Annotated in this window: 102 protein-coding genes and 1 pseudogene (1 of these 103 running past the window's edge); 82 read left to right on the top strand and 21 right to left on the bottom strand. The window is 67.5% G+C overall.

Translation table 11 applies throughout. The annotated features are described in order from the left end of the window. Positions 1–157 carry the 5' end (the start) of a MerR family transcriptional regulator gene (locus VA603_RS13020; protein ID WP_323439099.1) on the bottom strand. 233 nt of this gene lie to the left of the window's left edge, so the window shows 157 of its 390 coding nt (coding positions 1–157); the start codon lies at positions 155–157; the stop codon falls past the left edge of the window. 73 nt (positions 158–230) lie between these two features. Here VA603_RS13020 and VA603_RS13015 point away from each other — a divergent pair, with 73 nt between their 5' ends. Continuing rightward, positions 231–1,313: an SDR family oxidoreductase gene (locus VA603_RS13015; RefSeq protein WP_323439098.1), complete on the top strand. Its 1,083-nt coding sequence runs from the start codon at positions 231–233 to the stop codon at positions 1,311–1,313. A gap of 257 nt (positions 1,314–1,570) precedes the next feature. Here the strand turns inward: VA603_RS13015 and VA603_RS13010 are convergent, their stop codons facing one another. Beyond that, positions 1,571–2,848, bottom strand: coding sequence for an FAD-dependent monooxygenase (locus VA603_RS13010; RefSeq protein ID WP_323439097.1), 1,278 nt, complete (start codon positions 2,846–2,848; stop codon positions 1,571–1,573). Between the two features lie 60 nt (positions 2,849–2,908). Between VA603_RS13010 and VA603_RS13005 the strand changes: the two genes are divergently transcribed. Together VA603_RS13005 and VA603_RS13000 are read left to right on the top strand one after the other, a co-directional pair. Further along, positions 2,909–3,586, top strand: coding sequence for a hypothetical protein (locus tag VA603_RS13005; RefSeq protein ID WP_323439096.1), 678 nt, complete (start codon positions 2,909–2,911; stop codon positions 3,584–3,586). A gap of 632 nt (positions 3,587–4,218) precedes the next feature. Further along, positions 4,219–4,587: a hypothetical protein gene (locus VA603_RS13000; RefSeq protein ID WP_323439095.1), complete on the top strand. Its 369-nt coding sequence runs from the start codon at positions 4,219–4,221 to the stop codon at positions 4,585–4,587. A 219-nt stretch (positions 4,588–4,806) separates the two neighbouring features. Here VA603_RS13000 and gntR read toward each other — a convergent pair whose 3' ends face one another. Continuing rightward, positions 4,807–5,850: an HTH-type transcriptional regulator GntR gene (gene gntR, locus VA603_RS12995; RefSeq protein ID WP_323439094.1), complete on the bottom strand. Its 1,044-nt coding sequence runs from the start codon at positions 5,848–5,850 to the stop codon at positions 4,807–4,809. A 151-nt stretch (positions 5,851–6,001) separates the two neighbouring features. Here gntR and VA603_RS12990 point away from each other — a divergent pair, with 151 nt between their 5' ends. Beyond that, positions 6,002–6,580 carry a gluconokinase gene (locus VA603_RS12990; protein ID WP_323439093.1) on the top strand — a complete coding sequence of 193 codons (579 nt, stop codon included), beginning with the start codon at positions 6,002–6,004 and terminating at the stop codon, positions 6,578–6,580. An 81-nt stretch (positions 6,581–6,661) separates the two neighbouring features. Beyond that, a complete protein-coding gene (locus VA603_RS12985; RefSeq protein ID WP_323439092.1) occupies positions 6,662–8,014 on the top strand; it encodes a GntP family permease in 1,353 nt (450 codons plus the stop codon). A 67-nt stretch (positions 8,015–8,081) separates the two neighbouring features. Here VA603_RS12985 and VA603_RS12980 read toward each other — a convergent pair whose 3' ends face one another. From VA603_RS12980 to lolA, 10 genes are all read right to left on the bottom strand, one after another. Continuing rightward, positions 8,082–9,482 carry a TolC family protein gene (locus VA603_RS12980; protein ID WP_323439091.1) on the bottom strand — a complete coding sequence of 467 codons (1,401 nt, stop codon included), beginning with the start codon at positions 9,480–9,482 and terminating at the stop codon, positions 8,082–8,084. 109 nt (positions 9,483–9,591) lie between these two features. Then, positions 9,592–11,457 carry an FUSC family protein gene (locus VA603_RS12975; protein WP_323439090.1) on the bottom strand — a complete coding sequence of 622 codons (1,866 nt, stop codon included), beginning with the start codon at positions 11,455–11,457 and terminating at the stop codon, positions 9,592–9,594. After that, on the bottom strand, positions 11,438–12,487 hold the full coding sequence (gene mdtN / locus VA603_RS12970; protein ID WP_323439089.1) for a multidrug transporter subunit MdtN: 1,050 nt from the start codon (positions 12,485–12,487) through the stop codon (positions 11,438–11,440). Before mdtN ends, VA603_RS12975 begins: the two co-directional genes overlap by 20 nt. Then, positions 12,487–12,783 carry a YtcA family lipoprotein gene (locus tag VA603_RS12965; protein WP_323439088.1) on the bottom strand — a complete coding sequence of 99 codons (297 nt, stop codon included), beginning with the start codon at positions 12,781–12,783 and terminating at the stop codon, positions 12,487–12,489. The genes mdtN and VA603_RS12965 overlap by 1 nt, the downstream gene beginning before the upstream one ends. A gap of 243 nt (positions 12,784–13,026) precedes the next feature. Further along, on the bottom strand, positions 13,027–13,764 hold the full coding sequence (locus VA603_RS12960) for a copper homeostasis protein CutC (RefSeq protein WP_323439087.1): 738 nt from the start codon (positions 13,762–13,764) through the stop codon (positions 13,027–13,029). Next, a complete protein-coding gene (locus VA603_RS12955) occupies positions 13,761–14,765 on the bottom strand; it encodes a glycosylasparaginase (protein ID WP_323439086.1) in 1,005 nt (334 codons plus the stop codon). The genes VA603_RS12960 and VA603_RS12955 overlap by 4 nt, the downstream gene beginning before the upstream one ends. 28 nt (positions 14,766–14,793) lie before the next feature. Next, entirely contained in the window at positions 14,794–15,837 is a 1,044-nt protein-coding gene (locus VA603_RS12950) for a glucokinase (RefSeq protein WP_323439085.1), read from the bottom strand. A gap of 90 nt (positions 15,838–15,927) precedes the next feature. Next, positions 15,928–16,314, bottom strand: coding sequence for a fluoride efflux transporter CrcB (gene crcB, locus VA603_RS12945; protein WP_132863536.1), 387 nt, complete (start codon positions 16,312–16,314; stop codon positions 15,928–15,930). A 39-nt stretch (positions 16,315–16,353) separates the two neighbouring features. Then, on the bottom strand, positions 16,354–17,664 hold the full coding sequence (locus VA603_RS12940) for a replication-associated recombination protein A (protein ID WP_192287229.1): 1,311 nt from the start codon (positions 17,662–17,664) through the stop codon (positions 16,354–16,356). A gap of 119 nt (positions 17,665–17,783) precedes the next feature. Next, positions 17,784–18,425 (bottom strand): outer membrane lipoprotein periplasmic chaperone LolA, encoded by a 642-nt coding sequence (lolA, locus tag VA603_RS12935; protein WP_132863534.1) that lies wholly within the window; start codon positions 18,423–18,425, stop codon positions 17,784–17,786. A 281-nt stretch (positions 18,426–18,706) separates the two neighbouring features. Here lolA and VA603_RS12930 point away from each other — a divergent pair, with 281 nt between their 5' ends. Continuing rightward, positions 18,707–20,923 carry a hypothetical protein gene (locus VA603_RS12930; RefSeq protein ID WP_323439084.1) on the top strand — a complete coding sequence of 739 codons (2,217 nt, stop codon included), beginning with the start codon at positions 18,707–18,709 and terminating at the stop codon, positions 20,921–20,923. Positions 20,924–20,936: 13 nt separating this feature from the next. Next, positions 20,937–21,548, top strand: a complete 612-nt coding sequence (locus VA603_RS12925; protein WP_323439083.1) for a hypothetical protein — start codon at positions 20,937–20,939, stop codon at positions 21,546–21,548. Between the two features lie 49 nt (positions 21,549–21,597). Here VA603_RS12925 and VA603_RS12920 read toward each other — a convergent pair whose 3' ends face one another. Then, positions 21,598–23,955 (bottom strand): DNA translocase FtsK, encoded by a 2,358-nt coding sequence (locus tag VA603_RS12920; RefSeq protein ID WP_323439082.1) that lies wholly within the window; start codon positions 23,953–23,955, stop codon positions 21,598–21,600. A gap of 279 nt (positions 23,956–24,234) precedes the next feature. Between VA603_RS12920 and trxB the strand changes: the two genes are divergently transcribed. The 5 genes from trxB to infA all read left to right on the top strand — a co-directional run bounded on the left by trxB (position 24,235) and on the right by infA (position 28,313). Beyond that, positions 24,235–25,212, top strand: coding sequence for a thioredoxin-disulfide reductase (gene trxB / locus VA603_RS12915; protein WP_192285775.1), 978 nt, complete (start codon positions 24,235–24,237; stop codon positions 25,210–25,212). 24 nt (positions 25,213–25,236) lie between these two features. After that, complete coding sequence (locus VA603_RS12910) at positions 25,237–26,130, top strand: metallophosphoesterase (protein WP_323439081.1); 894 nt, start codon at positions 25,237–25,239, stop codon at positions 26,128–26,130. Further along, positions 26,127–27,263, top strand: a complete 1,137-nt coding sequence (locus VA603_RS12905) for a GNAT family N-acetyltransferase (protein ID WP_323439080.1) — start codon at positions 26,127–26,129, stop codon at positions 27,261–27,263. The genes VA603_RS12910 and VA603_RS12905 overlap by 4 nt, the downstream gene beginning before the upstream one ends. Beyond that, positions 27,260–28,009 carry a leucyl/phenylalanyl-tRNA--protein transferase gene (gene aat, locus VA603_RS12900; protein WP_323439079.1) on the top strand — a complete coding sequence of 250 codons (750 nt, stop codon included), beginning with the start codon at positions 27,260–27,262 and terminating at the stop codon, positions 28,007–28,009. Before VA603_RS12905 ends, aat begins: the two co-directional genes overlap by 4 nt. Positions 28,010–28,094: 85 nt before the next feature. Continuing rightward, positions 28,095–28,313: a translation initiation factor IF-1 gene (infA, locus tag VA603_RS12895; RefSeq protein ID WP_005409596.1), complete on the top strand. Its 219-nt coding sequence runs from the start codon at positions 28,095–28,097 to the stop codon at positions 28,311–28,313. 270 nt (positions 28,314–28,583) lie between these two features. Here the strand turns inward: infA and clpA are convergent, their stop codons facing one another. Both clpA and clpS read right to left on the bottom strand, forming a co-directional pair. After that, positions 28,584–30,866 carry an ATP-dependent Clp protease ATP-binding subunit ClpA gene (gene clpA / locus VA603_RS12890; protein WP_132863520.1) on the bottom strand — a complete coding sequence of 761 codons (2,283 nt, stop codon included), beginning with the start codon at positions 30,864–30,866 and terminating at the stop codon, positions 28,584–28,586. Positions 30,867–31,143: 277 nt separating this feature from the next. Then, on the bottom strand, positions 31,144–31,464 hold the full coding sequence (gene clpS, locus VA603_RS12885; protein ID WP_132863519.1) for an ATP-dependent Clp protease adapter ClpS: 321 nt from the start codon (positions 31,462–31,464) through the stop codon (positions 31,144–31,146). Positions 31,465–31,567: 103 nt separating this feature from the next. Between clpS and VA603_RS12880 the strand changes: the two genes are divergently transcribed. The 6 genes from VA603_RS12880 (at position 31,568) to VA603_RS12855 (ending at position 35,842) form a co-directional block, all read left to right on the top strand. Further along, the gene (locus VA603_RS12880) at positions 31,568–32,044 is read left to right on the top strand and encodes a YbjN domain-containing protein (RefSeq protein WP_132863518.1); all 477 of its coding nucleotides are present in this window, start codon (positions 31,568–31,570) and stop codon (positions 32,042–32,044) included. A gap of 2 nt (positions 32,045–32,046) precedes the next feature. Further along, positions 32,047–32,508, top strand: a complete 462-nt coding sequence (locus tag VA603_RS12875; RefSeq protein WP_425603706.1) for an NUDIX hydrolase — start codon at positions 32,047–32,049, stop codon at positions 32,506–32,508. Continuing rightward, positions 32,505–33,626: a tRNA 2-thiouridine(34) synthase MnmA gene (gene mnmA, locus VA603_RS12870; protein ID WP_323439078.1), complete on the top strand. Its 1,122-nt coding sequence runs from the start codon at positions 32,505–32,507 to the stop codon at positions 33,624–33,626. Before VA603_RS12875 ends, mnmA begins: the two co-directional genes overlap by 4 nt. Before the next feature lie 9 nt (positions 33,627–33,635). Beyond that, positions 33,636–34,250 (top strand): high frequency lysogenization protein HflD, encoded by a 615-nt coding sequence (hflD, locus tag VA603_RS12865; RefSeq protein ID WP_132863515.1) that lies wholly within the window; start codon positions 33,636–33,638, stop codon positions 34,248–34,250. Between the two features lie 124 nt (positions 34,251–34,374). After that, positions 34,375–35,565, top strand: coding sequence for a methyl-accepting chemotaxis protein (locus VA603_RS12860; protein WP_132863514.1), 1,191 nt, complete (start codon positions 34,375–34,377; stop codon positions 35,563–35,565). Positions 35,566–35,650: 85 nt separating this feature from the next. Beyond that, positions 35,651–35,842, top strand: coding sequence for a hypothetical protein (locus VA603_RS12855; protein ID WP_132863512.1), 192 nt, complete (start codon positions 35,651–35,653; stop codon positions 35,840–35,842). A 273-nt stretch (positions 35,843–36,115) separates the two neighbouring features. Here the strand turns inward: VA603_RS12855 and VA603_RS12850 are convergent, their stop codons facing one another. Further along, positions 36,116–38,875 carry a bifunctional diguanylate cyclase/phosphodiesterase gene (locus VA603_RS12850; protein WP_323439077.1) on the bottom strand — a complete coding sequence of 920 codons (2,760 nt, stop codon included), beginning with the start codon at positions 38,873–38,875 and terminating at the stop codon, positions 36,116–36,118. A 404-nt stretch (positions 38,876–39,279) separates the two neighbouring features. On the opposite strand from VA603_RS12850, the pseudogene VA603_RS12845 reads away from it, so the two are divergent. Both VA603_RS12845 and VA603_RS12840 read left to right on the top strand, forming a co-directional pair. Continuing rightward, positions 39,280–40,245: pseudogene (locus tag VA603_RS12845) on the top strand (sensor histidine kinase); the annotation flags it as partial. Positions 40,246–40,268: 23 nt separating this feature from the next. Continuing rightward, a complete protein-coding gene (locus VA603_RS12840; protein WP_132863507.1) occupies positions 40,269–41,999 on the top strand; it encodes an EAL domain-containing protein in 1,731 nt (576 codons plus the stop codon). Positions 42,000–42,043: 44 nt separating this feature from the next. On the opposite strand, the gene VA603_RS12835 is transcribed toward VA603_RS12840, so the two are convergent. The 4 genes from VA603_RS12835 to flgA form a co-directional block, all read right to left on the bottom strand. Next, positions 42,044–43,264, bottom strand: coding sequence for an ATP-binding protein (locus tag VA603_RS12835; RefSeq protein WP_192285797.1), 1,221 nt, complete (start codon positions 43,262–43,264; stop codon positions 42,044–42,046). A gap of 110 nt (positions 43,265–43,374) precedes the next feature. After that, positions 43,375–43,701 carry a flagellar protein FlgN gene (locus VA603_RS12830; RefSeq protein ID WP_425603705.1) on the bottom strand — a complete coding sequence of 109 codons (327 nt, stop codon included), beginning with the start codon at positions 43,699–43,701 and terminating at the stop codon, positions 43,375–43,377. Positions 43,702–43,709: 8 nt separating this feature from the next. Beyond that, complete coding sequence (flgM, locus tag VA603_RS12825; RefSeq protein ID WP_132863503.1) at positions 43,710–44,012, bottom strand: flagellar biosynthesis anti-sigma factor FlgM; 303 nt, start codon at positions 44,010–44,012, stop codon at positions 43,710–43,712. A 65-nt stretch (positions 44,013–44,077) separates the two neighbouring features. After that, positions 44,078–44,722: a flagellar basal body P-ring formation chaperone FlgA gene (gene flgA, locus VA603_RS12820; protein ID WP_323439075.1), complete on the bottom strand. Its 645-nt coding sequence runs from the start codon at positions 44,720–44,722 to the stop codon at positions 44,078–44,080. A 110-nt stretch (positions 44,723–44,832) separates the two neighbouring features. Between flgA and VA603_RS12815 the strand changes: the two genes are divergently transcribed. From VA603_RS12815 to VA603_RS12510, 62 genes are all read left to right on the top strand, one after another. Next, positions 44,833–45,777: a chemotaxis protein gene (locus VA603_RS12815; protein ID WP_132863500.1), complete on the top strand. Its 945-nt coding sequence runs from the start codon at positions 44,833–44,835 to the stop codon at positions 45,775–45,777. A gap of 207 nt (positions 45,778–45,984) precedes the next feature. Then, positions 45,985–46,383, top strand: coding sequence for a flagellar basal body rod protein FlgB (gene flgB / locus VA603_RS12810; RefSeq protein WP_132863498.1), 399 nt, complete (start codon positions 45,985–45,987; stop codon positions 46,381–46,383). 11 nt (positions 46,384–46,394) lie between these two features. Continuing rightward, entirely contained in the window at positions 46,395–46,802 is a 408-nt protein-coding gene (gene flgC, locus VA603_RS12805; protein WP_192285801.1) for a flagellar basal body rod protein FlgC, read from the top strand. Between the two features lie 26 nt (positions 46,803–46,828). Further along, positions 46,829–47,500 (top strand): flagellar hook capping FlgD N-terminal domain-containing protein, encoded by a 672-nt coding sequence (locus VA603_RS12800; RefSeq protein ID WP_323439074.1) that lies wholly within the window; start codon positions 46,829–46,831, stop codon positions 47,498–47,500. A 29-nt stretch (positions 47,501–47,529) separates the two neighbouring features. Beyond that, complete coding sequence (gene flgE / locus VA603_RS12795) at positions 47,530–48,750, top strand: flagellar hook protein FlgE (RefSeq protein ID WP_192285803.1); 1,221 nt, start codon at positions 47,530–47,532, stop codon at positions 48,748–48,750. A gap of 134 nt (positions 48,751–48,884) precedes the next feature. Further along, on the top strand, positions 48,885–49,634 hold the full coding sequence (locus tag VA603_RS12790; RefSeq protein ID WP_132863492.1) for a flagellar basal body rod protein FlgF: 750 nt from the start codon (positions 48,885–48,887) through the stop codon (positions 49,632–49,634). A gap of 258 nt (positions 49,635–49,892) precedes the next feature. Next, positions 49,893–50,678, top strand: a complete 786-nt coding sequence (flgG, locus tag VA603_RS12785) for a flagellar basal-body rod protein FlgG (protein WP_132863491.1) — start codon at positions 49,893–49,895, stop codon at positions 50,676–50,678. Positions 50,679–50,701: 23 nt separating this feature from the next. After that, entirely contained in the window at positions 50,702–51,391 is a 690-nt protein-coding gene (gene flgH / locus VA603_RS12780; RefSeq protein ID WP_132863489.1) for a flagellar basal body L-ring protein FlgH, read from the top strand. Between the two features lie 8 nt (positions 51,392–51,399). Then, positions 51,400–52,512: a flagellar basal body P-ring protein FlgI gene (locus VA603_RS12775; protein WP_225591547.1), complete on the top strand. Its 1,113-nt coding sequence runs from the start codon at positions 51,400–51,402 to the stop codon at positions 52,510–52,512. A 1-nt stretch (position 52,513) separates the two neighbouring features. Then, the gene (gene flgJ / locus VA603_RS12770; protein ID WP_323439073.1) at positions 52,514–53,704 is read left to right on the top strand and encodes a flagellar assembly peptidoglycan hydrolase FlgJ; all 1,191 of its coding nucleotides are present in this window, start codon (positions 52,514–52,516) and stop codon (positions 53,702–53,704) included. An 11-nt stretch (positions 53,705–53,715) separates the two neighbouring features. Then, entirely contained in the window at positions 53,716–55,593 is a 1,878-nt protein-coding gene (gene flgK / locus VA603_RS12765; protein ID WP_323439072.1) for a flagellar hook-associated protein FlgK, read from the top strand. After that, the gene (gene flgL, locus VA603_RS12760; RefSeq protein ID WP_323439071.1) at positions 55,593–56,795 is read left to right on the top strand and encodes a flagellar hook-associated protein FlgL; all 1,203 of its coding nucleotides are present in this window, start codon (positions 55,593–55,595) and stop codon (positions 56,793–56,795) included. Before flgK ends, flgL begins: the two co-directional genes overlap by 1 nt. Before the next feature lie 79 nt (positions 56,796–56,874). Next, on the top strand, positions 56,875–58,089 hold the full coding sequence (locus VA603_RS12755) for a flagellin (RefSeq protein WP_132863483.1): 1,215 nt from the start codon (positions 56,875–56,877) through the stop codon (positions 58,087–58,089). Positions 58,090–58,363: 274 nt separating this feature from the next. Next, a complete protein-coding gene (locus VA603_RS12750) occupies positions 58,364–59,596 on the top strand; it encodes a flagellin (RefSeq protein ID WP_323439070.1) in 1,233 nt (410 codons plus the stop codon). 230 nt (positions 59,597–59,826) lie between these two features. Then, a complete protein-coding gene (gene fliD, locus VA603_RS12745) occupies positions 59,827–61,191 on the top strand; it encodes a flagellar filament capping protein FliD (protein ID WP_323439069.1) in 1,365 nt (454 codons plus the stop codon). A 90-nt stretch (positions 61,192–61,281) separates the two neighbouring features. Beyond that, positions 61,282–61,701 carry a flagellar export chaperone FliS gene (gene fliS, locus VA603_RS12740; protein ID WP_323439068.1) on the top strand — a complete coding sequence of 140 codons (420 nt, stop codon included), beginning with the start codon at positions 61,282–61,284 and terminating at the stop codon, positions 61,699–61,701. Between the two features lie 4 nt (positions 61,702–61,705). Then, a complete protein-coding gene (locus VA603_RS12735; RefSeq protein WP_323439067.1) occupies positions 61,706–62,017 on the top strand; it encodes a hypothetical protein in 312 nt (103 codons plus the stop codon). Continuing rightward, on the top strand, positions 62,014–62,580 hold the full coding sequence (locus VA603_RS12730) for a PilZ domain-containing protein (RefSeq protein ID WP_323439066.1): 567 nt from the start codon (positions 62,014–62,016) through the stop codon (positions 62,578–62,580). The genes VA603_RS12735 and VA603_RS12730 overlap by 4 nt, the downstream gene beginning before the upstream one ends. A 78-nt stretch (positions 62,581–62,658) precedes the next feature. Next, a complete protein-coding gene (locus tag VA603_RS12725) occupies positions 62,659–63,291 on the top strand; it encodes a response regulator (protein ID WP_132863474.1) in 633 nt (210 codons plus the stop codon). Positions 63,292–63,554: 263 nt separating this feature from the next. Beyond that, positions 63,555–64,964 (top strand): RNA polymerase factor sigma-54, encoded by a 1,410-nt coding sequence (gene rpoN, locus VA603_RS12720; RefSeq protein ID WP_323439065.1) that lies wholly within the window; start codon positions 63,555–63,557, stop codon positions 64,962–64,964. Between the two features lie 13 nt (positions 64,965–64,977). After that, positions 64,978–65,358 (top strand): response regulator, encoded by a 381-nt coding sequence (locus tag VA603_RS12715; protein WP_132863472.1) that lies wholly within the window; start codon positions 64,978–64,980, stop codon positions 65,356–65,358. Beyond that, positions 65,351–66,808, top strand: coding sequence for a sigma-54 dependent transcriptional regulator (locus VA603_RS12710; protein WP_323439064.1), 1,458 nt, complete (start codon positions 65,351–65,353; stop codon positions 66,806–66,808). The genes VA603_RS12715 and VA603_RS12710 overlap by 8 nt, the downstream gene beginning before the upstream one ends. A 5-nt stretch (positions 66,809–66,813) precedes the next feature. Then, on the top strand, positions 66,814–67,518 hold the full coding sequence (locus tag VA603_RS12705; RefSeq protein ID WP_132863469.1) for an acyltransferase: 705 nt from the start codon (positions 66,814–66,816) through the stop codon (positions 67,516–67,518). Between the two features lie 60 nt (positions 67,519–67,578). Beyond that, on the top strand, positions 67,579–68,031 hold the full coding sequence (locus VA603_RS12700; RefSeq protein WP_132863468.1) for an adenylyltransferase/cytidyltransferase family protein: 453 nt from the start codon (positions 67,579–67,581) through the stop codon (positions 68,029–68,031). Next, a complete protein-coding gene (locus VA603_RS12695) occupies positions 68,031–70,541 on the top strand; it encodes an FkbM family methyltransferase (protein ID WP_323439063.1) in 2,511 nt (836 codons plus the stop codon). Before VA603_RS12700 ends, VA603_RS12695 begins: the two co-directional genes overlap by 1 nt. Further along, on the top strand, positions 70,538–71,818 hold the full coding sequence (locus tag VA603_RS12690; protein WP_323439062.1) for an ATP-grasp domain-containing protein: 1,281 nt from the start codon (positions 70,538–70,540) through the stop codon (positions 71,816–71,818). The genes VA603_RS12695 and VA603_RS12690 overlap by 4 nt, the downstream gene beginning before the upstream one ends. Then, positions 71,815–73,329: a glycosyltransferase family 2 protein gene (locus VA603_RS12685; protein ID WP_323439061.1), complete on the top strand. Its 1,515-nt coding sequence runs from the start codon at positions 71,815–71,817 to the stop codon at positions 73,327–73,329. The genes VA603_RS12690 and VA603_RS12685 overlap by 4 nt, the downstream gene beginning before the upstream one ends. An 84-nt stretch (positions 73,330–73,413) precedes the next feature. Beyond that, positions 73,414–74,544 (top strand): DegT/DnrJ/EryC1/StrS family aminotransferase, encoded by a 1,131-nt coding sequence (locus VA603_RS12680; RefSeq protein ID WP_323439060.1) that lies wholly within the window; start codon positions 73,414–73,416, stop codon positions 74,542–74,544. A 16-nt stretch (positions 74,545–74,560) separates the two neighbouring features. Beyond that, positions 74,561–75,832 (top strand): CDP-glycerol glycerophosphotransferase family protein, encoded by a 1,272-nt coding sequence (locus tag VA603_RS12675; RefSeq protein ID WP_323439059.1) that lies wholly within the window; start codon positions 74,561–74,563, stop codon positions 75,830–75,832. After that, positions 75,829–79,341 (top strand): glycosyltransferase, encoded by a 3,513-nt coding sequence (locus tag VA603_RS12670; RefSeq protein ID WP_425603703.1) that lies wholly within the window; start codon positions 75,829–75,831, stop codon positions 79,339–79,341. The genes VA603_RS12675 and VA603_RS12670 overlap by 4 nt, the downstream gene beginning before the upstream one ends. Positions 79,342–79,567: 226 nt before the next feature. After that, the gene (gene fliE / locus VA603_RS12665; RefSeq protein ID WP_323439058.1) at positions 79,568–79,924 is read left to right on the top strand and encodes a flagellar hook-basal body complex protein FliE; all 357 of its coding nucleotides are present in this window, start codon (positions 79,568–79,570) and stop codon (positions 79,922–79,924) included. 12 nt (positions 79,925–79,936) lie between these two features. Further along, on the top strand, positions 79,937–81,583 hold the full coding sequence (gene fliF, locus VA603_RS12660; protein WP_132863456.1) for a flagellar basal-body MS-ring/collar protein FliF: 1,647 nt from the start codon (positions 79,937–79,939) through the stop codon (positions 81,581–81,583). Between the two features lie 10 nt (positions 81,584–81,593). Further along, on the top strand, positions 81,594–82,580 hold the full coding sequence (fliG, locus tag VA603_RS12655) for a flagellar motor switch protein FliG (protein ID WP_132866087.1): 987 nt from the start codon (positions 81,594–81,596) through the stop codon (positions 82,578–82,580). After that, positions 82,577–83,224, top strand: coding sequence for a FliH/SctL family protein (locus VA603_RS12650; protein WP_425603702.1), 648 nt, complete (start codon positions 82,577–82,579; stop codon positions 83,222–83,224). The genes fliG and VA603_RS12650 overlap by 4 nt, the downstream gene beginning before the upstream one ends. Continuing rightward, complete coding sequence (gene fliI / locus VA603_RS12645) at positions 83,221–84,606, top strand: flagellar protein export ATPase FliI (RefSeq protein WP_323439057.1); 1,386 nt, start codon at positions 83,221–83,223, stop codon at positions 84,604–84,606. Before VA603_RS12650 ends, fliI begins: the two co-directional genes overlap by 4 nt. Continuing rightward, on the top strand, positions 84,603–85,055 hold the full coding sequence (fliJ, locus tag VA603_RS12640) for a flagellar export protein FliJ (protein ID WP_132863452.1): 453 nt from the start codon (positions 84,603–84,605) through the stop codon (positions 85,053–85,055). Before fliI ends, fliJ begins: the two co-directional genes overlap by 4 nt. Beyond that, positions 85,052–86,113 (top strand): flagellar hook-length control protein FliK, encoded by a 1,062-nt coding sequence (locus VA603_RS12635; protein ID WP_323439056.1) that lies wholly within the window; start codon positions 85,052–85,054, stop codon positions 86,111–86,113. The genes fliJ and VA603_RS12635 overlap by 4 nt, the downstream gene beginning before the upstream one ends. Positions 86,114–86,235: 122 nt before the next feature. Continuing rightward, the gene (locus VA603_RS12630) at positions 86,236–86,784 is read left to right on the top strand and encodes a flagellar basal body-associated FliL family protein (RefSeq protein WP_323439055.1); all 549 of its coding nucleotides are present in this window, start codon (positions 86,236–86,238) and stop codon (positions 86,782–86,784) included. A gap of 9 nt (positions 86,785–86,793) precedes the next feature. Continuing rightward, on the top strand, positions 86,794–87,810 hold the full coding sequence (fliM, locus tag VA603_RS12625; protein WP_132863445.1) for a flagellar motor switch protein FliM: 1,017 nt from the start codon (positions 86,794–86,796) through the stop codon (positions 87,808–87,810). Next, positions 87,803–88,150, top strand: coding sequence for a flagellar motor switch protein FliN (gene fliN, locus VA603_RS12620; RefSeq protein ID WP_132863443.1), 348 nt, complete (start codon positions 87,803–87,805; stop codon positions 88,148–88,150). Before fliM ends, fliN begins: the two co-directional genes overlap by 8 nt. After that, entirely contained in the window at positions 88,147–88,557 is a 411-nt protein-coding gene (fliO, locus tag VA603_RS12615) for a flagellar biosynthetic protein FliO (RefSeq protein ID WP_192285845.1), read from the top strand. The genes fliN and fliO overlap by 4 nt, the downstream gene beginning before the upstream one ends. A 59-nt stretch (positions 88,558–88,616) precedes the next feature. Beyond that, a complete protein-coding gene (fliP, locus tag VA603_RS12610; protein ID WP_425603708.1) occupies positions 88,617–89,342 on the top strand; it encodes a flagellar type III secretion system pore protein FliP in 726 nt (241 codons plus the stop codon). An 803-nt stretch (positions 89,343–90,145) separates the two neighbouring features. Continuing rightward, positions 90,146–90,415 carry a flagellar biosynthetic protein FliQ gene (locus VA603_RS12605; protein WP_132863169.1) on the top strand — a complete coding sequence of 90 codons (270 nt, stop codon included), beginning with the start codon at positions 90,146–90,148 and terminating at the stop codon, positions 90,413–90,415. A 6-nt stretch (positions 90,416–90,421) separates the two neighbouring features. Further along, entirely contained in the window at positions 90,422–91,213 is a 792-nt protein-coding gene (gene fliR / locus VA603_RS12600) for a flagellar biosynthetic protein FliR (RefSeq protein WP_323439053.1), read from the top strand. Between the two features lie 166 nt (positions 91,214–91,379). Further along, positions 91,380–93,500 (top strand): putative bifunctional diguanylate cyclase/phosphodiesterase, encoded by a 2,121-nt coding sequence (locus VA603_RS12595; RefSeq protein ID WP_323439052.1) that lies wholly within the window; start codon positions 91,380–91,382, stop codon positions 93,498–93,500. 129 nt (positions 93,501–93,629) lie between these two features. Continuing rightward, entirely contained in the window at positions 93,630–94,760 is a 1,131-nt protein-coding gene (gene flhB, locus VA603_RS12590) for a flagellar biosynthesis protein FlhB (RefSeq protein ID WP_132863166.1), read from the top strand. Then, positions 94,757–96,865 (top strand): flagellar biosynthesis protein FlhA, encoded by a 2,109-nt coding sequence (flhA, locus tag VA603_RS12585; protein ID WP_323439051.1) that lies wholly within the window; start codon positions 94,757–94,759, stop codon positions 96,863–96,865. Before flhB ends, flhA begins: the two co-directional genes overlap by 4 nt. A gap of 151 nt (positions 96,866–97,016) precedes the next feature. Next, entirely contained in the window at positions 97,017–98,813 is a 1,797-nt protein-coding gene (flhF, locus tag VA603_RS12580; protein ID WP_323439050.1) for a flagellar biosynthesis GTPase FlhF, read from the top strand. Next, positions 98,800–99,684 carry a MinD/ParA family protein gene (locus VA603_RS12575; protein ID WP_132863163.1) on the top strand — a complete coding sequence of 295 codons (885 nt, stop codon included), beginning with the start codon at positions 98,800–98,802 and terminating at the stop codon, positions 99,682–99,684. Before flhF ends, VA603_RS12575 begins: the two co-directional genes overlap by 14 nt. Beyond that, entirely contained in the window at positions 99,681–100,427 is a 747-nt protein-coding gene (locus VA603_RS12570; RefSeq protein WP_132863162.1) for an RNA polymerase sigma factor FliA, read from the top strand. The genes VA603_RS12575 and VA603_RS12570 overlap by 4 nt, the downstream gene beginning before the upstream one ends. A gap of 13 nt (positions 100,428–100,440) precedes the next feature. Further along, the gene (gene cheY / locus VA603_RS12565; protein WP_165931126.1) at positions 100,441–100,833 is read left to right on the top strand and encodes a chemotaxis response regulator CheY; all 393 of its coding nucleotides are present in this window, start codon (positions 100,441–100,443) and stop codon (positions 100,831–100,833) included. Then, on the top strand, positions 100,833–101,453 hold the full coding sequence (locus VA603_RS12560; RefSeq protein WP_323439049.1) for a protein phosphatase CheZ: 621 nt from the start codon (positions 100,833–100,835) through the stop codon (positions 101,451–101,453). Before cheY ends, VA603_RS12560 begins: the two co-directional genes overlap by 1 nt. Before the next feature lie 3 nt (positions 101,454–101,456). Next, positions 101,457–103,304, top strand: a complete 1,848-nt coding sequence (locus tag VA603_RS12555; protein ID WP_323439048.1) for a chemotaxis protein CheA — start codon at positions 101,457–101,459, stop codon at positions 103,302–103,304. A gap of 224 nt (positions 103,305–103,528) precedes the next feature. Further along, positions 103,529–104,269 carry a flagellar motor protein gene (locus VA603_RS12550; RefSeq protein ID WP_132863159.1) on the top strand — a complete coding sequence of 247 codons (741 nt, stop codon included), beginning with the start codon at positions 103,529–103,531 and terminating at the stop codon, positions 104,267–104,269. A 3-nt stretch (positions 104,270–104,272) separates the two neighbouring features. Continuing rightward, positions 104,273–105,217, top strand: coding sequence for a flagellar motor protein MotD (gene motD / locus VA603_RS12545; RefSeq protein ID WP_132863158.1), 945 nt, complete (start codon positions 104,273–104,275; stop codon positions 105,215–105,217). Further along, a complete protein-coding gene (locus VA603_RS12540) occupies positions 105,217–106,005 on the top strand; it encodes a ParA family protein (protein WP_132863157.1) in 789 nt (262 codons plus the stop codon). Before motD ends, VA603_RS12540 begins: the two co-directional genes overlap by 1 nt. Beyond that, positions 106,002–107,144, top strand: a complete 1,143-nt coding sequence (locus VA603_RS12535) for a chemotaxis protein CheW (protein ID WP_323439047.1) — start codon at positions 106,002–106,004, stop codon at positions 107,142–107,144. The genes VA603_RS12540 and VA603_RS12535 overlap by 4 nt, the downstream gene beginning before the upstream one ends. A 203-nt stretch (positions 107,145–107,347) precedes the next feature. Further along, a complete protein-coding gene (locus VA603_RS12530; protein WP_132863155.1) occupies positions 107,348–107,656 on the top strand; it encodes an STAS domain-containing protein in 309 nt (102 codons plus the stop codon). After that, a complete protein-coding gene (locus tag VA603_RS12525; RefSeq protein WP_087922463.1) occupies positions 107,653–108,018 on the top strand; it encodes a response regulator in 366 nt (121 codons plus the stop codon). Before VA603_RS12530 ends, VA603_RS12525 begins: the two co-directional genes overlap by 4 nt. A gap of 36 nt (positions 108,019–108,054) precedes the next feature. Continuing rightward, complete coding sequence (locus tag VA603_RS12520) at positions 108,055–110,016, top strand: chemotaxis protein CheA (protein WP_323439046.1); 1,962 nt, start codon at positions 108,055–108,057, stop codon at positions 110,014–110,016. A gap of 434 nt (positions 110,017–110,450) precedes the next feature. Further along, positions 110,451–112,694, top strand: coding sequence for a methyl-accepting chemotaxis protein (locus VA603_RS12515; protein WP_323439045.1), 2,244 nt, complete (start codon positions 110,451–110,453; stop codon positions 112,692–112,694). Between the two features lie 130 nt (positions 112,695–112,824). Continuing rightward, on the top strand, positions 112,825–115,343 hold a 2,519-nt coding region (locus VA603_RS12510; RefSeq protein ID WP_323439044.1), incomplete at its 3' end, for a methyl-accepting chemotaxis protein.

Genomic DNA, 115,343 nt, shown 5'->3' with positions numbered 1-115,343 from the left:
GCGCATGCTGGATGAACTCCAGATCCTGCAGCGTCTGCGCCGTGTAGACACGGTAGTTGTTGGTTCGCCGTGACGGCGAGATCAGGCCGATCTTCTCGTAGTAGCGCAGGGTATGGCGGCTGGCGCCACTACGGGTCTCGAGCTCGCCGATTCTCATGAGGAAGTGCTTGACTGTAGAGTTAGGTCGACAGTTTACACTCGATTTTTCACCCTACCTAAGGAATCAGGAAGTGAGCGTCGAGTGTTTTGTCACGGGGGGAACCGGCTTCATCGGGCAGCATTTGATTGCATGCCTGAGTTCAAAAGGTCATACAGTCCGGGTGCTGATGCGTCGCCCGGAGCGCCTGGCCGCGTTGCGCGAGCAAGTCGACCGATTGGGAGGGGTTGCAACCAAGGTCTTTGCCGTAGCCGGCGACCTTGCTCAGGAGAACATTGGGCTGAGCCATGCGGACCGGGAAGTGCTAAGGCAATCCAGGGTCGTGTTTCACCTGGGCGCCCATTTCGCCTGGGGGCTTTCAATGGAACACGCCCGTGCAGTCAACGTGGAAGGCTCAAGGCGCGTGGCACTACTGGCCGCAGAGCAGGATAGCCGCTTGGTCATGTTCGGTGGCTTCATGCTGAAAAATGCTGGACACCTTCAACGCATCGGAATCGACATCGCCCATCCAGAGCTGACCAACTGGTCCGCCGTCTATCGTCGTGTGGGTGCTTACGAAGGAAGCAAGCTGGAGGCGCATTTCTCGACCTTGGGAGTGATGTCGGCCGCGGGAGGGGAGATGGCCGTTATCCATCCGGCTACCGTTTGCGGCCACAGTCGCACCGGGCATATTCTCGACGGCCAGCCGCTGGCCGAATTGATTCGCAATCTTGTGCTGGGCAAGCTGACGGCTGTACCCGGCACTGCCGACCATTGGCTGCCGCTGGTCACGGTGGATGATCTGGTTGAGATGGCGGCGGCATGCGCGTTTGATCCTGCCATGGCTGGAAAGGAGTTGCTGGCGCTTGACGGCCAAAGCCCCGGCTTGCGAGAACTCCTGACGGAGGTGGCAACACAGCTTGGCGCAAAACCGCCAAAACACCACGTTCCTCTTCGGCTGTTGAAACTCCTGCTGGGCATTCGTCCCATTGCGCGCTATTTGAATGCGAGTGCCGAATCCTTGGACTTCATACAAACTGCGCGTTTCAACACGGCAGAGGTTGAGCGATTCCGCCATAAGCACGGGATAGCCAAGCCGGATATGCGTCAGTCCCTCCGTAACACTGCAGTATTCGTTGAATCAAACTACATCACTGGAGGCCAGGGCATTTCATGAATACTCCGCCCCTGTAAGGGCAGAGCGGTCGGCGCGGCACCACGGCAGGATTGCCGCCCCGGATGAAGTCCCTTGTCGGGAGCGGCATTCAAGCAGGTCGGAGACTATGGTTGTTTATCGGGGCAGGGGAGAGCCCCTTTCTGCCCCGTTTCCGTCGTCCGAGTTTCAATGACCAATGCCTGCAATGCGGCGCATACCGGCTGGATGCGTGTAAATGGGTATCTGCGTAGAACCCGGTGCAGTACGTCCCTCACACATCATTCAATCCGGTAAAGGCTGTCAAAGCCTCCCGTTTGTGCGGGCATGCCCTCGGAGCCCGCCGGCATTGGCAGGCCCTGTGCCCATCCGGCGGCCAAGAGCTGCACATCACGCGCAGGATTGGAGGCCTTGGCCCGTTCGTTGCGGATGCGACAGGACTCAGGATCGGTGGCGAACAATCCGCGTGCGAAGCCCCGGCCTTGTTCGGCCAGCCTTGCGGTCTTGGGAGCACGGATTCTCGAAAACGCCTGGAAGACGTCGTCCAAGCCACCACCTGCACTGTCCAAGCACCGGACCAGGTGCCACGCATCTTCCAACGCCTGGCACGCACCTTGTCCCGAAGTCGGCAACGGCGCATGGGCGGCATCACCCACCAACAGCACGTTCGCCCGGCTCCATGTCTGCAGCGGCTCCAGGTCATGCACCGCAATCAAGCGGATGGCATTCGCGGGCGTGGCCCGGATGATATCCGCGACAGGCTCAGGCCATCCCGCGAACAAGTCCTCGATGTCCCCACGCATATCTGCGCTCGGTATAGCCTGAGATGCGGGGCGAGCCTGCGCCGCGGCCCAGTACACCAAGTCGGGGCGAACCGGTACGCAACCGAAGCGCTCACCCGTGCCCCAGTAGTCCAGAATCGCACCGTCGTCCACCAATGCATGCTGGCTTTGCGCCACGCCGATCCAGTTCACAAAGCCCTGGTAAATAGGGGCGTTGTCACCTGCGACAAACTTGCGCGCTACCGAATTCATGCGGCCATCGGCGCCAATGGGCAGATCCGGACGGATGCTCGTACCGTTGTCGAACTGCGCCACGGCCCTGCCATGCGCGTCCAGTTCGATGGCAACCGCTTGGTGCCCGAACTCCACCGGAATCCGCGCCCGCGCCGCGTGGTCCAGCAACACCTCCTGCAAATGCCTGCGCAGCACCGTGTGAGTCGGGTATCCCATGGTCCGGTCAAGCAAACCGATATCGAGGCCTCCCAACGCATTTCCGGCATCATCCTGGCGGCGCATTGTCAGCGGCCGACCGCCGATGGCCGCGATGTCCTGCAGCAGTCCAAGTTCTTCCAGCACAAAGCTGGCATTGGGCCAGAGCGTCACGCCGGCCCCCATGGTTGCCGGCGCCGCGCGACGCTCATAGACCCGAGGGCTATAGCCCTGCTTGCGCAATGCCAGTGCCACGCTCAGGCCCGCAATGCCACCGCCAAGTATTCCAATTTCCACGCTGAAGCCCTCTTGTTCATACAGTGCCCGGTGAGCATTCCACTGCGTCACATCCGTCGGGAGGGCATGCTAGATTCGGCCACTTGATGTCGGCGAGGGGATGCGTGAGCGATGAAGATCAATCCGGGTACGGACGCAGATCCAGTGCGCGTTCCAAGGAAATCGAAGGCAGAGTCGAGCGTCCGACGTCGGCGCGGATGGCGTTTGACCATCGCTGTCGCTTCCATCGTCCCCGCATTGCTGATGACGGGATGCGGAAGCAAGATCGAGAAGCGGTGGGTGGAGGAAGTGCGCCTGCATGACGGGCGAACCGTAACGATCGATAGATACTCGCAATCGGCGAGAACCGGCTTTCCCAATTCCACGATAGGCAACGTGCTGTACCAGGAAATCCGCTATGCACCGGCGGCATTTTCTTGGTCTTCCCCGGCAGCGGAGCAGCCGCTGGCTTTCGATCTAGTGGATGGCGACGTCTACTTCGTCACCATTCCGGTCCAGGCGCTCGGAATCTTCTGTCGAGGCAAGCCCCAGGGTACGTACATGGCGAACTTCTATCGCTGGAAGTCTGGCCGGATGGAGAAATTGAATCAGCAGCAGGCTCCCGTTGATCGCCTGCATATGAACATTACCGGTGTCTCGCGAGGGCCTTACTCGGAGCAAAAGGCATTTCTCTCCGTCGCTGATGTGAACGCCGCCAATCACGTGTCGAGCTATGCGGCACCTCCCACGTTGCGAGAAGTGTTCGAGAAGATGCAAAAGGAGTATTTGATGTGCCAAAGCAGCGACTGAAGCGGCGACAGAGATGGACCGGCAACGATCGAGATCCCAGGTTCTAGAGGAACAATTGACCAAGATTCCTGCGGCTATCGAGGCGGCTTTGCGTGGTAAACGTAAGCTTCCAGTCCCTAGGAAGGCAAAGGCAAAATAGTTCATCGCGCACCGTAGATGTCTACGTCTGTACATAACTGTTCGAAAACATCTGCGTCGGTTGCTCAGCTTTTCTGCTCGAAGTGCCCTTAGTTTTCTGCGGTGAACAGCCGCTCTTCGGAGGAAGCTGAAGCCCGCAATCTCTAGGGAAAAGAAGTCAAAGAGCTAGCGTTTACTTAGGATCGTGTCCATGAACGGTGGAAAATACCTAATTAAATCAATGAGGGGCGCGATCCAACGCAAAAAGGACACGAACTAAAAAAACTGACAGCAGATAAGGGCCGCGAGCGCCATTCCGACGGCGGCGGCGAATTTCGCATAATGTATATTATGTTAAATTTACTCCGGCCACGGCCGAAGGCTGTCGGCCCAGCGATCCCATGCTCGATCGCGCTGACATCGGCCCAGATGTCCTTCCGCATAACATCGACCTTCCCAGCCCCCATGCCCCGCTCCGCCTTACAATCCGCCCAGAATGAAATCCAGGTGGGTTCATGGAACGACAACGGCCGGATTACTTGCCACCGATCAAGGCTCGGCGTTGGAGCTTTCCGTGGCTGCTTTTCATCGCCGCTGTCCTGCTCGCGCTGGCTGCTTTCGGGGTCAAGCAGCACATCGATACGCAGATTGCGTGGAATGCGCGGTTTGAGCGCGCTGGAAGCGCCCCGATTTCACCGGCAACTCCGGCGTTGCCCGTTGACGTCTCAGCCGACGATCCGGTTGAACACCTGCGGGATGTCCAGAACGCGCGCCAACGTGCCGAACAGGACGCCAGGGAGCGCGCTTCGTGGCGTTGCATCGATGGCATACCGTTCCGGAAGATCCCGGGCGGCTGGGAGAACGTGCCTGGCGAACGCTGCTGATTTGGCAATTTAGTGACGAATCACGTTAATTGCCTAGCTGCTGGCTGCCGGCCAACTTCCTCGTCATCGGCCAATCATTACCGCCCTCTACGGATCAATTTAAGTGACGAGTCACTTAAATGGTCGCTGGGCCAGCCTGATCGTGCCAAGCCTTGATCGCGGAATCGTCCCTTTGCGGACGCCAACGCGTCCTCAATACAATCAGTAATCGCGGCCAGCTCAGCTGCTTTCCCGCACCATCAGTTCGAACCCCAGATCCAGCATGGGTGCGTCAACCATCCTGCCGTGGATCAGGTCGAGCAAGCGTTCGGCGGCCTGCATGCCGATGGCCTTGCGCGGCGTGCGGATGCTGGACAGCCGCGGAACCATGAACTGCGAACTGGGCAGGTCGTTGAATCCCAATACGGCGACCTGTTCCGGAACGCGGATGCCGTTGCGCAGCGCCTCGAGTAGTGCGCCCTGCGCTAGGTCGTCGTTACCGAAGAAGATCGCGTCCACGTCGGGATGATTGGCCAGCAACTGGCCGAACAATTCGCCGCCCAGCCCGACCGACGAGGCACGCGCGGTCAGCACTTCCAGTGAAGGGTCGTAGCAACCGGCCTGCTGCAGGGCGCGACGGTAGCCTTCACCCCGCAGCAGGGTGCGCTGGTCCAACTGTGCGCCCACGTAGGCCAGGCGCTTGCGTCCGCGCTGCAGCAGGTGCCGGGCCGCCGTCTCCCCTGCCCTCACCTGCGAAAAACCCACGCAATGCAGCCCGGCCCCCGGGTCCAGATCCATCATGTAGACACAGGGCACACCGCTGGCCTCGACCAGGCGACGGGTGGATTCGGTGCGATCGAAGCCGGTGAGCAGCAGGCCGCGCGGCTGGTAGGAAAGGTAGTTGCGCAGCAGCTTCTCTTCTTCGTCGCGGTCGTAGTGATGGTTGCCGATCAGCACTTCCAGGCCGTGCGGCTGCATGACGGCGTGGATGGCTTCCAGCATGTCGATGAACAACTGGTTGCCCAGCGAAGGCACCAGCACGACGACGTTCTGGCTCTGCTGCGAGGCCAGGGCACGGGCGGCCGGGTTGGCCACGTATCCGAGTGCATCGGCTGCCTGGCGTACCCGGTCGACCAGATCGGGCGCGACCGAGGCCAAGCCGCGTAGTGCACGTGATGCCGTGATCGGGCTGACGCCGGCATGGCGGGCCACCTGGTCCAGCGTGACGCGGCCGGTGGCCCGGGAAGTCCTGCGGTGTTTCCTGTCACTGTTCCCGGCCGTCATCAGACAGTTTGCCAAGCGAAAAAACTGTGTCTAAGGTAGCGCTGTCTTGAATGCCCGGCAATTACACCGGGGCCGCGGTGCCCGCCCTTGGTTGCCCGGCACCGCCTTCCAGCGGCTGACGCCTTCCCCGAAGCGACATGAAACCGGAGCAATGCCCGTGGTGCCAATGGCTTCAACTTCGAAAGACAGCGCTATCTTGCAATGCAATGGCAGTGTTTCCGGCATCGATGCCCTGCTGATCATGGGCGTTTCCGGCTGTGGGAAGTCCAGCGTGAGTCGCGCGCTTTGCCTGCGCGACGATGCATTTGCCATCGAGGGTGATGCCTTTCACCCGCCCGCCAACATCGCCAGGATGCGGGCCGGCATCCCACTCACCGACGCGGACCGCGCCGGATGGCTGGACACACTGGCCGACCAGCTGCAGCAGGCAACCGCTGCCGGTTTGAAGCCAGTACTGACGTGTTCGGCGCTGAAGCGGAGCTATCGGGACCGCTTGCGCTTGGCGGTACCGGCGCTCGGCGTGGTGTTCCTGGAGTTGAGCCGCGAAGCCGCCGCCGAGCGCGTGACCCATCGGCCGGGCCATTTCATGCCGGCGAGCCTGATCGACAGCCAGTTCGCAACGCTCGAGCCGCCGCTGGACGAACCCCTGACCCTGCGCCTGGACGCCACCTGCCCGGTGGACGAACTCGCAGAGGCTGCCGACCTCTGGTGGCGACAGCATCCGCGTTGATCGCTGCACTTTCGGTCGATCACGAAAGATAGCGCTATCTCATCCCCGGCGCCTCTTGCGCCCTTGCCGCCTGGAACTTGCATGCCCGGTATGTCGCACGAGACCTATCTGTTGTTGGATGCGGTGGTCACCATCATTGGTCTGATCCTGCTGATCACGCGGCTGAAGCTGCATCCCTTCGTTGCCCTGATCATCGCCGCCGGGTTTCTGGGGCTCAGTGCGGGCATGCCGGTGGCCACCATCGTCAGTTCCTTCCAGGAGGGCTTTGGCGGGGTGCTCGGTTTCGTCGGCGTGGTGCTGGCGTTGGGCACCATGCTCGGCAAGATGATGGCCGATTCCGGCGGCGCCGATCAGATCGCCGAGACCCTGATCCGTGCGTTCGGCAAGCAACGCGTGCACTGGGCGATGATGCTGGCCGCCTTCCTGGTCGGTATTCCGTTGTTCTTCGAGATCGGTTTCATCCTGCTGATCCCGTTGGTGTTCATCGTCGCCCGCCGCAGCGGCGTGGCGTTGGTCAAGGTCGGCATCCCGCTGCTTGCCGGCCTATCGGCCGTGCATGGGCTGGTGCCGCCCCACCCGGGCCCATTGATGGCCATCGGCGTGTTTGGTGCCGACATCGGCACCACCATCTTCTACGGCTTGCTGGTGGCGCTGCCCACCGCGGCCATCGCCGGGCCGCTGTATGGCAGCTGGATTGCCAAGCGCATCCCCGGCCACGCGTCGGAAGACCTGTTGGTGCATGCCGTCCGCGAATCGGCGGCGGGCTCCCTGCCCGGCTTCGGCGTCACCCTGCTCACCGTGCTGCTGCCAGTGGCCCTGATGCTGCTCAAGACCGGCGCCGACGTGGCGCTGCCCGATGGTCACGCTGTGCGTGCATGGCTGGACCTGATCGGCCACCCCATCACTGCGCTGCTGCTGGCGTTGCTGTTGTCGCTCTACACCTTTGGCCATGCCCGCGGGCGCGACGCCCGGCAGATCCTCGGCCTGCTGGAGAAAAGCCTGGCCCCGACTGCGGCGATCGTGATGGTCATCGGTGCCGGCGGCGGCTTCAAGCAGATGCTGGTGAACAGCGGCGTGGGTGACGTGATCGGGCATCTGGCCGTGCAGGCGCGGATCTCGCCGATCGTGCTGGCCTGGCTGGTGGCCGCCCTGATCCGCATCGCCACCGGTTCGGCAACGGTGGCCACCATCACCGGCGCGGGCATCGTGGTGCCGGTGATCGAGCGCATGCCCGGCGTCAATCGGGAACTGCTGGTCCTGGCGACCGGCGCCGGCTCGGTGATCCTGTCGCACGTCAACGATGCCGGTTTCTGGATGGTCAAGCAGTACTTCAACATGAGCGTGACCGAGACGTTCAAGACCTGGACCGTGATGGAAACCCTGCTGTCGGTGATCGGGCTGGGCTTCATCCTGCTGCTATCGCTGGTGGTCTGAGCCTTTGTCCTGCCCGGCACCCGGGGACGTATCGCGGCAAATAACGTGATGCGTCACGAATAGGCATTCAATCCCCCTGCCCCGGTGCCGTGCCCAGGTTCCCGCAGGCCAGCGCGAGGTCGACCGAAGCCGCGCGGGCGGCGCCATCTGCATCGGCCAGGGAGATGCGGGCCTGCAGCAGCTGGCGGTCCGCGGCAAGCACGTCGGTCAGGCTGCCAACGCCGCGTTGGTAGGCCGCGCTGGCGGCGTCATGGGCCAGTTGTGATGCCTCCAGCAGCGCCTGCGCCGCGTGTGTCGCCTGCAGGCGTGTACGCAGCCGCGAGTGGGCGGCAACGATCTCGGCAACGGCATCCAGCTTCACCCGGTCCAGGCTGTCCGCCGCCATTGCCGCGCGGTTGCGTGCCTGTGCGAGCCGCGCGTTTCGTTCACCACCGCTGTACAACGGCACGCTCACGCCGAGCAGCAGGCTGCTGCTCCAACGGTGGCTGGAGAGGTTGACCGTCGGGGCCTGCTCGTCCACCGACGGCACGGCGGAGATGTCCATGTCGCCATTGCTGCGCGAGCCGGAGGCCGAAACGAACAGCCGCGGCAGGAAGTCGGCGCGGGCCGCACGAACGCCGGCACTGGCCGCCTGCTGCGCCGCGACGGCGGCCAACACGTCCGGCCGTCGTTGCAGCGCGCTGCGCACCACGTCATCAAGCAGCGCCTCGTCCACGTGCGACACCGGACGGGCTGGCGCATCGGCGATCTCCAGCGTGGCCAACGGCGAAATACCGATCATGGCCAATAACTGCTGATACGCCTCTTCCTGCTCGCCCTGCGCCGCGACCTGTGCCAAGTCGGCCTGCGCGACCTGCTGCCGTGCCTGCGCTACGTCCATCACCGTGCCCTGCCCATGCTGCAGGCGCGCCTGTGCGGCGGCCAGCAGGCCCTTGGCATCGGCTTGCGAAGCCATCGTCGCATCCACCCGTGTGCGGGCGGTGGCATGACGAAGGAACGCCAGGCTTACCGCATGGATCAGCTGCTGGTGGGCCCGGGTGAACTGGATGTTGGCAATCACTGTGTGCTGGTCGGCCATCGTCACCAGCGCCTCACGCTGGCCGAAATCGAACAGCAGCCATTGCAGGGAGAGCACGGCAACCGAACCATTGGCATGGTTGCTCGGCTCGATCAACTGTCCAAGTGCCGCGCTACCACCCCGCTCGGATTGCGTGCCGGCCAGTACGCTTGCGGTGAGGCGTGGCAGGTAGGCACTGCGTGCAATGCCGGCGGCCAGGGCGGCATCACGGGCCTGGTTCCAAGCAATGCGGGTCTCCGGGTTCAATTCCTGGGCCAGATCGATCAAGTCGGCCAATGCATAGCGCTTGCCTGTCACCGGTGCTGCGCCCCCGGGCAGGTCGACCGAGGGATTGGCCGGCAAGGTGAAGCCGTGCTGCAGCACGGCAGCGTCGGTCGGCCGTACCGACAAGCCTCCGTCCGCATCCGTGTGCGGCACCCATGGGCGATCCGGTTGCGACGGTGCACGGTCGATCCCCGTGCTGGCACACGCGGACAGCAACAACGGCAGGAGGCAGGCCTCAGTTCGCATGACGCGCGGCTCCCGGCGTATCGACGGCGTCGCCGGAGATCGAGTGATCCAGCGCGTCAGCCAACTGCTGCAGCTGTTGGACGCACGTCTCCGCAGCAGCCGGTTCGAGCAGTAGGTGCTGTTCGGCTGCGGCGGCTTCCCGCAACACCTGCCCGTGTTTCGTGGACCATGCTGAGGGCTTGCGCAACCGGCGAGGTTCAAGCCCCGCCACCTCCAGCTGGTGGGCAATGGCCTGTGCCTGCGCGCGCACCGCGGCCAGTGCTTTCAGTCGCGTGATGTCGGCAGGCATCCGCGCCAGCCGCACCAACTGCCGCAGCAGTGCTGCGCTGGCGGAATCAATGGTGCCGGCGATGCTGACCGGCCAGACGTGGGCGAACATCAGGTAGACCACTGCATTGCCGATCAGGATGCCGACGATGCGATCGCGCGCCACCGCCAGGTCGAACGCGGGCGCGGTGCCCTGGATCACGCACAGGAAGACGGCAAAACTGAACTGGAAGCCGATGTAGCCGACCCGCGGCCCACTGGCAACGATCCAGCCACCGATGAAGGCCGCGCCGGCTACCAGCGCCAGCAACCCACTGATGTCATCCAGTCCGGGCAGTACCCAGACGATCAACACCAGGCCGACGATCGCACCGGCCACGGCGCCGGTGATGCGCAGCAGCAGCTTCTCGGTGGTTTCCGCGGTGCTGCCCAACGCGACCATGTAGCAGGTGATCAGGCTGGTATGGATGCCCTGCCACTCCGTGGCCGAGTAGAACAGGTAGCACAGCATCGCCGCGGCGGTCACCTTCAGGGCGTGGCGTACATGCGCGGGGTTGGTCCACGCATCGGCGGCGAGGAACCGGGACGATGCTGCGGGTGGTGCGTTGGCGCCGTCCGATGCAGCGGTCGCGAACTGCACGAGCAAGGCATTGAAGTCCTGCAGCAGCGCCACCGGCGTGCTGGCGCACTGCGTATCGAAGGCAACCGCGGTGATGTCGACGGGATGGCTACCTGCAGCGAGGATCGCGGCCATCCCGTCGAGCCTTTCGGCGGCGCCGTGTTTCCAGGCATCGGGAACACCCTCACTTGCATCGATGGCCAGGCCCAGCATCAGCAGGGCCTCGGTCGTGCCGGCCGCGGCGCGCAAGGCCGCCAGTGTGCCAACCGGGGCCTCCTTGCCCAGGCCGGCAGCATGCAGCAACGCCAGCGTGGCCGCGGATCCCTGGCCACGCTGAGCCTGCAGACGGGCTCGGGTGCCGGGGTCGGATTGGCGCAACAGTTTCGCGGTATCGTGCAGCGCCGTCGCTATCCCTTGCCGGGCCAGCGGCACCGGCGCCGGCCCGATCAACAGGTTGACCACCAGGGTCACCGCACTGGGCAGTGCGATCAGCAACCAGGCGTAGAGCAACGCACGCGTCGCCAGCTCCGCGCCGGGCAAGCGGCCGATGGCATCCAGGGCGTAGACCAGGATCATCGCGATGATCGGTGCCAGCGGCTTGAGCCGGCTGGCCGAGGCCAGGAACAGCAGCGCCACCGAGAACCCGGCCATCGCCAGCAGCCGCAATGGCGGCCAATCCAGCACCTGCCCGGCGACCAGGATCAACGTGCCGATCAGTACGTTGGTCAGCAACAGGAACAGCGTCGCGGCCAGCACACTGCGGGTGCGGTCCGCGTTGTTCATGAAGAACACGACATAGGCGGCCAGCGCGATCTCCGGGATGCCATTGATCTCGGCGACCAGCACGGTCAACGTACAGGTCAACGCGATGCGCACGGCGAATGCGGCACGGCCGGGCCGGGGCGAGACGATGTCGCGCAGCCGCGGCAGGAAGCGACCGCGCGCCGGTTCAGGGGCAGGCATTGCCATGGCCGATCTCGATGACGGCGCTGGCTCCCAGCCGCATCAGCCCCGCTGGTGGGTCCTGCAGCGCTACCCGCACCGGGAAGCGCTGGGCGACCCGTACCCAGTTCAGGGAGCGCTCCACGTACGGCACATTGCGCGGAACATCCACCTTGGTGCTGTCCAGCACGCCGGCGCCGATCCCGACCACCCTGCCCCGCAACGGGCGTGACCGGTCGATCATGGAGTACACCGTCGCACATGCGCCCAGCGGGATGCGCTGCAGCTCGGTCTCACGAAAATTGCCGTTGGCAAACCACTGCTCATTGGTGATCAGGGTGAACACGGGCTGCGAGGGCGCAAGCACTTCGCCGGTCGTCACGTCCAGGCCGGCCACGTGTCCGGCGTGCGGTGCACGTACGGTGGTCAGCCGCAACGCCCGCTCGGCCTCGGCCAGGGCGGCGCGCCGCGCCTCCACGGCCGCCTGCGCGGCGGCGGTGGTATCCACCGCCTGTTGCAGCGAGGTCTGCTGTCGGCGCGCCTGCTCCAGCGTCCGCTGCGCGTCGCTTGCGGTCAGTTCTGCCTGATCGAATTGCTGCCACGGCACGTATCCATCGCGCGCCAACGGGCGCAGCCGTTCCACCGTGCGCCGCGCCAGGCCGGTGCCGGTCTGCGCCTTGCGGGCCTGCACCGCGGCAATCGCGGCGTTGGCGCCTTGGCTGGCAATCACGCGCTGCTGGGTCGCCAGATTGGCTTCGGCCAGTGCCAGTTCGGCGCGGGCGGCGCCAACGGCATGAACGAACGGGGCCGGGTCGATCCGGAATAGCACCTCGTCGCGCACCACCGTACTGTTCTCCTGCACGCGCAACTCGACCAGGCGCCCACCGACCTCCGGCGCGATGTGCACCACCTCCGCATCGAGGGTTGCCGCGTCGGTGGAAGGAAGGCGGTACGCGCGATACAGCAGCCCAAGCAGCAGCACGAGCGCCACCACGATCAACAGCAGCGCGACGCGACGTGTCCACGGGGAAGGAGCAGTGGCTTCGGCGGCGCGCATCAGGAACCCACCGCCCATGCGAGCAGGCACGCTGCAATCAACCCGATGGCCGCGAACGTCCACAACGGAAATGGCACGCGCCCCGCCCCGAGCGCATGCAGGACCAGTGCCCTGGCCAGCACGCCCAGCACGATGGCCGTGGCGGCCAACACCAGCCAGCCGGGGAAGTAGGCGCCGAAGATCGCCAGGCTCGGGCTGCCCTCAGCATGGCAACCGGCCAGCGCGGGGATCACCAGCAGCGGGCCGCCCTGCTTCATCGCGTTGCGACGCTCACGGGCCTGCCGACGCAGCATCATGCCGATCCGGCCGCATCGTCAGCAAGCGCAGTTGGCAGCCGCACATACACGTTCATGGCGCTTCACCAGGTCCAGGGTTCAGCACTTTTTACTCCCGGCCGCGCCGAAACAGCAGGACGAAATCCGCATGCATCGATAGCGGATTCGTATGGACGCTGCCCTGGAGGTCATCGTCGCCGCTGCCCGGGCCCTGCTTGGCAGCGGCGGATACGGCTCAGGCGCGTAGATCCCCCGCGCCCTGTCTCAATCCAGCGACGACAACGCCTGCCGCAGTGCCGCTACCTGCGTCGCGTCGCTCTGCAGCCAGTCGCGCTCCAACCCGACCAGCGCCGGGTTGTGATGGTGCATCGCCGAGCGCCGCACGGCCTTGGCCGACGCGTGCAGTTCCCGGCACCCGCTTTCGCGCGCGACCGCACCGATGTTCGCAGCGGTCAGGCCGGCACCTGCCATGACCGACAGCCGCGTACCGGCCTGGCGCACCAACGCCGCCAGCATGGCCACGCCGGCCGGCGCACCGGCTTGTCCGCCGGAACTGAGCACACGCTCGCAGCCCAGGCCGACCACCTGCTCCAGGGCGGCGGGCAAGTCACGCGCCGCGTCGAAGGCACGATGGAACGTGACCCCCATCGGTCCGGCAGCGTTGACCAGCTCCCGGCACAGCGGCAGGTCGATGCCGCCATCGGCGTCCAGCGCACCGATCACGACACCATCGCAACCAAGCTGCCGGCACGCGGCGATGTCACGCAGCATGATCTCCGCTTCCAGCGGCCCGTAATGGAAATCCCCCGGCCGTGGGCGTACCAGCACGTAGAGCGGAATCTGCAGGCGGTCGCGCGCGACGGCGAGTGTGCCGTACGACGGCGTGGTACCGCCCTGTTCCAGGTTCTCGAACAGTTCGACGCGGTCCGCCCCGCCCTGCTGCGCCGCCAGCGCCGAGGCGGCCGAATTGCAGGCGATCTCCAGCAGGCGCGATGGGCTCACGCCTGCGTGCTCGTGTAGACCGCGTCCGAGTCCAGCAGTGCATCCTGGCGCTTGGCGTCGCAGACCGCGTAGACGAAACCGCGGTGCAGCGCGTAGGCACCGACTTCACCATTGCGGTTGAGCGCCAGAAAGCAGACCTGCAGGGTGCGGCTGGCCTCCGGGCGCTTGCGCACCACGCGCGCGATCGCTTCACGGCACGCCTCGGCCGGCGACAACCCCTGGCGCATCAGCTCCACCACCAGAAACGAGGCCGCGTTGCGGATCATCTCCTCGCCCATGCCCGAGGCGGTTGCTGCACCGACTTCATTGTCGACATACAACCCTGCACCGATGATCGGGCTGTCGCCGACCCGGCCGTGCATCTTGAAGGCCATGCCGCTGGTGGTGCAGGCACCGGCCATCTGTCCGTTGGCATCGATGGCCAGCATGCCCAGCGTGTCGTGGTTGTTCTTGTCACCGGGCAGGCCGCGGCGCTCGGCGTTGATCTGCGGGGCGTAGTGTTCGGTCTTGAGCCACTCGCGCCACGCCCGTTCGGCCTCGGCAGTGAGCAGGTTCTGCTTCGGGAAACCCTGCTGCACGGCGAACTGCTGCGCGCCCTCGCCCACCAGCATCACGTGCGGCGTCTTCTCCATCACCGCGCGGGCGACCGAGATCGGGTGGCCGATATCGGCCAGCGCGGCCACCGAACCACAGCGGCCATCACCGTTCATGATGCTGGCGTCCAGGGTCAGCACGCCATCGCGGTCGGGGTTGCCGCACCGCCCGACCGTGGGGTTGCACAGGTCGCTCTCGGCCCAGCGTGCCCCGGCTTCCACGGCGTCCAGCGCGCTGCCATCAGCGGCCAGCACCTTCCACGCCGCCTGGTTGGCACCCACGCCGAAATCCCAGGTCGATACCACCCGTGCACCGGTCGCGGCGGGCGCATTGGCCAGCAACCCCGGTGCCGCACCGGCGGCCCCCAACAGCAGTGATGTCTGCAGGAACTGCCTGCGTGTACTCATGCCCGGAACTCCCTCGTTGTTGCGGATCTCAGATGCGCGCGTGCTGCTCGGCGTGCCAGGACAGCGCTCCCAGCACGCCCAGTTCACCGTGCTCCACGCGCCATACCGGCGTATGCGCGAGCGCGGGCGACAGCCCTCCCTTGGCACGGAAGCGACGTTCGAACGTGCCACCATGCAGTTCCGCGGCCAGGTGGCCAGCCACGCCACCGGTCAGGTAGACCGAACGCGCGGCAAAGGTCAGGGCCAGGTCGCCGGCAAGGCTGCCCAGCCAGCCACAGAAGGTGTCCACGCATTCGGCGGCCAGGGCATCACCGTTGCGGCTGGCCTGGACCAGTGCATCGGGGGCCTGCCAGCGCACCGGCTGCCCGCGCAGTTCGCACAGGCAGTCATACAGCGTCATCAGGCCGGGCCCGGACAGCACGCGCTCGCTGTCCACGTAGGCATAGCGCTGCGACAACAGGCGCAGCACGTCCTGCTCAAGCGGTGTGGCGGCGGCAAGCGCCGCGTGGCCGCCCTCGCTCGCCAGCACCGAGGGCCGTCCGCCGACCAGGCGCACGGCAACGCCGAGTCCCGTACCCGGGCCCAGCACCAGTGCCGGCCCGCGCGCGTCGGCGCTGGCGTCGCCGCACACCAGGTGCAAGCTGTCGCGCTCGGCGGGCGGCATCGCCTGCGCCACCGCGACGAAGTCATTGATCAGTTCAAGGCTGGCCAGCCCCGCGTCCTGGCGCGTCTGCGCGATCGAGACTGGCCACGGCAGGTTGACGTTGAGCAGGGCATCGCCATCGACGATGCCGGCGATCGCCACCACCGCGTGGTCCAGCGCCGGCGCGTCGGGCGACTGCCGCACCTGCTGCAGGTAGTCACGCAGGATCGCGGCCAGGCTGGGATGTTCGGCGCAGGTGTACTTGCGGAAGTCGCGGATCCGCGGCGGCATCCCCGGGCGGAGTTCGGCCCAGGCCAGGCGGGCATAGGTCCCGCCTACATCGGCACCGATGACACAGGAAGAAGTCGGGGGAAACGCGGATGATTCCGCGGGGTGCCGTTCGGCGGGCTCTACCTCAGGCCTGCTCATTCCTGTTCCTGCTTGTACAGCATGTCATTCAGATGCTCTGGCAATCGATGCGGAATGATGCGTCATGCTTTCCCGGTTTGGAAAGCGGCCTCAAGTCAGGTTGCGCAGGGCCCGCCACGACCACCAGCCCAGCGCGGTCATCGACAGCGAGCCGCCCAGGTGCAGGCCGATGGTCGCCAGCGCCCAGCCCAGGTGTCCGCGCTGCAGCTGGTCCACCACTTCGGCGGAGAACGTGGAGAAGGTGGTCAGGCCGCCCAACATCCCGGTGACCACGAACAGCCGCCACGCCGGCGCCAGTTCAGGCCGCGAGCTGAAGAACGCCAGCGCCAGCCCGATGACGTAGCCGCCGATCAGGTTGGCCGCCAGCGTGCCCATCGGCAGGTTCTGGTGCATCGGGTTCAACCACACGCTCAGGCCGAACCGCAGCCACGCCCCGATGGCCGCCCCGAGGCCGATGGCCAGGAAAGAAAGCCACATCCGCCTAGTCCTCCCCTGCATGTCCGGCCACCGCACCGCTCATCGATCAGCGCCTGGCTTGCGCTGGGCACGGGCCTGCTCGCGGGCCGCGCGCAGCCGGTCCAGCTTTTCCTTCAGCTTGATCTCCAGGCCACGTTCGGCCGGGGCGTAATAGACGCGTTCGCCCATCTCGTCCGGGAAGGCGGTCTGGTCCAGCGCGATGCCGCCTTCGACGTCGTGGTCGTACTGGTAGCCCTGGCCGTAGCCCAAGGTCTTCATCAAGCGCGTCGGTGCGTTGCGCAGGTGCAGGGGCACCGGCTGCGTGCCCAGTTCGGCGATGTCGGCACGGGCCTTGTTCAAGGCCATGTAGCTGGCATTCGACTTGGCGGTGCTGGCCAGGTAGATGGCCAGGTTGGACAGCGCGATGTCGCCTTCCGGTGGCCCGATCCGGTCGTAGGCGCTCCAGACATTGATCGCCATCTCCAGTGCCCGTGGGTCGGCCAGGCCAACGTCCTCCACGGCCATGATGGTCATCCGGCGCAGGATATAGGACGGGTCGCAACCGCCGTCGAGCATGCGCGCCAGCCAGTAGATGGCGCCGTCCGGGTTGGAGCTGCGCACCGACTTGTGCAGGGCCGATATCTGGTCGTAGAACTGCTCGCCGCCCTTGTCGAAGCGGCGGGTGCGGTCGGCCAGCACCTGCAGCAGGGTTTCCGGGGTGATCTCGCCCTCTTCGCCGCTGGCCAGTTCGGCGGCGATCTCCAGCAGGGTCAGGGCGCGACGCACGTCACCGTCGGCGGCGCGGGCGATTTCCAGCAGCGACTCGCGCGTGACGCGGATGGCCTGTTCGCCCAACCCGCGCTCGCTGTCACCCAACGCCCGCTCCAGCGCCTCGACCACGTCCTCCGGCGATACCGACTCCAGCACGTGCACGCGGCAGCGCGACAGCAACGCCGAGTTCAGTTCGAAGGACGGGTTCTCGGTGGTGGCACCGACGAAAATGATGGTGCCACGCTCGATATGCGGCAGGAACGCATCCTGCTGGGCCTTGTTGAAGCGATGCACCTCGTCGACGAACAGCACCGTGCGACGGCCGCCGGCGAAACGCTGGGCGGCCTCGGCCAACACCTGGCGTACCTCCGGCAGGCCGGACAGCACGGCCGAGATCGCCTTGAACTCGGCGTCGGCATACTGCGCCAGCAGCAGTGCCAGGGTGGTCTTGCCGCAGCCGGGCGGCCCCCACAGGATCATCGAATGGACGCGGCCGGACTCCACCGCGCGGCGCAGCGCCGTGTTCGGCGCCAGCAGGCGTTTCTGCCCCACCATCTCGTCAAGCGTGCGCGGACGCATGCGCTCGGCGAGCGGGCGCATGCTCTCGCGGTCCGCGCTCAGCAGGTCGGCGGGGGCGTCGTCTATGAAGATGTTTCGGGATCTGGCCACGCCCGCATTCTAACGCGGGCGCAACCCGGGCTCGCGGCCCGACGTGGTGCTCAGCGCTCGCCGACCACGTCCACGTCCTTGCCCGGCACGAAGCGGAAGGTACCGGCGGCAAAGCCCGGATTCTTCTTCCAGTCGGTGAAATTGATGACCGTGCGCTGGCCGACCGCGTCCACCACCTCCATGCGTGCCAGCCCGCCATTGGCGAAGCCCAGCGAGGCGGACTGGAAGTTGGTCTCGGTTTCGCGCTTGGGCGTCAGCGACAGCCATTGCATGCCATCGCGCGGCGCGGCTTCTTCGCTGACGTCGTACTGGCGCTCGAGCTGGGCCGGGTTGATCAGCGCGACCAGCGGGCTGTTCTGTTCCTCGGCCCCCTGCGGGGTCACCGTGGCCTGCTCCAAGTCCGGCTCGTAGACCCACACCTTGCTGCCGTCGGCGATGATCAGCTGCGGGTGCGGACGGGTGTATTCCCAACGGAACAGGCGCGGCGCCGACAGTGCGACGCGGCCGCTGGACGACTCCTTGACCCGGCCGCGCGAGTCGAACACCTGCTGGGCAAACTGCCCGTCCAGGCCGCGCAGGCCGTTGGTGAAGGACCTCAGGTCGTCACGTGCCCCGGCCCAGGCCGAGGTGCTGGCAGCGCCGGCGAGCAGCAGCGCGGTGGTGATGACATGGCGGCGGAAATTCGTGTTCATGCGGGGAGTCTGCACCGGAAGTGATGAACCAGGGCGCAGTCTGCCCGCCCGATTCTGAATGGGGTGATAGCGCAATTATGCGCCTTCCCGCGTGCGCCGAGCGCGGGCGATCAGCGGATGTCAACGAAATGTGAAAGCACTGACCACACTATCCGGGGTATGTTCTGCGCCGGTGCTTGGCCAGTCGGTCAGTACCGCGTCATCTGCCTTGCTGAACTACACGATCACAACGACGTTCTCCGTGTCATTGCAGGTCCGGACCGTCGTGCAAAGGAATGCCCATGATCATCAGTCCCCCGTTTCTTCCAGCCCGCGCCGACACCGACGACGACGCCCGCTTTCTAGATGCCGCGATGTCGACCGTGGAACACGGGCACTATCCGGTCAGCAACAAGCTCTCCTGGCATGGTGGCTTGCACCTGCGCGCTCCCGCGCGCGGCAACGGCCGTGAGCCGGTCCGTGCCATTGCCGATGGCACCGTGGTGTATGTCCGGGCAGCGACCGCACGCCCCGGCACCCCGGCCGAAGTGGATGCTCATGCGCAGGGATATCTGGGGTGGTCCGACAACGGTTGCGTCGTCATCCGCCATGACACCGCCATTGGCGCCACGGGCAACCAGGAAACCCAGGTCCAGTTCTATTCGATCTACATGCACCTGACCCGCATCCGCACCGCCAACGTCGTGGTTGGCCGACGCATCTACCGCAAGGTGGAGATTGGCGATGCCGGTTCGATCGACGGCCAGGCTGATCTCATCCATTTTGAGATCATCTGCGACGACGCCAACCTGGCTCGCCTGCTGGGACGGGCATCCGGCGACGTCAACGTCGCCAATCACGGCCGCACCGACGCCGTGTTCGGCGAGGTCTACTTCCACCTGCCGGCGGATACCCCGGTCTTCCCGAGCCGGCCGGCGCTCAATGCCACCAGTGGCACCGCAGGTACGGGCGCGGCGTTGGGGGCGGAACGTGTGGTCGGCATCCGCTACAGCGCTCCTGCCAATGCGCAGAGCGCCTATGGGGGCGACGCACAGGTAACGACCTACGACCTGGACGGCGCCCGCATCGGCACCCAACTGGCCGAAGTTGACGCCGAGTACAACCTGTATGACACCGCAGGTGCCACGGTTACCGCGTACTCAAACGCCCGCGCAGCGGCGGTACCGAACAGGGCGGCGGTCTACGAGCTGCTGCGCTTTGGCCGCACCCTGGGCGGTCCGGACACCCTCACTCCGGCCGATACGCCGCATTGGCGCCAGATCTCCACGGGCCCCACTACGGGCTGGGTGAATCTCAACGCCGCCAATGTGCACAAGTTCAGCGACGCCGATGCACCGCGATGGGCACATTGGGCCATCGTGGAAGACTTCCAGGACAACGACAGCCGTTGCGATGCGGCTGCGGTACGGCGCCTGCTTGAGCGCGAAGGCGAACCTGCGCCGACCGCCGAACAGGCCGAGCAGCGTCTGCGTGATGCCGCATTGCAGCCCAAGCTGCAGGGCTTGGTATGCAAGTTCCCGACTGAATGGCAACGCAGCGGGATAGAAACGCGCTGGGGATGGCTGAAGATCGAGGGTCCTGGATCTGCACGCGGCAGCGCACCGACGATGGGGGCGAGCACCTACCTTTCCGCCTCGGACTTCCCGCAATTCCAACGTCACGTCGAAGCGTTGGCGTTCTGGGAGGATGCCGCCATTCCCAACCTGAACGCGGCGCATTGGCACTTCCATCCCAAACGCTTCATCCAGCACTTCCGCAAGTGTGGGTGGCTCAGCCAGCGAGAAGCCACGCGGATGATCCGCCAGACTCTGCGCGAAGGTGGCAGGGAAGTCGTGGCCGTGAGCTGGGCCGACGTCACCGCACGCCTCACAACCGCCTCCACCCGTCGCCCCGCTGGTTTACACGTCAACATGCAGAAGATGGCCCGCAAGTACGGCATCGCAGCCACGCGTGTGCGTACCGCGCACCTGTGGGGGCAGCTGACCGCCGAAACGGGCCGCTTGGAATTCATGGTCGAAGGGGGGGGCGACTCCTATTTCGACAAGTATGAACCGGGCACTGACCAAGGCCGCAAGCTGGGCAACACCGAGGTGGGGGACGGTGTGCGATTCAAGGGACGCGGCCTCATCCAGCTGACCGGTCGGAACAACTACCGGCAATATGGCGCTTACCGCGGGCTGACATTCACCGATGACCAGAATAGTCCGCTGCTGCAGAGCGATCCCTTCAACACCTGTGATGGCTCGGGCTACTATTGGGCCAGCAAGCAGCGCTACACCGAGAACAAGCAGAAGAAGCTTGTTCCTCTGGGCAAGCTGAGCATCAACTCCTGGGCTGATGGCGGCATCGCCGAGACCGCGCAGCGCAACGTCACCCGATCAATCAATCCGGCCCAGCTGCACTTTGATTTCCGCCAGCAGGGCTTCCAGCATGCGTACTACGTGCTCAATGACGCCACCCAGGTGCATGCCGAGTACAAGGAAATCCCGGAGACCTGAAATGATCCAACGCGTGGGAACCCTCCTGCTGTGCGGCGGCCTGTTGCTGACCACATTGGCCTGCCATGCCGCCGCCCCCCGTGTTGATCGACCGGACTGCGGAGTATCGTTCCAAACCCCGACCGGACTGCGCCAGCTGGAGATCACCGACGCCGAACGCGAGGCCAGCACGCTGTGCATCATCGCTTTCGCCCGCGCCGGCAAGCCGACCCCCGCGACGGTGGGACAGGTCGAAGGCTGGCGTGAACTCGCCGACTACGTGCTTGAGGTCAAACAGGTGCCGCTGCGTGAGGCGGCCCGGGAACGCGGCCTGGTAGTGGATCCGGGCAGCCCGCCGCAGCTGCTGCCTGCCGCCCCCGATGCCAGCGTCGTGTTCACGCTGAAGCACGCTCAAATCCAGGCCCTGCCCCATGGCGAACTGGCGCTGGCCGAAACCGAAGCCAGCAAGCGCCCTGCCTCGATGATCCGCAATGGCACCACCGGCCAGCTGATCCTGGTGGCGGGCAACGATGACCGCTCGGTGGCCTATGTGCACTGGCTGTCCACGCGGTCCCCGCACAGCAGCGAGGACGGCCAGGCCCTGGCGGCCCTGTTCAAGTCGATGGATTTCACCGCCGGCAATTGACACGCCGGCATGCAGGCCGCCCGCTGGCGGCCTGCCCTGCCCCGCCGGCTTACTTCGGCGGCGGCGGTGCCAGCACGGTACGGTCGCCATTGTGCTCCGGCGGGGTGACCACGCCGGCGGCTTCCAGCGCCTCGATCAGGCGCGCGGCACGGTTGTAGCCGATCTTCAGGCGCCGCTGCACGCCGGAAATCGACGCACGACGGGTTTCGGTGACGATCCGCAACGCCTCGTCGTACAACGGGTCGGACTCGTCGCCGACGGCGCTGCTTTCCGGCAGGCCGGTGGCGCCGACCACCACGCCGTCGCCCATGGTCTGCACCTCGTCCAGCACGCCCTCGATGTACTCGGCCGGACCGCTGGCCTTGAGGTGCTCGACCACGCGATGCACTTCCTCGTCGGAGACGAAGGCACCGTGCACGCGGTCCGGCATGGCGGTGCCCGGCGGCAGGTACAGCATGTCGCCGTTGCCCAGCAGGGCCTCGGCGCCGGACTGGTCCAGGATGGTGCGCGAGTCGATCTTCGAACTGACCTGGAAGGCGATGCGGGTCGGGATGTTGGCCTTGATCAAGCCGGTGATCACGTCCACCGACGGGCGCTGCGTGGCCAGGATCAGGTGGATACCGGCCGCACGCGCCTTCTGCGCCAGGCGCGCGATCAGTTCTTCGACCTTCTTGCCGACGATCATCATCATGTCGGCGAATTCGTCGATGAAGATGACGATGAACGGCAGCGGCTCCAGCGGACGCGGGGCCTCGCCCATTTCCGGGTTTGGCTGGAACAACGGGTCCATCAACGGCTGGCCGGCGTCGATGGCGTCCTTGATCTTCTTGTTGAAGCCGGCCAGGTTGCGCACGCCCACCGCGCTCATCAACTTGTAGCGGCGCTCCATCTCGGCCACGCACCAACGCAGGCCGTTGGCGGCCTCCTTCATGTCGGTCACCACCGGCGCGAGCAGGTGCGGGATGCCCTGGTAGACGCTCAGTTCGAGCATCTTCGGGTCGATCATCAGCATGCGCAGGTCTTTCGGGCTGGCCTTGTAGAGCAGGCTCAGCACCATCGCGTTGACCGCCACCGACTTGCCCGAACCGGTGGTACCGGCCACCAGCAGGTGCGGCATGCGTGCCAGGTCGGCCACGGTCGGGCGGCCGGCGATGTCCTTGCCCAGCGCCAGGGTCAGCACGCTGGCGGACTTGTCGTATTCCTTCGAGCGCAGCAGCTCGGACAGGAAGATCATCTCGCGGGTGACGTTGGGGATTTCCAGGCCGATCACCGACTTGCCCGGGATCACGTCGACCACGCGCACCGACTTGACCGACAGGCCGCGGGCGATGTCCTTGTCCAGCGAGCTGATCTGGCTGACCTTGATGCCCGGTGCCGGCTCGATCTCGAAGCGGGTGATCACCGGGCCCGGATAGGCGCCCACCACCTGCGCGTCGATGCGGAAGTCCTTGAGCTTGAACTCGATCTGGCGCGACAGCGTTTCCAGCGTCTGCTCGTCGTAGCCCTTGGGCTGCGGCTTGGGGTCATCCAGCAGCGCCAGCGGCGGCAGGTCCGAACCATCGCCATTGACGCCCTGGAACATCGGGATCTGGGTCTCGCGTTTGGCGCGGTCGCTCTTCTCGATGACCGGCGCCGGGCGCGGTTCGATCTTCACCGGCTCGCGCTTGGCGCGCACTTCGGCGTCGACCTTGCGCACTTCCTCGCGTTCCTCGCGCAGCGCACGGGTCTGTTGCCACTCGTTGGCCTGTTCCTTCTTCTTCTCGAACATCGGCCCCAGCGCCATCACCCACTTGCCGATCTTCTCCATCACCACGAACCAGGACAGCCCGGTCGCCAGCGTGATCGAGGTCAGCAGCAGCACCAGCAGGAACAGGTTGCTGCCAACCGGGCCAAAGCCGGTCTGCAGCGACTTTCCGACCAGCACGCCCAGGCCACCGCCGGCGCGGGCGACATCCCCCGGCGGCAGGCGCAGGTACAGGAAGCCGGTCGCGCCGATCAGGAAGCCGACGATGCCGACCAGCCGCAGCGCCGGGCCCAGGTCGTCCTGGCCGCGCTCCTCGCGGTTCAGGCCGAACATGGCGATCCACGCCACCGCCGCCAGCATCAGCGGGATCAGGTAGGCCACGTAGCCGAACAGCTGGCGCATCACGTCGGCGATGTACGCACCGACCCTGCCGCCCATGTTGTGCACGGGCGCGACCACCGAGCCGGACTGCGACCAGCCCGGGTCCGTGGGGGAATACGTGAACAGGCTTGCCAGCAGATACAGCAGCGCCGGGGCAATCGCGATCAGCGCAAGGTCACGCCATAACTTGTGTCGCCGCGGCTTGTCCGCCGCGGCGGCCGGCTTGCGCGCGGCATTGCCGGCGCTGGGGTTCTTGCCACGTTCCGGGACCTGTTTCGCCACCTTTGACCAGACCTTAGAAATGCACGGTTAGTGATTGATATTAAACGACGGACCGCTGTGTTTCACCCCGTCGACGATGCACACGTACGGAACGCGTCAGAAACCCGCCGCACAAGGGCAAGCCAACCGGGAGGAAGAAGGGAGACTGTATCCGACGGGCCGCGCCATTCCATTCACGTGCCTTGATTCACCGGGAGCCGACCGCCACTCTATGGGCTTGCCCGGACAGTTGCGGAAGCACGCCAACGGGCCGCCAATCCTGAACTTTCGCGAGTATACATGAGCACTTCCAGCCACCCGTCCCTGCCCTCCCGCCACGAGAAGCTGATCATCCTGGGCTCCGGCCCGGCCGGCTGGACCGCCGCCGTCTATGCCGCCCGCGCCAACCTCAAGCCGCTGGTGATCACCGGCCTGCAGCAGGGCGGCCAGCTGATGACCACCACTGAAGTGGACAACTGGCCGGGCGACGCGCATGGCCTGATGGGCCCGGACCTGATGGCGCGCATGCAGGCCCACGCCGAGCGTTTCGACACCGAGGTGGTGTTCGACCACATCCACACCGCCGACCTGTCCAAGCGTCCGTTCACCCTGACCGGTGACAACGCCCAGTACACCGCCGACGCGGTGATCATCGCCACCGGTGCCACCGCCAAATACCTGGGCATCCCGTCCGAGGAAGCCTTCAAGGGCCGCGGCGTCTCGGCCTGCGCCACCTGCGACGGCTTCTTCTACAAGGAGCAGGACGTGGTCGTGGTGGGCGGCGGCAACACCGCCGTGGAAGAGGCCCTGTACCTGTCCAACATCGCCCGCAAGGTCTACCTGGTGCACCGCCGCGACACCCTGAAGGCGGAAAAGATCATGCAGGACAAGCTGTTCGCCAAGGTGGCCGCCGGCAAGATCGAGACCGTCTGGCACCACCAGGTCGACGAAGTGCTCGGCAACGAGATGGGCGTGACCGGCGTGCGCGTGAAGTCCACCCAGGACGGCAGCACTCGCGACATCGACGCGCACGGCTTCTTCGTGGCCATTGGTCACCAGCCCAACACCGACCTGTTCAAGGGCCAGCTGGCGATGAACAACGGCTACCTGGAAATCCGCTCGGGCCTGGGCGGCAACGCCACCCAGACCTCCGTGGAAGGCGTGTTCGCCGCCGGCGACGTGGCCGACCAGCACTACCGCCAGGCCATCACCTCGGCCGGCTTCGGCTGCATGGCCGCACTGGACGCCGAACGCTTCCTGGACGCGCAGAGCCTCTGACCGCGGACCGCCACGGCTGCCGGCATGGACAAGGTGCTGATCAAGCAGCTGCTGTTTCACGGCAGCTGGCTGGTCTTCCCTGCCATTGCCTGGCTGTCGTGGCGCTGGCGTGGCGGCCGCCATCGCTGGCTGCTCGCGCTGTTGCTGCTGGGCTGCGGCGTGTTCACCTGGGCGCGCTTCATCGAACCGCAGATCATCCAGGTCGAGCAGACCACCCTGCCCGGCACCGGTGTCACCGCGCGGGTCGCGTTGATCAGTGACATCCATCTGGGCGTGTACAAGAACCGCGCCTTTCTGGAACGGGTGGTCGATCGGATCAATGCCCTGCCCGTCGATGCGGTGGTCATCGCCGGCGACCTGACCTACGAACCCAAGGCCAGCGAACTGCAGGATCTGTTCGCGCCACTGGCCCGGCTGAAGCCACCGGTGTACGCCGTGCTGGGCAACCATGACCAGCAAGCCCCCGGTCCGGATATTGATCTGCCACTGCGCACGGCCCTGCGCCACCATGGCGTGCAGGTCATCGAAGGCCAGATCATCACCGACAGCCAGGGCCGCCAATGGGCGGGGCTCGGCGATCGCTGGGCCGGAAAGGACGATCCCGCATTCCTGCGCGTCGCCGACGCCATTACCCGTCCGGCCATCGTCATCGCCCACAACCCTGACAGCGCCATGGGATTACGTCCGGCCGATGCCGCCGTCGTGCTTGCCGGCCACACCCATGGCGGACAGATCCGTATCCCGTGGCTGTACCGCCGGGTCATCCCGACCCAATACGACTTTGATCGCGGCGAACAGATCGCGCGCGCACCTGCCGGCCCGGTGCGGGTATTCACCACCCGGGGCCTGGGGGAGATCGGCCTGCCCTTGCGCCTGTTCAACCCGCCCACCATCGACGTGCTGCAACTCCAGCCATGAGCCTGCAGCTGCGCGCCATTTCCTCGCTGGACGCGATTGACACGGTCGCGTGGGATGCCCTGCACGACGGCGGCAATCCGTTCATCAGCCATGCGTTTCTGAGCGGCCTGGAACAATACGGCTGCCTGCGTCCGGACTGGGGCTGGCAACCCGAGCACCTGACCCTGTGGCGTGATGGCGCACTGGTCGCTGCCGCACCGGGCTACCGCAAGTACAACTCACACGGCGAGTTCGTGTTCGACCACGCCTGGGCCAATGCCTATGCGCGCAATGGCCTGGACTATTTCCCCAAGTGGCTGGGCGCGGTGCCGTATTCGCCGGTGACCGGGCCGCGGCTGCTGGCACGCAATGACCAGGACTGCCGCGCCCTGCGCGATGCCATCGTCGCGCACGTGCAGGCCGAACAGCTTTCCTCCGCGCACATCAACTTCCACCTGCCCGGGGAGACGCCGTGTTTCGACGGGCAATGGCTGCTGCGCACCGACGTGCAGTTCCAGTGGCAGCGCGAGCCGGGCTGGCAGGCCTTCGATGACTTCCTTGCCGCGATGGACCACAAGCGACGCAAGAACATCCGCCAGGAGCGCGCCAAGGTCGCCCGCGCCGGGATCACCTTCGTGACGCGTCACGGAAACGAAGCCAGTGCCGACGAGCTGCGTGCCATGCACGGCTTCTACCTGCAGACCTTTGCCGAGTACGGCAACGCGCCGGCACTGACCCTGCCCTTCCTGCGCCACCTGGCCACGCAACTGCCGCGCCAGCTGGTGCTGTTCCTGGCCCTGCAGGATGGCGAACCGGTGGCCGGCGCGCTGTGCCTGCGTGGCGGCGATACCTTGTACGGGCGCTACTGGGGCGGCGCGGCGCTACCCGGGCTGCATTTCGAAACCTGCTACTACCAGGGCATCGAGTACTGCCTGCGCGAAGGCCTGCAGCGCTTCGAGCCGGGCGCGCAGGGCGAACACAAGCTGGCCCGTGGCTTCCTGCCCACGCAGGTGCGCAGCCACCACTGGATCGCCCACCCGCAGTTCCGGCAGGCCCTGCGCGACTGGTGTGCCCGCGAGCGCGAGGATGCTGCCCGCTACGCGCAGGCGCTGCAGCATCACTCACCGTTCAAGTCCGACGAACCCCGGCCATGACCCCGAAAGGCCCCTACCTGCTCGACGAGGCCAGCGATTCACCGTTCCCCCCGGCCGAGCTGGCGTTGCACGAACCCGACGGCCTGCTCGCCGTCGGCGGTGATCTGAGCCCCATACGCCTGCTCACCGCCTATGCGGGCGGGATCTTCCCGTGGTTTTCCGACGGCCAGCCGCTGCTGTGGTGGTCGCCGGACCCGCGCATGGTGTTCCGTACCGACGGGGTCCATTTGTCCTCGCGCTTCCGTCGCGCATTGCGCGGCAGCGACTGGCGGGTCCGCGCCGATACCGCGTTCCCCGAGGTGATGCAGGCCTGCGCGCAGGCGCCCCGCCCGGGCCAGGACGGCACCTGGATCACCGACGACATGCTCGCGGCCTACCTCCAGTTGCACCGGCTGGGCTACGCGCACTCCGTGGAGGTCTACGACGGGGATGCCCTGGTCGGCGGTATCTACGGCGTGACGATCGGGCGGATGTTCTTTGGCGAAAGCATGTTCAGTGGCCGCACTGGCGGCTCCAAGATCGCCCTGGCCGCGCTGGCCCGGACGCTGTCCGGCTGGGGCTGGCCGCTGATCGACGCCCAGGTCGAGAACCCGCACCTGGTGCGGATGGGCGCCGAACGGCTGGAACGGGCGCCGTTCCTGGCCCAGGTGCGGCGACTGGTCCGCGAACCGGCCGATGTTGGCCCGTGGACACGCGGCTTCGGGGAATTCCCCGCCAGCACGCTGGCTGAATCGGCCGGCGTTTAACGCAAACTTTGCATGAATCCGCCCGGCGGCGTAAAATGCCCGCCCTTAGGCCCTCGGGGCCGTCCGCAGAACCGCACAGGACTACATGTCGAAAGACGACTCCATCGAGTTCGAAGGCACCGTCAGTGAGACGCTGCCGAACACCACTTTCCGCGTTCGCCTGGAAAATGGGCATGAAATCATCGCCCATATCTCCGGCCGCATGCGCAAGAACTACATCCGCATCCTGACCGGCGATCGCGTCAAGGTCGAGATGACGCCGTACGACCTGACCAAGGGCCGTATCACCTACCGCATGAAGTAATGCGGTAAGCCGGGCGTTATGCCAGGAAAGCCAGCCCGCGCGCTGGCTTTTTTGCGTGGCGGAATTCCGCCGGAATGGCCCCGGCCGCGGAGCGGGCAATGCCTGGCCCCGCCTCAGGTTCGCCGCGGAAAGCAGGCCGAGGATCGGCGTACAGGATCTTCCTGCGATGACGCATTCAAGGCTTCGCGGCCAAGGCCACCCCTGCCCGTCCCACAAAAATGCCCGCATCGTTGGATGCGGGCATCGGGTGTCCGGGGTGAGTCGCCCGGCTTACTCGACCGTGGCCGGCAGCAGGTGCTCCGGCTCGGCCTGGGTCTCGACGATCAACTCGCCGTCGCGCACGTCGATGCTGACCTTGCCGCCGTCCACCAGCTTGCCGAACAGCAGCTCGTCGGCCAGCGGACGCTTGATCTTGTCCTGGATCACGCGACTCATCGGGCGGGCCCCCATCTCCGGGTCGAAGCCGTGCTGGGCCAGCCAGTCGCGGGCGGCCGGGGTGGCCGACAACGAGACGTGCTTGTCCTGCAGCAGCATCTCCAGCTCGATCAGGAACTTGTCCACCACGCGCAGGATGTGATCGAAGCCCAGCGGCTGGAACTGCACCACCGCGTCCAGGCGGTTGCGGAACTCCGGCGTGAAGCTCTTGCGGATCACTTCCATCGCATCGGTGGCATGGTCCTGCTTGGTGAAGCCGATCGAGCGACGTGCCGCCTGGGTGGCGCCGGCATTGGTGGTCATCACCAGGATCACGTTCTTGAAGTTGGCTTCACGGCCGTTGGTATCGGTGAGGATGCCGCGGTCCATGACCTGCAACAGGATGTTGAAGATGTCCGGGTGCGCCTTCTCCACCTCGTCCAGCAACAGCACGCAGTGCGGCGTCTTGACGATCTTCTCGGTCAGCAGGCCGCCCTGGTCGAAGCCGACGTAGCCCGGGGGCGCACCGATCAGGCGGCTGATCGAATGCGGCTCCATGTACTCGCTCATGTCAAAGCGCACCAGCTCGATGCCCAGCTGCAGCGCGAGCTGGCGGGTGACCTCGGTCTTGCCCACGCCGGTCGGGCCGGCGAACAGGAAGTTGCCGATCGGCTTGTCCGGGTTGCCAAGCCCCGAGCGCGACAGCTTGATGGCCGAGGCTAGGCTGTCGATGGCCGGGTCCTGGCCGAAGATCACCATCTTCAGGTTGCGCTCCAGGTGCTTGAGCACGTCCTTGTCGGTGGCGGTGACCTGCTTGGCCGGGATGCGCGCCATCTTGGCGATGATGGTCTCCACTTCCTCGATGTCGATGTGCGACTTGCGCTGCCCTTCGGGCAGCAGGCGCTGGCGGGCGCCGGCCTCATCGATCACGTCGATGGCCTTGTCCGGCAGCAGGCGGTCGCCGATGTGCTTGACCGACAGGTCCACCGCGGCCTGCAGCGCGTCATCGCCATAGGTCACGCCGTGGTGCGCCTCGTACTTCGGGCGCAGCCCCTTGAGGATCTCGTAGGCCTCGCCCACCGTCGGCTCGACGATGTCGATCTTCTGGAAGCGACGGGCCAGGGCGCGGTCCTTCTCGAAGATGCCGCGGTATTCCTGGAACGTGGTCGAACCGATGCAGCGCAGCTCGCCCGAGGCCAGCGCCGGCTTGATCAGGTTGGAGGCGTCCATGGTGCCGCCCGAGGCCGAACCGGCACCGATGATGGTGTGGATCTCGTCGATGAACAGCACCGCGTTGGGGATCTTCTTCAGTGCGCCGATCACGCCCTTCAGGCGCTTCTCGAAGTCACCGCGGTACTTGGTGCCGGCGACCAGCGCGCCCAGGTCCAGCGAATAGATCACCGCGTCGGCGAGCACCTCGGGCACCTCGCCATCGACGATGCGCTTGGCCAGCCCTTCGGCGATGGCGGTCTTGCCCACGCCGGCCTCGCCCACGTACAGCGGGTTGTTCTTGCGGCGGCGGCACAGCACCTGGATGGTGCGCTCGATCTCGTCGCGCCGGCCGACCAGCGGGTCGATGCGACCGGCCTTGGCCTGCTCGTTGAGGTTGCTGGCGAACTCGGTCAGCGAATCGCCCTTGGGCTCGCCCTCACCGCCCTCGGCACGGCCCTCGCCTTCCAGCGGCGAGGACATGTCCGATTCGTCGCCGCTCTTGGCCACGCCGTGGGACAGGTAATTGACCACGTCCAGCCGGGTCACGTCCTGCTGGTTGAGGTAGTAGACGGCGTGGGATTCCTTCTCGCCGAAGATCGCCACCAGCACGTTGGCGCCGGTGACCTCCTTCTTGCCCGAGGACTGAACGTGGTAGACGGCACGTTGCAGGACGCGCTGGAAGCCTAAGGTGGGTTGCGTATCGCGGCCATCGTCTTCGGCCAGCAGCGAGACCGAGGCGTTGATCGCCTTCTCCAGTTCGCTGTGCAGGCGCTCAAGGTCGGCTCCGCAGGCCTTCAGGACGGCCTGGGCGGATGCATTCTCAAGCAGGGCCAACAACAGGTGCTCCACCGTCATGTATTCATGACGGGCTTCCCGGGCGCGCTTGTAGCACTGACCAATGGTCTGCTCGAGGTCTTTACTGAACATGAGGCACTCCGGTTCCGGTTGCTGACAATATGCGGCCTGACTGCACGTTTTCCAGCACCCTAGCGGCGTTCATGTAGAGGCCACGTCAGCAGGAAGTGGGGATTCGTTCACCCGGTGAATCCGGCATTCAGTTTCAAGAGCAAGGCGTGACGGCCGTTGCGCCGCGAGGGGCGGCCAGCGGTGGCGCAGGCGGGAAAGTGTTTCCCATCGGGGACACAGCCGGCGCCCTGGAAAACCGGCCAGGCAGGCAGGTGCGCACGCGGCGACCGCGGGCGGCTCAGGCGCGCTCCATCGTGCACAGCAGCGGATGCTGGTTCATCCGCGAGAACTCGTTGACCTGGGCGACCTTGGTCTCGGCCACCTCACGGCTGTACACCCCGCAGATGCCGCGGCCACGGGTATGGACGTGCAGCATCACCTGCGTGGCCTTGTCCAGGTCCATCGAGAAGAAGTTCTGCAGCACCGTCACCACGAAGTCCATCGGGGTGTAGTCGTCGTTGAGCAGCATCACCTGGTACTGCGGCGGCGGCGCGATCTCAGGCTTGCCGGGGGCAACCAGCAGGCCGTGCTCGTTGTCATGTTGGGGCTTCTGGGGCATCGGGCAATTATAGCGGTTTGCCGGCTTCGACCTTCAGCCATTGGACGACACCCCCCTGCCCCCCGCACAATTTGCAGGTCAACCAACCACTGACGGGGAAAACATGAAGAAGTCTGTAACCGGCATCGTCATCGCAGCACTGATGACCGCAGCCGCAGGAAGCGCAGTCGCCGGTGAACCGGACCGTGCCATCGGTCGCCTGCTGGATTCACTGGAGTACAAGTACGAGGTCGACGAGGACGGTGACTACCGGCTGGTGTTCGAGCTGGACAACAACCGTACCCAGCTGGTCTACGTGCGCTCCAACGTCGAGTCCTACGGCACCCACAACGTCCGCGAGATCTGGTCGCCCGGCTACAAGTCGCCGAGCCCGGACTTCCCGGCCAGCGTCGCCAACCGCCTGCTCGAGGACTCCAATGCCTCCAAGCTGGGCGCCTGGGTGAAACAGCAGGACCTGGCGGTGTTCGTGGTCAAGATCGACGCCGACGCCACTGCCAAGCAGCTTTCCGATGCCATCGACGCGGCCTCGGCCAGCGCCGACGAGATCGAGCTGGAGCTGACCAAGGCGGACGAATACTGAGCGTGGACACCGCGCAGCCCCCGCGCTGGGCGCCACGCGTGACCGTGGCCACCGTTGTCTCCCGCGCGGGGCAACTGCTGTTGGTGGAAGAGGAAAAAGGCGGCCGGCGGGTGCTGAACCAGCCGGCCGGCCACCTGGAGGCCGGTGAAACCCTGCTGGAAGCCGCCATCCGCGAAACCCGCGAGGAGACCGGCTGGGAGGTGAAGCTGACCGGCTTCATCGGCACCTACCAGTGGGTGGCCGGCGATGGCACGCCGTTCCTGCGTTTCGCCTTCGCCGCCGAGCCGTTGCGCCACCACCCGGAGCAGGCGCTGGACGACGGCATCGTGCAGGCGTTGTGGCTCACCCCGACCGCGCTGCAGGCCGACATGGCCCGCCTGCGCAGTCCGCTGGTCTGGCAGACCGTTTCCGATTGGCTGGCTGGCCAGCGTTATCCGTTGTCGATGTTGAGGCAGGTGCAGTGAGTAGTCCCGGTGTAGTCGTAGGGGTGTCCGGTGGCGTGGATTCGTCCGTCGCCGCGTTGACCCTGGTCCAGAACGGCCTGGACGTGGCCGGCCTGTTCATGCAGAACTGGGCCGATGACGGCAGCGGCCATTGCCGCGCCGAGGAAGATCGCCGCGACGCGGTGGCGGTGTGTGGCCGGCTGGGCATCCCGTTCCACTTCCGTGATTTTTCCAACGAATACTGGCAGGGCGTGTTCGAGCACTTCCTCGCCGAATACGCGGCCGGCCGCACGCCCAACCCGGACGTGCTGTGCAACCGCGAGGTGAAGTTCAAGCACTTCCTGGACGCGGCCCGCGAGCTGGGCGCCGAGCGCATCGCCACCGGCCACTACGCCCAGGTGGTGGAGTCCGGCGGCCGTTGGCGACTGCTGCGCGGCGCCGACCGCGGCAAGGACCAGAGCTACTTCCTGCACCAGTTGGGCCAGGCCCAGCTGGCGGCCACGCTGTTCCCGATCGGCCACCTGGAGAAGAGCGCGCTGCGCCGCATCGCCCGCGAGGCCGGCCTGCCTACCCATGCCAAGAAGGACTCCACCGGCATCTGCTTCATCGGCGAACGCGATTTCCGCGAGTTCCTGGGCCAGTACCTGCCCGCCCGCGAGGGCGAGATCCAGGACCCGGACGGCCAGGTCATCGCCCGCCACCCGGGGGTGTTCTACTTCACCTTGGGCCAGCGCGAAGGCCTGAACATCGGCGGCGTGCGTGGCCGTCCGGCCGCGCCGTGGTTCGTGGTCGGCAAGGACGTGGCGCGCAACGTGCTGTACGTGGACCAGGGCCATGACAGCCCGTGGCTGCAGTCCAACTGGCTGCGCAGCGAGGCCATGCACTGGATTGCCGGCGCGCCCCCGGCACGGCGCTTCGACTGCACCGCCCAGACCCGCTACCGCCAGCCGGACGAGCCCTGTACCGTCCAGGTGCGTGACGATGGCACGCTGGACGTGCATTTCACTCGCCCGCAGCGGGCGGTGACCCCGGGCCAGTCGCTGGTGCTGTACGACGGCGCCGAGTGCCTGGGCGGTGCCGTGATCGCCGCCACCGATGCTCCCTTGGAACGCCGGCTTGGCGCTCCCGTTTCCCCTTGAGAGGTAACCATGAGTTTTTCCATCGATGACCGCGTGCTTGCCGTGGCCGGCATTGCCCAGGCGTTGCAGCAGGTACGTCGCATCGCCGAAACCGGCCATTCGGACAACGCCATCGTGCGGACCGCGATGGACAGCGTGATGCGCATCGACGCGGCCTCCCCGGCTGCGGTGTACGGCAGTGTCACGCAGGTGGAGCCGGGCCTGCGCCTGGTGCGCGACTACTTCCGCAACCAGGGCAAGGACGACCTGCTGCCGCGCCTGGCGCTGTCGGTGATGCAGCTGGAGCGCCGCTTCGTCCGCGAGGACGCGGCCGTGGACAAGGTGACCGCCGGCATCCGCCGCACCGCCGACCGCGCCCTGGAGCTGGGCGACAGCAGCCACCCGGACGTGTTGATGGCCATGGGCACCCTGTATGCCGACACCATCAGCCAGCTCAAGCCGCGGATCATGGTCCAGGGCAACCCGCACTACCTCGGCCAGGCTGCGGTGGTCTCGGAGATCCGGGCGCTGCTGCTGGCGGCGGTGCGCTCGGCGGTGCTGTGGCGCCAGTTGGGCGGCACCTACTGGGATTTCCTGTTCTCGCGCCGGAGCATGCTCGAAGCCATCGAGCGCCGCGTGCGTTGAGGCAACGGCCTGCCGCCCTCCCCGGCCGCAGGCCTTCACGCCGATGTCCCCGGATTGCGCGCGCAGGGCTAAAGACACCCTGCCCACGGCCGATACAGCAACCGTGACTCTCCCGAGAACGTCCATGTACGCACGTATTGCAATCCGCCTGGCCGCCCCCCTGGTCCTTACTTTCCTGCTGCCGCTCGCCGTGGCATTCACCTGGCCCGCCGCGGTGCTCTGGGCAATCCTGACCACCATGGTGCTCAGCTGGCTGGTGTTTGCCTGGTGGAGCGTGCATTCGCAGACCCAACGCTCGCCCGAGCATGCCCGCGTGATGCGCGAACAGGACATGCTGCTCAACGAGCTGCGCAGCTTCGTCAGCAACGAGATCGAAGGTTCGCGCAATGAAGTCGAGCGCGCCCGCGAACTGATCCGCCAGGCCGTCGCCGGCCTGGGCAGCAGCTTCGATGCGATGAACCGCAAGTCGCGCCAGCAGAGCCAGGCCCTGGCCCGCGTGGTCGACCGTGCCGGTGAAGACGGCAGCGCCGGCGTGGACGTGGCCCGTTTCGCCCAGCACGCCAGCCAGCAGATGGAACAGCTGGTCGAGGCGCTGGAGGAAGTCAGCGGCCAGAGCAGCACCACCGTGCAGCACATCGACCAGATGGCCCAGCACCTGGATGGCATCTTCTCGCTGCTGGAGGACGTGAAGTCCATCGCCGACCAGACCAACCTGCTCGCCCTCAATGCCGCGATCGAAGCGGCCCGCGCGGGCGAAGCCGGCCGTGGTTTCGCCGTGGTTGCCGACGAGGTGCGCAACCTGTCCGAGCGTTCGACCACCTTCAACGAGCAGATCCGCAAGTTGGCCCACAGCTCCAAGGACGCCATCGCCAAGGTGCGCGAGACCGTCTCACACATGGCCTCGCGCGACATGGACCGCTCGCGTGAAGCCCGCCACGAAGCCGCCGCCATGCTCGACAACGTGGCCGCGATCAACGCGTCGCTGGGCGACGGCATGCGCGAGATCTCCGAGTGCGGCCGCGCCATCGATGGCAGCGTCGCCGAAGCGGTGCGTGCGCTGCAGTTCGAGGACATCGCCACCCAGACCCTGGGCGGCGTGCACACCCACCTGGACCGCCTGGGCACCATCAACCGCGAAGCCGTGGCCCTGCAGGAGCTGCTGCACCGCAATGGCGGCGTGTTCGATGGCGAACTGGTCAACGCCCTGCAGCGCACCGGCAGCCGCCTGCGCGAGCTGCGCAGCGAGTGGGAGCGCCCGCCGCACAAGCCGGTGACCCAGCAGAGCATGGGCGCAGGTACGGTTGAGCTGTTCTGATACCCCACCAGGCGTCCAGAACCCGGCCCCGGCGAAAGCCGGGGCTTTGTCATGTCCGTCGCTGCGCGGATCACGGGAGACCCGGATGAGCCACCAAGCAGCCGATGACGGGGCGGTCTTGGCCGCCTCCTCCTGTCTGAGCCGCGCCGAACAGTTGCAGCGACTGGAGCAGTCCAGCCGCGACGAGCTGATGGCGCTGTACCGCGATGCACGGATTGGCGTGGCAAGCGAGGATTGGCTGGTGACCAGCATCCAGTGGGACCTGGCGGTGGTCTAGGCGGCGACGGACGCGGGGCGTCGTCGCCGCGGCTGCGGGACTTGCCGCTGCCCTGGGGCAGTAGGCCGGGGAAGCCGGAAGCGCGCCTGGGCTTTGGTTGCAGCCGTGGTTTCGCGCCCGAGGGCGCTCCTACCGTGTCAGTGCTGTTGGAGCGGTCTTGGCCGCGATGCCGGTGTTGATGCAGACGATGTGCGTCGGTAACGCAATGCGGCTACCGGCTCCGGAAGCAATCGTGGTTTCGCGCCCGAGGGCGCGCCTACCGGGCCTGCGCGCTCACAGGGTGGCGGTGATCCGAGTGTGTTCGGCCGGAGGAGGCGTGCTGGTGTCGCAGCCCCCTTCGCGCAGCCAGCGCATCATCTCGCGTGAACGCAAGGGCTTGGAGTACAGGTAGCCCTGCAGCTCGTCGCAACCCTGTCGGCGCAGCATGGCTTCCTCGGCGGTTGTTTCCACGCCTTCGGCCACCACCCGCATGCCCAGCGCGTGGCCCAGGTGCACGATGGCCTGGGTGACCTCGGCGGTACCGGCGTCATGCAGCATGCCCTGCACGAAGCTGCGGTCGATCTTCAGCCGCTGCACCGGGAACCGGTTGAGGTAATGCAGGTTGGAGAATCCGGTACCGAAGTCATCCACCGCCAGCGGCACGCCATGCTGCTCGAACACGTCGAAGCACTGACGCAGGGCCTCGGTGTCGCGGATCAGGGCCGACTCGGTCAGCTCCAGCTCCAGGCGCCGCGGCGACCAGCCGTGACGGTCGCAAATCGCGATCACGCGCTCGGCGAAGCCGCGCTCGCGCAACTGGATGGCCGAGACATTGACCGCGATGCGGTCAAAACGCAGCCCGGCCTGCTCCCAGACCACGGCCTGGCGGCATACCTCGTTCAGGACCCAATCGCCGATGCGGATGATTTCCCCGCACTTCTCCGCGATAGGGATGAATTCGGCCGGACTGCACGGACCGATGCGCGGAGTGTTCCAGCGCAGCAGTGCCTCGATGGACGGCGCATGGCCTTCGCGGGTGTGGATCAGCGGCTGGTAGGCCAGGCTGAACTCGTCCCGGTCCAGTGCACCGTTCAATGCGTGCTCGATCTCGAGCAGCCGCTGGGTGCGCGCCAGCGCATCTTGGCTGTAGTACTGGTAGGTGTTGCGGCCGGCTTCCTTGGCGGCATGCATGGCCGCATCGGCCGCGCGCAGCAAGGTGTCGAAATCGTTGCGGGTCTCGTCCAGCAGGGCGATGCCCACGCTGGCGCCCACCTTCAGGGTGGCGTCCTCGCGATACAGCGGCTCGGCCAACGAGGCGATGAGCTTGCGGGCCACGTGGCCGGCGTCCTCCGGCTCGGCCAGGTTGCGCAGCACGACGATGAACTCGTCGCCGTTGAAGCGGGCGAACAAGTCGGCGTTGCGCAGGTTCTGGTGCAAGCGCGAGGCGGCGGCCTTGAGCAGGATGTCGCCGGTGGCATGGCCGAAGGTGTCGTTGATGCCCTTGAAGCCGTCCAGGTCGACGAACAGCATGGCCAGCACCGCGCCGCGCTCGCGCGCTTCGAGGATGGCCTCGGAGGCCTGCTCGCGCAGCAGCATGCGGTTCGGCAGACCGGTGAGCAGGTCGTAGTGGGCCAGCAGTTCCAGGCGCTCATCGGCCTCGCGTTCGCGGGTGATGTCGCGGAACAGCACCACGTGGCGCTCCGGCAGGCCGTCGCGGCGGTCCAGCTCGATCAGCACCTGCACCCAGACACGTTGCCCGGAGGGGCGATAGAAGCACAGGTCCAACTGCTCGGGCAGCCCGCCCTGGGCGATGCGCGCCAGAGCCGCCTCGAAGCTGTCGCGCGAGTCCGGCGTGTACAGGCCCAGCGCCTGATCCAGCGTGACCGGCGCCTTGCGCAGGCCATGGATGCGGTAGCACTCCTCGGTCCATTGCATCTCGCGGGTGCTGGCGTCGATCTCGCAGCCACCGATCCTGCCCAGCGCGGATACGCGATTGAGCAGTTCGGTGCGCCAACGGATCAATGCGTCGGTACGGTGCTGGCCGCTGATGTTCTGTACCTGGCCAACCACGCGCCGCAGCCGCCCGGACGCATCGTGCTCGGGCTCCAGCCAGACCCGCAGCTGCTGTTGCAGCACCGGCTCGCGGCCCCAGCACACTTCGAATTCGGTGGCCTGCGGGTCGGCATGCAGGCGTCGCCAGACCGTCAGCAGGTGACGACGGGCGTCGCGCCCGAGTTGCCGCATCCAGCCCCAGCCCGATGACAGGGAGCCTGCCTCCACGCCGATCGCGGCGTGGCTCTCGGGCGACCACTGCATCCGTTGCCGGCCACAATCCCAGCTCCAGCTGCCCATGCCGGCCACGCGCTGGGCGCGGCACAGCAGCGCGTGCTGCGCACGCAGGTCGTCTTCCAGCGCCTTCAGCGGCTGGATGTCCGTGTACGTGCCGGCCATGCGCAGCGGCTGGCCGTCGGCCGCGTGCGCCACCACCCTGCCGCGGTCCAGCACCCAGCGCCACTGGCCTTGGGTGTCACGGATGCGGAACTGGCAGGCGAAGGGCTGCGCGGGGTCGTGCAGGTGCGCGGCGATGGCCTGGCGCAGCAGCGGTTGTTCGTCCGGATGCACGCTGTCCATCAGCCGCAGCTCGGTGTGGGTTCCGTGCGGTCCACGGCGGGTGAGCCGGTCGGCGGCCACGTCCCAGTCCCAGGCGACGTTGCCACCGGCCTCCATGGCCGCCAGCCATCGGGCGGCGTGCGCGGAGGCGTCGGTGGAGTACGAGTACAGGTAGCCGAGCAGGCTCCCGCCCGGATCGTGGATGGCGCTGAGCCAGCCATCCAGCCGCGCCTGGCCATCCGGCAACGGGCAGCTGACCGCCTTCTGCCCGGGCGCCTGCGCCCGGCAGCCCGCCAACTGCGCGCAATAGCGCGACAAGCGTTCGTGCAGGCGCAATTCCCTGGCCTTGGCGTTGGCCGCCAAGGGCTGTCCATCCACGTCCAGCAGCACCAGGGCCGCATTCAATGGGTGGTTAAGCAGGCTTGCGATTACCCCGCGATCCACGCGCTCTTTCTCCTGCCCGGGAATCCGGGGACAGGAGTGATAACGGCAGCAATCCGGTGGAATTGAGCATTACGTCGCGCGGCACCCGGACAACTCGTTAAGATGACATCACGCAATCCATACTCAGCATGTCGAACATGGAAGCCGGCAAGGCCCCCATTCCACCCGCGTCCGTGCCTGTCCGTCGCCTCCAGCGACAGCACCGCGTGCTTTTGCGGGTGGTCGGGCTGTGTGGGCTGGTGCTGGCCATGGCATTTCTGTTCATGCGACTGGTCGCCGGCAGCGCTTCAGAAAATGTGATGTTCATCGCAGTGGCGCTGACCGTCGGCGGGATCCTGATCGGCTGGCTGTGCCGTCCGCCCGGCATGCGGCAGGACCCCACCCCACCGGCGGCGCCCTCGTCCTTCAGGCAGATCAGTGACAACCTGCCCGACGCGGTGATCATCGCCGGCGCAGACCAGGTGCTGTACGCCAACGCCTCTGCCGGGCGCATGCTCGGGATCCGCGCCGGGATGCCCGCCACCGCACTGTCCGAACTGCGCGCCGCGCGCACCCAACAGCCCTCGCTCGCGCGCCTGCTGCTGCATCATCCCTGCGGCGGTGCGTTCCAGGCCTCGCTCAGCGCGGGCCCGGTGGTTCATGAGGGCCAGCCCGCCGAGCGCTTCGTCATCCGTGACCTGAGCGAGCTGGAACAGGGACGCGCCGCGCTGGCGGCCAGCAATGCCGAACTGCAGGCCATGGCCGGCCGGTTGTTCTCGCTGCAGGAGGACGAACGCCGCTCGATTTCCCGTGACCTGCACGATGACATCGGCCAGGCGATCACCGCGATGAAGCTGGCTGCCTTCGCCGCCCGCGAGGAAGAGCTGGCCGAACGCCGCCGCGAGGACATCGACCAGATCATCGAATTGGCCGACAGCACCGTGATCCGGTTGCGCAACCTGTCCATGCTGTTGCGCCCGCCGCAGCTGGACGCGCTCGGACTGGAGGCTGCCTTGCGCTGGCAGGCCGGCATGCTGTTCCGCTCCACGCCGGTGGAGCTGCTGCTGGACGTGCGCACGCTCAGCCAGCGCCCGGGCAACGAGGTGGAGCAGGCCTGCTTCCGCATCGCCCAGGAAGGGCTGACCAATGCGCTGCGCCATGCCCGTGCCAGCCAGGTCTCGCTGTTGCTGCAGGACGCCCCCGAAGGCGGCCTGCACCTGCGGGTGATCGACGATGGCGAGGGATTCGACCCCAACGGACCGCGCGGATTGGGCATGATCGTGATGCGCGAACGCGCGCAGAGTGCCGGTGGCCGCCTGCGCATCGAAACCGCACCGGGCGAAGGCACCTGCATCGACCTGCACCTGCCCTGCCCCGCGCTCCCGCATTAACCGATTTTCCAGGACCCTCGCCGATGTGGAATTCCCCCGCCGCCGTGCTTGCCGATCGCAACGATGTGCGCCCCGTGCGCCTCGGCGCCGGCAATCCCGAGTTCGCCGCGATGGTCGAGTCCGCTCGCCGCAACGGCCCGTCGATGATGCTGTTGCACCTGGACATCGATCACTTCGCCTCGGTCAACGAGAACATGAGCGCCGAAGTGGGCGACCAGGCACTGGTGCTGATCGCCGACCGGCTGCGCAACTTCCTGGATGGCCGCGGCAAGCTGTGGCGGCACGGCAGCGATGAGTTCCTGATCGCGGTGGAGCGCGGCGGCAATGTGCCGCCACCGGAGGAGCTGGCCGAGCAGCTGCGCCAGCAGATCGAGCTGCCCCTGTCGGTGTTGCCGTACACCCTGTTCCTGACCGGCAAGATCGGCGCGGCGCTGTGCCCCGAACATGCCACCAACCCCACCACCCTGCTGGACCTGGCCGAGGATGCGCTGCACCAGGCCGCGCGCGAGGGCGGCAACGCGGTGCACGTGCACGTGCTGCACAAGCCCAGCAGCGCGCACAGCGAGAGCATCATTTCTCGGCAACTGGTGGATGCCATCGACAACGGCGAGCTGCGCCTGCGCTACCAGCCGCTGGTGAGCGCGCGCGACGGCCACGTGGTCGGCATGGAAGCGCTGCTGCGCTGGCAGTCGCCCACCCTCGGCATGCTGGTACCCGAGCGCTTCATGCGCACCGCCGAGCGGCTTGGCATCATCGTGCAGATCGGCGCGTGGGTACTGGAGATGACCCTGCGCCAGGCCCGGCTGTGGCGCGACCAGGGCTTCGAGGATTTCAACGTCGCCGTCAATGTCTCCACCCTGCAGCTGCTGCGCCCGAACTTCTTCACCGAGGTGATGGCGCTGCTGCAGGGCATCGGCGTCCCCCCGCGCATGCTGACCCTGGAGATCAACGAAAGCGCGCTGACCAACAACGTCAACTTCGTCCACGAGACCCTGGCCAACCTGCGCAATGAAGGCATCAGCCTGTGCCTGGACAACTTCGGCACCGGTGATTCCAGCCTGAGCGCGTTGGTCCGCTATCCGGTGGACAAGCTCAAGATCGACCGCAGCTTCATCAAGAGCGCGCCGGCGGCCAACCGCGAGGCGGCCATCAGCCGCGCCATCATCGCCATGGGCCACCAGCTGGGCATGACCGTGATCGCCAATGGCGTGGAATCGCAGGCACAGCTCGGCTTCCTGCGCCGCAATGACTGCGATGTGTTCCAGGGCTACCTGTTCGGCGAGCCGATGTCCTCCGACGCGGCCGGCATGACGTTGCGCCGTCGCTACCTGCGCCCGGAAGCCTTCGCCGAGACCCGCCCGGACCGCACCCTGCTGCTGCTCGATGACGAGGAGAACGTGCTGCGTTCGCTGGTGCGCCTGTTCCGCCGCGACGGCTACCGCATCCTGGCCGCCGGCAACGTGCGTGACGCCTTCGACCTGCTGGCGATCAACGACGTGCAGGTGATCCTGTCCGACCAGCGCATGAGCGACATGAGCGGCACCGAGTTCCTGGGCCGGGTGAAGATGCTCTACCCGGACACGATCCGGCTGGTGCTGTCCGGCTACACCGACCTGAACACCGTCACCGACGCGATCAACCGCGGCGCGATCTATCGCTTCCTGACCAAGCCCTGGAACGACGACGAGCTGCGCGAGCACATCCGCCAGGCCTTCCGCACCCACGACGAGAAGCGCGGCGGGATTCCGACGTAGCGCCGGCGTGGACGGGCGGTTCGGCTTCGCGCCCGGGGGGGCTGCTACCTGGGCTGGCGGACCGGCAACACGATGCGGAAGCGCGAACCTTCGCCAACCGTGCTCTCCACGTCGATGCGGCCGTGGTGCTTGTTGATGATGCCGTAGGAGATCGACAGGCCCAGGCCGGTACCGCTGCCGACCGGCTTGGTGGTGAAGAACGGGTCGAAGATGCGCTGGCGCAGTTCCGGTGAGATACCGGCGCCGTCGTCCTCGAACTGCACCCAGACCTCCTCGCCCTCCACCCCGGTACTGACGATGATGTTGCCGCGCTCGGCGATGGCGTGGCCGGCGTTGAGCAGCAGGTTCATGTAGACCTGGTTCAACTCCGACGGCAGGCACTCGATCATCGGCAGCTCGCCGTAATGGCGCTCCAGCGTGACCTTGTACTTGAGCTCGTTCCAGATGATGTTGATGGTCGACTCGAGGCCGGCGTGCAGGTCGGCCAGCTTCCAGGACTCGTCCCGGCCGGAGTACGAGAAGTCCTTCAGGTCGCGCACGATGCGGGTCACCCGCTCGATGCCCTCGCGGGATTCGGCCATCAGCTGCGGCAGGTCACGGCTGATGAAGTCGATGTCCAGGCGGTCGCGGATGTCGTCGATCTCGGCGATCAGCGCCTTGGGGTCCGGCGCGCGCAAGGCGCGCTCGTAGGCCTCGATGACGGTGAACAGGCTGCGCAGGTATTCCTGCAGGCTGCCCAGGTTGGAATGCACGTAACCGATCGGGTTGTTGATCTCGTGGGCCACGCCCGCGGCCAGCTGGCCGATGGAGGCCATCTTCTCCGACTGCAGCAGCTTCTCCTGGGCGCCGTTGAGGCGCAGGTAGGCCTGCCGCAGCTCGGCGTGGCGCTGCTGCAGCTCGCGCTCGTAGTCCTCCGGGCCATCCACCTGCTGGAACAACGCCAGGAAGGATTCCCCGGCCGCGTCGGCATGATGGTGCAGGTGCACGGTGATCACGCGCTCGCCGATCGGCAGGCTGCCATTCCAGTTGCCGCTCTCGCGGACCTGCGGGATCGCGAAAGACGGCAACAGCCGTTCCAGCTCGCGGGCCAGGCCGCTGCTGCCGGCTTCATCGACGCCGAACAGCTCACGCACCAGCGCATTGGCGATGCTCACCTCCAGCCGGTTGTTGAACACCAGCAGGCCATGCTTGACCCGCTCACCGAGGGCCCGCAGGGCGGCCGACGACGGAAGGGGGGCCAGGGAAGGGGTATCGATCTGGGTCACGGCGGTACGGCACTGAAACGGGGCCGTCACTATAGCCGGATGCCGGCAGGCGTTTGCTGCCGGACTGCGCGTTTGCGCGCTTCAACAGCCGCCGCAGCGGGCGGCCGGACTCAGGCCACTGCCAACGGTCGGCGTGCCTGCAGGGTTTCAGTCTGGCCCTTGGCGTCGTATGCCGGGGCATCCTCGCTGCGTCCGAGCTGGCGCAGGGTCCAGTTGACCTCGCGGCGGCGGCGCGACAGCAGTACGCCGTTGGCCTGGTTGCGTTCGGCCAGTTCCTTCAGGCGGCCGGCATCGTTGAGCGGCGGATTGCGCTCCAGTTCGCGCAGGGCTTCCAGCTTCCGGCCGGTCGCGGCGACCAGTGCCGGCACGTCATGCTCGACCAGGGCACGCTGCTCGCCTTCCAGCGCCTCGCTCAACCGCTGCAGCGGATCGACCATGGTGAGGTTCATCCCTGCAGCTGCCGGTCCAGGTCCAGCATGCGCGAGGCAATGGCGTCGGGGTTGATCCGGTAGCTGCCGTTCTCCAGGGCCTGGCGCACGGCCTGCACGCGGGCCGGGTCGATGGCCGAGGCGTTGCTCAGCTCGCGCTGCATGGCCTGCAACTGGGTGGCTTCACCGGTCAGGCGGACACTGTCGGCCGCCTGCACCGCCTGGGCCTTGGACTCGCCGGCCGGGGCGACCCGGGTGTTGACCGCAATACTGCGCATCTGCGCCGCTGCTGCGATTCCGCCGTCGATTTTCTGGCTCATGTGATGGGATTCCTGATTCGGTTCGAAAACGATAACGGCAGCGGCCGGGGGTTCTTTAGGGAAATTTAGCGGCTGACCAGCACATCGCCGGCCGCCGTGGTGACACCCTGCATCACCCGACGTGAAGACAGGTTCTCGACCGACACCCGCTCGCCCTCGCCGGCGTCGCCCAAGGCACGGCCCGCCATCCGGACTTCCACCCCGCCCCGCCGCGAGACCAGGGCGACGCTGTCGCCCCGACGCACGATCCGCTGGGCCACCAGGTCGCTGGACGAGAGCAGGCTGCCGGCACTCAAGGTGCGCCGCGCGACCCGCCCCACCGCCAGTTCAGGCGCCGAGAGTACCGCGCCGGCGATCCGCGCGGTGTCGCGCCGGACCGTACTGATATCGGCCGCGGCCAGGGTTTCTCCAGCAGCCACGCCGCGTGCCAGCACCAGCACCGCTTGCTCGCGGCGCACCTTGACCGGCACGAACAGGCGCCAGCCACCGGCGTCCGGGCAACTCACCTCCACCGTGGTGTTGGCCGTGGCCTGGGCCCGCAGCCCCTGCGCGCAGCGCGGCATGCGCAGGCCGGCGTCGACCCCGGCCTCGCCCTGCTCCCCGGTCGCCAGGGTCGACAACGCCGCCACACGGATGCTCTCCACCGGCTGGAACTCGGTGGCAAGGGCACTTGGCGGCAGCAGCAGGCTAGCCAACAGGAACAGGCGCATGGATCTGGGCTCCGGACAAACGACTCCAGCCCGGTCACAGGCAAGCGGCGTGCCAGAACCCGGCCCAGGCTGGCCTCAAGTTGTCCCCGACCCGCGCCGATACAGGCTGCATGTCACAAGACCTGCTCAATCGCATCGACCAGCGCACCCGGCTGGCCGGCCACAATCGCCTCGCGCTGCTGCTGTTCCGCCTTGGCGGCCGTCAGCTTTTTGGCGTGAACGTGTTCAAGGTGCAGGAAGTGCTGCGGCGCCCGGCGTTGTTCCAGGTGCCGGGCCTTCCCGGCCAGTTCGCCGGCGTGGCCGATGTGCGCGGGCGCTCGGTGCCGGTGTTGGACCTGGGCCTGGCGATCGGCCACCCCGAGCGCGAGCCGGAAGCCGATACTGCCCCGGGCTACCTGGTGGTCACCGAATTCAACCGCTCGGTGCAGGGCTTCCTGGTCAGCGGCGTGGAGCGGATCGTCAACATCGCGGTGGAGGACATCCAGCCGCCGCCGGAGCTGGGCGCCGAGTCCACCTACCTGACCGCGGTGACGCGCTTCCAGGGCGAGCTGATCCAGGTCATCGACGTGGAAAGCGTGCTGGCCGACATTGCCCAGGTCCGCGGCGAAGCCGTGCTGGATCCATCGATGGCGCTGCCGGCCGACGCCCCGCCGATGCAGGTACTGGTCGTGGATGACTCGCGCGTGGCCCGCCAGCAGATCCGCAGCGTGCTGGACCAGCTGGGGGTCACCGCCACCCTGCTGTCCGACGGCAAGCAGGCGCTGGAGCACCTGCTGCAGATCCAGGCCGCCGGCGAAGACCCGGCGCAACGCTATGCCATGGTCATCTCCGACATCGAGATGCCGGCCATGGACGGCTACACGCTGACGACGGAAATCCGCCGCCATCCGGGCCTGTCGGGCCTGTACGTGCTGCTGCACACTTCCCTGTCCGGCGTATTCAACAACGCCATGGTCGAGCGCGTCGGGGCCAACGCCTTCGTCGCCAAGTACAGCCCGCACGAACTGGCCGACTTCGTGCTGCAGCGCCTCCGGCACGTAGCTGAAGCGGCCTGAGCCGGGGCAGGAAGCGCGCCCCCTGCCGCCCTTCGGGCACCTTCCGCCGCTGGCGGGGGAAGGGAGCGGTCTCCTGCCTTTCCCCGCAATCTGGCTGACCTGCGGCCCGATAGGTGACTGAGGCGGGCCGAGCCGGAGCGGGCCCGTGCCGGGCGTTCTGGCACGCGGCTTGCAGCTTCCCCGGCAACGTTCCGTGGGAGCCACCACATGGCCAACCTGATTTCCGACTATCTGGGCATCCATGCCCAGGCCATGCCGTTGCGCGAGCAGCGCATGAAGCTGATCGCCAGCAACCTGAGCAATGCCGACACGCCGGGGTACAAGGCGCGTGACATCGACTTCGATGCCGCCCTGCGCCACGCCCAGGGCATGGCCGGCAATGGCCAGCTGGCCGCCACGGCCGAACAGCACTACGCCATCGGCGGGGACGGGCTGAATCCGTTCCAGATCACCCGCGAGGCGGCCCAGCCCAGTCTGGATGGCAACACCGTCGACCCCGACGCCGAGCGCGCCGCCTACGGCCGCGCCGCACTGGAATACCGCGCCTCGCTGAGCTTCGTCGAATCGAAGGTGCGCACGATGCTCACCGCCATCACCGGCCAGTAAGGAACGACGCCATGAGCAACCTGCCGATCTTCGACATCGCCGGCTCCGCGCTGCAGGCGCAGTCGGTGCGCATGAGCACCATCGCCTCCAACCTGGCCAACGCCGATTCCATCGCCGGTTCGCCGGAGGCGGTGTACAAGCCGCTGGAACCGGTGTTCCAGGCCGTGACCAGCCGCACCGATCCCAACCTCACCGGCGTGCAGGTCAAGGAAGTCACGCAGAGCGATGCGGCGCCGATCAAGCGGTATGAACCCAACCACCCGCTGGCCGACGGCGACGGCTACGTCTACTCGCCCGACGTCGATCCGGTGGCGCAGATGGTCAACCTGATCTCGACCTCCCGCAACTACCAGGCCGGCGTGGAGATGCTCAGCACCGCCAAGGAACTGGCCCTGGCCACGCTGACGATGGGCCGTTGACGCCCGCCCAACCGGAACCCACCGACATGACCACCAGCGTCTCCTCCGATATCTACGGCTCGCTCGGCCTGAGCGCCACGGCCAATGCCAAGACCAAGAAGAACGACAGCCTCGACCAGGCCGACTTCCTGAAGCTGATGACCACCCAGCTGCAGCACCAGGACCCGACCAAGCCGATGGACAACAGCCAGATGGTGTCGCAGATGGCCCAGCTGTCCACCGTGCAGGGCATCACCGACCTGAACACCACCGTCAAGACCTTCCAGTCGGCGATGTCCAGCGACCAGATCCTCAAGGGCGCCTCGCTGGTCGGCCACGAGGTGATGGTGCCTTCGACCAAGTTCAGCCTCGAAGGCGAAGGGGGTACCAGCGGCACCGTGGCGGCCCCATCGGCCGGCACCGTCACCGTCGAGATCACCGATGCGAACGGCCAGAAGGTCACCACGCTGAGCGTGCCGGCCGACGCCGCCGGCGAGGTCAACTTCCAGTGGGACGGCACCGACGCCAGCGGCAACCGCATGCCCGCCGGCAGCTACACCATCGCCGCCACCCACTCGGACAGCAGCGGCGCCTCGACCAAGCTGAACACCTACGTGCAGGCCGAGGTGGAAAGCGTGACCGTCGGTTCCGACGGCCTCTACCTGAACCTCAAGGGCCTGGGCACTGCCCCGCTCGACTACGTGCTCCGCGTCAGCTGAGCCCCCCGAACCCGCCAGGAGTTACCACCATGGGCTTCAACGTATCGCTGTCCGGCATCAACGCCGCCAACGCCGACCTGAACGTCACCGCCAACAACATCGCCAACGTCAACACCACCGGCTTCAAGGAGTCGCGTGCGGAGTTCGCCGACCTGTTCAACTCGACCAGCTACGGGCTTTCGCGCAATGCGATCGGTTCGGGCGTGCGCCTGAGTGGCGTAGCGCAGCAGTTCTCGCAGGGCAACATCGACCAGACCGGGCGCAGCCTGGACATGGCCATCGAGGGCGAAGGCTTCTTCACGCTGAGCATGAACGGCACGCGCGTGTACTCGCGCGCCGGCAACTTCCAGACCGACAAGAGCGGCTATGTCGTCAACCCGCAGGGCGCACGCCTTCAGGTCTACGCGCCGAGCGCCGATGGCACCCGCTTCGACGGCACGCTGACCGACCTGCAGGTGCTGGCCACCGACAGCGCGCCCAAGCAGACCGGCCTGGTCAACCTTGCCTTCACCCTGCCGGCCAACGCCAGCGAACCGACCATCGCAACGTTCGACCCGAGCAACTCCAACAGCTACAACCAGTCCACCGGCGGCGTGACCGTGTACGACTCGCTGGGCGTCAGCCACACCCAGACCTCCTACTTCGTCAAGGGTGCCAACGCCAACGAGTGGCAGGTCTACAACTATGTCGACGGCCAGTCCGTCGGTGCGCCGACCACGCTGGAGTTCTCCAACAGCGGTGCGCTGCTGAATCCGGCCAACGGCCAGATCACGCTGGATCCGTTCACGCCCGCCACCGGCGCCGGCGTGCTCAACCTGACCTTGGACGTGAGCGGCTCCACGCAGTACGGCGAGAAGTTCGCGCTGCGCGACACCCGCCAGGACGGCTACGCCTCGGGCAAGCTGACCGAAATCAGCATCGACACCACCGGCGTGGTCTACGCGCGTTACTCCAATGGCGCCGACACCGCGCTCGGCCAGGTTGCCCTGACCAACTTCAACAACCCGCAGGGCCTGCAGAGCATGGGCAACAACGTGTGGACCGAGACCAATGCGTCCGGCATCGCACGCACCGGCGCACCGGACACCTCCGACCTGGGCCAGATCCAGTCCGGCTCGCTGGAAGCGTCCACGGTCGACCTGACCGAACAGCTGGTCAACATGATCGTGGCCCAGCGCAACTTCCAGGCCAATGCGCAGATGGTCTCGACGCAGGACCAGATCACGCAGACCGTCATCAACATCCGCTAACCGCCGGATCGGGAACAGGACGTGGTGGTGGGTTGAGGGCCTCAGGTATCGCCTGGAGCCACCGCCCACCCGCCTTTTCCCATTGCCGGTGACGCACCGCCTCCCCTTCCCTACTTCCTGTTCCCTGCCCCCGAATGGACAAAGCCCTTTACGTTGCCATGACCGGCGCCCGCGCCTCGCTGCAGGCGCAGGGGACCGTGTCGCACAACCTGGCCAATGCCGACACGCCGGGCTTCAAGGAAGCGCTGGCCAACACCGAGGCATTCCGCATCCAGGGCCCGGGTTATGCCTCGCGCGTGGACGCACTGCACGTGGATGCCGGCTTCAATCGTCGCATCGGCGCGCAGCAGATCACCGGCAACGCGCTGGATCTATCGCTGCAGCCGGGCAGCTGGCTTGCGGTGCAGTCCAACGACGGCAGTGAGGCGTACACCCGCGCTGGCGCGTTGTCGATGACGCCCAACGGCCAACTGGTCACCGCCGAAGGCAACACCGTACTCGACGACAACGGCAACCCGATCGCCATTCCGCCGCACCAGGCGATGGAGATCGGCCACGACGGCACCGTGTCGATCATCCCGTTGGGCGAAGGCCCGCAGACGATGGCGATGATCGGACGCTTGAAGGTCGTCGAGGCGCCCGACGAACGTCTGGCCCGCGGCCTGGACGGGCTGATGCGCAACACCGACCCCACCCAGCCCTTCGCGCAACGCCAGGGCAAGGCGCTGGACAGCGGCATGCTGGAATCCAGCAACGTCGATGCCGCCGGCGCGCTGGTGCAGATGATCCAGCTGCAGCGCCAGTTCGAAATGCAGGTGAAGGTCATCAAGCACGGCGACGAGAACGCGCGCAGCGCGAACACCCTGCTGCGCTTGAACGGTTGATCGGGCCATTGGCTCACGCGGCCGGGATCTGATCCCGGCCGCAGTCGGTCACGTTGTCGTTGTTCCCTGTCGCCCGGGCGCGCAGATCGCGTCCGGGCGTTTTCATGCGTGCGTTTCGGCGGCTTCCTGCTTCGCGGACCAGGCCGCTCCCACCGGTGATCTGCTCGCGACGGCATCCCGTCGCCGGTTTTGGCACGGCCCATGCATTGAACCTGGCAAGGGCCGCATCGGCCGGCATCAGCAGCAGAGGAACGCGTCATGAATCAGGCATTGTGGGTCGCCAAGACCGGGCTGGATGCGCAGCAGACGCGCATGTCCGTGGTCTCCAACAACCTGGCCAACACCAACACCACCGGCTTCAAGCGCGACCGTGCCAGCTTCGAGGACCTGCTTTACCAGCAGGTACGCCAGCCCGGCGGTTCCTCTTCGGCGCAGACCCAGCTGCCCACCGGCCTGCAGCTGGGGACCGGTGTGCGCGTGGTCGCCACGTCCAAGAACTTCGACCAGGGCACGCAGCAGCAGACCGGCAAGGCGCTGGACGTGATGGTCAATGGTCGTGGCTTCTTCGAGGTGATGATGCCCGACGGCACCTCCGCCTACACGCGCGACGGCAGCTTCCAGATCAACGCGCAGGGGGAGCTGGTCACCAACAGCGGCTACCCGGTGCAGCCGGGCATCCAGGTTCCCGAGGGCACCCAATCGTTGACCATCGGCAGCGACGGCACCATCAGCGTGAAGATGGCCGGCGAGGCCGCATCGGTGGAGATCGGCTCGCTGACGTTGACTGATTTCATCAACCCGGCGGGCCTGCAGGCCAAGGGCGAGAACCTGTACGTGGAGACCACGGCCTCCGGGCCGGCGCAGAACGGAACGCCTGGCCTCAACGGGCTGGGCACCGTGGTGCAGGGTGCACTGGAAGGCAGCAACGTCAACGTGGTGGAAGAGCTGGTGGCGATGATCGAGACCCAGCGCGCCTACGAGATGAACGCCAAGGCCATCTCCACCACCGACGCCATGCTCGGCTACCTCAACAGCAACGTCTGACCGGTCGCCACAGGATCAATGCCATGAGCCGCACCCCATTCTTCCGTCAGCTTCCCGTCGCCTTGTGCGCCGTGCTCAGCGCCGGCTGCACGCTGGCCGGCGACGTGCGCCCCTACGCGCCGATGGCGCCGATCCAGCCGGTCATCGCCCCCTCCGCGGCCCCCACCGCCGGCGCCATCTATGCCGCTGGCCCGGGACTGAACCTGTACGGCGACCGGCGTGCACGTGACGTCGGCGACCTGCTGACCATCACCCTGATCGAGAACACCACCGCCACCACCACGGCCAGCACCGCCATCCAGAAGGACTCCAAGCTGGACGTCGGCACGCCGACCCTGTTCGGTGCCCCGGTCACGCTGGGCGGCAAGGACATCCTGGGAGCCTCGGCGGAGAGCTCGCGCGACTTCAACGGCAAGGGCAACAGCGCGCAGAGCAACCGCCTGCAGGGCAGCCTGACGGTGACCGTCATCCAGCGCCTGCCCAACGGCAACCTGGTGGTGCAGGGCCAGAAGAACCTGCGCCTGAACCAGGGCGATGAACTGGTGCAGATCCAGGGCGTGGTCCGCGCCGCCGACATCGCGCCGGACAACACCATCGCCTCGAGCAAGGTCGCCGATGCACGCATCGCCTACGGCGGTCGCGGCGCGGTTGCCCAGTCCAACGCCATGGGCTGGCTGGGCCGCTTCTTCAACTCCGCCTTCGCGCTGTTCTGAGCATGACCATGCGAACCGTTTCCCTCTTCCGTTGCCTGCTCCTCACCCTGGTGGTGGGCTGTGCCCTGCCCGCCCACGCCGAACGCATCAAGGACCTGGCGCAGGTCGGCGGCGTGCGCGGCAATGCCCTGGTCGGCTACGGCCTGGTCGTCGGCCTGGACGGCAGCGGCGACCGCACCAGCCAGGCCCCGTTCACCGTGCAGAGCCTGAAGAACCTGCTGGGCGAGCTGGGCGTCAACGTGCCGGCCAACGTCAACCCGCAATTGAAGAACGTCGCCGCGGTGGCGATCCACGCCGAACTGCCACCGTTCGCCAAGCCCGGCCAGACCATCGACATCACCGTGTCCTCGGTGGGCAACGCGGTCTCCCTGCGCGGTGGCTCGCTGCTGATGGCGCCGCTGAAGGGCGCCGACGGCCAGGTCTATGCGATCGCGCAGGGCAACCTGGTGGTGGGCGGCTTCGGCGCACAGGGCAAGGACGGCTCACGCGTGTCGGTGAACATTCCCAGCGTTGGGCGCGTGCCCAATGGCGCCACGGTCGAACGTGCCCTGCCCGATGTGTTCGGTGCTTCCGGGGAGATCACCCTGAACCTGCACCAGAACGATTTCACCACCGTCTCTCGCATGGTCAGCGCCTTGAACGCCACCTTTGGCGAAGGCGCGGCGCGCGCGGTCGACGGCGTCACCGTGGCGGTGCAAGCCCCCACCGATCCGGGCGCGCGCATCGGCATGCTGGCGCGCATCGAGAACGTGGAACTGTCGCCCGGCACCGCGCCGGCGCGCGTGGTGGTCAACTCCCGCACCGGCACCGTGGTCATCGGCTCGCAGGTGCGCGTCAGCCCGGCGGCGATCTCGCACGGTTCCTTGACGGTGACCGTCAGCGAATCGACCCAGGTCAGCCAGCCCAATGCGTTCGGCAACGGCCAGACCGTCGCCAGCCCGCAATCGACCATCACCGCCAGCAACGAAGGCAGCCGCATGTTCCGCTTCGACGGCGGCGCGACGCTGGACGAGATCGTGCGAGCCGTGAACGAGGTGGGTGCGGCACCGGGCGACCTGATCGCCATCCTGGAAGCCCTCAAGCAGGCCGGTGCATTGAGCGCCGATCTCGAGGTCATCTGACATGCGTATCGCTCCTGCGCCGTTCGAGCTGAACCCGGCCACCGCCAACGATCCGGCCAAGATCGACAAGGTCGCGCGCCAGCTGGAAGGCCAGTTCGCGCAGATGTTGATCAAGAGCATGCGCGAGGCCAGCTTCGGCGACTCGCTGTTCCCCGGCGAGAACCAGATGTTCCGCGAGATGTACGACCAGCGCATCGCCGAGGCGATGACGCGGGGGCGCGGCCTGGGCCTGTCGGCGATGATCGCAAGGCAGTTGGGCGGCGGACAGCAGGCCACCGCGGCGCCGGTGGATCCGGCGATCACGCCTGCCGCGGCGGCACGCGCCTACCAGTTGGCCGCACCGGACATCCGCCCGGCTGCCCTGCCCTTGCAGCCCGGCCCCGGCGAAGACCCGTTCGCCGCGCTCGACGCCAGCGAACGCGCCGCCTATCTTGCCCCGCAATCGCAGGCGTTGGACCTGATCGCCGGGCGTGACACCGGCGAGCTGCACGCCGCGTTGGGCAGCGCCCATCCGTACGACGGCAGCGGCATGCCGGCGCAGGCCGAATGGACAACGGCCGATGACCGCTGGAGCGCGGTGACCGCCGCCGAACGCGGTGACGCCGTGGACACGACGCAGGCCAACCTGGCCGCCAGCAGCCTGGGCACGCATACGCCGGAAGGGTTCGTCGCCAGCATCTGGCCGCACGCGCAGCGTGCCGCGCAGGAGCTGGGCGTGAACCCACGCGCCCTGGTCGCACAGGCGGCATTGGAGACCGGCTGGGGCAAGCGCCACATCAAGCGGGAGAACGGCCAGAGCAGCCACAACCTGTTCGGGATCAAGGCCACCGGCTGGAGCGGTGAGCGCGCCAGCGCCGGTACGCATGAGTACGTGGACGGCCAGCGCCGCTCCGAACGCGCCAGCTTCCGTGCCTATGGCTCGGTGGCCGACAGCTTCAACGACTACGTGCGGATGCTGAAGAACAGCCCGCGCTACCAGGCCGCGCTGAAGGCCGGTGGCGACGTGCGTGGTTTCGCACAGGGCTTGCAGCGTGCCGGCTATGCGACCGACCCGTCCTACGCCGCCAAGATCGCCGCCATTGCCGCCGGCCCGACCATCGACCGCGCGGTCGGTGCGATTGCCGAAGTCGGCAACCGCTTCGGCCAGACCCTCGCTTCCGCCGCCGGGTTGACCGGCCTCACCCGTCGTTGAGATAGACGTCCATGTCCAGTGTTCTTTCCACCAGCACCAGTGCCCTGATCGCGTTCCAGCGTGCCCTGGCAACGGTCAGCAACAACGTCGCCAACATCAAGACCGACGGATACAGCCGGCAGACCGTGGACTTCGCCACGGCACCCTCGGTCAACGTCGGCTATGGCGATGTAGGCACCGGTACCCGCATCGTGGACATCCGTCGCGTCGCCGACCAGCTCGCCATCTCGCGGCTGCTGGACAGCAGCGGCGAACTGGCGCGGCTGGAAAAGCTGTCCACGCTGTCCGATCGCGTCGATGCGCTGCTCTCCGATACCGCGACCAACGTCACCGGGGTCTGGTCCAAGTTCTTCGATGCCGTCAACGGCCTGTCCTCCAACGCTGCGGCCACCACCGAACGCCGCGACATGCTCGACAGCGCGTCCACCCTGGTCGATCGCTTCAAGCAGCTCAACAACAGCCTGGACAGCCTCAACAGCGAGGTGAACAACGGGCTGCTGGCCGCGACCACCGAGGTCAACCGGCTGGCCGCCGAGATCGCCCAGCTCAATGGTGCGATCGGCAGCAAGGGCAATGCCGCCGCGCCGGACCTGCTGGACCGCCGCGACCAGCTGATCACCCAGCTGGTCGGCTACACCGGTGGTACGGCGGTAATCCAGGATGGCGGCATCACCAATGTCTATTCGGCCGGCGGCCAGGCGCTGGTGGTCGGCTCGACCGCCTCGCAGATCACCACCGCCGCCGATCCCTACCAGCCCGAGCGCCTGCAGCTGGCGATCAAGACCCAGGGCATGACCATCGTGCTGGATGGCAATGCGCTCGGTGGCCAGATCGGCGGCATGCTCGAGTTCCGCGACCGCGTCCTCACCCCTGCCCAGAATGAACTGGGAAGGATCGCCGTCGGCATGGCCACCACGTTCAACCAGGCCCACGCCGAGGGCATGGACCTGTACGGGGACATGGGCACGGACTTCTTCAACCTGGGCACGCCCAAGGTGAGCGCGCACAGCGGCAATACCGGCAGCGCCACCCTGACCGCCAGTTATGGCGACCTGGCCGCCCTGGATGGCCAGAACATCCTGCTCAAGTACAACGGCACCGGTTGGGAGGCCACCCGCGCCGACACCGGTGCCAGCGTCGCCATGACCGGCACCGGCACCGCCGCCGACCCGTTCGTGGTCAATGGCGTGCGCTTCGAGGTGGGCGGTACCCCGGGATTGAATGATCGCTTCCTGCTGCAGCCCACCGGCGCGGCGATCACCGGTTTATCGGTGGCCATCACCGATCCCTCGCGCATCGCCGCGGCCAACCCGGTCAAGGCCGGAGCGGACCTGGCCAACACCGGCACCGGCGTGCTGGGCAAGCTGGATGTGCTCGACGCCTCCGACCCGGCCCTGCTCAACCCCGCCAGCATCGAGTTCATCGACGCCAACCAGTACACCATCGACGGCGCCGGTCCCTTCACCTACACGCCAGGCCAGGCCATCAGCGCGAACGGCTGGAGCCTGGTGCTGGACGGCAAGCCCGCCGCCGGTGACACCTTCACCATCGGCAAGACCGGCCCCGGCTCCAGTGACAACGGCAACGCCTCGCGCCTGGCCGGCGTGGAGGATGCCAAGGCGCTCAGCGGCGGCACCGTCACCCTCAACGGTGCCCTCGGTGGCCTGACCACCCAGGTCGGTGCGGCGGCACGTTCGGCCGAATATTCGCTGCAGGCCCAGCAGGTCATCAACGACAACGCGCAGGCCGCGCGCGACTCGGTGTCCGGGGTGAACCTGGATGAGGAAGCGGCCGACATGCTCCGCCTGCAACAGGCTTACCAGGCTGCTTCGCAGCTGATCTCCACGGCAGAAAACATGTTCCAGACAATCCTCAGGGCGGTGGGCTGATGAATACCCGCATCTCCAGCAGCATGATCTACGACCGCTCGGTGGCGCTGATGCAGTCCAAGCAGAGCAAGCTGTCGCACCTGGAGCAGCAGCTCTCCACCGGCAGCAAGATCGTCACTGCCAAGGACGACCCGGTCGGCGCCGGTACCGCGGTCGGCATGGACCGCATGCTGGCCGAACTGGAAAAGCTTGGCGCCAACGCCAACACCGTCCAGAACCGGCTGGGGCTGCAGGAGAACGCCCTTGCCCAGGCCGGCGAACTGCTGCAGCGCATCTCCGACCTGACCATCCAGGCCAACAACGCCTCGCTGTCCAGCGATGACCGCAAGGCTGTCTCCAGCGAGCTGAAGTCGATCAAGCAACAGATGCTGGCGCTGGCCAACACCACCGACGGCAATGGCCGCTACCTGTTCGGCGGGGCCTCCGATGGCGATGCCCCGTTCACGCTCAGCAATGGCGTGGTCACCTACAACGGCGACCAGATCCAGCGCAAGGTCGAAGTGGCGCCGGGCACGTTCGTCAGCGACGCGCAGCCCGGCAGCGAGATCTTCCTGCGCATCCGCACCGGCGACGGGACGGTCGACGGCAGCGCTGCGGCCACCAACACCGGCAAGGGCGTGCTCACCGACCTGAGCCGCGACGGTTCCGGCAGTTGGGACGGCAGCAGCTATACCGTTCGCTTCACCGCCGCCGACAGCTACGAGATCGTCGACGCGAGCAACACCGTGGTCAGCACCGGCACGTACACCAGCGGCGACAACATCACCTTCGGGGGGCTGCGCATGCGCATCGAGGGCGAGCCTGCGGCGGGCGACGAGTTCAGCGCCGGGCAGGCCCAGAGCCGCGACGTGTTCTCCACCATCGACCGGCTGGTGCAGGCACTGGACATGGACGTGTCCACCGAAGCCGGCCGTACCGCGCAGCAGAACGGGCTGCAAGCGAGCCTGCGTGATGTCTCGCGCGCGGCCGAGGCGATGATCGATGCACGCGCCGCCGGCGGCGCGCAGTTGAAGACCATCGACGACGCCGCCTCGCTGCGCGAGGCCAACACCGTCACCCTGAAAAGCTCGCTGTCGCAGTTGCGCGACGTCGATTACGCCGAGGCCATCGGGCAATACAAGCTCGAGGGTGCGGCGCTCCAGGCGGCCCAGACCATCTTCACCCAGATGCAGTCGATGTCGCTGTTCAACATGATCCGCTGACCCACCTGACGGCAGCCGCACTGCCAAACCGAATCACCGCATCGCCTGATGCAGGCATAGAACACAACGGAGAAGTCCCATGGCACAAGTCATCAACACCAACATCATGTCGCTGAACGCCCAGCGCAACCTGAACACCAGCGGCACCAGCCTGGCGACCAGCATCCAGCGCCTGTCCTCGGGCCTGCGCATCAACAGCGCAAAGGACGATGCGGCCGGCCTGGCCATCTCCGAGCGCTTCACCACCCAGATCCGTGGCCTGGACGTTGCCGTGCGCAATGCCAATGACGGCATCTCGCTGGCCCAGACCGCCGAAGGCGCGATGGTGGAGATCGGCAACAACCTGCAACGCATCCGCGAGCTGGCCGTGCAGTCGGCCAACGCCACCAACTCCGACACCGACCGCGAGGCGCTGAACGCCGAAGTGCGCCAGCTGCTCTCGGAGGTCGACCGCGTCGCCAACCAGACCAACTTCAACGGCACCAAGCTGCTGGATGGCAGCTTCGCCGGGGCCCTGTTCCAGGTCGGCGCCGACGCCGGCCAGACCATCGGCATCAACAGCATCGTCGACGTCAACACCGACACCATCGGCACGGCCGGCTTCGCCGGTGACATGACCGGCATCGGTGCGGTGCCCTCGGCCGCCTCCGGCACCGCCGTCGGCAAGGTGTCCGGGATCACCATCAGCGTCCAGGCCGCCGGTGCCAGCAGCGCCACCCAGATCAAGATCGACGACATCAAGGTCGACGTGGGTGACACCGCCGCCGACATCAACCGCAAGCTCACCCAGGCCATCAACGACAAGCTGGACCAGACCGGCCTGTACGCCTCGGTGGACGGCACCACCGGCGAGCTCACCTTCCAGTCGCTCAAGGCCGGCCAGACCATCACCGCCGCCAACCTCGGCACGCTGACCGGCGGCACCGGCCTGACCTACACCGGCGGTGCCTTGACGGTGCCGACCACCATGTCCACCCAGCATGCCGAGGACCTGGACATCCGCGACTTCACCGGCGCGCAGCGCGCATTGGAGATCGTCGACAAGGCCCTGACCGCGGTCAGCAACTCGCGTGCGGAGATGGGCGCGATCCAGAACCGCTTCACCTCCACCATCGCCAACCTCACCACCACCTCGGAAAACCTGTCGGCCTCGCGCAGCCGCATCCGCGACACCGACTACGCCAAGGAAACCGCCGAGCTGACCCGCACGCAGATCCTGCAGCAGGCCGGTACCGCCATGCTGGCACAGGCCAACCAGCAGCCGCAGAGCGTGCTGAGCCTGCTGCAGCAGTAACCGTTGCAGCGAGGCAAACAGGAAAGGCCCCGGCATGCCGGGGCCTTTTCGTTGGGGGCGACCATGCCGGGGCACCCGCTTGCCGGCGCTGCCGGCTGCTTTTCCGGCGCCCTGCCCGGCGGAAAAAAAACCTTGTCGTCGGGGCCTAAAGCTGCCGGGGTGTGTGCCGTTATTGATATCAGCAGCGGTACTGCGGCGCCCTACGCCACCCCCACTGCATCCAGTACCGGTCAGGTTGAGCTGCCGGATCAAACGCCAAAAAGGAATCCGAATCATGGCACAAGTCATCAACACCAACATCATGTCGCTCAATGCTCAGCGCAACCTGAACACCAGCGGCACCAGCCTGGCCACCTCGATTCAGCGCCTGTCCTCGGGCCTGCGCATCAACAGCGCCAAGGACGACGCCGCCGGCCTGGCGATTTCCGAGCGCTTCACCACCCAGATCCGCGGCCTGGACGTTGCCACCCGTAACGCCAACGACGGCATCTCGCTGGCCCAGACCGCCGAAGGCGCGATGGTCGAGATCGGCAACAACCTGCAGCGTATCCGCGAGCTGGCCGTGCAGTCGTCCAATGCCACCAACTCGACCACCGACCGCGAAGCGCTGAATTCGGAAGTGAACCAGCTGCTGAAGGAAATCGACCGCGTCGCCAACCAGACCAACTTCAACGGCACCAAACTGCTGGACGGCAGCTTCTCCGGCGCGCTGTTCCAGGTCGGCGCCGACTCCGGCCAGACCATCGGCATCAACAGCATCGTCGACTCGAACATCGACACCCTGGGCAAGATGAACTTCGCCGCCGACACCACCGCCGTCAGCGTGGTTGCCTCCGGCGCCGCCGCCACCGCCGCGGGCAAGATCTCCGGCATCAAGGTCAGCGTGCAGGCCGTTGGCGCGAGCAGCGCCAAGGACATCACCATCGAGGACGTGAAGTTCGAAGCCGGTGAAAGCACCACCTCCATCAACAAGAAGGTGGCTGCCGCCATCAACGACAAGATGGACCAGAGCGGCGTCTACGCCGAAGTCGACAGCAACGGCGCGATCAGCCTGAAGGCGGTCAAGGGCAACCAGTTCACCACCGGCTTCACCTTCGGCACCATCAGCCCGGCCACCACCGGCCAGACGACCGGCCTGACCTCCGGCGGCACCGCCTTCGCCGCCCAGGACGCCACCGCCGTGTCCAGCCAGAAGGTCGCCGGCACCCTGGACATCTCCACCTTCATCGGTGCCCAGCAGGCGCTGGAAGTGGTCGACAAGGCCCTGACCGCGGTCAACAGCTCGCGCGCCGACATGGGTGCGATCCAGAACCGCTTCAGCTCGACCATCTCCAACCTGTCCACCACCTCGGAAAACCTGTCGGCCTCGCGCAGCCGCATCCGCGACACCGACTACGCCAAGGAAACCGCCGAGCTGACCCGCACGCAGATCCTGCAGCAGGCCGGCACCGCGATGCTCTCCCAGGCCAACAGCTCCACCCAGAACGTGCTGAGCCTGCTGGGCTGATCACCGCCGGCGCCGCCGCAAGGCGGCCCTGGAGGCAGCAACAAACGCAGACCCCCGCCGCAAGGCGGGGGTTTGTGCGTTGGCGGCGCCGGGGGCCGGCCTGCGGCAACGGCACGCCACTTGCATCCACACGGGGAGCCCTGCGCGCGCCCGCCTAAAGAAACGGCACGGGCGTGCCGATATCGAGGATGCCTGTACGGGCGTCCGCACGCCACGACCAAGGAAACTACATGGCCTCCTCATCCCTCGCTGCCGTCGGCTCCGGACTGGACATCCCGACCCTCGTCGCCCAGCTCGTGGCTGCCGAACGCAAGCCGGCCGAGACCCGCATCAACAACCAGGGCACGAAGGCGACCACCCAGCTCTCGGCGCTGGGCAACATCAAGAACTCGCTGAGCAGCCTGCAGTCGGCGCTGGAAGCGATGGCCAAGAGCGCCACCAACGGCGCCTACAAGACCAGCATCAGCGATACCGCCACCAGCTTCAGCGCCACGGTGGTGACCGACTCCAACGGCAAGACCAGCGCCACCGCCGGCACCTACGAGGTCGAAGTGGTGCGGCTGGCGCAGAGCCAGAAGCTCAGCTCCGGCGCGTTCGGCGCCGATGCCAAGGTGGGCGACGGAAAGCTGACGTTCGCCTGGGGCGAAGAGACGCTGGACGTGGACATCGCCGAGGGCAGCACGCTGACGCAGATCGCCGCCGCCATCAACAAGGCCGCTGGCGGCAAGGGGGTCAACGCCACCATCATCACCGCCAACGACGGCCAGCACCTGGTGATGAATGCGGTCAATGGCGGCACCGAAGGCGCACTGACGGTCACCGCCAGCGGCGGCAACGGTGGCTTGTCGGCGCTGACCTGGGATGGCACCAGCGGCGGCATGACCGAGAACATCGCACCGGCCAACGCACTGGTGCGGGTAGACGGCTTCGAGCGCGAGTCCAGCAGCAACACCATCACCGACCTGCTGCCTGGCGTCACCCTCACCCTGAACAAGGCCGAGGAAGGCACCAAGCGCACGCTGACGGTGGCTGCGGACAACTCCGGCCTGAAGATCAACACCCAGGCCTTCGTTGCCGCCTACAACACCACGGTCGGCCTGCTCAAGAGCAGCAGCGCCTACGACGCCACCAACGACAAGGCCTCCGCGCTGACCGGTGACTCGCTGGTACGCGGCCTGCAGCAGCAGCTGCGCGGCGAGGCCAGCGCCAGCATGCTCGACCTCAAGGCCCTGGGCGTGACCGTCAACAAGGACGGCACCCTGGCCTTCAGCACCACCACGTTCGACGCCAAGGTCGCCGAGGACCCCTCTGCCGCCCGCAAGCTGCTGGGCAGCGACGGCTCGTTCACCTCCAGCCTCAGCGCCATGCTCAAGACCAACCTGGGCAGCAACGGCACACTGACCCTGCGCACCAACTCGCTGACCAAGCAGATCAGCAAGCTGGAGAAGGACCTGGACGACCTGGATGCGCGGATGGAAAAGGTCTCCGCGCGGTATACCGCCCAGTTCACCGCCATGGACACGGTGGTGGCGAAGATGCAGAGCACCAGCGATTACCTCAGCCAGCAGATCAGCGCGCTCAACAAGAAGAGCTGACCGGCCGGCAGCGCCCTTCCCCACGCACACCAATACGACCACTTTTCGCCAGCGCCGGCCCGGCCATGACGAAGTCCCAAGGAGAACCCCATGTACGGTGCCAACCGCCACTATGCCGAGCAGTACCGCAAGGTCGGCGTCACCAGCCGCGTCGTCGACGCGGACCCGCACCGCCTTGTCGCCCTGCTGCTTGAAGGCGCGGGCGAGCGCATCCGTCGCGCCGAAGCCTGCCTGGCCAACGGCGACCAGGCATTGAAAGGCAAGGCGATCGGTGAAGCCTGTGCGATCATCGGGCACCTGAATGGTTCGCTGGACCACGAAGCCGGCGGCGAGATCGCCGGCAACCTGTCGGCCCTGTACGACTACGTCATGCAGCGCCTGACCGAAGCCAACCTCAACAACGACGCGGTACCGCTGCAGGAGTCGCTGTCGTTGATCGGCGAGATCGAGAGCGCATGGAACGCCATTCCCCAGGAACAGCGCACCCTGCCCACCGCACATGGAGCCTGATGCCATGAACAACGACGCGAGCGCCCTGCTGCAGGCGTTGCACGTGGACCTGGACCTGATCAAGAACGCGATCGAGGCCGAGGACCATGCCACCACCGAGCGCATCGTCGGCGAACACGACCAGCGCGTGCGCGACTACCTCCACGCCCATGGCGCCCACAGTGCTCCGCAGGCGCTGCAGGACCTGCTCGAACAGCAGCTCTCGCTGACCACGCGCATGCGCCAGCTGCGCGACGAAGCGGCCCAGTACCTGCGTGCCGAGCGGCAATCCACCCGCGCCGCCAACGCCTACCTGCAGGCCGGTACGCTGGCATGAGCCACGACGGCGCCGCCGCTGCCGAAGGCACCCTGTTCGACGATACGCTCAGCTGCGATGTCGTCGTGCCGGTGCAGTTCACGGCCGGAGCACGCGTCGCCCGTCCGGGCACCTCGGAGATGCTGCTGCGCAGCGTCGCGCTGGTCGAGGATTCGCGCAGCAGCGACGACGGCGACGAGCGCAGCGACACCAGCGCGCAGCTGCAGCGCCTGGAGGCCCGCATGGACCTGGCCCTGGTCCTGCTCGGCCGCCTGCTGCAGCAGGCCAACCCGGCCCTGCCAGTCCGAGCGGTGCGCTGGTCACGGCATGGCCTGCGCCTGGATCTCGAGCAAACCACCGCACTGGCACCCGGCAGCGCCGGGGTGATCCAGCTGCAGCCGGCCGACTGGCTGCCCGACCACATCGAACTGCCCGCCACCGTGCTGGCCGAGGCCCCCCTTGAGGGCGGCAGCCGGTTGTGGCTGGGCTTCACCGGCCTGGGCGACAACCTGAACGCAGCGGTCGAACGGCACCTGTTCCGCCTGCATCGGCGGCAGATCGCCGACAGCCGCCGCAATCGTTGATTGCCCTCCTTTAGTTGACTGGCGTCACACGTCGCGCTCGGCTAAGGTGGGGGACTTCTAGGGGGAAGACCGTTCCACGTGCGCGTTCTCATTGTCGATGACCACACCCTGGTCCGGGCGGGACTGAACCGGCTGCTGCAGAGCTTCGAAGGCGTGCAGGTGGTCGCCGAAGCCAGCGACGCCGCGCAGGCCCTGGACCTGGCCCTGCTGCACGTTCCCGACCTGATCCTGATGGACCTGTCGCTGCCGGGCCGTACCGGTCTGGAAGCCCTCAGTGACATCCGTGCCCGCCAGCCGCAGGCGCGGGTGGTGATGATGTCCATGCACGACGATGCCGGCCACGTCCGCGACGCCCTGGACCGCGGTGCGGTCGGCTTCGTGGTCAAGGACGCCGCTCCGGCCGAACTGGAGCTGGCACTGCGCGCCGCGCACGCCGGACAGGTGTTCCTGAGCCCGCACATCTCGGCCAAGATGCTGGCCCCGCTTATCAACCGCGAGCGGCCCACGGGCATCGCCGCGCTGTCGCCACGGCAGAAGCAGATACTGCGTCGACTGGGCAGTGCCCAGACCACCAAGGAGATCGCCGCCGAGCTGGGCATCAGCGTCAAGACGGTGGAAACCCACCGCGCCCGCATGATGGAAGCGCTGGGCTGCCGGCGCGCGAATGACCTGTTGCTGTTCGCCGTGCGGCACGAGAAGGATCTTGGCTGACGTCAGGTCACTGACCGAGCATGTTCGTTGTCACAGATTCGAATTTCCGTCGCCACTTACTGGCACTTCGATAAGAATCAATGACCTATCTGGAATTCCGCGGCTCGTCGCGCCAGAAAAATGACGATTTGTAAGGTTTTCCCCTACGCAAAGTGGGGTTAATCAGGACAGCCCTCAGGGCCTCCCTGATTTCAGCGTCGGCACTCCGCCACGCAAGATGCGTTCCACAACGCGGCCTTCACACAGCGCCGCCGGGGAATCGCATGAAAGCCACACTCTCTGCCCAGTTGGGCCAGCAGCTCCACCTCACGCCTGCCCTGCTGCAGTCGATCCGCCTGTTGCAGCTCAATGGCATGCAGCTGGAGCTGGAAGTCCGCCAGGCGCTGGAAAGCAATCCGTTGCTGGAGCTGCAGGACGAGCAGGAAGAGAGCCCGGCCACGGCCAATGGCAACGACGCGCAGGTGGAAACGGCCGCGTTCGACGAACTGCCGGAGAGCTCGATGTGGGACGTGGCCGGCGGCGGCTGGAATGACGGCGAGGATGACCGCATGGCGCGCATCGCCGCCGGCGAGTCCACCGACCCGCAGCTGCGCGTGCTCAATGCACTGGCCCTGGAGCTGGACGCATCCGACCTGGCCATCGCCAGCTTCTGGCTGGAGCACTGCGATGACGCCGGCTACCTGCAGGGCGCCCTGGCCGAGCTGACCCGCCTGGCCAGTGCGCGCCTGGACCGCACCGCCAGCGACGTGGAAGCCGTGCGCCAGCGCCTGCTGCACGGCGAGCCGGCCGGCATGGCGGCGACCGACCTGCGCGAGTGCCTGCTGGCACAGTTGGCGGCGCTGCCCGGCGTGGTGCCGGCGCGCCACCTGGCCGCGCGCCTGCTCGATGCCGACCTGCAACTGCTGGCCAACCATGATTACGCCGCCCTGGCCGTTGCACTCGATGCCGAGCAGGACGACGTCCTCGAGGCGTTCCGGCTGATCCTGTCGCTGCAACCGCGGCCGGGTGACAGCCTGCAGCCGCAGCAGGACGAGGCCATCCTCCCCGACGTGGTGGCCTGGCACGCGGACGGGCAATGGCGCGTCGCGCTGAACCCCGCCACCACCCCGCGCATCGCCATCAACGCTGGCTACGAACGCGCCCTGGCCGACAACGGCAGCGAGGCCGCGCAGCCCTTGCGCGACATGCTGCAGGAAGCCCGCTGGCTGACCCGCGGCCTGTCCATGCGCTACGACACCCTGATCCGCACCGCCCGTGTGATCGTCGAGCGCCAGGCCGCGTTCCTGGTCCAGGGCGATGAGGCAATGGCGCCACTGACCCTGAAGGAAGTGGCCGACAGCATCGGCATGCACGAGTCCACGGTCTCGCGCATCACTTCCGGCAAGTACCTGCAGACGCCGCGCGGCACATTCGAACTGAAGCATTTCTTCGCCGTCCGCCTGGAGGGCGCCAGCGTCTCCGGGCAGGCGGTCAAGGCCATGGTCAAGCGCCTGATCGACGCCGAGCCGGCCGGGCGGCCGCTGGCCGACGAGGCCATCGCGGGCCTGCTCTCGCGCCAGGGGGTAAACATCGCACGTCGTACCGTCGCAAAATATCGCGAACAACTCGACATCGCCCCGGCACGCGAACGCCGCCGCCAGGGCACCAAGCCGCTGCTGGCCCGCGTGGGCTGAACAAAGGAATTCCATGAGCAAGCTCACCGTACTGCTGGTTGATGACCACGAAGGCTTCATCAACGCCGCCATGCGCCACTTCCGCCGCATCGAATGGCTGGAAGTGATCGGCAGCGCCGCCAACGGCCTGCAGGCCATCGAACGCTCCGAGACGCTGCGCCCGCGCGTGGTGCTGATGGACCTGGCCATGCCGGAGATGGGCGGGCTGCAGGCCACGCGCCTGATCAAGACCCAGGATGACGCGCCGTACATCGTCATCGCCAGCCACTTCGACGATTCCGAGCACCGCGAGCACGCCCTGCGCGCCGGCGCCGACAACTTCGTCAGCAAACTCTCTTACATCCAGGAAGTCATGCCGATCCTGGAGGCCCTCAAGGAGCAAGGCGATGAGTGAGTCACGCATCCTCGTCATCGATGCCGACGCGGTTCGCGCCGAGCGGACCCTGTCCCTGCTGGAGTTCATGGACTTCACCCCGCGCTGGGTCAGCGACGCGCAGGACATCGACACCAGCCGCCACCGCAGCAATGACTGGATGGCCGTGGTGGTCGGCACGCTGGAAGACGCCGATCTGGCCGCCGGCTTCTTCAACTGGCTGGCCGCCGCGCCGCTGCCGCCGCCGGTCCTGCTGGGCGAAGGTGACCCGCTGGCGTTCTCGCGCCACTACGGCCTGCACGAAGCCAATGTCTGGCCGCTGGAGCAGCCGATGCGCCTGGCGCAGGTGGAAGCCCTGCTGCGCCGTGCCAGCCTCAAGCGGCTGGACACCGAGCACCAGTCCAGCGCCATCGACGACAACGGCCCGACCGGCACCAGCCCGGCCGTGACCGAGCTGCGCCAGCTGATCGAGCAGGTCGCCAACTTCGACACCACCGTGTTGGTGCTGGGCGAATCGGGTACCGGCAAGGAAGTGGTCTCGCGCTCCATCCACCAGCGCTCACCGCGCCGTGATGGGCCGTTCGTGGCGATCAACTGCGGCGCGATCCCGCCGGACCTGCTCGAAAGCGAGCTGTTCGGCCATGAGAAAGGCGCCTTCACCGGTGCGCTGACCGCGCGCAAGGGCCGCTTCGAGATGGCCGAGGGTGGCACCCTGCTGCTGGACGAGATCGGCGACATGAGCCTGCCGATGCAGGTCAAGCTGCTGCGCGTGCTTCAGGAGCGCAGCTTCGAGCGTGTCGGTGGCAACCAGACCATCCGCTGCAATGTGCGGGTGATCGCCGCGACCCACCGTGACCTGGAAACGCGCATCAACGAAGGCAAGTTCCGCGAGGACCTGTTCTACCGCCTGAACGTGTTCCCGATCGACGTGCCCGCGTTGCGCGAGCGTACCGCCGACATCCCGGCACTGGTGCAGACCATCGCGGCCCAGCTGGCCCGCACCGGCCGCGGCGAAGTCCGCTTCGCCGACGAGGCCCTGCTGGCGCTGGCCGGTTATCCCTGGCCGGGCAACGTGCGCGAACTGACCAACCTGGTCGAGCGCCTGGCCGTCCTGCACCCGGGCGGGCTGGTGCGCGTGCAGGACCTGCCCAGCCGCTACCGCGGCGACGGCAACATGGCGGCCTCGGCCAACCCGGTCGATGAGCCGGCGGTACAGGCGGTGCTGGCGGCAGCCCGTGCGCCGACCGCCACGCAGGCCAAGGCGGCGGCGTTCAAGCCGGCCAGCCTGCCCAGCGAGGGGCTGGACCTGCGCGACCACATGGCCGGCATCGAACTGACCCTGATCAACGAGGCGCTGGAACGCACCCAGGGCGTGGTCGCCCATGCCGCCCAACTGCTGGGCCTGCGCCGCACCACCCTGGTGGAGAAGCTGCGCAAGTACGGGATCGAGCGGGAACAGGTAGCAGACTGATCGTGATGGATTCCAGGCAAGCAACACTCGCCGCGCCCGAACGCAGTGAGCTGCGCGATGAACGTGGCAACCGCGTCATCGCGCCGGTCGGGCTGAACAGCCTGACCACCGTGTTCAAAGGCCACAACTGCACGCTGGAAATCGACCCGCGTGCGCGCCTGGTGAACACCGCCGTCGAGTTCCACGGCTCCAATGCACACTGCCGGATCGGCGCCGCCGGCCCCGCCGGCAGCTTGTCCGCGCTCATCCGCCTCGGTGAGGATTGCGTCATCACCATCGGTGCCGGGGTAACCACCACGGCGCGGACCTTCATCGCCACCAGCGAAGGCGGCCGGGTGACGGTGGGGGACGACTGCATGCTGGCCTCGGAAGTACAGCTGCGCGGTGACGATGCCCACCCCATCTTCGATATCCACACCGGCCAGCGCATCAACCCGGTCGAGGACATCGTCATCGGCGCCCATGTCTGGCTGGCGTTCGGAGTGTGCTGCCTGGGCGGCGCGCGGATCGGCGATGGCAGCGTGATCGGCATGGACAGCGTGGTCACCGGGCCCATCCCGAACAACTGCGTGGCCGTGGGTACACCGGCACGGGTGGTGCGTCGCGACGTCGCCTGGGAACGTCCGCACCTTTCAATGGCGCAGCCGCCCTACAAGCCCGATGGGGACAGCGTCCCCCGCTCTGCCTACTGGAACGCCACCCGCGATTGACGCCCACGGCACGGATCTTGCCTGTCACAAGGCAATCATGGCCGTCTGGAATCGCACATCATGGCGCTTGTTCTGACCTACGGGACGTTCGATCTTCTGCACGTGGGGCACGTGAACCTGTTGCGTCGTGCCCGGGAACTGGGCGACCACTTGCTGGTCGGCCTGTCCTCGGACCGGTTCAACGCCATCAAGCGAAAGACCGCAACCCAGTGCTACGCCGACCGCGAGGCCGTGCTGCGCGCGATCCGCTATGTCGACGATGTCTTCCCCGAGGACAGTTGGGAGCAGAAGGCCATCGACATCCAGCGTTACGGCGCGGACATCCTGGTGATGGGCTCGGACTGGACCGGGCACTTCGATGCGCTGGCCCGCCATTGTCAGGTCCGCTATCTGCCGCGCACCGAGGACATCTCCAGCTCCGCCCTCAAGGCACGCATCCGCCTGCATGGCTTGGACCCACCACCTGCCGACAATGCACCGCAGGCCACTGCCCTGCTCGCCGGAGTGCGCTGATGCTGCCTGTCTTCCATATCCACGCCCTTGCCGGCGAGGGCCGCGACCTGTGGCTTCACCTGCAGCCGGCCCCGCGTGGCATCAGTGCCCTTCGCCTGCGCCGCCGTGACGGCAAGCGCTGCGTGCCGCTGGACATCCTGCTCGAAGGCGATGCCGCGCGCTCGCGCTTGCCCGGCCCGGCACTGCTGGAAGATACCCCCCAGCGCTGGGATGTGCAGATCGAAGTAGGCAATACGGGTCAGTTCCAGCAGTTGATCGGAACCACCGCTGATGGCGCGGACCGCCACTTTTTTTGTGATGCCGTGCAGGCCCATGGGCTGTCGGCCTACCTGAGCGACAGCGCCAGCTCGCTGGCCTTGTTCACCGCGCCGCTGGAGCAGCACGCGATGACCGTCGAAGCGGAGAACCTGCGCGCTGCATTTCCCTCCCTGCTCGAACAACTGCCCTTGCAGGAGGACCTGGTCCTGTTTGAGAGCTTCTTCGGCAGGGCATACGCCGGCAACCCGCGCTACATCTACGAGGCACTGCGCCGGATGCGCCCGGACCTGCGCTGCGTCTGGGCCTACAACGGAGACGAGCAGATCCCGGGAAACCCGCAGCGGGTGATCCGCGGCTCCGCCGAATACCTCCGCCTGCTCGCGCAGGCCAAGTACCGTGTCAACAACATCCTGTTCACCGCGCACGGGCGCAAGCCGCAGACACGCTACCTGCAGACCTGGCACGGCACGCCGTTGAAGCGGCTGGGCTACGACATCACGGTGACCGGGCCGGAAGTGGAGGCACGCGACAACCTGTACCGCGAATCCCGTGCCTGGACATTGCTGTTGAGCGAGAACCGCTATTCCAGCGATGTGCTCCGGAGGGCCTTCCGTTACGACGGCCCGATCCTGGAAGCCGGCTACCCCGTGGCCGATCCACTGGTAGCCCCGGTCAGCGCACGGGAGGACACCCTCGCCCGGCTCGCGCTGCCCTCCGGTCATCGCTTCGTGCTGTATGCCCCCACCTGGCGCGACAGCCAGCAGGTCGGGCATTGGCAGTTCGACTTCGACCTGCAACTGGATCTGGTGAAGGTCGCCGCGGCCCTGGCTCCGGACCAGATCCTGCTGCTGCGCGGCCACCACCTGGTCAGCACGGGGCTACAGGAACTGACGCTTCCGGCCAATGTGCGCGATGTATCGCAGGTGGACGATGCCAGCGAGCTGTGCGCGATCGCCGACGTGCTGATCACCGACTACTCCTCGATCTTCTTCGACTACGCCACCACTGGCCGGCCGATCCTGTTCTATTGCTACGACCTGGAGCATTACGCCGAACAGGTCCGCGGCTTCTACCTGGACATGGCCCAGGACCTGCCCGGGCCAATCGCACGCAGCACCGAGGAGCTGGTGGCCTTGTTGGCGGACCTGCCCGCCGTCCAGGCTACCCACGCGGACCGCTACGCGGCCTTCAGGGAGCGCTTCTGCGCGCTCAACGACGGCAGCGCCGCCGAGCGCGTCGTCGATGCGTTCTTCGGACCGTTCCCGTCACGCAGCCGGTTCCTGTCCGACCTGGTGGCACTGGCTGGCAACGGCCCGGCGGAAGACGATGCGCGCCTGCGAGGCCTGATCCAACGCTATCTGGCGGACGCCGAGGCGATCTCGACGCTGCTGTACGAGCGGCTGAGCCCCCCCGAGCAGGAGCGCTTCCTGGTCTGGTTCCTCAAGCGCTGGGCCGGCATCGACCGCGTTGCCCCGGGGGAACTGGCGCACTACCTCGCCGAGGTCGATCGTATCCGCGCCGAGCCCCGCCCGCCGATCACCATCGGTGACGGCCAGTACGTGCTGCAGGACCTTCGCCCGCAGGGCCATGACTTCCGCCTGGCCAGCTATGCGTGGGCATTGAGCATCCACGACATCCTGTTCGACCAGTACCAGAGTGAGGATTTCCGCGTCCGCCCGGGCGAGGTCATCATCGATGCCGGCGGGTTCATCGGCGACACCGCCGTCCTGTTCTGCGCCAAGACCGGCAACGATTGCCAGGTGCACGCCTTCGAGCTGCTGGACGAGAACATCGCCCTGTTCGAGCACAACCTGCACCTCAACGGCGTGGCCGACCGGGTCGTGCTCAACAAGCGGGCGTTGTCCGACCACAGCGATGGCTCGCTGCTGATCAGGCAGGCCAGGCTGCAAGGTGCCACATCGGTCGGTGCCGGGGACGGCCCGGGCGAACGCATCGCCACCATCACCCTGGACGACTATGTCGCCCAGCACGGGCTGCAGCGCGTGGACCTGATCAAGATGGACATCGAGGGATCGGAGATCCCTGCGCTGCTGGGGGCCGTGCAGACCATCCGGCGGTTCCGCCCCAAGCTGGCGCTGTGCCTGTACCACAAGTGGGACGACGTGCTGACCATCCCCCGTTTCATCGCCGGACTCGGCATCCCCTACCGCTTCAACTTCAAGTGGGTGCAGCTGCCACAGGGCTGGGAAGCCGTCCTGCTGGCACAGCCCTGCGAGGAAGCGCGGCCATGACGGTGAACGTGCTGGTCTTCCCCTGTGGCTCGGAGATCGGCCTGGAGATCCATGCCGCCCTGCGCCATGCCAAGGACGTCTGCCTGCACGGTGCTTCGTCGGTCTCGGACCATGGCGAGTTCGTCTATGCGCGGTACCGCCAGATCACGGCACAGGCCGATTCGGCCGAGCTGGTTTCCCAGCTCAACGCGCTGATCGATGCATGGAGCATCGATCTGGTGGTGCCGGCGCATGACAGCGTGATCCCCGTGCTCGCCGACAACCAGCAGCGGCTGCATGCCCCGGCGATGGTGCCCGAGCCGGCCATGGCCGCGATCTGCCGCAACAAGAACCTGACCTACGGGCGGTTGCAGGGCTTGGGCATCGTGCCGCGCCGCGTCGAACTGGGCAGCGCCGACTACCCGATCTTCGCCAAGCCGGCAGTCGGCCAGGGCAGCCAGGGCGCCGAGCGGGTGGATAACGACGAACGCCATCGGCTGCTGGCCGACAGTGGCATCGAGTACGTGTTCAGCGAATACCTGCCCGGCACCGAGTACACCGTGGACTGCATCTCCAGCGCCGACGGCACCCTGCTGCATGCCGCTGCGCGGTTACGCGGGCGGGTCAAATCCGGGATCAGCGTGCGCACCGAGCCGGTGGCCACGGACCCCGAGCTGGAGGCGATGGCACTGGCTATCGCTGCGGAACTGCGCCTGAAGGGCGCCTGGTTCTTCCAGGCCCGACGTGACCGGCACGGCGTGCCCAAGCTGCTGGAAGTCGCCCCCCGCATCGCCGGCTCGATGGCATTGAACCGCATGCGTGGCATCAATTATCCGTTGCTGGGCATCTACGCCTACCTGGGAAAGCCCTTCACGGTCATGCCCCAGCACTACCCGTTGGTCATGGACCGCGCGCTCGGCAACCGCTGGCGGGCGAAGCTGGCCTATGAGCGTGTCTACCTGGACCTGGACGACACCCTGCTGGTGCGAGGTGCGCCGGAGCCGCAGGTGATGGCGCTGCTGTACCAATGGAACACGCGGGGAATCCCGGTGGTGCTGGTGACCCGGCACGCCACCGAGCCGGTGCGGACGCTCGCACGGCATCGCATCTGCGCGGACTTGTTCGAGCGGATCGTGCACCTGCGCGATGGCTCGCCCAAGAGCGCCGTGATCCCGCCAGGCGAATCAGCCATCTTCATCGACGATGCCTACCGCGAGCGCGCCGACGTGGCTTCCACGCGTGGCATCCCGGTATTCGATGTGGATGCAGTGGAGCAGCTGAGGGAGGTTCGTGCATGACCCAGCCCGCGCTGCCCGGCCCCGACGCGGCTCCGCTGCTGTCGATCGTGGTGCTGGTCTACAACACCGCCCCGTTCCTGCGGGAGTGCCTTGATTCGCTGCTGGAACAGGACTATCGCAACATCGAGGTCATCGCCATCGATGATGCCAGCTCCGACGACAGCCTCGCGATCTGCCGGGAATACGAGGCGCGCCACCCGAACTTCCGCTGCATCAGCAAACACAACGAAGGTGGCGCGGTTTCAGGCAACCTCGGCGTGTCGCTGGCGCGTGGTCGTTACGTGGCGCTGGTTGACTCCGATGACGTGGTCACCGGCGATGGGTACCGCCTGCTGATGGAACAGGCCGTGCAGGCCGACGCCGACATCGTCATCGGCCGGGCGGCGCGGCTGCAGGACGGCAAGCTCTCGTCGGTGGCATTCCTGTATGAGCCGTATGTCTGGTCGCGGCGCCGCAGCTTCGACTCGGTGGACGGATTCCCCGACGTCATTCACGACTGCTTCTACTGGAACAAGGTATTCCGTACCGATTTCCTGCGGGAGAACGGGTTGGGCATGGTCCCGGGCCTGCTCTACGCGGACCGCCCGTTCGTCCACCGCGCGTACTGGTACAGCCAGCGCACGGTGATCATCCCGGACCTGGTGTACCACTGGCGCCGGCGCCCCGAGGGCGCCATTGCGTCCATTTCCCAGAACATCCGCCAGGCCGACAACTTCATCGACCGCATCCGCTCGATGAAGCTGGAGTGGCATGATTTCGATGACGTTCCCGCAGCGGCCGGCTACCGGCGCGCGATCGCCGTGGCCAACCTGCAGCGTGCCCTGCACGCCGCGCCTGGCATCGTGGCGTCTCCGAGCTTTCGCAAGGTGTTCATCGCGCAGATGCAGGAACTACTCGCGCTGTATGGCGAGCTGGACTGCAGGGCGCTCGGTGCCAGGCGCTGCCTTTACCTGGAGCTGATCAGGCGCGGCGAGGTCGAAGCTCTGTGCTTCCTGCTCGGCGTAACCAGTGACCGCGGCTGGATCGCCGAGATCGACGGTGCCTGCTATTGGAAGCAGCCCTTCCTGGACAACCCGGAGATCGCCCTGCCGCGTAGCGCGATGCGCCTGGAGTTCCCGAACATCGGCTTCTTCCGCCTCCGGGACATCTCGCTGGACGAGGACAACCTCGGCCTGACCCTGGAACTGCATGACCGGATAATGGCCGGCTGCGAGGTCTGGTTCGAGCTGCATGCGATCCAGGGCGAAGGCAGTTGGGCGTTCCAGCCCGAAGGCAGGACCGCCGAGCACCGCTGGCGCTATCGGCTGGACATGCGGTTGCCGGACTGGAAGCCCGGCAATCTGTACGGGTTGGTCCTGCACTATCGCACCGCTGACGGCATCCATGGCCGCTACCGGATCGGCCCGGCGATGGTGCCGCCCGGATGGCCTGCCTCGCTCCCGTTGCGCTCGTCGCTGGGCAGCCTGCTGTTCTCGGCCGAGGCCGGTGGCATGGGACTGGCCGTCAACTGACCGGCGCCGCCCCCGCAGGCACGGGAGTTGCATGTCCCTGCTCGCCGGCACTCCGCCGAAGCCATGCCCCCGGGCCCGCCTGCGATGACGACCAAGAAGCCAATCCCGGTCACCAGCCCCCTGCTGCCCCCGCTGGAGGAATTCGTTCCCTACCTGGAACGGATCTGGGAAAGCCGCATCCTGACCAACGGGGGCAGCATGCACCAGGCGCTGGAAAAGGCCCTGTGCGCCTACCTCGGGGTCGAGCACATCGCCCTGTTCGCCAATGGCACGCTGGCGCTGGTCACCGCGCTGCTGTCGCTGCGCATCACCGGCGAGGTGATCACCACCCCGTATTCGTTCGTGGCCACCGGCCATTCGCTGCTGTGGAATGGCATCAAGCCGGTGTTCGTGGACGTGGACCCGGTCACCTTCAACCTGGATCCGGCCCGGATCGAGGCGGCGATCACGCCGCAGACCACTGCCATCATGCCGGTGCATTGCTACGGCACGCCCTGTGACGTGGATGCCATCGGCCGCATCGCCGACAACTACAACCTGCGCGTGATCTACGACGCCGCGCATGCCTTCGCCGTCGGCGATACCCGTGGCAGCGTGCTGCGGCACGGCGACCTGTCGGTGCTCAGCTTCCATGCCACCAAGGTGTTCAACACCTTCGAAGGCGGCGCCATCATCTGCCCGGATGCCCGCACCAAGCAGCGCATCGATCACCTGAAGAACTTCGGCTTCGTCAACGAGACCACCGTGGTGGCGCCCGGCATCAACGGCAAGATGAACGAGGTCAGCGCCGCGTTCGGCCTGCTCCAGCTCAAGCACATCGACCGGGCGCTGGAACGACGCGCGGCCATCGATGCGCTGTACCGTCAGCGCCTGGCGGGGATCGCCGGCATGAAATGCCTGTCCCGGCCATCGGACGTGCGTCACAACCACGCCTACTTCCCGGTGCTGGTCGGCGACGACTACCCGTTGCAGCGCGACGAGCTGTACCACCTGCTGCGTGCCGAGAACATCCTGGTACGACGCTACTTCTACCCGCTGATCAGCGAGTTCCCGATGTACCGCGGCTTCCCGTCCGCGGCGCCGGACAACCTGCCGGTGGCGCACACCGCCGCCCGCCAGGTGCTGTGCCTGCCGATCCACCCGGACCTCCCGGACGCCGAGGTGGACCGGATCTGCGACCTGCTGACCGCACATGCGCGGGTCCGCGCCGCGTGATGGAAGCTTGGCCGTGATGCCCGCATGGCTGGGGAAGCCGCTGCTGCTGGCGTGGCGGCTGCTGGACCTGCTGGTCCCCAAGCGCAGCGATCACTGGGCATTCTTCGACCATCCGCTCAAGCCCGGCCAGTTCATCGAGAACGCGCGCGCGGTCTTCGAGCAGGTGAAGGACGACCCGCGCGTCCATTGCCGGGTGTTTGTGCGTGGCGGCCAACGGCCGCCGGACGTACACGATGATGCGCACGTCCGCGTGGTCCGGCTGGACTCGCTGGCCGGCCTGTGGGCGCTCGCCCGCTGCGGCGTGTTGCTGCTGACCAACTCCACCGCCCTGGACATGTCACTGCCCTGGCGCAACGGTCGCTACGCTGCGCCTCGGCCCTGGCTGCACCGGCGCGTCACCATCAACCTCTGGCACGGCATTCCGCTCAAGCGGCTGTTCGCACTGGCCAACCCGGACCAGCGCCAGCACGGCGACCGCGACCGGCATCGGCGCCGCGAACGCCGTTTCTACACCGGGCTGGTGGCCTCCTCGGCCATCGATGCCTATGCGATGGCGGCCATCTTCCATCCGCTGCCACCGACGCATGTCTGGGTCACCGGGCTGCCGCGCAACGACTTCCTGCGCATCGCCGAGGACGCCTTGCCGGTTGGCCTGCGCGAAGAAGCCAGCCGGGTACGGGCGCTGCGCGGCGGACGGCGCCTGGTGCTGTACGCGCCTACCTACCGCGATGCCAGCGTCGCCACCGAACGGGCATACCGTTTCAGCGATGACGAGGTCACGCAATTGAAGCAGGTACTGCGCCGCCATGACGCGGTGCTCGGCCTGCGCGGCCACTATCTGGTCAACGCGCCGGCGCCACTGGACCCGGCCCGCCATCTCGATGGTGATGTACTGCTGGACCTGGGCCACGCGCACTTCCAGGAAATTGCACCGCTGCTGCGCGAAAGCGCGCTGGTGATCACCGACTACTCGTCGGTCTACATCGATGCGCTCTACCTGGACCTGCCGGTGCTCGGCTTCGCCTATGACTTGGAGCACTACCGCACCCGCCAGAACGGGCTGCTGTACGACCTGGAGCTGGCGTTCCCGGGGCCGATGACCACCACCTTCCCGGCCCTGCTCACCGCGCTGGACGCCGCGCTCGCACAACCACAGCACCCACCGGACGAGCGCTACCTCACCGCCCGTCGCCTGTTCTTCCAGCACCTGGATGCCAACAACTCCCACCGTGTGGTGCAACGGATCCACGCCGCGATCGCTGCAAACAGCCCTGCCCGATGCCAATGAACCCGTCCCCCTCCCCCGCTCCGCTGGTCAGCGTGGTGATCCCGGCCTACAAGGCCCGCTGGCTGCTGCAGGCCCTGGAAAGCGTGCGCCGGCAGACCCATCGCCCCTTGGAGATTGTGGTCTGCGACGATTCGGCTGCCGGTTACGTACAGACGGCCGTGGAGGCATTCGCTGCACGGGTGGACTTCCCCGTGCGCTACTCGCGCAACCCCACCCGCCTGTGGGAGGTGCGCAGCACCGCGCGTGCGATCAGCCTGGCCGAAGGCGAATACATCAAGTTCCTGCACGATGACGATGTGCTGCACGAGGACTGCATCGCAACCCTGCTGGAGTCGTTCGAGCGCGTTCCGGGCCTTGCGCTGGCAACCGCCCGTCGCCGGCTCATCGATGAGGCCGGGATGCCCCTGCCCGATGAGCTTCCCACTGCTTTCCCGGCCAACCATGACGTATGCATCGACGGCCGCGACCTGATCGACTTCTTCGGTGACCACACCCTCAACTTCCTTGGCGAGCCCAGCGTCGCACTGTGCCGGCGCGCCCCGTTGCTGGCGATGGGCGAGCAGCTGGCCACGCTCGACGGCACCCACATTGCCTGGCTGGCCGACGTGGCCATGTACGTCAAACTGCTGCATCAGGGCCCGGTGGCGATCAGTGCGCGCCCGTTGGTCGACTTCCGTATTTCGCGCCACCAGTTCAGCCAGCGCGGACGGGATCGCCCCGGTGTCGCCGAGAACTGGCACGAGGCATTCCGCCAGGCGCTGCGCAATCTGGGCTGGTATCGCGGCGGCGACACCCGTCAAGTAACCATTGCACCGCTCGACGGGCACCGGCCGGCGGAAAAGGTGGACCTGGTCTCGGCGCTGGAACAGGCGTTGCTGATCGCGCAGGCACGCTGGCCGCTGCACGACTGGCAGGCACGTCGCCAGCTCAACCCCGCGCAGCGCCAGACGCTGGACACCGCGTTGCAGCAGCTTCCACGCAACAGCGTGGAGATCGTGATCCGCGCGGACGGCCAGCCGGCCAGTGCCCTGCGCAGGACGCTGGGCAGCCTGCCACTGCAAGCCCGCACCGCCGAGGTGGTCTGCCGCTGCATCCTCGGCGCCGGGCACGCGCCCGATGGACTGGACCCGGCGTACCGCCGGCTCGCTGCCGGGACCACGCTGGACGAGGCCCTGCGCACCAGCCCTGCCGACTGGGTGCTGTTCGTGGAGGCCGGTGCAGAGTTCCATGTTGCCGGCCTGCGACGGCTGCTGGCGGCGCTCGCCCACGATGATGCCCCCGCACGCGCCTTGTACTGCGACGAGTGGCATGTGGATGCGCAGCACAACCTGGCACCCTCGCTGCGGCCAGGAATCAACCTGGACCTGCTGCTGGAAAACCCGACGCAGTTGGCGGGGCACTGGTTGTTCCGCCGGCATGCCGCGCTGGCGATCGGCGGGCTGGATGCCGATGCAGGTGCTGCAGCCGAACTCGACCTGATCCTGCGCCTGGTCCAGCACGGCGGGCTGGAAGGCATCACGCATATCCCCGAACCCCTGCTCAGCTGCGCCCCGCCCCGTGCCGACGACGCTGCCCGGCAACAGGTCATCACCGCGCACCTGCACGCACGGGGATACCCCGATGCAGTGGTCACCCCGCGCGGCAACGGCCTGTACCGGGTCGACCATGGCCACCGGGCGCAGCCGCCGGTCACCATGATCCTGGTCGTTTCCCGCGACACCGTGCTGGCGTCGCTGGAGCGCTGCGTGGTCTCCCTGCTGGAGAAGACCGCCTACCCGCACTACGAGCTGCTGTTGATCGACAACGACGCCGGGCCCGACGCCAGCCAATGGATGCAGCAGGTCGAACCATTGGCCGGGGGTCGCATCCGCGCCTTTGCCTTTGACCCACCGTTGCCGCACGCGGCCGCCTGCAATGTCGCCGCCGGGCAGGCGAGCAGCCCGTTCCTGCTGTTCCTGCGCGCCGATGTGGCCGCGTTGCAGCCGCACTGGCTGGACGCGCTCCTGAACCATGCACTTCGCCCCGAGGTGGGCGTCGTCGGCGGCAAGACCATCGCCGCCGATGGCAGCATTACCCACGCAGGCCTGGTGCCTGGCCTGCTCGGCAGCGGCGGGCGGGCCTTCGCCGGCATGCCGATGGACGCGCCGGGCTACATGCACCGCCTGCAGGTCGCGCAGGACTACACGGCCGTGTCCGACAGTTGCCTGTTGATCGGCGCGGAGCTGTTCGCCGGGCTGGACGGCTTCGACCACGCCACCTTCGCCGATCACGGCGCCGACGTGGACCTGTGCCTGCGCGCGCGTCAACGCGGCTACCTGACCGTGTGGACGCCCGATGCCCTGCTGCTGCATTCGGTCCAGGCCGCGCCGTTGCCCGAACCCGCCGAGTCGGCCTTGTTGGAGCGCTGGCTGCCCGCACTCGCCCACGATCCGGCCTACAACCCCAGCCTGCGCCTGGACGTCCCGGGCGGCTTCCGCCTCGGCGAATCCGATTTCTCCTGGCAGCCCCTGCCCTGGCGCCCGCTGCCACGCCTCCTCGCGCAGCCAGCCGACCCCTGGGGCAGCGGCCACTACCGCGTGATCCAGCCATTGGAGGCACTGAAGCAGGCCGGCCTGGCCGAGGGGGTCCTGTACGCCACCGTGCTGGATCCGGTCGAACAGGCGCGCATCGATCCGGACGTGGTCATCCTGCAGCGCCGCATCAGCGACGCGGACCTGGCCAGCATCCAGCGCATGCGCCGCTTTTCGCGGGCCTTCACTGTCTACGAGATCGATGACTACCTGCCCAACCTGCCGCTGAAGAACATCCATCGCGAGCACATGCCCAAGGATGTCCTGCGCAGCATGCGCCGGGCGCTGGGAATGGTGGACCGCTGCGTGGTGTCCACGCCGCAGCTGGCCGAGGCGTTGCACGGCCTGCACACCGATATCCGCGTGGTACGCAACCTGCTGCCACCTGCATGGTGGACGGCGCTGCCTCATCCGCCGCGTCCTGCCCCGGGCAAGCCCCGGGTCGGCTGGGCCGGTGGTGTCGGCCATACCGGCGACCTGGAACTGGTCGCCGATGCCGTCATCGAACTTGCCGCGGACGTGGACTGGGTGTTCTTCGGCATGTGCCCGGAACGCCTGTTGCCGTACGTGGCCGAGTTCCATTCCGGCGTGGACATCCGTCTCTACCCGCGTGCGCTGGCCGGCCTGCAGCTGGACCTGGCGATCGCGCCGCTGGAGGACAACCGCTTCAACACCTGCAAGAGCAACCTGCGCCTGCTCGAGTACGGTGCCTGCGGCGTGCCGGTGGTGTGCAGCGACGTCGGACCGTACCGGAACCCATCACTGCCGGTCACCGGCGTGCGCAACCGTCACCGCGAATGGGTGGCGGCCATCCGCGACCATCTCTCCGACCCCGCTGCCAGCGCGCAGGCGGGTGCTCGGTTGCGCGAGGCCGTGCACCGCGACTGGATGCTGGAGGGGGCGAACCTGCAGGAATGGCGTAACGCCTGGCTGCCCTGAGCCACGTGCTTGGAATCCGTCGCCGCCCCGACGCCCGCCCCGCGCGGGCGTTCGTCGTTACGGCGGCATCCACACCCAGACGGCCAGTCGGCGAACCGTCGTGCGCCATCAACCCGTCGGTTTCCCGACGCCGCGCCATCCTCATTCACGTAGATCAAGGCCTCCGGGTTCCGGCACGCAACTTGCAACCTCCCCTGCAGATCGACTGCTACCGGAACCCGTTTCGATGTCCCACTCCATCACCTCCGTCCTTTCCCAGATCCGCAGCCTGCAGAACCAGGTCGGCCAGGTGGCGCCGACCGGCGACCTGCCGCGCAGCAACGCCATCGAGGGATTGACCGGGGGCAACGCCGTCAATGCACCGTCGTTCGGCCAGACCCTGCAGGGCGCACTGAAGAGCGTCAACGAAACCCAGCAGAAGTCCGGCCAGCTGGCGGCCGCCTTCGAACGCGGTGAGCCCGGCGCCGACCTGGCCAAGGTGATGGTCGCCGCCCAACAGTCCCAGCTGGCGTTCCGCGCCACCGTGGAAGTCCGCAACCGTCTCGTCCAGGCTTACCAGGACGTGATGAACATGCCGCTGTAAGGATCCAGACGCATGGCATTCGCGCTGTCCAAAGAATCGTTGAACACCGAGCAGGCCGGGGCCTGGTTCGACCGTCTGCAGAGCCTGCAGATCACCCGCCGGCTGGGCCTGATGGCCATGATCGCCGTTGCCGTGGCGGCGGGCCTGTTCGTGTTCTTCTGGTCGCAGAAGGCACCGATGGTGCCGCTGTACACCGGCCTGGATGACAAGGCCACGGCCCAGGCCACCGACCTGCTGCGGGCGGCGCAGATCCCTTTCAAGCTCGATGCGGCCACCGGCGCCATCACCGTGCCGGAAGCCAACGTGCACGATGCGCGCCTGAAGCTGGCCGGCTCCGGCCTGACCGACAGCGGGCGGCTCGGCTTCGAGCTGATGGAGCGCGACCCCGGTTTCGGCGTCAGCCAGTTCGTGGAGAACGCCCGCTACCAGCACGCGCTGGAAACCGAGCTGGTCCGCACCATCACCAGCCTGCGCCCGGTGCGTGACGCCCGCGTGCACCTGGCCATTCCCAAGCCCAGCGCGTTCACCCGCCAGCGCGACGTGGCCAGCGCCTCGGTGGTGCTGGAACTGCGTGGCGGCCAGCAGCTGGAACGCAACCAGGTTGACGCCATCGTGCACATGGTGGCCTCCAGCATCCCGGACCTGGCCCCGGAACGGGTGACCGTGGTCGACCAGAGCGGCCGCATGCTCACCATCGCCGACCCCAACAGCGATGCCGCGCTCAACGCCGCCCAGTTCGACCAGGTGCGCCGCCTGGAGAACTCCTACAACCAGCGCATCCGTGAGCTGCTGGAGCCGATGACCGGTGCCGGCCGGGTCAACCCGGAAGTCAGCGTGGACATGGACTTCTCGGTCACCGAGGAAGCCCGTGAGCTGTACAACGGTGAGCCGCAGAAGGTGCGCAGCGAACAGATCAGCGAGAACACCAGCAACGTGGCCGGCCCGCAGGGCGTGCCCGGCGCGGCCAGCAACACCCCGCCCGGCCCCGCCGCCGCGCCGGCGCCCACCGCCGCCGCACCGACCGAAACCTCCAAGAACGCCACCCGCAACTACGAGCTGGACCGCACCCTGCAGCACACCCGCCAGCCGGCGGGCCGGGTCAACCGCGTGTCCGTCGCCGTGCTGGTCGACCACGTGCCGCGCGCCGGCAGCAACGGCAAGACGGTCGACCAGCCGCTCAGTGCGGCCGAGTTGACCCGCGTGGAGGCACTGGTGAAGCAGGCGGTCGGCTTCAGCGCCGAACGCGGCGACACCGTGTCGGTGATGAATGCCCCGTTCGTGCGCGAGGCCCTGCCGGTGGAAGAACCCAAGCTGTGGGAGAACCCGCAGCTGCGCGACTGGCTGCGCATGGGCCTGGGCGCGATCGTGGTGCTGGCACTGCTGTTCGGCGTGCTGCGCCCGGCCCTGCGCCAGATCTCCAGTCCCCCCAAGGCGCTGGCCAGGGACGAGGACCCGCTGCGCGCCGACGTGCAAGTGATGGACGATGACCTGCGCATGCCCGATGCCCTCGGCAACGACCGTCTGCAGCTCGACGGCTCCGCGCCGCTGGCGCTGCCGGTGGATGCCTACGAGGAACGCCTGCGCATGGCGCGCGAGGCGGTCCGCTCCGACTCCAAGCGCGTCGCCCAGGTGGTGAAGGGATGGGTGGCCAATGACTGACACCCTGCAGATGTCCGGCGTGCAGCGCGCCGCCGTGCTGTTGCTCTCGCTGGGCGAGGCCGACGCGGCCGAGGTGCTGCGCCACATGGAGCCGAAGGAGGTGCAGAAGATCGGCATCGCCATGGCAACCCTCAGCGACGTCACCCGCGAGCAGGTGCAGCAGGTGATGGACGACTTCGGCGCCGAGCTGGGCAACAAAACCTCGCTGTCGGTGGGCTCGGACGACTACATCCGCAACATGCTGGTGCAGGCGCTGGGCAGCGACAAGGCCAGCAGCCTGATCGACCGCATCCTGCTCGGCCGCAACACCACCGGTCTGGATGCGCTGAAGTGGATGGACCCGCGCGCGGTGGCCGACCTGGTGCGCAACGAACACCCGCAGATCATCGCCATCGTCATGGCCCACCTGGAGAACGACCAGGCCGCCGATGCGCTCAAGCTGCTGCCCGAGCGCACCCGCGTGGACGTGCTGCTGCGCATCGCCACGCTGGACGGCATCCCGCCCAATGCGTTGAACGAATTGAACGAGATCATGGAGCGCCAGTTCGCCGGCAACCAGAACCTGAAGTCGTCCAGCATCGGCGGCGTGCAGTGCGCGGCCGACATCCTCAACTTCATGGACAGCGGCCAGGACCAGGTGATCCTGACCGAAATCGCGCGCGTGGACGCCCCGCTGGGCAGCCGCATCCAGGACCTGATGTTCGTGTTCGACGACCTGGTCGACCTGGACGACCGCGAGATGCAGCTGGTGCTGCGCGAGGTCAGCGGCGAGCGCTTGGGCCTGGCCCTGCGCGGCGCCGACATCAAGGTGCGCGACAAGATCACCCGCAACATGTCCCAACGTGCGGCCGAGATCCTGCTCGAGGACATGGAGGCACGCGGCCCGGTGCGCCTGTCCGACGTGGAAGGCGCGCAGCGCGAGATCCTGGCCATCGTCAAGCGCATGGCCGATGAAGGCACCGTCACCATCGGCGGCAGCGCGGAGGCCATGCTGTGAGCAACGTCGTGCGCTGGCACGCCCCGGACCTCACCCGCGGCTCGGCGCCCCTGCAGCCGGCGCCCATGGGCGTGCCGGACGAGATCGAGACCATCACCGCGCACGAGCCGGCACCGCCACCGCTGCAGTTGCCGACCCTGGAGGAAGTGCAGGCCATTCGCGATGCCGCGCAGGATGAAGGCTTCCAGCAGGGTCACGGCGAAGGCTACGCCCAGGGACAGGCCGAAGTGCGGCGCCTGATCGCCCAGATCGAAGGCATCCTGGACAACTTCAGCCGGCCGCTGGTGCGGCTGGAAAACGAGGTGGTCGGCGCGCTCGGCGAACTGTCGGTGCGCATCGCCGGGGCGCTGATCGGCCGGGCCTATGAAGCCGACCCGTCCTTGCTGGCGGCGCTGGTCAACGAAGCACTGGAGACCGTCAGCGGCGCCCAGCGCGAGGTCGAGGTGCGCCTGCACCCGGACGACATCGCCGCCATCAGCGCCCTGCTGGCGCTGCCCGAGGGCCAGCGCCTGGCCCCGGATACCAGCCTCAGCCGCGGCGACCTGCGCGTGCACGCCGAGTCGGTGCGCATCGACGGCACCCTCGACGCGCGCCTGCGCGCGGCGCTGGGCACCGTGCTGCGCCGCGCCGGAGCCACCCCATGAGCCTGTCCCCTGCCCCGGCCGAATGGGCGGCCGCACGCAACCTGCGCCTGGCCGCGCGCCTGGATGGCATCACATTGGATGGCACCGGCGGTGCCGGCCATGGCCTGGTGCGCGAAGGCATCCTGCGCCGGGCCATCGGCCTGACCCTGGAAGCGGTCGGCTGCGAGGCGCCGATGGGCGCCAGCTGCAAGGTCGAGGTCATCGACGGCGGTTGGGTCGACGCCGAAGTGGTCGGCTTCTCCGGTGACCGCACCTACCTGATGCCCAGTGCCGAACTGCACGGCCTGCTGCCCAATGCGCGCGTGGTGCCCTCTTACAAGCGAGGGGGCGTGGAGGTGGGCGAAGGCCTGCTTGGCCGCGTTATCGACAGCGATGGCGTGCCGCTGGATGGCAAGGGCCCGATCCGGGCCGAAGGCAACGTCGGCATGGCCGGCGTGGCGATCAACCCGCTGGCGCGCGAACCCATCATCCAGCCGCTGGACGTGGGCGTGCGCGCGATCAATGCACTGCTGCCGATCGGCCGCGGCCAGCGCGTCGGCCTGTTCGCCGGCTCCGGCGTCGGCAAGTCGACGCTGCTGGGCATGATGACCCGCTATACCGCCGCCGACGTGATCGTGGTCGGCCTGATCGGCGAGCGCGGCCGCGAAGTCCGCGATTTCGTCGAAACCACGCTGGGCGAGGAAGGCCTGCGCCGCGCCGTGGTGGTGGCCAGTCCCGCCGACCGGCCGCCGCTGGCCCGCCTGCATGGCGCCTACCGTGCCACCGCCATCGCCGAGTGGTTCCGCGACCAGGGTTTGAACGTGTTGCTGCTGATGGATTCGCTGACCCGCTTCGCCCAGGCACAGCGCGAGATCGGCCTGTCGGTGGGTGAACCCCCGACCACCCGTGGCTACCCGCCATCGGTGTTCGCCAAGCTGCCGGCGCTGGTCGAACGCGCCGGCAACGGTGCCAAGGGCCGCGGCTCGATCACTGCCTTCTACACCGTGCTGACCGAAGGCGACGACCCGCAGGACCCGATCGCCGATGCCGCCCGCGCCATCCTCGACGGCCACATCCTGCTGTCGCGGCGGGTCGCCGACAGCGGCCTGTACCCAGCCATCGACGTGGAGTCCTCGGTCAGCCGCGTGGTGCAGGACATTGCCGACGATGTCTGGCGCGCGCGCATCCGCAAGCTCAAGCGCCTGGTCTCGGCCTATTCGGCCAACCGCGACCTGATCGCCATTGGTGCGTACCAGCGCGGCAATGACCCGGTCACCGACGAGGCCTTGGACCGCTGGCCGGAAATCATGGAATTCCTCGGCCAGGACGTGCACGCCTCGGCCGACCTGTCCCACAGCCTCAATGCCCTGCAACAACTGGTAGATAGCGAGAAGCCCGCATGAGCCCGTCCCGTCGCCTGGACCCGTTGCTGCGCCGCGCGCAGGACAAGGAAGATGAAGTCGCCAAGGCCCTGGCCGAGCGCCAGCAGGCCCTGGACATGCACCAGAGCCGCCTGGCCGAGCTGCGCCAGTACGCCGACGAGTACGCCTCGGCGCAGCTGGCCACCACCAGCGCCGCGCAGCTGCTCAACCGCCGCGCCTTCCTCGACCGCCTGGACAACGCGGTGCAGGCGCAGAGCCGCACCGTGGACAGCAACCGCGAGCGCGTGGACGCCGAGCGCGCCCGCCTGCTGCTGGCCAGCCGCGACAAGCAGGTGCTGGAGCAGCTGGCGGCCAGCTACCGCGCGCAGGAAAAGCAGGCAGAGAACCGCCGCGACCAGCGCGAGATGGACGATCTCGGCGCCCGTCGCGCCCGCGAAGCCAGGAACGGCGATGACGGGAGCGGCGCATGAACGTGCTCGGCACTGCCTCACTGGTCAGCAGCGACACTGCCAGCAGCACGGGCACCGGCAGCAGCCGCGCCAGTGGCGGCAGCGACGGCGGCAAGCCGTCCCGCTTTGATGCATTGCTGCAGGACAAGCCCGCCCCCGCGCAGGCATCGAACAGCGGCGTCGCTGCCGAGGACGGCAACACCAGTACGGCCCCCGCCAAAGGCAACGACGATACAGCCACCGAGGCAGAAAGCCCTGCGGCTGAGGCCAGCCGGGCGACCGACACACCCGCCACGCCCGACAAGGAGGCCCCGGTGGAAGACGCGCCCTGGCCGCCACTAGGACTGACCGCCCTGCTGGCCGCGCCGCTTGAACCGGCCCCCGTCCCGGCGCCGGTCCAGCCCCCCGCTCCGGCGCCGGCCAATGCTGCACCGACCGCGACCCTGCCCGTCACCGCCGCCAGCATCGCGGCGACGCCTGCAGCGGAGAGTGCCGAGCTCACCGCCACGCAGGAACAGGTCGAGCAGACCCTCATCGGCGACAAGACCGGCGGCGACAAGGGCATCGACGTCGACATCAACGTCGATCCCAAGTCCACCGCCTTCAACCAGCTGCTGCAACTGCAGAACGGCCCGGACCTGCGCACCAGCGCTGTCCGGCTGGAGGCGCCCACGCCCACCCCCGACCTGCAGGGCGACGACTTCGACGACGCCATCGGCGCCCGCGTCAGTTGGCTGGCGGAGCAGAAGATCGGCCACGCGCAGATCCGCATCACGCCGCACGACCTGGGCCAGGTGGACGTGAAGCTGCAGCTGGACGGCGACCGCGTCCATGCCAGCTTCACCAGCGCCCATTCGGAAGTGCGCCAGGCGCTGGAGAACAGCCTGCCGCGCCTGCGCGAGATGCTCGGCGAGCAGGGCCTGCAACTGGCCCATGCCGACGTCGGCCAGCAATCCCCGCAGCAGGAAGGCCAACACGGGAGCGGTGATGATCTCGGACATGCCCAGGACAGCACGGACCTGCCCGCCGCCCGGCCGCAGACCCTGCGCCTGCGCGGCCTGCTCGACGCCTACGCGTAAAGCCCGCGCCTGAAGCCGCCCCGGCTTCGCGGCCGAGGCTGCCCCTACGGAGGGGGCACCTTCCGGCGCACAGCCGACGACGCGTCAAGGTCCTGACGCCCGCGCTACGGCACGCCGCTTGCATGTATGGACTCAGCATTCCTGAGGAGTTCAACGTGGCGGCTGCTGCAGACAAAACCCGTAAACCCGAAACCGCCAAGGACGCCCCCGGCAAGTCCAAGCGTCCGCTGCTGATCACCGCACTCATCGCCGTGATCGCCGCCGGTGCCGCCGGCGGCGGCGTCTGGTACTACACCCGGGACAACGCGCCTGCCAGCACGCCGAAGGTGGAAACCCCGGCCCTGCCCGCCCCGGCCCAGTACTTCGCGCTGGACCCGGCCTTCGTGGTCAACCTCAACAGTTCCATCGACGGCCCGCGCTACCTGCAGGTCGAGGTGCAGCTGATGACCCGCGACCCGTTGGCCCTGCAGGCGCTGCAGACCCACGCCCCGGCCATCCGCGCCAAGCTGCTGATGCTGTTCTCCCAGGTCGAGCCGGCGCAGATCGCCGACCGTGCCGGCAAGGAGAAGCTGCAGGCCGCCGCGCTGGTCGAGGTGCAGAAGCTGATGAAGGCCGAGACCGGCAAGAACAGCGTCGACGAACTGCTGTTCACCAGCTTCGTCACCCAATAAGGCGCCGCCATGAGCATCAACGACCTGCTGTCCCAGGACGAGATCGATGCCCTGCTGCACGGCGTCGACTCGGGCAGCGTCAACACCGTGGACCCCGGTCCGGCGCCGGGCGAGGCCCGCTCCTATGACTTCGCCAGCCAGGACCGCATCATCCGCGGCCGCATGCCGACCCTGGAGATGGTCAACGAGCGCTTCGCCCGTCTGTGGCGGATCGGCCTGTTCAACCTGATCCGGCGCTCGGCCGAGCTGTCGGTGCGTGGCATCGAGCTGATCAAGTTCGGCGACTACCTGCATTCGCTGTACGTGCCCAGCAACCTCAACCTGATCCGCTTCAAGCCGCTGCGCGGCACCGGGCTGATCGTGTTCGAGCCGACCCTGGTGTTCGCCATCGTCGACAATTTCTTCGGTGGCGATGGCCGCTACCCCACCCGCATCGAGGGCCGCGAGTTCACCGCCACCGAGATGCGCGTGATCCAGCTGATGCTCAAGCAGACCTTCGCCGACATGCGCGAGGCCTGGGGTCCGGTGATGAACGTCGACTTCGACTACATCAACTCCGAGATCAACCCGCACTTCGCCAACATCGTCAGCCCGCGCGAGTACGTGGTGGTCAGCCGCTTCCACGTGGAGCTGGACAGCGGCGGCGGCGACATCCACATCACCCTGCCGTACTCGATGCTGGAGCCGATCCGCGAACTGCTCGACGCCGGCATCCAGAGCGACCGCAACGACCGCGACGAGAGCTGGGCGGTGATGGTGCGCGAGCAACTCGATACCGCCGAGGTGGAGCTGTCCAGCGTACTGGCCAGCCGCCGCATGAGCCTGCGCGAACTGACCAAGTTGAAGATCGGCGACATCCTGCCCATCGACATGCCCAAGCAGGTGCCGCTGTGCGTGGAAGGCATCCCGGTGTTCACCGGTGAGTTCGGCGTGGCCAACGACCGCAACGCGATCAAGATCATCGCCACCCATCCCCCGGGCAAGCGACCCAACGTTCCAGTGATCCAGGAAACATCCAATGAATGACATCGAATCCAACGCGACCGGCAACACCGCCACCCCGGCGCAGTTCGCCAACCTGCAGGCCGACGGCGGCAACGGCACCGACCTGGACCTGGACGTGATCCTGGATGTTCCGGTCACGCTGTCGCTGGAAGTGGGCCGCGCGCGCCTGCCGATCCGCAACCTGCTGCAGCTCAACCAGGGTTCGGTGGTGGAGCTGGAGCGTGGCGCCGGCGAATCGCTGGACGTGTTCGTCAACGGCACCCTGATCGCGCATGGCGAGGTCGTGGTCATCAACGACCGCTTCGGCGTGCGCCTGACCGACGTGGTCAGCCCCAGCGAGCGGATCCGGAGACTGCGTTGATCGCATTGCTCGCCGCCGTCGCACCGGCCGCCGGCAAGCTGGCCACGCCGGTCGGCCAGCATGCCGCGACCACGCCCAGCCTGTTTGGCGCGGTGTTCATGCTGTTGATGGTGCTCGGCCTGATCGTCGGCCTGGGCTGGCTGCTCAAGCGCCTGCCCGGCGGCCAGTTCCGTCCGGCCGAAGGCCTGAAGGTGGTCGCCAGCCTCAACGTGGGCGCCAAGGAGCGCGTGGTGGTGGTCGACGTCAACGGCCAGCAGCTGCTGCTGGGCGTGAGCCCCGGCGGCATCAGCACCCTGCATGCCTTGCCCGAGCCGTTGCCGCAGGCACCGGCACCGACGCTGCCCAACCTCAAACAACTCCCGAATTTCGCCCAGCTGCTGTCACAGAAGCTGCGCAAGGACTCCTGATCATGCCGGTCCACCGCTTCAACTCCCGCACCTGCTGGCAACTGTTCGCGCTGCTGGCGATGCTGGCACTGCCGCTGTTCGCCTGGGCAGCGCCCGCCGCGCCGCAGCTGCCGTCGCTTCCGGACGTGAACGTCGGCAAGGTCGGCGGCGCGCCGGTCAGCCTGCCGCTGCAGACGCTGCTGCTGATGACGGCGATCACCCTGCTGCCGTCGATGCTGCTGGTGCTGACCGCCTTCACCCGCATCATCATCGTGCTGGGCCTGCTGCGCCAGGCGCTGGGCACCGGGCAGACGCCGTCCAACCAGATCCTGCTCGGCCTGTCGCTGTTCCTGACCGCGATGATCATGATGCCGGTCTGGGACAAAGCATGGTCCACCGGCATGGCGCCGTACCTGGATGGCCAGATCGACTTCCAGACCGCCTGGACGCTGACCACCGAGCCGCTGCGCGCCTTCATGCTGGCGCAGATCCGCGAAACCGACCTGATGACCTTCGCCGGTCTGGCCGGTCATGGCGCCTATGCGAGCCCGGATGCGATCCCGTTCCCGGTGCTGGTCGCCTCGTTCGTGACCAGTGAGCTGAAGACCGCCTTCGAGATCGGCTTCCTGATCTTCATCCCGTTCGTGATCATCGACCTGGTGGTGTCCAGCGTGTTGATGTCGATGGGCATGATGATGCTCTCGCCGATGCTGGTGTCGGCACCGTTCAAGATCCTGCTGTTCGTGCTGGTGGACGGCTGGGTGCTGGTGGTCGGCACGCTTGCCGCGAGCTTCAACGCCGTTTGAGCCACCGCTCATGGAGTCATTGCACGAAGCCGCGATCACCTCGCGGCTTCGTTGTTTCCGGCCCAGCAACCGACGGCGGCTTCTTGGGTTTGAGTTTGGCTTCGGCCGTTGCCGTTGCCGTTGCCGTGGATTTTGACGTGCCGGGTTCCCTTCCGTAGCGACGGAGCTGACGGACAAGACCCCGCAGGGGCGACGTGCATGGATGCACGTCGTTTTTCGACGGGACAGGGACGTCCCGTCGAAAAATCCCGACAGCGTAGTGGACCTGGAGCGCGCAGCGCGGAAGGCGCGTAGACAGGGTGTGCTTTCTTTGCGCCAGGTTTCTTTGCACAAGCAAAGAAAGGTGGCTCGCGCCCCTTTAGGGGCACGAAAGCCTTTGCTCCTGTCATTGCTGTATTTATGAAAGCGAAAGGGGCCAAAACCAAAGTCAGATCGAGAGCTTTCACTCCCCTTCGGGGAGCGAGTTACTTTTTTTTGCTTGTGCAAAGAAAAGCTAACCAAAAGAAAGCACACCCTGCCTCCGCGCCCACGATGCTGCGCATCGCGGGTCCACTCCGCCGGCAGGATTTTTCGACGAGACGTCCCTGTCTCGTCGAAAAACGCCGCACATCCTTGTGCGGCGCCCCGTTCGGGGTCTTGTCTGCCAGCTCCGTCGCTACGGAAGGGAACCCGGCACGTCAAAATCCACTGCAACAGCAACAGCAAGAGCAAATGCAAGGCAACACCCTAAGCACCAGCAACGTCGGAAACCTGGCACCCAGCCGCTGACCTTCGTCTGGCACCAACCTTGCATCCATCCCCGCATGAGTCCCGAACTTGCCCTGACCGAACTGCGTGGTGGCCTGGTCGCCACCCTCTGGATCGCTGGCCCGCTGCTGCTCACCGTGCTGGTGGTCGGCGTCGTGGTCGGCATCATCCAGGCCGCCACCCAACTCAACGAACCCACCATCGCCTTCGTCGCCAAGGCCGGTGCGCTCACCGCGGCGCTGTTCGCGCTGGGCAGCCTCCTGCTCGGCCATCTGGTCGAGTTCACCATCCTGCTGTTCCAGCGCATCCCCCACCTCATCGGGTAGCGCTGCATGGATTCGGCAACCGGGACGATGATCGACGGCCAGCAGGCCTTCGCCATCATCGGCAACACGCTCTGGATCATGCTGCGCATCGGCGCCATGCTGATGGCCATGCCCATGGTCGGCAGCCGCGCGGTGCCGGCACGGGTCCGCGTCCTGCTGGGCATCGCCCTGTCGGTGGCGCTGGCACCGATACTGCCGCCGGTACCGCTGTTCTACGGCTTCGACTCGGTCACCCTACTGACCATCGCCCGCGAGCTGGCGGTCGGCATCTGCATGGGCTTCCTGCTGCGGCTGATCTTCGAGGCCGGCGCCATGGCCGGCGAAATGATCGCGCAGAGCACCGGCCTGGCCTTCGCGCAGATGACCGACCCCCTGCGCGGCGGCAGCTCCGGCGTCATCGGCCAATGGTTCTACCTGCTGTTCGGCCTGCTGTTCTTCACCACCAACGGCCACCTGGCGGTGGTCTCGCTGCTGGTGGACAGCTACAAGGCGCTGCCCATCGGCACCGCCCTGCCCGATCCACACGCGATGGCCGCACTGGCGCCAACGCTGGCGGTGCAGATCTTCCGTGGTGCGTTGTCGCTGGCCCTGCCGCTGACCGTGGCCATGCTGGCCATCAACCTGGCATTCGGCGTGCTGGCCCGTGCCGCGCCGGCCCTGAACCCGATGCAGCTCGGCCTGCCGGTGGCCTTGCTGCTGGGCCTGTTCCTGCTGACCCTGCTGGCCGGGGAGATGGGCCCGCCGGTGCAACGCCTGTTCGATTCGGCCTTCGAAGCGGCCCGGCAAGTGACAATGTGACGGACTGCGCAGCTCCTGCTTCTGCCACATGCTTGGCCGGAACGCCCCCTTGCCGCCTGTCGGGGACCCGTGGATAGTCTTGGCCGAAGCATGGCCGGGGGATGGAGCGTCCATGCGGTTTGCCGCGGCGGCATGCCGACGGCCTGATCAACTAGGGAGGGGTTTGATGCTCGCAGGCAGCTACAACCCGTTGTTCGTGGTGCTGTCCATCCTTGTCGCCATCCTGGCCTCATTCACGGCCCTGGACATGGCCTCGCGGGTATCGGCATCCCAACCCCGCCGCACCGCGGCGCGCTGGCTGATCGCCGGCGGCGTGGCGATGGGCGCCGGCATCTGGTCGATGCACTTCGTCGGCATGCTCGCCTTCCGCCTGCCGATCCCGCTGGGCTACGACCTGTGGCTGACCCTGCAATCCCTGCTGGTGGCCATCGCCGCATCGCTGTTCGCGTTGTGGCTGGTATCGCAACCGACCCTGCCGCACCTGCGTCTGGCGCTGGGGGCGCTGCTGATGGGCCTGGGCATCGCCTGGATGCACTACGTGGGCATGGCCGCCCTGCGCATGCAGCCGGATATCCAGTACGACCGCCTCTGGTTCGTGCTTTCCATCGTCATCGCCGTGGTGGCCTCGTGGAGCGCGCTGTACATCGCCTTCCGCCTGCGCACCGCCGAGCAGGCCCTGCCTCCGCGGCTGATCGCCTCGGTGATCATGGGCCTGGCCATCGTCGGCATGCACTACACCGGCATGGCGGCGGCCAACTTCCCCGCCGGCTCGGTCTGCGGCGCGGCCCGCAGCGGAGGCGTACCCACCGAGTGGCTGGCGGCCTGCGTGGTGCTGCTCACCGTCGGCGTGATGGCGATCGTGTTGATCTTCTCGCTGCTGGAGCAGCGTATGCAGTCGCGCCTGCTGCACCTGCGCAACTCGATGCTGGTGGCGTCGCTGGACGATGCCCGCAAGGAGCTGTTCCACGCCAGCCAGCACGACTCGCTGACCCGTTTGCCCAACCGCCAGCTGGCCCATGACCGCATCGAGCAGCTGCTGGAAGCCGGCCAGGCCTGCGCGGTGATGTCCATCGACCTGGATGGCTTCCGCCACATCAATGGCGCCTACGGCCCCCAGGCCGGCGATGCCGCGCTGGTGGACGTGGCCGAACGCCTGCGCCAGCTGTTCCCTAACGAGGAGCTGGTGGGCAGGCTCGGCGGCGACCAGTTCGTGATCGCCATGCCGGTCACCGACGGCAAGGACATCGAAGCCCAGGCCGAGCGCATCATCCTGGCGGTCAACTCGGTGCGGGTCGGCGGCCGTGACATGCGCATCACCGGCAGCCTCGGCATCGCCCTGTCCCCCGAGCACGGCCAGTCCGCCCCGCCACTGGTCAACATGGCCGAGATCGCCATGCGCTACGCCAAGCAGGCCGGGCGCAACGGGCACACATTGTTCGCCGAATGGATGAACGACAACGCCGAGCAGGACCGGCGCCTGCTCGAGGACCTGCGCAAGGCCATCGGCGGCCCGCAGCTGTCCCTGCACTACCAGCCGCGCGTGCATGCCGAAACTGGCCGGATCAGCGGCGCGGAGGCATTGATCCGCTGGCGCCACCCCGAACACGGCTACGTCCCGAGCGAACGCATCATCCGCCTGACCGAGCTCAACGGGCTGATGGAAACGCTCGGCAACTGGGTGCTCAACGAGGCCTGCCGGCAGATGCGCAGCTGGCATGACGCCGGCAACACCGAGTGGAGCATCTCGGTGAACCTGTCCGGGCGCCAGCTCGGCTCGCCGCAGCTGCTCGATGAGGTCCGCAACGCGCTGGAGCTGCACGAGCTGCCGCCCTCGCGCCTGATCCTGGAGGTCAGCGAGAGCGCGGTAATGCGCGACGCCGACAACGCCATCAACGTGCTGCGCAGCGTCGCGGCGCTGGGCGTGGGCATCTCCATCGATGATTTCGGCACCGGCTTCTCCAGCCTGCTGCACCTCAAGCGGGTCCCGGCCACCGAGATCAAGATCGACCGCGCCTTCGTGGTGGCGCTGGAGGAGAGCGACGAGGACGTGGTGATCGTCTCGGCCATCGTTGCGCTGGGCCACGCACTGAACCTGTCGGTGGTGGCCGAGGGCATCGAAACCCCTGGCCAGCGATCCTACGTCGAGCGGCTGGGCTGCGACCACCTGCAGGGCTACCTGCTCGGCCGCCCGGTCAGCGCCGAGAACTTCATGCGCCTGCATGGCGGCGATTCGCGGCAGGCGGCGCTGGACGCCCGCCTGTCCGCCTACCAGAACCACCAGGCCTGACAGCGGCACCGGCGGCCAACGGCCGCCGGCTTCCCCACCGCCACCGACGGGCCATGTCTTCAAGGGCAGTGAGACCGAGCGGAACGGCTCTTGCACGGCACGGGATGAATCCTTCATCCAGACCGCGCAATGTCCGAGAACGAACAGGCCGGGGAAAAGACCGAACTCCCGACTGAAAAGCGCCTGCGCGAGGCCCGCGAGAACGGCAACATCCCGCGTTCGCGCGAACTGGCCACGGCCGCCGTGTTCACCGCGGCCGTGCTCGGCCTGCATGCCAGCGCCGGTTCCATGGCGGCCTCGGCACGGCAATGGATGAAGGCGGCCCTGGCACCCGAGCCGGCCCTGCTCCACTCCACCGACGCCCTGTTCGGGCATGCCGGCTGGATGTTGCTGCGGCTGATGCTGGCGTTCTGGCCGCTGCTGCTGGTCTGCCTCCTGGCCAGCTTCATCGGCCCGGTGCTGATGGGCGGCCTGCGCTTCTCCAACAAGGCGCTGATGCCCGACCTCAACCGGCTCAACCCGCTCACCGGCTTCAAGCGCCTGTACGGCGCCGAGGCGGTGGCCGAGCTGGTCAAGTCGGTGCTGCGCGTGCTGTTCGTCGGTACCGCCGGCGGCCTGTGCATCTGGCACGGCATCGACCTGCTGCGCGGGCTGCTGCACCAGCCGCTGGAGAGTGCCACCGGCAACGGCCTGGGCTTCACCATGAAGCTGCTGCTGGCCACCGCCGGCGCCATGGCCCTGCTGGCGGCCATCGATGCGCCGTACCAGAAATGGAACTGGCTGCGGAAGCTCAAGATGACCCGCGAGGAGCTCAAGCGCGAGCTCAAGGAAAGCGAGGGCAGCCCGGAGGTCAAGGGCCGCATCCGGCAGATGCAGATGCAGCTCTCCCAGCGACGGATGATGGAAGCGGTGCCCAGCGCCGACGTGGTGGTGGTCAACCCCACCCACTACGCCGTGGCCCTGAAGTACGAGGGCGGCCGCATGAACGCCCCCACCGTGGTCGCCCGCGGCGTGGACGAGCTGGCCCTGCGCATCCGCCAGGTGGCCGACGGCAACCGCGTCACCATCGTCTCGGCCCCGCCTTTGGCACGCGCCTTGTATCGGGAAAGCCAACTCGGTAAGGAAATCCCCGTGAGACTGTATTCGGCCGTCGCCCAGGTCCTCTCTTACGTCTACCAGCTGCGCCAGTGGAACACCGGCCCGATGCCGCAGCTGCCGCCGCTCGACGTGGATGAATTTGGTCCGGAGGGCCGCCCATGAGCGCGCAGCTGACCACCTCGCCGGGCCGCCGCCTGCTGGACATGCTCCGCCACGGCCTGGGCGCGCCGCTGATCGTGCTGGCGCTGCTGGCCATGGTGGTGGTGCCGTTGGCCGCGCCGGTGCTGGACGCGCTGTTCACCTTCAACATCGCCATCTCGCTGATGGTGCTGCTGGCCGTGGTGTACGTGAAGCGCCCGCTGGACTTCACCATCTTCCCGATCGTGCTGCTGGTCACCACGATGCTGCGGCTGGCGCTGAACGTTGCCTCCACCCGCGTGATCCTGCTCAACGGCCAGAACGGCCATGAAGCCGCCGGCAAGGTGATCGCCGCGTTCGGCGAGTTCGTGATCGGCGGCAACTACGCGGTCGGCATCGTGGTGTTCGCGATCCTGACCATCATCAACTTCGTGGTCATCACCAAGGGTGCCGGACGCGTGTCGGAAGTGACCGCGCGCTTCACGCTGGACGCCATGCCCGGCAAGCAGATGGCCATCGACGCCGACCTCAACGCCGGTTTGCTGACGCGCGAGGAAGCCAAGCTGCGCCGCGAGGAGGTCCGCGAGGAAGCCGACTTCTACGGTGCGATGGACGGTGCCAGCAAGTTCATCCGCGGCGACGCCATCGCCGGCATCCTGATCCTGTTCATCAACCTGCTCGGTGGCCTGGCGGTCGGCGTGCTGCAGCATGGCATGCCGGTCGGCGACGCCGCCGCCACCTACACCCTGCTGTCCATCGGTGACGGCCTGGTGGCGCAGTTGCCGGCGCTGCTGGTGTCCAGCGCGGTGGCGATGCTGGTCACCCGCGCCTCGCGTTCGCAGGACATGGCGCAGGCAATGACCGGCCAGGTGTTTGGCCAGTACCGCGCCCTGGCCATCACCGCAGGCATTCTCGGCCTGGTCGGCCTGGTGCCGGGCATGCCCAACCTGGCTTTCCTGACCCTGGCTTCGGTGCTGGGCTTCGTGGCCTGGAAGCTGTGGAAGCGCGAGATCGCCAACGCCGGCAAGGAGAAGTCCGCCGCCGCGGACGGCGGCGACGGCGCGCTGGCCGGGTTGTCGGCCACCCAGCCCTCGCCCACCGCCGAGCTGAGCTGGGACGAACTGCGCCCGGTCGACCCGCTCGGCCTGGAAGTCGGCTACCGGCTGATCCCGCTGGTCGACAAGGCCCAGGGCGGCGAGCTGATGGCACGTATCAAGGGTGTGCGTCGCAAGCTCACCCAGGACCTGGGCTTCCTGATTCCCCCGGTGCATATCCGCGACAACCTGGAGCTGCCGGCCACCGCGTATCGCCTGCTGATCCACGGCGTGCCGGTCAGTACCGCCGACATCCACCCCGACCGCGAGCTGGCGCTGGACCCCGGTAGCGCGATGGGCAAGCTGGAGGGCATCGCCGGCAAGGATCCCGCCTTCGGCCTGGACGCCACCTGGATCCAGCCACACCAGCGCGCCCACGCCGAATCGCTGGGCTACACCGTGGTCGACCCGGCCACCGTGGTGGCCACCCACCTCTCGCACCTGATCCGCGAACACGCACCCGAACTGCTGGGCCACGAGGAAGTGCAGCAGCTGCTGGCGACCCTGGCCAAGAGCGCGCCCAAGCTGGCCGAGGACCTCTCGCCCAAAGCGCTGCCGTTGTCCACGATCGCGCGCGTGCTGCAGAACCTGCTGGTCGAGCGGGTGCCGATCCGCCAGCTGCGCAAGATCGCCGAGGCGCTGGTGGAAACCGCGCCGGTCACCCAGGACCCGACCGCGCTCACCGCGGCGGTGCGCAACGCGCTGGGCCGTTTCATCGTGCAGGAGATCGCCGGGATGTCGCCGGAGCTGCCGGTGTTCACCCTCAACCCGCAACTGGAACGGGTCTTGCAGGAGTCCACCCAAGGCAATGGTGCCGCACTGGAACCCGGTCTCGCCGAACGCCTCCACCAGAGTCTTGCCGATTGCGTCGGCAAGCAGGAGGCCCGCAACGAGCCCGCGGTCGTGCTGGTACCGGCGCCGGTCCGCGCCGCGCTGGCGCGCCTGGTCCGCCACAGCGTTCCCTCGCTGTCGGTCCTGGCCTACAGCGAGGTGCCGGAGGACAAGCGCCTGAAGCTGGTCGGCACGATCAGCTGACGCCGCCCGGAAGCCGGCTCCCCGAAAGGGCCGGCGACGGAAAACAGACACCCAACCGACCGAAACACCCGCGCACGAAGGAGCCCGCAACGCCATGCACGACATCGCCAACGCCACTCCTTCGCGGCAGCCCCACTCCCGGTACCAGAACATGAAGATCAAACGTTTCGTCGCCGCCGACATGCGCACCGCCATGAACCTGGTGCGCAAGGAGCATGGGCCGGACGCGGTCATCCTTTCCAACCGCCGCATCGAGGAAGGTGTCGAGATCGTGGCGGCCGCCCATTACGACGAAGCCGTGGTGCAGCAGGCGCTGGAAGCCAGCCGCCCGGCCCCGCCGGCCCCGAGCAAGCCGCGCAGTGCCGCTGAAGCGATCATGGCCGCGGTCACCCGTCGCCGTACCCCGGAGCCGGAACCGGTCGCCGTCACCACGTCCGCGGTCGCCACCCTGGCCCGCTCGGCCGTGGGTGCCACCGGCCGTTCGATCGACAACAGCGTGGAACTGGCGCCGGGCAGCCGCTTCGCTTCGTTGCTCAAGCAGCCGGCCGCCGAAGCCCCGGTCATCCCCGCCGCCATCGTCCCGGCGGCGGCCATGCCCGCCGCATTCGCCTCGATCGCACCGGCACCGGCGGCCGTGGCGACGCAGCACTTCGCCACCCTGCTGGCTGACGAACCGCCGGTGGTGCCGGCTTTCCGTCCTGCCGGCAGCGTCGCCGCCAAGGTCCCGGCAGCCAGCCAGGAGCCGCCCCAGGCCGCGACGGTCGACGCGGTGCCGCCGGTGCAGCGCGCCCAGTTCCAGATCGATCCGCCGCAGCCGGAGCCGAGCCCGGCACCGGCAGTGGCCGAACTGCCGGCTGCAGCGCCCGTGACTGCCACCCCGGTGGTCGCCGTAACCGCACCGGTTGCCGCGGCCACGACCGAAGCTGTCGTGCCCGTTGCGCCGGCCGTACCGGCCGTGACTGCAGCACCGGCGGCACCGGTCGCCATCCCGGTCACCCCCGAGACCGCCGCGGCGCTGAGCGTGGTGGCCTCCCGCCGCGACGACGAACAACTCATCCAGCTGCGCCAGGAAATGGCCGGCATGCGCCAGATGATCGAGCGCGAGATGCACCGCTTCACCGACGAGCGCCTGCGCGGCAGCGCGGTGCGTGCCAATGCGCTGGACCTGATGGACGAGTACGGCTTCGACGCCGGCCTGGCCCGCGACGTGGTCATGCAGATCCCGGCCGACACCGACCCCAGCCGTGCCCGCGGGCTGATGCTGGGCCTGATCTCGCGCAAGCTGCCGATCGCCCCGGTCGACCCGATCGAGACTGGTGGCGTGATCGCCCTGGTTGGCCCGACCGGCGCCGGCAAGACCACCACCATCGCCAAGCTGGCCTCGCGCTTCGCCGAGGCCCATGCCCCGCGTGACGTGGCGCTGGTCACCACCGACACCCAGCGCATCGGCGCGCGCGAGCAGCTGTATGGCTTCGGCCGCCAGCTCGGCATCGCCGTGCACGAGGCCAACAGCGGTACCGACCTGAACCAGCTGCTGCAGAAGCTGGCCGACTACAAGCTGGTGCTGATCGACACCGCCGGGCTGGGCCAGCGCGACCGCGCCCTCACCGCCCAGCTGCAGTGGCTGCGCGCCGCCGGCCAGATCCGCACCCTGCTGGTGCTGCCGGCCAACACCTCCTTCCAGGACATGGATGAGGTGGTGCGCCGCTTCAGCGCCGCCAACCCGCAGGGCGTGGTGCTGACCAAGCTGGACGAGACCGGCCGCTTCGGCTCGGCCCTGTCCATCGCCGTGGACCACTGCCTGCCGGTGACCTGGGTCACCGACGGCCAGGACGTGCCGGAGGACCTGCACCGGGCCTCGGCGGCCAATCTCGTACTTCGCCTTGAAGATTTGCGCCGCGCGGCCGATATGCCCTGCAACCCGGAGTTCAACAATGCAGTCGCGTGAGTACGCCAAGCTGACCCACACCTTCCCGCTCGCGGCCACCCGGCGCGAGCCCGCTGGACCGGTGCGCACCATCGCCGTGACCGGCGGCAAGGGCGGCGTCGGCAAGACCAATGTCTCGGCCAACCTGGCCGTGGCACTGGCCGGCATGGGCAAGCGCACCCTGCTGCTGGACGCCGACCTGGGCCTGGCCAACATCGACGTGGTGCTGGGCCTGCAGCCCAAGCACACCCTGGCCGACCTGGTCGCCGGGCGCTGCACGCTGGAGGAAGTGATCATCGAAGGCCCGAACGGGGTGCTGGTGGTGCCGGCGGCGTCCGGCCGCCGCCACATGGCCGAACTGGCGCCGGCCGAGCATGTGGGCCTGGTCAACGCGTTCTCCGAGCTGGAACGCGACCTGGATGTGATGATCATCGATACCGCCGCCGGCATCACCGACAGCGTGCTGACCTTCTGCCAGGCCGCGCAGGACACCGTGGTGGTGGTCTGCGACGAGCCGGCCTCCATCACCGACGCCTACGCGCTGATCAAGGTGCTCTCGCGCGAGCGCGGCGTGGACCGCATCCAGGTCGTGGCCAACATGGCCCGTGATCCCAACGAAGGCCGCGCCCTGTACGAGAAGCTGGTGCGCGTCTGCGAGAAGTTCCTGATCGATGTCTCGCTCAACTACCTGGGCTGCGTGCCGCAGGACGACTGGCTGCGCGTGTCGGTGCAGCGCCAGCAGCCAGTGGTGAAGCTGTACCCGTCGGCACCGGCCGCCCTGGCCATCCAGGAGATCGCCCGCCGCACCGCGCGCTGGCAGGCCCCCACCACCCCGCGCGGCGGCGTCGAGTTCTTCCTGGAACGCATCATCCAGCAGAAGGTGAGCGCATGAACGCAACGGCCCATTACCGTGAAGTCCAGCGCAATGCGGCCAACGAGTGCATTGCCCAGCACGCCGACTTGGTGCGCCGCATCGCCCACCACCTGGCCGCGCGCCTGCCCGCCAGCGTGGAGGTCGACGACCTGATCCAGGCCGGCATGATGGGCCTGATCGAGGCCTCGCGCAGCTATGACGCCGAACAGGGCGCCTCGTTCGAGACCTATGCCTCGATCCGCATCCGCGGCTCGATGATCGACGAGATCCGGCGTGGCGACTGGGTGCCGCGCTCGGTGCACCGTCGCGCCCGCGATGCCGCGGCCACCATCCGTCGCCTCGAGCAGGCCAGCGGCCGTGCCGCCAGCGCCACCGAGGTGGCCGAGGCGATGGAAATGCCGCTGCCCGAGTACATGCGGCTGGTCGAGGATGCCTCGCGTGGCCAGGTGCTGAGCCTGGAGTCGCGCATCGAGGACCAGGGCGAGCTGGACACCCCGGCCACCGGCGGCCCCACCCCGCAGCAGATGCTCGAACGCAGCCAGTTCGGCGCCGAGCTGGGCAGGGCCATCAGCCAGCTGCCCGAGCGCGAACAGCTGGTGCTCTCGCTCTACTACGAGCAGGAACTGAACCTGAAAGAGATCGGCGCGGTGCTCGGTGTCAGCGAGTCGCGCGTCTGCCAGATCCATGGCCAGGCCACGCTGCGCCTGCGTGGTCGGCTGAAGATTTTCGAGTCGGCCGACGCCGGCTTCGAGGAACCATGAAGAGGAATTCCTTTTGAACAAGAACATGCGCATCCTGATCGTCGACGATTTCTCGACCATGCGTCGTATCGTCAAGAACCTGCTCGGCGACCTGGGCTTCACCAACACCGCTGAAGCCGAGGACGGGCATGCCGCGCTGGCCATGCTGCAGAGCCAGCCGTTCGATTTCGTGGTCACCGACTGGAACATGCCGGTGATGACCGGCATCGAGCTGCTCAAGGCCATCCGCGCCGATGCCAAGCTCAAGACCCTGCCGGTGCTGATGGTCACCGCCGAAGCCAAGCGCGAGCAGATCATCGAAGCCGCCCAGGCCGGCGTGAACGGCTACATCATCAAGCCGTTCACCGCGCAGACCCTGGAAGAGAAGCTGGGCAAGATCTTCGAACGACTGACGGCGAGCGCCTGATGGACCTGCCTGTCAAGACGCTGAGCGACAAATCGGCCCTGATCCAGCGCCTGCAGGATGCGCTGGCCGCGCTGGAAAACGGTGATGAAACCCGTTGGCGCCAGGAAATCGACGCCCTGGCCGCGCTGCGCGCGCAGCCGATGGTGGCCGGGCTGGGCCGGTTGGCCCGCGAGCTGGGCCAGGCACTGGGCGAGCTGCCCAGCGTGCCCAGCGAAGCCGGCGAGCTGGACGATGCCTGCGCGCGCCTGGACCACGTGGTGGAGATGACCGAGAAGGCCACCCACCGCACCCTGGACCTGGCCGAGGAATGCCGCGAGCTGACCGAACGCCTGCGCGCCGAAGGCCTCAACGCCGACCAGGACCAGCTGCTGGACCGCATCCGCCACAACCTCACCGAAGTGGCGCTGACCCAGAGCTACCAGGACCTGACCGGTCAGATCATCCGCCGCGTGGTGGGCATCGTCCGCCGCGTGCACGAGGGCTTTGGTGCGCTGGGCCTGCCCCCGGCCGAGGAAGACGTGCGCAACGCCGGCCTGGCTGGTCCGGCGGTCAATGGCCTGGACCGCCATGCGGTCAGCCAGCATGACGCCGACGACCTGCTGTCGGACCTGGGGCTGTAAGCCATGAGTGCCTTCGCCGACGACATCGCCGCCGATTTCATCATCGAAGCCCAGGAGATCCTCGATCGCCTGGGCGAGCAGCTGGTGACGCTGGAGCAGGCACCGGAAGACGCCGACCAGCTCAACGCGGTGTTCCGCGGCTTCCACACGCTCAAGGGCGGCGCCGGCTTCCTGTCGATCACGCCGATGGTGGAGCTGTGCCATGCCGCCGAGGAAACCCTGGGCATGGCCCGCTCGGGCAAGGCGCAACTGCTGGCCCATCACTTCGATGCCGCCCAGCAGTCGCTGGACTGGCTGCAGTCCATGCTCGACGCGGTGTCCTCCGGCACCGAGCCGGGCCACGCGCCGGCGGCATTGATCGCGCAGTTCGACGTCGGTACCGCGCCGGTACCGGCACCGGTCGCGGTACCAGTCGCGCCGGCCGGTGACCTGATCACCGAGGACGAGTTCGAGGCCCTGCTCGACAGCCTGCACGGCAAGAGCGCGCCGTCGGCGGTGGCCGCCAAACCCGCCGATGACCTGATCACCGAAGACGAATTCGAGGCGTTGCTCGACACGCTGCACGGCAGTGCCGCGCCCGGCACGTCCGCCGCTCCGGCAGTGGCAGTGGCACCGGCAGCGCCCCGCCCGGCGCCTGCCCCGGCCGCGCGCCCCACCGCCGCGGCCAAGCCGGCGGCCGCACCGGCCAAGGCCAGCGAGCCCGAGCACACCGTGCGCGTGGACACCAAGCGCCTGGATGCCATCGTCAACCTGATCGGCGAACTGGTGCTCTCGCGCAACCGCCTGAAGACCCTGCGCAGCCGGCTCAAGGACGAGGAACTCGACCGCGCCGTCTCCACCCTGGACATCGCCACCGCGCGTCTGCAGTCGGCGGTGATGCGCACCCGCATGCAGCCGGTCGGCAAGGTGTTCTCGCGCTTCCCGAAGGTGGCGCGCGACGTCGCGCGCTCGCTGCAGAAGGAAGTGGACCTGGAGCTGATCGGCGCCGACACCGAGCTGGACCGCAACCTGGTCGAAGCCCTGGCCGACCCGCTGGTGCACCTGGTCCGCAACGCCATCGACCACGGCGTGGAGATGCCTGACCTGCGCGAGGCGCAGGGCAAGCCGCGGATGGGCCGGGTGCGGCTGTCCGCCCAGCAGGAAGGCGACTACGTCAGCATCGAGGTGCAGGACGACGGCGCTGGCATCGACCCCGAACGCCTGCGCGCCAAGGCCCGCGAGAAGGGCTTGATCGACCCGGAGGCCGCCGCCCGCCTGACCAGCGAGGAATGCCTGCACCTGGTGTTCCTGCCCGGTTTCTCCACCAAGCAGCAGGTCACCGACATCTCCGGCCGTGGCGTCGGCATGGACGTGGTGCAGTCGCGCATCCGCGAGCTCAGCGGCCAGATCCAGATCCAGTCCGAACTGGGCCGTGGCAGCCGCTTCCTGATCCGCGTGCCGCTGACCCTGGCGATCCTGCCGACCCTGCTGGTACAGGCCGGTGAGGATGTCTACGCCCTGCCACTGGCCCGCGTGATGGAAGTGCTGCACGCCCCGGCCACCTCGCTGGGCTGGTTCGACGGTCGCGCGGTGCTGGACCGCAAGACCCACACGCTGGCGCTGGTGGACCTGCGCCAGTGGCTGGGGGTGACGCCGACCCTGTCGCCGCTGCTGACCATCGTGGTGCTGCAGGTCGGCGAAGCCCGCTTCGGCCTGGTCGTGGACCAGGTCCGCGGCCGCGAGGAAGTGGTGATCAAGCCCCTGCCGCGCGCCCTGCGCGGCCTGCGTGGCTACGCCGGCGCCACCCTGATCGGCGACGGCCGCATGGCGCTGATCCTGGACGTGGATGGGCTGCGCGGTGGGCAGGACTGACAGCTGCCGCCAACGCTGCACTCCCCTCTCCCGCCTGCGGGAGAGGGTGCCCGCAGGGCGGGTGAGGGCCGCTTTGCGCTGCACCAGGTGACGCTTCCCCCACCCCAACCCCTCCCCCGCACGCGGGAGAGGGGCTAAAGCAAAAGCCTCCCCCGCACGCCGGAAAGGAGCGAACGCAGCACCCCAGATTCAAGACTGTCTTCACAAGGCCGATATCCAACACCATGGACCGACTCAGCATCATTGGACTCTTCCTCGCCCTCGCTTCGCTGGTGGGCGGCAGCATCCTCAAGGGTGCGGGCCTGTCGTCGCTGTGGTCGCCGGCCGCGTTCGTGATCGTGATCGTCGGCACCATCGCTGCGATCCTGCTGCATACCTCTCCGGCGGTGTTCAAGCACGCCTTCAGGATCGTACGCTGGGTGATCCGCCCGCCGGCCAGTGACCGCCGCGCGCTGGTCCAGCAGATCGTGGACTGGAGCAACATCGCCCGCCGCCAGGGCCTGCTGGGCCTGGAGCCGCAGGTGGAGCAGCAGGACGACCCGTTCATCCGCAAGGGCCTGCAGCTGGTGGTCGACGGCGTGGAGCCGGACACCATCCGCCACATGATGGAAATCGAGCTCGGCAGTCAGGAGCAACAGGACCTGGCGGCGACCAAGGTGTTCGAAGGCATGGGCATCTACGCCCCGACGCTGGGCATCATCGGTGCCGTGCTGGGCCTGATCGCGGTGATGAAGAACCTGGCCGACCCGAGCAAGCTCGGCCATGGCATCGCCGCGGCGTTCACCGCCACCATCTACGGCATCGCCTCGGCCAACCTGCTGTTCCTGCCGGTCTCGGCCAAGCTCAAGAGCGTGATCGCCTCCAGCACGCGCGAGCGCGAGATGGTCATCGAGGGCCTGATCGCCATCGCCCAGGGCGAGAACCCGCGCAACATCGAAAACAGCCTGGCCGGGTTCGTGAACTGAGCCATGGCACGTCGCAAGCACCACGAAGAGCACGCCAACCATGAGGCATGGGCCATCCCCTATGCCGACCTGATGACGCTGCTGCTCGCCTTCTTCGTGGTGATGTACGCCATCTCCTCGCTCAACGAGGGCAAGTACCGGGTGATGGCCGACTCCCTGTCCACCGCTTTCGGCGGTGCACCGCGCACCATCAGCCAGGTGCAGGTGGGCAACATGCAGATCCAGGGCGGCGGCCACGACACCCCGTCTGTGATCCGCTCGCCGAGCATGACCGGCGGCGCCATGGCCGACCCCACCCAGCTGCCGTCGATGGCATCGCACATGCGCATGCCGGTCTCCACGCGCAACCAGGAACAGCTGCAGCGCGCCGAGCGCCAGTTGAACCAGATCGCCGACCGGCTCAGTTCCGCGCTGGCGCCGCTGGTCAAGCAGGGCGTGATCACGGTGCGCCGCACCGAGCTGTGGCTGGAAGTGGAGATCAACAGCGACATCCTGTTCGCCACCGGTTCGGCCTCGCTCGATGCCGGCGCCCGCGACACCCTGGGCAAGCTGGCCGACGTGCTGCTCGATGCCCCCAACGGCGTGCGCGTGGAAGGCCACACCGACAACGTGCCGATCGCCACCACGCAGTTCCCGTCCAACTGGGAGCTGTCCGCCGGTCGCGCGGCCAGCGTCGTGCACCTGTTCGCCGACCATGGCGTGCAGCCGGCACGGCTGGCGATGGTGGGCTATGGCCAGTTCCGTCCGCGCGAAAGCAACGACCTGCCGGAAGGCCGCAACCGCAACCGGCGGGTGATGGTCATCATCCTGGCCGACTCGGCCGCAGCGGCCGACCTGCCCGGCGCGGGTACCACCACCGCCGGCACCAACGGCACCGACGCCCCCCGTGGCGACAGCTCCCCCGCTGCCGCCGCCTCGGTGCCCGCTGTCATCGAAGGAGTTCACTGATGCGTATCTGGGCCATTGCCAACCAGAAAGGTGGCGTCGGCAAGACCACCACCACCCTGTCACTGGGGCGCGGCCTGGCCGCGCGCGGGCACAAGGTGCTGCTGATCGACCTGGATCCGCATTCCTCCCTCACCCGCGCCTTCGGCGTGCCGATCGAACCGGTGCCGCAGGGCGTGCAGGAACTGTTCGCCACACCGCCGCACGACATCGCCGCGCTGGCACGTGCCAGCGATATCCCGGGCCTGGACTACCTGTGCGCGCAGGCGTCATTGGCCACGCTGGAACGCCGCAGCGCCAACCAGCCCGGCCTCGGCCTGGCGCTGCAGCAGGCCTTGGCCCGCCACGGCGACCGCCATGACTACATCCTGCTCGACTGCGCGCCCACGCTGGGCCTGCTGATGATCAACGCGCTGGCCGCGGCCGACCGCTTGGTCATCCCCACCCAGGCCGAGCCGCTGGCGCTGCACGGCCTGGACGGCATGGTCCGCACCGGCGAGATGGTTGAGCGCTCCCGCAAACGACCACTGCCCATCTCGGTGCTGCCGACCCTGTTCGACCGCCGCACCCGCGCCGGCAACGAGTCGGTGCGCGCGATGCAGGACCGTCACGGCGAGCGCGTCTGGGAAGATGCCATTCCGCTGGATACCCGCATCAGCCAGGTCGCCGGCCTGGTCCAGCCGATCCAGGGCGACGACTACCCCGGCCGCGGCCATGCCGCGTATCGCCGCGCGCTGGACTGGCTGTTGGCCGAAGAGGCACGCGTGCGGCCAGCGCAGGAGGCGGCATGAGTACCGTCGGCGCACTGGACGACTACCTGGACGAACTGCTCGGCGGCGGCATGCCGACGGCGGCGCCCCCCACTGCGCCGGCCGCGCCGGTCGAAATACCGGGTGACAGCGCCGAGCTGGAAGCCGCCTTCGAAGCCGCGATGGCCGAGGTCCAGGCACAGGCCGATGCCGTGCCCGTAGGCGCCCCCGTCGCCGCTGCGTCCACCGTTCCCGGTGACAGCGCCGAACTGGAAGCCGCCTTCGAGGCTGCGCTGGCCGACGTCCAGGCACAGGCCAGTGCCTCGCCTGCAGACGTCCCTGCCGCCGCACCGCGCACCATTCCCGGTGACAGCGCCGAACTGGAAGCCGCCTTCGAGGCTGCGCTGGCCGCCGCCGCGGCTTCACGCGCGAGCGCCATGGCTGAACCCACCTGGGCCGACGTGCCTGCTGAGCCGGTCGCCGCCGCGCCGACGCCGGAGCCCACCTGGGACGACCTGCCGGACGAGGTCATCTACGAAACCGACGCGGCCGAAAGCGCCCGGCTTGCCCATGCCGACAGCCCCAGCCTGCAGGCCGCCTTCGACGTGGCCGCAGGCGTGGCCCCTGCACCGCCACCGCCGGCCCGCACCGCGCGACCGGCCCCTGCGCCCGCCCCTGCCGCACCCGCCCCCGCGCCGAACACCTGGCAGGAACTGCAGGCGCAAGCCGCACGGCCACCGCAGCAACGCCGCGCCAGCGAGCGCACCTCGCGCTGGCTGCGCCTGCGTTGCGGTGCGCAGGCCTATGCGCTGGAGCTGTTGAAGGTGCAGGAAGTGGTCCTGCCGGTGCCCTTGCTGGCGTTGCGCGGTGCCGCGCCGTCGATGCTGGGCATCATGAACCTGCGCGGCCAGGTGGTCCCGGTATTGGACCTGTGCCGGCACCTTGGCGTCCCGGTCACCGAAGACTCCGCGCAGACCCGCATCGTGGTGCTGGAGGAGAACGGCGAAACACTGGGCCTGCGCGTCTCCGCCGTGGAGGACGTGGCCAACCTGACCGACTCGCAGATCGAACCCCCGGACACCGCGCGCATCTGCCAGATCTCCAACGAGCTGTTCAAGGGTATTGCCCGCATCGGCAGCCAGCCGATGATCCTGCTCGATGCCACCCGCCTGCTCCAGTAGGCGCGCGTTCCGGCGCGAAGCGGGAACCACGTCCCTACCGAGGGTGCATGCAAGCCCCGGATGCATCGGTTTCGCGCCGGAAGGTGCTCCTGTCGGGAAAACCACGCAATCCATCACATTCCGCACTGCACCCGGTCACCTGCCCTAAAGAACCCCCGGGCAATGCCGCTACCCCTCCCAGTAACGTTTGTCCCGGAGCAACGATGAGCACTGTGGCGCTGTCGCAGGACCTCGGAATCGAATCCACCAGCGAGCTGAAACAGCAACTGGCCGCGCATCTCGGCCAGGGCGGTGAACTGCGTGTCGACGCCAGCGAGGTGGCCCGCGTGCACACCGCGGCCATGCAGGTGCTGTGCGCCTTCGTCGTGGCCCGCCAGCAAGCCGGGCACGGCACCGTGTTCGACAACGCTACCGATACCTTCCGTGACGCCGCGCGCCTGCTCGGTGTCCTCCGGACCTTCGGTCTGGAAGCAACCCCTGACACAACGAAATCTGTGGAGAACGCTGCATGAGCGCACGAATCCTGGTGGTGGACGACTCGGCGTCGATGCGCCAGATGGTCTCTTTCGCCCTCACCTCGGCCGGCTTTTCGGTGGAAGAAGCCGAAGACGGCGCCGTCGCCCTCGGCCGTGCCAAGGGCCAGCGCTTCAACGCGGTGGTCACCGACGTGAACATGCCGAACATGGACGGCATCGCGCTGATCCGCGAGCTGCGCCAGCTGCCGGACTACAAGTTCACCCCGCTGCTGATGCTCACCACCGAATCGGCCGCGGACAAGAAGTCCGAAGGCAAGGCCGCCGGCGCCACCGGCTGGCTGGTCAAGCCGTTCAATCCCGAACAGCTGGTCGCCACCGTCCAGAAAGTCCTGGGCTGATACGCCCCGCCTGCACCCCTCACGGATACCGCGCCAATGAGCATGGACCTGCAACGTTTCCACGCCACCTTCTTCGAGGAAAGCCGCGAAGGGCTGGATGCGATGGAAGCCGGGCTGCTGGCGCTGGAAGACGGCCAACGCGACCCGGAGGTCATCAACTCGGTGTTCCGCGCCGCCCATTCGATCAAGGGCGGCGCCGGTACCTTCGGCTTCGATGCCATCGCCGGCCTCACCCACGTGCTGGAAACGCTGCTCGATGAGCTGCGCGCCGGCAAGCGTGCGCTGGAAGGCAGTGCGGTCGATGCGATGCTGGCCTCGGTGGACGTGCTGCGTGCGCTGCTGCGCGAGGTCGAGCACGGCCAGGCCGCCGACCCGGCCGCGGTCAAGGCGGTGACCGATCGGCTGCAGGCGGTACTGGCCGGAACGGCGCCGGTCGCCGTCGCAGCCGCGAAGCAGGAAGAAACCCCTGACGCCTGGCAGATCGGCTTCGTGCCGGCGCCGTCGCTGTTCATGAGCGGCAACGACCCGCTGCGCATCATCCGCGAGCTGGAGACGCTGGGCTCGCTGCACGTCGAACCGCGCATGCAGCGCCTGCCGGCATTCGAGCAGCTTGATCCGCTGGAAGCCTACCTGGCCTGGGACCTGGGCCTGGTTGGCAAGGTCCCGCGCAGCCGCATCGAAGACACCTTTGCCTGGGTCGTGGACGACTGCGAGCTGGACATCCGTCCGGCCGCGCCGCCCAGCCTGGCCAGCGAGGCGCCCGCAGCGGCCGCCACTCCCGCCGCCGTCGATGCCGGCAAGCCCGCCGCGGCCGGCGGCACGCATGAGGCGGAGACCTCCATCCGCGTCAGCGTCGACAAGGTCGATGCACTGATCAACCTGGTCGGCGAACTGGTCATCACCCAGGCCATGCTCAAGCAGGTCTCCGGCGGGTTGGACCCGGTCCATGCCGAACGCCTGTTCGCCGGCCTGGACCTGCTCGAGCGCAACACCCGCGACCTGCAGGAAGCCGTCATCGGCGTGCGCATGCTGCCGGTGGATGCGGTATTCCGGCGTTTCCCGCGCCTGGTCCGCGACCTGTCCAGCCGCCTTGGCAAGCAGGTGCGCCTGCGCACCGTCGGCGAAGGCACCGAACTGGACAAGGGCCTGATCGAGAAGATCGCCGACCCGCTGGTCCATCTGGTCCGCAACTCGATCGACCACGGCCTGGAGATGCCCGACGTCCGCCGCGATGCCGGCAAGGACGAAACCGGCACCATCACCCTGGCCGCGTCGCACCAGGGGGGCCATATCGTCATCGAGGTCAGCGACGATGGGCGCGGGCTGAACCGCGACAAGATCCTGGCCAAGGCGCTCGAGCGCGGGCTGAGCGTGCCGGACAATCCGACCGACGCGCAGGTCTGGGACCTGATCTTCCAGCCGGGCTTCTCCACCGCCGACGCGGTCACCGACCTGTCCGGGCGAGGCGTGGGCATGGACGTGGTCCGCCGCAACATCCAGGCGCTGGGCGGCGAAGTGCAGCTGGAAAGCCGCACCGGCCACGGCACCCGCGTGCTGATCCGGCTGCCGCTGACCCTGGCCATCCTCGATGGCATGACCGTCTCGGTGGCCGGCGAAACCCTGATCCTGCCGTTGGCCTACGTGCTCGAGGCACTGCAGCCGCAGGCCGACGACATCCGCACCATGGCTGGCGAAGGCCGCGTGCTGCGGGTGCGCGGCGAGTACCTGCCGATCCTGTCGCTGGGCCAGTACTACGGCTACCGCGATGACCGCCATGCCGACCCGTTGGTGGTGGTGGTCGAAGGCGACGGCCAGAAGATCGCGCTGGAAGTGGATGAACTGCTCGGCCAGCAGCAGGTGGTGGTCAAGAACATCGAGAACAACTACCGCCGCATCGGCGGGGTTTCCGGCGCCACCATCCTCGGCGATGGCCGCGTCGCGCTGATCGTCGACATCGGTGGGCTGGTGCGCTCGCTCCGGATCCCACAGGCCGCCTGATCCCGGCCCCGCGCCCACATCGCGCACCGGTTGGCGGGATGCCGACCGGCCGCTGACCGGCCGTCCATGACGGCACCCGGCGCCTTCCCCGCCTGCCATCGCGCAGGCGGGAATGGCGTCCCTGCCCCTTCCCCCCCCCTTTCCACCCCCTCTCCACAGGCGAACACCGCGATCGCACCCGATGCCACCGGGCGCTCCGCCCTGCGACGGTCGACGGGCCCGATGCGGCCAGTGTCATTCCCCACCGCATTCACCTGAACACCGTCAGCAAGCGTTCGTCGGCGGCTGTCAAGAACCCCACGGCAGTGCCGATACCGCAGCACATCGTGGTGCCAGCACCACACGGGCGCTTCGCCGCCCGCCTATTTCCCCGTTACCTGCGCAGGCGCGAAGGGCCTGCGCGTAGCACGCAATGCCAAACGGAGGCATCTGCAATGAAATGGTTCCAGAACCTGTCGATCACGCGGAAGCTGTTGCTGGCGTTCTGCACCACCGGTCTGCTGACCCTGCTGTTGGGCCTGTTCTCGGTGTGGCGCATGGATGTCGCCCAGCAGCAGATCCGCCAGGTCAACGAGAACTGGATGCCCGCCGTGCAGCATCTGGGCGAGATGCGCGCGCAGCTCGGTGAGTTCCGCACGTTCGAGCAGGCGCAGCTGGCCTACCAGGGCAACCCCGAGCAGCTGGCCGATTACGACAAGCGCATGGCCGATACGCGCGCGGTGATCGAGGCCGAGGAAAAGGCCTACGACGACATCGACACCGACTACACCGCCGAGGAAAAGGCGATGTACGACCAGCTCAAGGACTACCGGGCCGCGTACTTCGAGGCGCATGAACGCATCGCCGCGGCGATCGCCGCCGATGACTTCGCCACCGCCTCGGCCATCTCCAGCTCCGACTCGCGCAAGATGCGCCGCGCGCTGTTCGACCAGCTCAAGAAGCTCTCCCAGTACAACCAGGAACAGCTGGCCAGGGAGACCGCGATGTCGCGCGAAGCGCACACGCGCTCGCTGCTGGCCGTGTTCGGCATGCTGGCGGCGGCACTGGCGCTGGCCGCGCTGCTGGGCTGGGCCATCATCCGCGCGATCATGGCGCCACTGGGCGAAGCCGTGCGCGTGGCCGATGATGTTTCCGCCGGCAAGCTCGACCGCCGCATCGACGCCTCGCGCCGCGACGAAGTGGGCATGCTGCTGTCCTCGATGCAGCGCATGCAGGCGCAGCTGCAGTCAGTGATGGCCGCGCAGGGCGAGATGGCCCGCCAGCATGACGCCGGCTCGCTCAGCTACCGCATGGACGAGAGCGCCTTCCCCGGCGACTACGGGCAGATGGTACGCGCCACCAACGGCCTGGTCGCCGGCAACGTGGCCACCATTGGCGACACCCTGGACATCCTCAAGCGCTACTCCGTCGGCGACATGAGCGTGGACATCGAGCGCCTGCCCGGCGAGAAGGCGGTGATCACCGAGACCGTGGACACCATCAAGGCCAACCTGTCGGCCATCAACACCGAGATCCGGCAGCTGGCCACCGCGGCCGCGGCCGGTGACTTCACCCAGCGCGGCGACGTGGACGGCTACCAGCACGACTTCCGTGACATGGTCGCCGGCCTGAACCACCTGATGGAAACCGCCGACGGCAACCTGGCCAAGGTCTCGCAGGTGCTGCAGGCATTGGCCCAGGGCGACCTCACCGTGCGCATGGACGGCCAGTTCAACGGCGTGTTCGCACAGATGCGTGACGACGCCAACGCCACCGTCGACCAGTTGACCGCCATCGTCGGCCGCATCCAGAACGCGGCCTCCAGCATCAACCTGGCCTCCAGCGAGATCGCCACCGGCAACAACGACCTGTCGCGCCGTACCGAGCAGCAGGCCGCCAACCTGGAGGAAACCGCTGCCTCGATGGAGGAACTGACCTCCACCGTGCGCCAGAACGCCGAATCGGCCCGCCAGGCCAACCAGTTGGCCATCGGCGCGCACGGCGTGGCCAGCCAGGGCGGCAACGTGGTCGCCCAGGTGGTCAACACCATGGGCGCCATCGAGGCTTCGTCCAGGAAGATCGCCGAGATCATCTCGGTCATCGACGGCATCGCCTTCCAGACCAACATCCTGGCGCTCAACGCCGCGGTGGAAGCGGCGCGTGCCGGCGAACAGGGCCGCGGCTTCGCCGTGGTCGCCTCGGAAGTACGGACCCTGGCCCAGCGCTCGGCCGGCGCGGCCAAGGAGATCAAGGGCCTGATCGAGGACTCGGTGGACAAGGTCGGCGAAGGCTCGGTGCTGGTGCACCAGGCCGGCACCACGATGGGCGAGATCGTGGCCTCGGTGCAACGCGTGACCGACATCATGGCCGAGATCTCCGCCGCCTCGCAGGAGCAGAGCGCCGGCATCGAGCAGGTCAACCAGACCGTGATGCAGATGGACGAGACCACCCAGCAGAACGCCGCGCTGGTGGAGGAAGCCACCGCCGCGGCCCGGGCGATGGAAGAACAGGCACTGCTGCTCAACGAAGCGGTGGCCGCCTTCCACATCGCGTCCAAGGCGGGCACCGCCAGCGTCGCCAGCCCGCCGCGTAGCCGCCCGACCAGCCCGGCACCGGCCAGCCCGCGCATCGCCCGCGCGCCGGTGGCACGCCGGATCGAACCGATGGTCGCCAATGGCGAGGACTGGCAGGAGTTCTGATGTCCCCGCGCCGCCGCCCGTCCCATGGGCGGCGGCAGGCACCGCCAGCCGCTGCCGTTTCCCTCAAGCAACACCCAGGCAAGCCGATTTACTGATCAATCCCCTCCTTCCACCCGGCCGGTAGTCGCCAATGTCCACTTCCCGACGTTCCTTTACCCGCAGCATCGCCATGCGCCTGATGCTCGGAACCGCTTTGGTTGCAACGTTCGCCTTCGGCCTCACCGCGATGATCATCTACCTGCGCAGCAGCGACGCGCTGATGTCGGTCTCGCGTGCCAACCTGGAGAACATGGCCAACCTGGAAGCGCAGCGCATCTCGGCCGAGATGGGGCTGGGCTTCGAATCCAACGACACGCTGGCCAGCAGCTTTCTGAGCCTGCGCCAGTCCGGCGCGCTGACCCGCCAGAATGCCTCCAGCGTCCTGCAGCGGAAGCTGCTGGCCAACCCGCAGTGGATCGGCGTCGGCACGTTGTGGGAACCGGACGCCTTCGACGGCAAGGACGCCGAGTTCGTCGATACCGACGGCCACGATGCCAGCGGCCGCTTCATGAGCTACTGGGCCTGGCAGGACGACACGCCCGTGCAGGAGGCCCTGCGCGGCTACGACGTGCCCGGCGATGGCGACTGGTACCTGCAGCCACGTGCCTCGAAGAAGCCGGCCGTGCTGGAACCGTACAGCTACGAGATCGGTGGCCGTCGCATCCTGATGACCACGCTGGCCACGCCGATCGTGGAAGGCGACCATTTCCTCGGCGTGATGACCGTGGACTTCGCCCTGCAGTCGCTGCAGGAGCGCCTGAGCACGATGCACCCGATGGAACAGGGCTACGTGCGGCTGCTGTCGCCGGGCGGCACCATCATCGCCGACCGCGACCCGGCCAAGGTCGGCAGCAAGGTCGATGATGCCGCGACCAAGGCGATGCTCGCCGGCACCGCCAAGGGTCAGGTCGTGTTCGGGCAAAGCCGCGATGCCGCGCTGGGCGAGGACGTGGTGGAAACCTATGTCCCGCTGAAGATCGGCAATGCCGGCCAGAACTTCGCCTTCGGCGTGGTGGTACCGCGCTCGCTGCTGATGCAGCAGGCCCGCGTGCTGCTGTGGACCATCATCGGCGTCGGCGTGGCGGCGGCACTGCTGCTGTGCCTGGCGCTGTACGTGCTGCTGCGCAGGCTGGTGTTCCAGCCCCTGGGGCAGGCCGTGAACGTGTCCGACCAGATCGCCGCAGGCAAGCTGGACAATGTCCTGCGCGCCCAGCGCGATGACGAACTCGGCATGCTGCTGTCCTCGATGCAGCGCATGCAGGCGCAGCTGCAGTCGGTGATGGCCGCGCAGGGCGAGATGGCCCGCCAGCATGACGCCGGCTCGCTCAGCTACCGCATGGACGAGAGCGCCTTCCCCGGCGACTACGGGCAGATGGTACGCGCCACCAACGGCCTGGTCGCCGGCAACGTGGCCACGATCAGCGACACCCTGGACATCCTCAAGCGCTACTCCGTCGGCGACATGAGCGTGGACATCGAGCGCCTGCCCGGCGAGAAGGCGGTGATCACCGAGACCGTGGACACCATCAAGGCCAACCTGTCGGCCATCAACACCGAGATCCGGCAGCTGGCCACCGCGGCCGCGGCCGGTGACTTCACCCAGCGCGGCGACGTGGACGGCTACCAGCACGACTTCCGTGACATGGTCGCCGGCCTGAACCACCTGATGGAAACCGCCGACGGCAACCTGGCCAAGGTCTCGCAGGTGCTGCAGGCACTGGCCCAGGGTGACCTCACCGTGCGCATGGACGGCCAGTTCAACGGCGTGTTCGCACAGATGCGCGACGACGCCAACGCCACCGTCGACCAGTTGACCGCCATCGTCGGCCGCATCCAGAACGCGGCCTCCAGCATCAACCTGGCCTCCAGCGAGATCGCCACCGGCAACAACGACCTGTCGCGCCGTACCGAGCAGCAGGCCGCCAACCTGGAGGAGACCGCCGCCTCGATGGAGGAACTGACCTCCACCGTGCGCCAGAACGCCGAATCGGCCCGCCAGGCCAACCAGCTGGCCATCGGTGCCGCCTCGGTGGCCTCGCAGGGTGGCGAGGTGGTCGCCCAGGTGGTCAACACCATGGGCGCCATCGAGGCTTCGTCCAGGAAGATCGCCGAGATCATCTCGGTCATCGACGGCATCGCCTTCCAGACCAACATCCTGGCCTTGAACGCCGCAGTCGAAGCGGCGCGTGCCGGCGAGCAGGGCCGCGGCTTCGCCGTGGTCGCCTCGGAAGTGCGGACCCTGGCCCAGCGCTCGGCCGGCGCGGCCAAGGAGATCAAGGGCCTGATCGAGGACTCGGTGGACAAGGTCGGCGAAGGCTCGGTGCTGGTGCACCAGGCCGGCACCACGATGGGCGAGATCGTGGCCTCGGTGCAACGCGTGACCGACATCATGGCCGAGATCTCCGCCGCCTCGCAGGAGCAGAGCGCCGGCATCGAGCAGGTCAACCAGACCGTGATGCAGATGGACGAGACCACCCAGCAGAACGCCGCGCTGGTGGAGGAAGCCACCGCCGCGGCCCGGGCGATGGAAGAACAGGCACTGCTGCTCAACGAAGCGGTGGCCGCCTTCCACATCGCGTCCAAGGCGGGCACCGCCAGCGTCGCCAGCCC

The sequence above is a fragment of the Stenotrophomonas capsici genome, from assembly GCF_034961085.1.
In the GTDB taxonomy this organism is placed as follows: Bacteria; Pseudomonadota; Gammaproteobacteria; order Xanthomonadales; family Xanthomonadaceae; genus Stenotrophomonas; species Stenotrophomonas capsici.
This window is presented reverse-complemented; position numbering and strand designations above follow the sequence as displayed.

Coding starts and splice junctions, on each gene's coding strand:
- flgL (WP_323439071.1), top strand. CDS start 55,593: ATGAATACCCGCATCTCCAGCAGCATGATCTACGACCGCTCGGTGGCG.
- VA603_RS12790 (WP_132863492.1), top strand. CDS start 48,885: ATGGACAAAGCCCTTTACGTTGCCATGACCGGCGCCCGCGCCTCGCTG.
- flgA (WP_323439075.1), bottom strand. CDS start 44,722: ATGCGCCTGTTCCTGTTGGCTAGCCTGCTGCTGCCGCCAAGTGCCCTT.
- flgK (WP_323439072.1), top strand. CDS start 53,716: ATGTCCAGTGTTCTTTCCACCAGCACCAGTGCCCTGATCGCGTTCCAG.
- VA603_RS12855 (WP_132863512.1), top strand. CDS start 35,651: ATGAGCCACCAAGCAGCCGATGACGGGGCGGTCTTGGCCGCCTCCTCC.
- VA603_RS12630 (WP_323439055.1), top strand. CDS start 86,236: ATGTATGGACTCAGCATTCCTGAGGAGTTCAACGTGGCGGCTGCTGCA.
- VA603_RS12905 (WP_323439080.1), top strand. CDS start 26,127: ATGAGCCTGCAGCTGCGCGCCATTTCCTCGCTGGACGCGATTGACACG.
- VA603_RS12800 (WP_323439074.1), top strand. CDS start 46,829: ATGACCACCAGCGTCTCCTCCGATATCTACGGCTCGCTCGGCCTGAGC.
- gntR (WP_323439094.1), bottom strand. CDS start 5,850: ATGACGGCCGGGAACAGTGACAGGAAACACCGCAGGACTTCCCGGGCC.
- fliD (WP_323439069.1), top strand. CDS start 59,827: ATGGCCTCCTCATCCCTCGCTGCCGTCGGCTCCGGACTGGACATCCCG.
- motD (WP_132863158.1), top strand. CDS start 104,273: ATGGCACGTCGCAAGCACCACGAAGAGCACGCCAACCATGAGGCATGG.
- crcB (WP_132863536.1), bottom strand. CDS start 16,314: ATGTGGCTTTCTTTCCTGGCCATCGGCCTCGGGGCGGCCATCGGGGCG.
- VA603_RS12940 (WP_192287229.1), bottom strand. CDS start 17,664: ATGCGCCCGCTCGCCGAGCGCATGCGTCCGCGCACGCTTGACGAGATG.
- flhA (WP_323439051.1), top strand. CDS start 94,757: ATGAGCGCGCAGCTGACCACCTCGCCGGGCCGCCGCCTGCTGGACATG.
- VA603_RS12840 (WP_132863507.1), top strand. CDS start 40,269: ATGTGGAATTCCCCCGCCGCCGTGCTTGCCGATCGCAACGATGTGCGC.
- hflD (WP_132863515.1), top strand. CDS start 33,636: ATGAGTTTTTCCATCGATGACCGCGTGCTTGCCGTGGCCGGCATTGCC.
- flgB (WP_132863498.1), top strand. CDS start 45,985: ATGGCCAACCTGATTTCCGACTATCTGGGCATCCATGCCCAGGCCATG.
- VA603_RS12880 (WP_132863518.1), top strand. CDS start 31,568: ATGAAGAAGTCTGTAACCGGCATCGTCATCGCAGCACTGATGACCGCA.
- VA603_RS12670 (WP_425603703.1), top strand. CDS start 75,829: ATGAACCCGTCCCCCTCCCCCGCTCCGCTGGTCAGCGTGGTGATCCCG.
- fliF (WP_132863456.1), top strand. CDS start 79,937: ATGGCATTCGCGCTGTCCAAAGAATCGTTGAACACCGAGCAGGCCGGG.
- fliM (WP_132863445.1), top strand. CDS start 86,794: ATGAGCATCAACGACCTGCTGTCCCAGGACGAGATCGATGCCCTGCTG.
- flgC (WP_192285801.1), top strand. CDS start 46,395: ATGAGCAACCTGCCGATCTTCGACATCGCCGGCTCCGCGCTGCAGGCG.
- fliP (WP_425603708.1), top strand. CDS start 88,617: ATGCTGGCACTGCCGCTGTTCGCCTGGGCAGCGCCCGCCGCGCCGCAG.
- VA603_RS12685 (WP_323439061.1), top strand. CDS start 71,815: ATGACCCAGCCCGCGCTGCCCGGCCCCGACGCGGCTCCGCTGCTGTCG.
- VA603_RS12530 (WP_132863155.1), top strand. CDS start 107,348: ATGAGCACTGTGGCGCTGTCGCAGGACCTCGGAATCGAATCCACCAGC.
- VA603_RS13005 (WP_323439096.1), top strand. CDS start 2,909: ATGAAGATCAATCCGGGTACGGACGCAGATCCAGTGCGCGTTCCAAGG.
- fliG (WP_132866087.1), top strand. CDS start 81,594: ATGTCCGGCGTGCAGCGCGCCGCCGTGCTGTTGCTCTCGCTGGGCGAG.
- VA603_RS12755 (WP_132863483.1), top strand. CDS start 56,875: ATGGCACAAGTCATCAACACCAACATCATGTCGCTGAACGCCCAGCGC.
- VA603_RS12705 (WP_132863469.1), top strand. CDS start 66,814: ATGGATTCCAGGCAAGCAACACTCGCCGCGCCCGAACGCAGTGAGCTG.
- VA603_RS12535 (WP_323439047.1), top strand. CDS start 106,002: ATGAGTACCGTCGGCGCACTGGACGACTACCTGGACGAACTGCTCGGC.
- VA603_RS12560 (WP_323439049.1), top strand. CDS start 100,833: ATGGACCTGCCTGTCAAGACGCTGAGCGACAAATCGGCCCTGATCCAG.
- VA603_RS12930 (WP_323439084.1), top strand. CDS start 18,707: ATGATCATCAGTCCCCCGTTTCTTCCAGCCCGCGCCGACACCGACGAC.
- flgG (WP_132863491.1), top strand. CDS start 49,893: ATGAATCAGGCATTGTGGGTCGCCAAGACCGGGCTGGATGCGCAGCAG.
- VA603_RS12605 (WP_132863169.1), top strand. CDS start 90,146: ATGAGTCCCGAACTTGCCCTGACCGAACTGCGTGGTGGCCTGGTCGCC.
- VA603_RS12675 (WP_323439059.1), top strand. CDS start 74,561: ATGCCCGCATGGCTGGGGAAGCCGCTGCTGCTGGCGTGGCGGCTGCTG.
- flhB (WP_132863166.1), top strand. CDS start 93,630: ATGTCCGAGAACGAACAGGCCGGGGAAAAGACCGAACTCCCGACTGAA.
- VA603_RS12515 (WP_323439045.1), top strand. CDS start 110,451: ATGAAATGGTTCCAGAACCTGTCGATCACGCGGAAGCTGTTGCTGGCG.
- flgH (WP_132863489.1), top strand. CDS start 50,702: ATGAGCCGCACCCCATTCTTCCGTCAGCTTCCCGTCGCCTTGTGCGCC.
- fliS (WP_323439068.1), top strand. CDS start 61,282: ATGTACGGTGCCAACCGCCACTATGCCGAGCAGTACCGCAAGGTCGGC.
- VA603_RS12860 (WP_132863514.1), top strand. CDS start 34,375: ATGTACGCACGTATTGCAATCCGCCTGGCCGCCCCCCTGGTCCTTACT.
- VA603_RS12985 (WP_323439092.1), top strand. CDS start 6,662: ATGCCCGGTATGTCGCACGAGACCTATCTGTTGTTGGATGCGGTGGTC.
- mdtN (WP_323439089.1), bottom strand. CDS start 12,487: ATGCGCGCCGCCGAAGCCACTGCTCCTTCCCCGTGGACACGTCGCGTC.
- VA603_RS12910 (WP_323439081.1), top strand. CDS start 25,237: ATGGACAAGGTGCTGATCAAGCAGCTGCTGTTTCACGGCAGCTGGCTG.
- VA603_RS12955 (WP_323439086.1), bottom strand. CDS start 14,765: ATGAGTACACGCAGGCAGTTCCTGCAGACATCACTGCTGTTGGGGGCC.
- lolA (WP_132863534.1), bottom strand. CDS start 18,425: ATGAACACGAATTTCCGCCGCCATGTCATCACCACCGCGCTGCTGCTC.
- VA603_RS12710 (WP_323439064.1), top strand. CDS start 65,351: ATGAGTGAGTCACGCATCCTCGTCATCGATGCCGACGCGGTTCGCGCC.
- rpoN (WP_323439065.1), top strand. CDS start 63,555: ATGAAAGCCACACTCTCTGCCCAGTTGGGCCAGCAGCTCCACCTCACG.
- flgM (WP_132863503.1), bottom strand. CDS start 44,012: ATGAGCCAGAAAATCGACGGCGGAATCGCAGCAGCGGCGCAGATGCGC.
- VA603_RS12700 (WP_132863468.1), top strand. CDS start 67,579: ATGGCGCTTGTTCTGACCTACGGGACGTTCGATCTTCTGCACGTGGGG.
- VA603_RS12690 (WP_323439062.1), top strand. CDS start 70,538: ATGACGGTGAACGTGCTGGTCTTCCCCTGTGGCTCGGAGATCGGCCTG.
- clpA (WP_132863520.1), bottom strand. CDS start 30,866: ATGTTCAGTAAAGACCTCGAGCAGACCATTGGTCAGTGCTACAAGCGC.
- VA603_RS13000 (WP_323439095.1), top strand. CDS start 4,219: ATGGAACGACAACGGCCGGATTACTTGCCACCGATCAAGGCTCGGCGT.
- VA603_RS12595 (WP_323439052.1), top strand. CDS start 91,380: ATGCTCGCAGGCAGCTACAACCCGTTGTTCGTGGTGCTGTCCATCCTT.
- VA603_RS12815 (WP_132863500.1), top strand. CDS start 44,833: ATGTCACAAGACCTGCTCAATCGCATCGACCAGCGCACCCGGCTGGCC.
- fliJ (WP_132863452.1), top strand. CDS start 84,603: ATGAGCCCGTCCCGTCGCCTGGACCCGTTGCTGCGCCGCGCGCAGGAC.
- fliR (WP_323439053.1), top strand. CDS start 90,422: ATGGATTCGGCAACCGGGACGATGATCGACGGCCAGCAGGCCTTCGCC.
- VA603_RS12950 (WP_323439085.1), bottom strand. CDS start 15,837: ATGAGCAGGCCTGAGGTAGAGCCCGCCGAACGGCACCCCGCGGAATCA.
- VA603_RS12570 (WP_132863162.1), top strand. CDS start 99,681: ATGAACGCAACGGCCCATTACCGTGAAGTCCAGCGCAATGCGGCCAAC.
- VA603_RS12990 (WP_323439093.1), top strand. CDS start 6,002: ATGCCCGTGGTGCCAATGGCTTCAACTTCGAAAGACAGCGCTATCTTG.
- VA603_RS12695 (WP_323439063.1), top strand. CDS start 68,031: ATGCTGCCTGTCTTCCATATCCACGCCCTTGCCGGCGAGGGCCGCGAC.
- VA603_RS12525 (WP_087922463.1), top strand. CDS start 107,653: ATGAGCGCACGAATCCTGGTGGTGGACGACTCGGCGTCGATGCGCCAG.
- trxB (WP_192285775.1), top strand. CDS start 24,235: ATGAGCACTTCCAGCCACCCGTCCCTGCCCTCCCGCCACGAGAAGCTG.
- fliN (WP_132863443.1), top strand. CDS start 87,803: ATGAATGACATCGAATCCAACGCGACCGGCAACACCGCCACCCCGGCG.
- VA603_RS12730 (WP_323439066.1), top strand. CDS start 62,014: ATGAGCCACGACGGCGCCGCCGCTGCCGAAGGCACCCTGTTCGACGAT.
- VA603_RS12965 (WP_323439088.1), bottom strand. CDS start 12,783: ATGATGCTGCGTCGGCAGGCCCGTGAGCGTCGCAACGCGATGAAGCAG.
- VA603_RS12635 (WP_323439056.1), top strand. CDS start 85,052: ATGAACGTGCTCGGCACTGCCTCACTGGTCAGCAGCGACACTGCCAGC.
- infA (WP_005409596.1), top strand. CDS start 28,095: ATGTCGAAAGACGACTCCATCGAGTTCGAAGGCACCGTCAGTGAGACG.
- VA603_RS12575 (WP_132863163.1), top strand. CDS start 98,800: ATGCAGTCGCGTGAGTACGCCAAGCTGACCCACACCTTCCCGCTCGCG.
- VA603_RS12735 (WP_323439067.1), top strand. CDS start 61,706: ATGAACAACGACGCGAGCGCCCTGCTGCAGGCGTTGCACGTGGACCTG.
- flhF (WP_323439050.1), top strand. CDS start 97,017: ATGAAGATCAAACGTTTCGTCGCCGCCGACATGCGCACCGCCATGAAC.
- VA603_RS12830 (WP_425603705.1), bottom strand. CDS start 43,701: ATGGTCGATCCGCTGCAGCGGTTGAGCGAGGCGCTGGAAGGCGAGCAG.
- VA603_RS12715 (WP_132863472.1), top strand. CDS start 64,978: ATGAGCAAGCTCACCGTACTGCTGGTTGATGACCACGAAGGCTTCATC.
- flgE (WP_192285803.1), top strand. CDS start 47,530: ATGGGCTTCAACGTATCGCTGTCCGGCATCAACGCCGCCAACGCCGAC.
- VA603_RS12550 (WP_132863159.1), top strand. CDS start 103,529: ATGGACCGACTCAGCATCATTGGACTCTTCCTCGCCCTCGCTTCGCTG.
- aat (WP_323439079.1), top strand. CDS start 27,260: ATGACCCCGAAAGGCCCCTACCTGCTCGACGAGGCCAGCGATTCACCG.
- flgJ (WP_323439073.1), top strand. CDS start 52,514: ATGCGTATCGCTCCTGCGCCGTTCGAGCTGAACCCGGCCACCGCCAAC.
- VA603_RS12775 (WP_225591547.1), top strand. CDS start 51,400: ATGCGAACCGTTTCCCTCTTCCGTTGCCTGCTCCTCACCCTGGTGGTG.
- VA603_RS12975 (WP_323439090.1), bottom strand. CDS start 11,457: ATGGCAATGCCTGCCCCTGAACCGGCGCGCGGTCGCTTCCTGCCGCGG.
- VA603_RS12555 (WP_323439048.1), top strand. CDS start 101,457: ATGAGTGCCTTCGCCGACGACATCGCCGCCGATTTCATCATCGAAGCC.
- fliI (WP_323439057.1), top strand. CDS start 83,221: ATGAGCCTGTCCCCTGCCCCGGCCGAATGGGCGGCCGCACGCAACCTG.
- clpS (WP_132863519.1), bottom strand. CDS start 31,464: ATGCCCCAGAAGCCCCAACATGACAACGAGCACGGCCTGCTGGTTGCC.
- VA603_RS12540 (WP_132863157.1), top strand. CDS start 105,217: ATGCGTATCTGGGCCATTGCCAACCAGAAAGGTGGCGTCGGCAAGACC.
- fliE (WP_323439058.1), top strand. CDS start 79,568: ATGTCCCACTCCATCACCTCCGTCCTTTCCCAGATCCGCAGCCTGCAG.
- VA603_RS12520 (WP_323439046.1), top strand. CDS start 108,055: ATGAGCATGGACCTGCAACGTTTCCACGCCACCTTCTTCGAGGAAAGC.
- VA603_RS12750 (WP_323439070.1), top strand. CDS start 58,364: ATGGCACAAGTCATCAACACCAACATCATGTCGCTCAATGCTCAGCGC.
- VA603_RS12680 (WP_323439060.1), top strand. CDS start 73,414: ATGACGACCAAGAAGCCAATCCCGGTCACCAGCCCCCTGCTGCCCCCG.